Genomic DNA, 115,343 nt, shown 5'->3' with positions numbered 1-115,343 from the left:
GGAAGGTACTCAATACTTCTTTCGATTCCATTCCCTTGCGGAAAGGGGTATATCGTTTTGGGTCAAAGGTTTCGGTATGGGCCATCCCTCCGGCCATGTATAACAGAATCACGGTATCTGCCGTACTTTTGATTGTTTCCTTTGAACTACACGATCCCAAAAAACCAGACAGGGGCGCACCTGCCGCCATTGCCGCCAGCGTGGCAGCACTCGTCTTCTTCAGAAAATCCCTTCTTCTCCAGTTATAATTCATTGCAAATGCGTTTTAATCAGTAAATTAATTGAAATTCAGGAAGCAACAAAACAGCCCAGAATAAATCCTGTACGGCTTCCGGTGAGGGGTCCTCTCCCAGCACCTCCATTGCCACATTGAACTCATTTTGATGGGGATCTCTTCCGAGCAATTTCCGGTAAGTCTCGTGAATGATGATATCGCCGTCATTGTATTTCTCCGTCCATTTTCGCGCGCCTTCTTCCAGCGCTTGGTTCAATGTGGTGCCGTTGGTTAGCTCCAATGCCTGCAAGAGGCTGGCCTGACTGTCCCGGCTGGTTGAGACCACCTCCCGGTTGGGTCTACCCAGCGCCTTGAGAAACTCGTTGTTGGCAACCAGGGAAGCCCGGGCAAATGGCATGGGCGCCTGCTCGGCTACCGCAAGTTCATTGGGCTTGTATTTCAAGGCCTCTTTGTCAAAAACCGGATGAATGTATTGGCTAACACCGTCGGAAAACTGTTCCGCCGTAAGCCTTCTACGTACCACGCCTTCAAACACAAAGTCGTCTTCTACCAACATCAAGGGATCTTCCACCCCTACTGAAGGTTGCTGATAGGCTTTAGAGGTGGCTATTTTGTATATCAATTCCTTGAGATCGTAACCCGAGTCTTCAAAATCAGAGGCCAGCCAATCCAGCAAATCCTGGCTCCAGGGTAGGTTATCCATTTCGTCTGCCGGCTCCACCAGCCCTCTTCCCATAAGTTGTTTCCAAATGCGGTTGACAATGGTCCGATACATACGCCCATTGGCCGGCTGTACCAGATAGGTTGCCAGTTGTTCCAGCTTTTCCGATCGATTGGCGGTGCTGTCGATTTCTCCGAGCTCCTCCCACAGGATCTTGGTACTTGCTTTTTTCCCAATAGGCGTCTCGCAGCGACTCACCTCCAGCGTGGTATCGGCGAAGATATTGGCAAAAGCGTAGGCCTCTTCCAGTTTCCAGTCACTGATAAAGCTGTCGTGGCAGGAGGCACATTTTAGATTTAAGCCCAGAATTACCTGTCCCACATTTTGGGCGGCCTGCATCTCGGTCACCTGACTGGCGTTTACGTCTCCCCTCCAGCGTATGCCCTCAATAAATCCCTTGGATTCTTCCGTGGGATTGAGCAATTGTTTGACAAATTGATCGTAGGGCTTGTTATCGCGCAGGGAGGTATACAGCCAATCCGTAATCGCAAACCTACCTTTGGTGATGTAGCCCGTGCCGGTGTAGTCGTTTCGCAATGCGTCGTTCCAGAAGGTCATCCAATGGGTGGCATAGTCATCCGTTCGATTCAGCAGGGTTTCCACCCACGCCGCACGTTTGTCGGGTCGGGTATCTTTTTGAAACGCCTCGTACGCTTCCGGACTTGGAAGTAAACCAATGATGTCCAGGTAAATTCGCCGCAAATAGGTCTTGTCATCTACCGGTTCTTTCCAGGAAATGGATTGGGTTTCAAAGTATTCATCCACCCAAATATCAATGGGCTGCGAAAGTCCTTTCCGCGCCGCGGGTAGGTTGGGCCGACGGGGCGCCAATTCGGCTACCCGGAATTCACTGACTTCATTGGCAGCATCCGGCCAGGGCGCTCCCTTGTCCACCCACAAGGATATCAACGCAATTTCGTCCGGGGACAACAGTTTTCCTTTCGAAGGCATGGCCTCTTTGTGATCTTTGGGCAATTTTATGCGCCGCACCAATTCACTTCTACCCGATTCACCGGGAACGATTGCGGGACCGGATTCACCGCCGGCAAAAACATATTCCTTCTCGTCCAACCGCAGCTCTCCTTTTATTTTTGCCTCCCCGTGGCATTTGTAGCAATTGTGCGCGAACACTGCCCGTACTTTCCCGACCAATTCCACTTGTTTTTGTTCGCTTAGTGCTTCCGTTCCTTCGTACGCCGCCAGGTTCGCTGAAATGGCTTCCCCGGTGTATTCGTATTCCGCTTCATTCCAGGGAAGCGTACTGCTCAGGTAATCTTCCCCATGGGTAAGGGACGCGCCGAAATGGCCTGCCAGGGATACCCCCAGCGCAGAAAAAAACAGCAGGGAACGAAAGGCTTTCACCGCAGCCGGATTGGTACCACCATCCGTCTTCCGAAGAAAATAAAGCAAGCCCAAACCTAATACCGCAGTCGCTACCCCTGTCCATTGATGAATATCGACGGTACTTCCTCCGTAATCCTCCACGGTCGCCAATAACCAGCCCAACACGGCTGCAACCAGCGCGCCGGCCACGCCGGCCCAAACCAACAGGTCGATGCCGGGCCGTAGTTTATGGGCATAATTTCGTAAGGTAGACAGTTCGAGCAATGCTGCGAAAAGCAAAAGGCTCACCGGAAAATGAACAGCTAGCGGATGGAGCCTACCTAAAAACCGCCATAGCCAAAAGGTTTCCCCCGCATTTTGCAAGGCAGCAGCCATCAGGCCCGCCGGAAAAGCCAGGACCAACAGGCCAAGCATTCCTGCGAAAACAACTCCTTTGTTTCTATTTTTACGTGTCATAATCATTCGTGCATCGTTCTTGTGCGTCAAGCACCGCGTGTATCAGTAGCCTCCGGATAATCAGTTTGTTGCCCCGTCGTTTCGGCGCAAAAAGTGTGCATTCGCTTCTGGCATTATTTTCAGAACGCACCTACTTTACAAGTCTATATAAATCAGTTGGGAATACTACCCTGTACTATCCTGCTTTTTTATGAAAAAATACGGAAATTGGATCGGAAACCCAAATAGTTTTTTATGAACAGCACCGGACAGTACAGGATTGGGTTTTGAAAATGATCCGATAAATTACTACTTTTAGACAGCTGATTCCATGGCCAAACCAAATAGAAAAAATGAGAAAACGCATGCTCCTGTTTATTTTCCCTGTCGCCGCAGGTCTCTTTTTCTGGACCTGGCACGGAGAGGAGCAGGTTAGTTACAACCGGGACATCCGGCCCATCATCAACCAGAAATGCATCTCCTGCCACGGAGGCGTGAAGCAATCCGGTGGGTTTTCATTGCTCTTTGAATCCGAAGCGAAAATGCCCACCGAATCGGGAAAACCGGCAATTATACCCGGTAAGGCTCATGCGTCCGAAATGGTCAGTCGACTCGTTCACAAGGATCCGGAAATGCGCATGCCCCTGGGGAAGGATCCACTGTCCCCGTCCGAAATTGACCTGATAAAAAAATGGATCAATCAAGGGGCCAACTGGGAAAAACACTGGGCCTATATTGCCCCGGATAAAAACATTCCCCTTCCTACCGTTTCGCCCGATCTTCATCCTACCAATGGCATCGACCATTTTGTCTTTGGTAAATTGGCCGAAATGGATCTGGCTCCCAATCCCCCCGCCTCCAAAGAGATCCTGCTCCGCCGATTGGCCCTGGACATCACGGGCATTCCTCCCTCGCTGGAAGACTATGCCTCCTTTCAGGCGGACCGTTCCCCCGATGCCTACGAAAAGGCTGTTGACCGGCTGCTGGATTCGCCACATTTTGGAGAAAAATGGGCCGCTTTCTGGATGGACCTGGCGCGATACGCCGATTCAAAAGGCTACGAAAAAGACCTGCACCGGGAAATTTGGAAATACCGGGACTGGTTGATAGAAGCCTTCAACCAGGACATGCCTTTCGATAAATTCACCATCGCACAGCTTGCCGGTGACCTGCTGCCCAACCCCACCGAACGGGACCTGCTGGCCACGGCCTTTCACCGAAACACCATGGCCAACGATGAGGGGGGCACCAACGACGAGGAATTTCGCGTCGCTGCGGTCATGGAGCGGGTAGGCACCACCTTTGAGGTATGGCAGGGCACCACCATGGCCTGCGTGCAGTGCCACAGCCATCCCTACGATCCGATCCGACACGAAGATTTTTACAAGTCCCTGGCGTTTTTTAACAATACCCGCGATAAGGACCTTTACAACGAACAACCCAAGGTTTTTACCTACGAACCCGAAGACCGGGAGAAGGTGGGGCAGCTGCTGAAGTGGATAAACGAGCGACTCGATCCCGATGATCGTCTGCCGGAAATTTCCGAACAGTTTCTGCACCGGCAAAAGGAAGACCTGTTGTACAACCTGGGCTTACGACGGGTAGAGGCTGAAGAATTTCAGGACAAAAGCCGCTTTATCGAATTGGTCGGCCACGACCAGGCCTCCATCTGGCAGGTTCAGGACAGTTCCTGGATCATGTTTGAGCAGGTGGATTTGTCAAATGTCTCCAGCATCTCGCTCGGATATGCCTCCCTCACCGGAGCAAAAGTAGAGATCCGGCTGGATTCCATCTTGGGTAAAAAGATCGGGGAAGGCACGTTTGGTGTGACCGGCAGCGGCTTTCCTGCCAACCGGCCAGAGCAATGGAAAACCCTGACGGTGCCCATTCAGCATGTGGACGGAAAGCGAGACCTGTACTACTATTTTAAAAAGGACCGCATTTTTGCCCAGGACCTGGTGCGGGTGGATTGGCTGTATTACCAGGAAAAATCGCCCCGAAAGGACCGCTATCCCAGAGAGCTACAGAAAAAACTGAACGCCCTGCAAAATGTAAAGCCAATTGAAACCCCCATACTTCGCGAATTACCGGAAAACCAGGCCCGAAAAACGAACGTCTTTGAACGCGGAGACTGGAGAACCAAAGGGGCCGAGGTGCGAGCCGGTATTCCCGAAATCATGGGTACCCTCTCTGAAGCCAACCCAAACCGAATGGACTTGGCAACCTGGCTGGTCGGCGATGAAAATCCGCTGACCGCCCGGGTCATGGTCAATCGAATCTGGGAACAACTTTTCGGATTTGGGCTGGTAGAAAGTCTGGAAGACTTCGGAAGCCAGGGCATCCCACCCACCCATCCCGAACTGCTGGACTGGCTCGCTGTCACCTTTCGGGATGAGCTGAATTGGTCGGTAAAATCCCTGATCAAAACAATCGTCCTGTCCACCACCTATCGGCAGCAGTCGACGGTAAGCGATGAAAAGCTAAAAAAAGACCCCTATAACCATTACCTGTCCAGGGGATCCCGAACCCGACTCCCCGCCGAAACCATCCGCGACCAGGCGCTTGCCATCAGTGGATTACTGAATCCTGCCCTCAAGGGACCCAGTGTCATGCCTTACCAACCCGAACACATCATCAGTTTTGGAGGAAAATTCTGGAACAAAAGCGAGGGAGATGCTGCCTATCGGCGCGCCGTGTATACCTACTGGAAACGCACCCATCCGTATCCGTCCATGGTCACCTTCGATAATCCCAGCCGGGAAGTGTGTACCTCCCGCAGGATCCGTACGAATACCCCGCTGCAGTCCCTGGTGCTTTTAAACGACCCGGTTTTCCTGGAAGCAGCCACCGCCTGGGCCGAAAGAATATTGGAGGAGTACGAAACGGACGTCAAAACGGGGATTGAGAAAAACCTGCAATTGATCACGGCGCAGGAACCCGACGAGAAAAAAGTTGCGGTATTGCACCGGCTATACGAAGAGTCGCTGGCCTATTACCAGGAGGAAGGCGCACACCTGGATGAAGATCCAAAACTGGCCGCCATGCGGCTGGTCAGTAATGCCATGTTCAATTTGGATGAATTTGTAACCAGAAGATAGAATGAGTATTTGGGAAGAAGCGTACCTACGGAAAGCGCATTACAACAGCCGCCGCCATTTTCTAAAAAAATGCACCTCTGGCCTGGGAGCCTTGGCGTTGGGCTCGCTGATGGGCTGCGGAAATCAAAGCCGCTCGGGCATGGAGAATGCCTTTATCCCGGGGCAGGGACCTCACTTTGCCCCGAAAGCCAAAAGCGTTATTTTCCTGCACATGGCGGGAGGCCCCTCGCACCTGGAGCTCTTTGACTTTAAACCTACCTTGCAAAAACTACACGGAAAAGACACCCCGGCCTCGCTGATGGAGGGAAAGGAATTTGCCTTCCTTAAAGGTACGCCCAAGCTGCTCGGCCCTCAGGCAAACTTTGCGCAACATGGGGAATCGGGTGCCTTTGTGTCCGACTACCTTCCCGAGTTTGCCCAAATGGTAGACGAGGTGAGCTTCCTGAAAGCCATGCATACCAATGAATTTAACCATGCCCCCGCGCAGCTCTTTATGCATACAGGGAGCCCACGACTGGGTAAACCCAGCATGGGTGCCTGGTCCGTTTATGGGCTGGGCTCGGAAAACAAAGACCTGCCGGGCTACGTCGTGCTTACCTCCGGAGGAGGCGCCATCAGTGCTGGCAAAAGCGCCTGGGGAAGCGGTTTTCTCCCCACGGTGTATCAGGGAGTCCAATGCCGCTCGCAGGGCGACCCGGTGTTGTTTTTATCCAACCCCGCTTCCATTGACGAACGACTCCGGAAGAAATCCATCGATGCCATCAACCAAATCAATCAGCTCGAATACGAAGAAGCCGGCGATCCGGAAATTCTAACGCGCATATCGCAGTACGAACTGGCCTTCCGCATGCAAACCTCGGTGCCGGAAACCATGAATATCAACGACGAACCTGCCCACATTCACCAGATGTACGGCACCGAACCCGGCAAGGCTTCCTTTGCAAACAACTGCCTGCTGGCACGAAGGCTGGTGGAGAAAGGGGTGCGGTTTATTCAGCTATTTGACAATCGCTGGGACACCCACGGCGTCGGCGCAGGCAATGGGGTCGGATCCGGCATGCGCCGCTCCTGCAAAGCCATCGACCAGCCCATCGCTGCACTGCTCAAGGACCTGAAACAGCGCGGCCTTCTCGAAGAGACATTGGTGGTCTGGGGAGGCGAGTTTGGACGCACGCCCATGATGGAAGCACGGACCGGTGAGGGCTTCGATGGAAGAGACCACCACCTGGAGGCCTTTACCATGTGGATGGCTGGTGCAGGCGTAAAAAAGGGAATGGTACACGGCACAACCGATGAGATCGGCTATTATGGCATTGACGGACGCACGCACGTACACGACTTACAAGCCACCATTTTGGAACGGCTGGGTTTTGATCATGAAAAACTAACCTACGAATTTCAAGGCAGAAACTTCCGGTTGACGGATGTGCACGGAAAGGTGATTCGGAAGATTCTTTCCTAGGCCCAATTGAAGCCGTGGCCAATTTAAAATGCCAGGGCAGGTTTGATGGGAGACTTCTGCTCGTCTTCGTTTGAGGAAGCAATAACAGCGGCCGACTGCAAAGGCCCGTCCGTGGGAGTTTGGAGAAAGCTGGTAACCGGGGTCCACTCTGTTACCCGATTGGAAACCACCAGGCCATTTTTGCCCATGCTCAGCAGTTTTCCTTCCTGACCCAGTACAAATTTGAACTCGTTTGACCCGACACGTATCCGGTAACTTACCTCCTCCGATTCACTGTCAAATGCAATGCCGGAAAGCTTGTAGACCGGCGCGTACCTGCGCAGATAGTCCCGCTCGGAAATTAACTCCCCATCCGCCAGGTGTCCGGATTCCCAAAGAAGCGCTCCGGATGCATCAAACTTGCTGAGAAAAAAGCCATAGTAGGCTTGCGCCTTGAAGCGAAAGGGGTTTTTTCCAAAGGATTCTCTGCCGGAAAGGCCACTTAGGTAAAAATCCCCGCTGTTTTCGTCAAGAGACAGTCCAAAAAACGCACCGATTCGGTAAGCGCTTCCCGAAGGATTGGGTCCAAAAGGGGAATAATCCAGGTAGTTGTAATCCGCCGCTAGCAAAAAACTGCGGTCATTTTCGTCCACGTGAAAGGAGGGACGGATCGCCTGGCCTTCCGGTGCATAATCCAGCTCAAAATTTCGAACAAGCCGACCTTCCGGATCAAAACTGATCACCTGGCAATGCAAGGTGTTGGCTGCCAAATCGGCGTCCTTCAATACCATGTATTTTTCTGCACCTACCTGTCCTACAAACGTCCATTGTGGATTCCATTCGCTATCCGGCGTTTGCGGCAGCATTACCTCCACCTGATCGAAGCGAAAATCGGAAAGCCGAAATCGATTCAATAAAAAGGTGAGTTTTGGATTCTTTCCCAGCCTAAATTTATCCGGATCTTCGTCTGCTGCCAGGAAATACAGGTACGCCTCATCGGCAAATACCGCGTGTAACGAAGCCCCCATCAACTTTTGCTGGTCTTCAAAGGAAAGGCTGCGGATCAATTTGCCCCCCCGAATGTACTGAATCAACGCGTTGCCTGGACCTTTCAGTGCTGCAGAAAACTCCATCAAAAATACCGCTTCTCCATCCGGAGAAGCAACCAGCGCGGTTTGCGCATCGGAAGTATTTACCGGCAGGGTGATTTCCCACCGTTTCTGTCGGGATGTGCCAAAGCGGGTGACGGTGTACTGCCGCTTTGCGGTACGAACGCCTTCTACCAAACCCTTGTCTCCCAGGTCCAGTACGCGGCGTGGATTTTCTTCCTGCTTTACCGGGCAGGCATTTTGCCGGGCAATAAGCCCGGAACCGCTAATCAATAGAAAAATCAGTGTAAAAATTATCAGTCCCCTCATCTTGCTTTCTATTAAACATCAAACAATATCATTCACTGCTTCAAAGTACAGTATTATTTATGTGAATAGCAAATATTTAGATGTTAAATTTTTTTTGGTGCATAAAATGATCTCAGTATGGGAGCTGAGGTGGCCGGCACGGATTCCAAAAAATGAAAACAGTAAAGGGCATTGAGGCGTTTTTTTGCCGAGGGAAAAGGGTCAAGTATTACTTTTTTCAGTTATTTTTATCCCAAACCCGGTTTTATTAAAAAAAGTAGCTATCCCTAAGGGCTAGCCTCAACTTAAGCCAGGAAAGATGTCCGGAAAACGATTGAAAAAAACCTTAAAGCTATTTGATGTGTACGCCATCAGCACGGGAGCCATGTTTAGCTCGGGGTTCTTTTTGTTGCCCGGTCTGGCAGCTGCGATGACTGGTCCTTCTGTGGTATTGGCTTATTTGGTGGCCGGCTTCATGATGTATCCCACCATGCTCAGCGTGGCCGAACTAGCAACTGCTATGCCCAGGGCGGGAGGAGCCTATTATTTCATTGACCGGAGTTTGGGGCCCTTGTTTGGCACGATTGGCGGCATTGGGTCCTGGTTTGCGTTGGTATTCAAAAGTGCATTTGCTTTGATAGGAATGGGTGCCTATGTGTCCATTTTCATCGACGTACCCATTACCCCCGTAGCCATCGGGCTGACATTGACGTTTGGTTTCACCAATATCATTGGATCAAAAGAAGCGGGTTGGTTGCAAAAAGTTTTGGTAGCCACGCTTGTGGTAATCCTCACGTTCTACACGGTGCAAGGCTTGGCCCGTGTGTTTCAATTTGATTTTTTTAATCACCTCCGGCAAGAATACGATGTCTTCTTTCTGAATGGTACACAGGGCTTCTTTGGCTCCATCGGCCTGGTTTTTGTCTCGTACGCTGGCCTCACCAAAGTGGCGAGCGTGGCGGAGGAGGTGCATAATCCGGACAAGAACATTCCCTTAGCCATGTTTCTATCCCTGGCTACGGCCACCAGCATCTACGTGGTGGGCGTTTTTATCATGGTGTCGCTACTGGACAAAGACGTGTTTTTTTCGGATTTGACCCCGGTGGCTACTGCCGGTGAGGTTTTTATGACCTGGCTACCAGGAAAGACGGGCTTGATTCTGGTAGTCGTTGCCGCCATAGCCGCTTTTGCCTCTACGGCCAATGCGGGAATCATGTCGGCTGCCCGGTATCCCCTGGGAATGGCCCGGGACAAGCTAATTCCTGCCTACTTCGGGAAATTGGGGAAATTCCAAACGCCCTTTTACGCCACCCTTGCCACGACGGGGCTAATGGTGTTTTTGTTGTTGGTTTTCAACGTGGAATCAGTTGCAAAAATCGCAAGTACCTTTCAACTCCTGCTCTTTGGCCTCTTGAATATTTGCGTGATCGTCATGCGCGAAAGCGAATTAAAGGGCTACGATCCGGGATTCCGCTCGCCGTATTATCCCTGGGTACAGATTACGGGGCTGTTGTTTTCCATATTTCTGATCATTGAAATGGGCTTTCTTTCGTTGATTTTTACCTTTCTCATCATTGGCGCCAGTATCTTCTGGTATTTCAGTTATGCCAAGGACAAAGTCAAACGGGAAGGTGCCATGTTTCACGTCTACAGTAAACTGGGGCAACGGCGGTACGACGGGCTTGAAATGGAGCTGTGGTCCATGATGAAAGAGAAGGGGTTGCGGGCCGAAGATCCGTACGAGAAAGTAATCAGCCGGGCACTCATACTGGACGCGGATGCTGGAAAACTCAGCTACGAACAACTGCTGGATGTAGTCGCTGCACATTTTTCCGAAAAGACCGGCTTAAAAAAGAAAGCACTGCTCTCGGCGTTTGTGGATGAAAAAGAAGAGGGCCTGATTGCCATTGGGAAAACCACCGCCCTAAAGCATGTGCGGTTTGAGGAAGACATGGAATCGGAAGTCGCCATTGCCCGCTTTCGGGAAGGAGTGCCGGTGAAGTTTGACTACTTCGAATTATTCAAGGGCAAGAAAAAGAATTGGAGCAAAAAGTTACACGCCGTGCTTTTTTTAATTAGCTCAAAAAAGCATTCCGGGCAACACCTGCGCATGCTGGCCCATTTGGCGGAAATTACAGATAATGAAACCTTTCCAAAACGATGGCTCCAAGCCAGCGATGAAGGCGAGTTGCGGCAAATCCTGCTGCGGGACGAGCGCTTTATCAACATACGTCTCGAACACGGAAAGCCTTCCAGTGTGCTGATCGGAAAAATGATACACGAATTAAAACTACCCGAGAAATCACTGATTACAGTTATCAAACGTGATGGGAAAATCATTTTTCCCCATGGCAATTCCATCCTTAAAGCGAAAGATGAATTGTCAATCATAGGAGAAAAGCGGGAAATTGATGAAATTCGCAGCCAATACGAAGCCGACACCCTGACCAAAGACGCCTAAGCGTGTGGGGTAGTGGTCGTTTATCTTCTTGCGAAACACTTTTATGATTGATTGGAAAGACAAATCCAGCGATGGCTGGCTGATTTTAGGCATTTTGCTGGTGTCTTTTAATCTTCGTCCCTCCATTACGGCGGTGGGTCCCCTGATTCCATTTATCCGCGAGGACATGAACCTTTCCAACGGATTGGCGGGGTTTCTGACAACCTTGCCGCTCCTTACTTTTGCTACTTTTTCGTTATTCGCCGCAGCAATCGGTACCTATATGGGTAAGGCAAAGGCTATCTTTGCAGGTCTACTTGTATTGGGTGCAGGGTCCGTGCTACGGGTTTCGGCAGGTCCCGTTGCCTTGTACCTGGGAACTGCGCTGACCGGAATAGGCATTGTCGTATGCAACGTGCTCTTAATCCCTTTGGTAAAATCCCGCATGCCCTCCAGAACCGGAACGGTCATGGGCATGTTTAGCACCGGCATGTCCATGCTAGCAGCCATCGCCACCGCCGTAAGTGTGCCACTTGCCCAGGACCTGGGTTGGGGCTGGAGAGGCTCCCTGCTTTTTTGGAGCGCGTTTCTTTTTCTGGCATTGCTCGTATGGTGGCCGCAGCTAAAACTCTCCCCAAAACCTGCAAAACAGGAAGCCGAGACCGGGAAATCCGTCTGGAGTTCCCGCCTGGCATGGCAGGTAACCTTGTTTATGGGCATGCAATCCTTGCTGTTTTTTACACTGATTACCTGGCTTCCAGACATGATGATCGATAAAGGACTCAGTCCTACCCATGCGGGCTTGCTGGCCTCCATGATGCAAGTAGTGGGCTTGTTGGGCACCCTCCTGGCTCCGGTGGTAGCTACGCGATTTACCCAGCAATCCGGACTGGCCGTGTCCATTGGCATCATCTACTTATTCGGTTTCAGTACCTTATTTTCTCCGGTAATCTGGCTCAACGCGGTAGGTATAGGCGTCGTGGGCGTGGGGATGGGGGCGAGCATTAGCCTGGCCTACACGCTGATTGCACTTCGGACCAGGAATGACCGGTATACCGCCGGCCTCTCCGGCATGGCTCAATCCGCCGGCTATTTTTTGGCTGCCTTTGGCCCCATGCTGTTCGGCATGGCCTTTGATCGATGGCAGGACTGGAACATGCTGGTGTACCTGATGCTGGGAACCTCTGTTTTGTTTATCACCTTCGGGTATTTTGCCGGAAGGAACCGCACCATCTGATTCAAGGCAAAGTCCGGCTAACTAGTATCAATTTTCCCCGAATTTCATTACTTTTGAATTCACGAACCGCATATCCCTTTCATGCAGGAACTACTGGAATCCATAGGCATTTCCCAAACGCTTTTCGACTACCTGTTCATGCCTTTGTTCATCTTTTTGGCTCGGGTAGTGGATGTGTCCATCAATACCCTGCGCATCATGTTTGTATTAAACGGAAAGCGGACCGTTGCACCCGTGCTTGGATTTTTTGAGGCGCTGATCTGGCTCCTGGCCATTGGACAGATTTTCCAAAACATCAACAACCCGCTTTCCTACATCGCCTACGCAGGCGGCTACGCCATGGGCACCTATGTGGGCATGGTAATTGAGGAACGCCTCGCGCTGGGTCGGGTACTGGTACGAATCATCACCCCAGAACCCTTGCCTGAACTGGTCGAATACATGAAAGAAAAAGAATACCGCTTTACTTCTGTGGGTGCAGAGGGCCGGTATGGCAAAGTTATGCTCATGTTTACGGTCATCAAGCGCGAACTCCTTCCTGGATTTATCAGCAAGCTGAAAGAAAGTAACGAAAAGGCCTTTTACACGATTGAGAGTGTCAAGCGGATATCAGAAGATGACCTCAACGTGATGGAAGACCGACCCCGGTTTACCACCCGGCTGCGGAATCTCATCAGGAAATAGGGATGTTGCTTTTTACCTATCAGTCACTCGAATTGCCCGAAGTTTGCAAGATCACTGCCTATCGCATGCAGAGATAAAACTTAATCTTCGGGGCTCTATCACAATGGGTTGGATGGAAATGCCGCACCAGAAACTGTCAACTTTCGGCTCAAATCGCACGCAGCTTCTTACAAAGAAGGAAAGCCTCCCAAAAAAATAACAAAAAGATAGCGTTTGGAATACCTTGTAGTCATGGACGGAACGTTACTTTGTGAAAATTTATGACGTCTATGGTTTATTTGGCGATTTTAGGAGGAATAGTGTTCAGTTTTGTTTTATTTGTCCTTTTATACAGCCTGGCTGGTTTGCTTTGTTTCCTAATACCCGTGAATAAACAGTTTCAAAATATCCAACGGGATATAGAAATTTTTGTCGTTTCCAATGGTGTACACGTGGACTATGTACTTCCAAGTATTTCTCCCTATTTCGACTGGAAAAAAGTACTTGACGGCCGCGATTTTGAAACGCCCCTTGCCGAAAACAATTTTCTTGGCATCGGCTGGGGTGACCGCGGTTTCTACCTGGAAGTTGACGAGTGGGCCAACCTAAAGCCTAAAGTTGCAGCGCGGGCGATGCTAATTCCAAGTCCTACACTAATGCATGTAACCCTACACCCCGAATTGCCCAAAAACCAGAAGCGCCTGGAGTCGATTCACCTTAGCATCGAGCAGTACCTGCAACTGTGCGATTATATCTGCAGCTTTTTTAAGCAACGTGAAAACGGTGTGATTCTTCTTCCCGGAAAAGGCTATACCACCAACGATAATTTTTATGAGGCAATGGGATCGTATCACGCTTTCGGAACATGCAATTTCTGGGTCAACCGGGGGCTGATTCAGATAGGCGTACGAGCGCCAATTTGGTCCCACGGGGGAGCAGGAATTTTTTACCAGCTCAAGAAGGCAGTTCCTCGTCCAGCCGCCGTGCCCCCGAGGTTAGAATCATTTTAAGGAGGCCTGCGGCCACACTAATCACAAGAAATAAGGCTGGGAATCCCCCCATTACGGAGAGTATCCGAATCCCTTCAATACCAGCAGTAGAAACCATTAACCAGGCAGTTATACCAATAATTGACCCCCAAACGAGTTTGAGCCAAAGCGGTGCTTCGGGCTGATTGGGACTGATTCCATGCGTGCTGATCGCTGACATGGCGGAGACGTTGGAATCGGCGGCGGTCACATAAGAGATAAAAACCATAACCAACGTGGCTAGGCTGACTATCCGTCCAAAGGGCAAACTGCCTAACACCTGAAACATAACGATCTCTTCCCCTCTCAGTTCCATTATGTCAAAAAGGCTTTGTCCTTCCTGCATGTCGAAAGTCAGCGAAGTACCCCCGAAAATACTCATCCAAATTATTGTGAACAGAGAGGGGAATACCAGGTTGAACAAAATAAAGTCTCGAACAGTATATCCGACGGATATACGACCTAAAAATAATGCAGCGACCGGCGCCCATGCGTACCAGTTCGCGAGGTAAAATAAGGTCCAGTCTTGCTCCCATTCCTGATCAACCGTATCACCAAAACTGACGCTTCTGGGGAAAAAATTTACGGCGTAATCCTGCAAACTTTCCCAACCCAAGCTAAGAATATCGAGGGTAGGCCCGGTGATCAGTACAAAAACTGCCAGGCCAAAGAAGGCCTTTACATTGACATCCGAAAGAATTGCTATGCCCCGATGCAGACCGCTAATGGCAGAAAACACAAAGCTGAAAACGATCAAAAATCCAATCATGGCTAAAAGCACAGCCGATTTAGTCCAACCCATTAGTAAATCTAGGCCTCCGGTAATGGCAAACATACCGGTACCTAGCGATGCTGACATTCCAAGAACCAGCGCGTATAAACAAATGACATCGATAAGCTTCCCGAAGCGATTACCCGCGAGTTTCGTTGAGAGGGGAGCTATACTAGCTGTCAGACTGAAAGGCTGATGTAGATTGTAGTAGGAAAGTGCAAAAACCAATCCTGCAAGCGTATACACACCGTAGGGCGTAAACGACCAATGCATGTATAGTGTAGCCAGCGAAAAGACCGCTGCCAAACTGGACCCACTTTCAATCGACAATGCCGGTGGAGGTCGGTGGAGGTGGTGAAGTGGTTCAGCCATACCCCAAAACAGGATACCCGTGGCGACGGTAGTACAGAGTGTAATGGCAAACCAGCGCCATTTGCTTAAGATTGGAACAGCTGCCTTCCCCCCAATTTTTGTCCGGCCAAATGGAAGCACGTAGGCAGTCCCTAATAGAATCAGGAAAGCAAACGCACTCCAGGAAAAAAGCCAACCGAACTGATTGAGCATTCCGTCTTTGGTTCTTTCAGCCAGTCGAAGAAAGGGTTCGCTGTTGGTGACGCCAAAAGCCAGGGTCATCCCTAGAATAACTACCGGCGGAAAAAACACCCAAGGTTTAAGCTTTAGCTTCGCTGACATTTGGTAACGAAAGTGAGAGCGAAAGATAAGGTTTTTAGCAGTATGACAACAGTATTTGTCCATCTTGTTCTCAAACTAGCCAAGTGGTTCGGAATGATTTAGCCGCATTGCGATTTCGAAGAATTTTACCAATGTATGGAAGCTGGCCTCCAGGTAGGTACTTTAGACAATTCTCCTAATTTGGCCAAAAGTAAAACGTTCTGGCGCAACTAGTTGCACCAAATTTCTTCTATTGCATTTTTACCCCTACCCCGGCCCAAATTCAGGCGATTGGTTGATAAACCTTGGACTGCCGGCATCGGTATCGACCCCGGTTTACCACCCGGCTGCGGAATCTCATCAGGAAATAGGTCTATTGCGCTCCATTTAAAGGAAGCTCTCCGAGATTTCTCATGTTGCGTAGGATCCAGGCCTGCCGTTGCCGCAGGTAGGAACTGGGTTGGTCGGGTCTCCAACGAAGCGGATTCGGTAAGACGGCCGCAATCAACGCCGCCTCCTGCCGGTTCAGATCGACGGCTGCTTTCCCAAAATACACCCGAGCCGCAGCCTCTGCACCGTAGATGCCATTTCCCATTTCAATGACGTTCAGGTACACTTCCAGGATCCGTTCTTTGGACCAAAAAAACTCAATAAGTAAGGTAAAATACGCTTCCAGCCCTTTTCGTAGCAGGTTTCTCCCCGGCCATAAAAACACATTTTTTGCCGTCTGGTTGGTGATCGTGCTTCCTCCCCTCAGCCGTTTCCCGCTGCGGTTTTCGTCAATCGCTGCCCGAACAGCTTCCCAATCAAATCCATGGTGATCCAAAAATTTCTGGTCCTCCGATGCGATCACGGCGCGGTAAAGAAAGGGAGAAATCTTCTCCATGGGAACCCAATCTTTTTCCAGGCGAAATTCCCGCTCCCTATCCAGAAGTTGCTCGGTAGCCCGGATACCCATTAATGGGGTAAAATAAACCGGTAACACTCCCAGCGCCATCACGGCCAGAATGGAAAATAAAAACAGACCGAGAAAAATCCGGGCCGACCAAATGAAGAATCTTTTCACGGGGAAATCGAATTAGGATACGCAGCGGTATTCCTTTCACGGTTTCGCTGAGGAAAAGTTGCCGGTCTCGTTTGGTTAAAACCTTACCTTTCCGGAAATCCTTTGCGAGCAACGCATTTTTTCCCGTATTTTTACCATATTGAGTACCTCCGTATTTCGGTCCTGTACGAAAGCCGCAGAACGAAACGAGCAAAACCGGCGGTTTCCCATACCTGCATCCGTCCTCATAATCGAAACACTACCCAATAACAATGAACGAATACCCACTCCCCTCACACTTTTTGGAAGCGATGAAGCAACAGTTGGGCGAATCAGACCTGAACCTTTTTCTGCAGGCGCTACAGCAGCCGGCGCCGGTAAGCATCCGGCTCAACCCCTCCAAAGGAATGCCGGCTCCGGCAGCAAGTGAGCCCGTTGGCTGGTCTCCGCATGCCTTCCTGCTGCAATCCCGCCCAAGCTTCACGCTGGATCCATACTTTCATGCCGGTGCCTACTACGTACAGGAGGCCTCTTCCGGTTTTTTAAATCATGTACTGAACCAGTTGGAGCTCCCAGAGGCTCCGCTGGCCCTCGACCTGTGTGCCGCTCCGGGAGGGAAATCCACCCTAATTAGCAGTTTTTTGGGAGAAAAGGGGCTTTTGCTGGCCAATGAAGTAATCAAAAGTAGAAATCAAGTCCTGAAGGAAAACACGATCAAGTGGGGACTGGGCAATACGGTCATCACCCAAAATGACCCCGCGCATTTTGCGCAGCTGTCCAATTCCTTTGATTTTGTCCTGGTGGACGCTCCCTGTTCGGGAGAGGGGCTGTTTCGAAAGGATCCACAGTCCATTCAGGAGTGGTCTCCGGAAAACGTGCACCTTTGCCAGGGCAGGCAGTCCCGCATTTTGCAGGAAGCGGCTGCCTTGCCCAAACCGGAGGGCTACCTCATCTATTCCACCTGCACCTATAATTCGTTGGAAAACGAAGAAAATATTCGTTCCCTTGTAGCAAATTTTGGCTACAAACCGGTAGAAATCCCGATTGATCCAGCCTGGGGGATTAGCCAAAGCGCCTGCGAGACGGAACGAGGAGCGTACCCCGTGTACCGCTTTTACCCTCATCGGGTACCGGGAGAGGGGCTTTTCATGGCGGTACTTCAGCGCCCGCCTTCCGAGGACTACCGAAAACCCGCAAAAATGGGCAAAGACTTCAGGCACCCCCACCTGCAGCGACTTCCGGGAAAGATCCGAAACCACCCCTCTTTTCCGACGCTAGACCTCGCTGAAAACTATGCGTACTACCAATACAGCAACCACCTCTTTGCGCTTCCAGCGCGCTGGGTTGCCTGGTTTGAAACCATCGCCACCCGGATGAATGTGCAGTATTTCGGCGTGGAATTGGGCGATTGGGCGCGGGACACCTTCCTGCCCGGGCCGGCCTGGGCGCTTAGCCTATTGCCCAAACCATCCTATGCCGTGGAGGAACTAACGACCGAAGAAACGATCCGTTACCTCAAAAAAGAACCCATCACCCTTTCCAAAGCGGATCGGGGATGGGTGTTGGTTAACTACAAGGGTTTGGGTATGGGATGGGTCAAAAACCTGGGAAATCGGTCAAACAATTATTACCCGAAAGAATGGCGTATTCGGATGGACTGAGGATGTCTATACTTCGTACTGCGACAAATCCAGTACCTCGTCTTCCAGGTAATGTGGGTATATCTTCTGGTGAATTTTCTTCACTTCAGCCGTAACCACCTTTCGGAAGCCTTCGATATTGGTCCCATTTCCTGCCGCCATAAAGACCGGAGTAATGGAGGACTTTCTGGCATAGCTTTCCTCCAGCTTTTCAAAATCGATAAAGTTGGCCTCTTCTACTTCGTGGGCAGACATCAGCATCAGTTCTTCTTCCGAGGGCATTTTTGGCGCCACATCGATTTTATTGAATACCATGATCACCGGCTTGTCTCCTGCGCCCATTTCGTTCAAGGTCTGATTAACCACCGCAATCTGATCCTCAAAATTGGGATGGGAAAGGTCTACCACGTGAATCAGCAAATCAGCCTCCTCGATTTCCGCCAGGGTAGATTTGAAGGACTCGATCAAATGGGTAGGCAGCTTCCGAATAAACCCTACTGTGTCCGAAATCAGAAAAGGAATGTTGTCCAAAACCACTTTTCTCACTGTGGAATCTACCGTTGCAAATAGCTTATTCTCGGCAAGGATATTTGCCTTGGTCAGCTGGTTCATGAGGGTACTTTTACCCACATTGGTATAGCCGACGAGGGCGACGCGAACAATGCCTTTTCTTCCTTTGCGTTGGGTATACCCCTGTTTTTCGATTTTCTTCAATTTTTCCTTCAGCAGATCGATTTTTTGCCGAATGTCTCGTTTATCCGTCTCAATCTCTTTTTCTCCGGCGCCGCCCCGTGTTGCTGTTCCACCTCGTTGTCGTTCCAGGTGTGTCCACATGCGCGTCAGTCGGGGCAGCAGGTATTGGTAACGTGCCAATTCCACCTGTGTTTTCGCCTGTGCGGTCTGCGCCCGGCTCAGGAAAATATCGAGGATCAACATGGAGCGATCGTAGACCTTTATTTTCAACTCGTTTTCCAGTATTTTCACCTGCGAAGGACTCAAATCTTCGTCAAAAATCGCCATATCCACGGCAAAGTACTCGATATACGACTTGACTTCTTCCAGTTTGCCGGAACCAACAAAGGTGCGGGCATCTGGCTTTTCCATTCGCTGCGTGAACCGATGGATCGCTTTCGCCCCCAACGTCTCGGTCAAAAAGGCCAATTCGTCCAGGTGGTCCTGCACCAATTGCTCCGTTTCGTGCTGATGGATCAGTGCAATCAACACCGCCGTTTCCTCCTTGGGCGCCGTATCTACCAATTTTGCCAGTTTTCTAGTGTATTTACTCATGCATTGTATATTCAAACATCGCCTTAATTCTGGGAATTTATAACGCAAAACTAGCGCAATAGATTCATCCATTTGGTTTTTTAGCCCAAGAGCGCTCTTTCTTTCAGCGGAATTGCCGCCCATTTGCAGCCGGAAATGGCAAAATTCATTTTTATGTGATATATTTTCAGAGTGAATTCACCAAATTGCATCGTTTTTTAGAAATTAACTTACAAAGCTATGGAAATCAGAGAGACAGCCCTGAAAGATGTGTACGAAATCTATCCAAAAATCTTCAAAGATGCAAGGGGCTATTTTTTAGAAAGTTACCGGGAGGACCTATTTGAGAAGCACGGTATGAGTACCCGGTGGGTTCAGGACAACCAGTCTTTTTCGGAGGCGGGTATTGTGCGTGGACTTCACTTTCAGCGCGGAATCCACGCCCAGGCCAAACTCGTGCGCGTAATCAGCGGTAAGGTACTGGATGTGTGTGTAGACCTGCGCAAAGGCTCACCTACCTTTGGAAAATACCATGCGGTAGTTCTGGATGAAAAACTCCAAAACATGCTTTATGTACCCACCGGTTTTGCGCATGGCTTTGCCGTTTGGAAAGATGCCGTGTTTACGTACAAATGCTCCAACCTATATAACAAAGAAAGTGAAGGTGGAATTATTTGGAACGATAAGCAGTTAGACATTGATTGGGGAGTGGACCATCCGCTTCTATCCGAAAAGGACCAAACCTGGCCTGATCTGGAGAAATTCGAAGAAATAAGCAGAGGAGGACTTTAATGTCTATATTTGATTTATTTATCAAATTAAAAAAATCACCCGAAAACCAGGCCCTGGACCTGAGCTGGCTGCACGCAGACATGCACAGTCACCTGATTCCGGGCATCGATGACGGAGCGCAATCCATCGAAGAATCCCTGGTTTTGATTGAACGTCTGGCATCGTACGGGCTAAAGAAACTCATCATCACTCCGCATATCATGAGTGAGTTTTTCAAGAATACCCCGGAAACCATCCTGCCCGGACTCAAAAAGCTGCAGACTGCGGTTGCAGATACCGGTATTCCCATTGAATTGGAAGCCGCTGCGGAATACTACCTGGACGAAATTTTCTTTGAAAAGGTCGAAAAAAACGAACCCCTGCTGAGTTTTGGGGCAAATAAGCTGGTACTCGTTGAAACGGGTTTTATGAGTAAGCCCCACATCCTGTTGGAAACGTTTTTTCGCATGGAAATGTCGGGCTATCAGCCGGTCTTCGCACATCCCGAACGGTACATGTACCTGCATCAGGAGAGCAGCACACTGGAAGCGCTGGCGGATCGAAACATTCCTTTTCAGCTAAACCTCCTTTCGCTTACAGGGTATTACTCCAAAGCGGTGAAGAAATTTGCCGAAAAAATTGTGGACCGGGGATTGGTAAAACTTGCCGGAACCGACTGCCACAACGAAAAATACCTTGATGCGTTGGAAAGGCTCCCACAGGAAAAATACTACGAAAAGTTGCAGGCATTGGACCTTTGGAACCAACAATTGTAAGTACCGGATAAAGCTAAGGCATTGAAAAAGATACTCATTACGGGCATTACAGGTTTGCTAGGCAGTTACCTCGCAAAGGGTCTGGTCGGGAAAGCGGTCATTTCCGGTACGAAGAGGACCGGAAGTAGTACCTCCTTGTTGGGAAATCTGGCAAACGACATCGCCTGGTTTGAAGGAGAGATCACCGATGTGGAAATGCTGGCCGAGGCCTGTAAGGGGCAGGACCTGGTGGTGCATGCGGCCGGTTTGGTATCCTTTGACGATTCCCAAAAGGAAGCCCTGCTAAAAACCAATGCGTATGGAACCGCCTGTCTGGTGGATGCCATGCTTTCCCTGGGGGCCGGAAAGTTGGTCTTCATTAGTTCGGTAGCAGCCCTTGGGAGGCAGGAAAACCAATTGTCCATTTCCGAAGAGCAAAAATGGATCAATTCCGAACTGAACACTCCCTACGCCATTTCCAAACACCTGGCTGAATTAGAAGTCTGGCGGGGAGCGCAGGAAGGCCTGGAGGTCATGGTTTTCAACCCCTCCGTGCTGCTTGGGAAAATTTCCGACGAACGAAGCAGCAGCCAAATTTACCGCTATGTATTGGAAGGCAACCGCTATTATCCCAAAGGCAACGTCAACTACATCGATATACGGGATGCGGTACACATCATGCTGCGGCTAATGGAGTCGGGCCGTTGGAATGAACGGTACATCGTCAGTAACGAGAGCCTTTCCTACCGCGAATTTTTTGCGGAAATGGCACGGGTTTTCCAAAAAAATCCACCGTCCCTTCCCCTCAGCGATTGGCTGGCAGGATGGGTAGTCCGTTGGTCTCGGTTGCACAATCTATTTTCCCGAACCAAACTTGCGATCAGCCGCCAATCCGTTCGGGCAGCCCAGACGCGGGTGGGCTACGACAGCAGCAAAGTGCGAGCCGAAACCGGCTTCGTGTTTACCCCCCTGCAAGAAACGTTTCAATGGGCCCTTTCGGAACAGGATCAAACATGAGGAGCAGTAGCAAATCGGAAGTGAATTTATTTACGGAATATTCCCTGCAATAAAAATAATTGGTATCTTAAACGTAAAATATATATCAAACCTATGACAGGAGATTTTGACAATCATTCGGATCAGGAGAAGGAATTGGTACAGCGGTTTGAGAATTCCCTTAAATCTAATCTGGACCTATTTTTTGGTGAAGAAGAACTGGAGGATATCATCAGGTACTATCATGACCATTTAACGTACAAAAAAGCCCTCAAAACCTGTGAGTGGGCCTTGCAAAAATTCCCGTTTTCGGTGGAATTAAAGCTGTTGATGGCCCAATCGCTACTTTTTCTGGACGAGCTTGAAGAAAGTCTGGTGTTGTTGGAAAACCTGAATAACCTTTCTCCTAACAATGAGGAAATCGTCCTGACCATGGCGAACGCCCTCTCACTACTGGATCAATCGGAAGAAGCGATTCAGTTGCTAAATGGATTTCTCCCCCTGGCAGAAGACAAGGCAGAGGTCTACTACCTATTAGGTAATTTTTACCGCAATGAGAAAAAAATGGAAGAGGCCATCACCTGTTTCAAAGAGGTGGTAAAATTGAAAATCAACCACGAGGACGCACTTTTCCAACTGGCCATGATGACCGAAGCGGAAGGTTCCTTCGATGAAATACTGGATTTTTACCAGGAGTTTATCGATCAGGACCCGTACAATGCCAACGCCTGGTATAATTTGGGAGTGGTCTACAACCGATTGGGAAAATTTACAGAAGCGATCGACGCCTACGATTATGCCCTACTCATCGACGACACCTTTGCTTCGGCCTATTTCAACCTGGGAAATGCACTGATGAACACCCATCAGTACGAAAAAGCGCTGGAAGCCTATCAGAACACCATACACTGCGAAGGCAGCAACGCAGAAAACTGCTGCTACATGGCCGCCTCCTATGAGAAACTGGATCAAATCGACATGGCCTTCAAGTATTTCAAAAAGTCGGCAAAACTGGATCCTGAATACGACGATGCCTGGTTTGGGCTGGGCATGTGCATGATGAAGAAGAAAAAATATTTCGAAGCCATCCACTATTTCAAAAAGGCATTGAAACTTACAGCTGAAAACGCCAACTATTGGGTCGGACTGGCAGGTGCCGAATACGAACTGGGCAACCTGCAGGCGAGCTCGGAGGCCTACGAAGAGGCCATCAACCTGGAGCCCGGCATCATCGAAACCTATATCAACCTTTCGCTGATTTATTTTGATCAGAACCGGTTTGAGGAAGCCGAGGATGTCATCAAAGAAGGCATGGAGGAATTACCCGAAGAGGCCGAGTTGTATTACCGGCTGGTGGTCTACCTGATCAAGACAGGTAAATACAAAGAAGCCTTTTCAATTTTGGAAAATGCATTAACTTTGGACTTCGAAAAACACGAGTTGCTTTACGATCTGATGCCCGAACTCGAGCAGCAAAAAGCAATTTATAAAATCATCAATCAGTACAGAGAAGATTTTAAAAGATAAGATTCTTTTTTGTCGCTACTATCAAAATATCGTTGAATGAATTACGTTCTTAAGAGCATTCCTTCACGGACTGTGAAGCCCCGAAATTCCGGATTTACCATGGCCATGGACAAAGGGCTCAGTCTAAGAGAGGTAGAAGATTTTATTGAAGTAAGTGGGGATTATGTGGACATTGTAAAACTAGGTTGGGCAACTTCTTTTGTAACCAAAAAATTAAGGGAAAAAATTGATATCTATCGGGCTGCAGACATTCCCGTCTACTTTGGCGGTACGCTTTTTGAAGCATTTGTAATCCGAAATCAATTCGACGATTACGTTCGTCTTTTGGACGAATACCAACTCTCATTCGCTGAAGTATCCGATGGATCCATCACCCTGGATCACGGCCAAAAATGCCGCTACATCGAAACACTGGCCAAGCAGGTGACTGTCTTGTCCGAGGTAGGTTCAAAAGATGCCGCCAAAATCATCCCCCCTTATAAGTGGATCGAACAAATGCGAAAAGAACTGGACGCTGGCGCATGGAAAGTAATCGGCGAAGCCCGGGAAGGTGGTACCGTGGGCCTTTTCCGGGACTCCGGAGAAGTACGGCAGGGCCTGGTGGAGGAAATTCTCACGCAGATTCCGGAGGAACAAATCATCTGGGAAGCTCCCCAAAAAGAGCAGCAAGTCTGGTTTATCAAATTGCTCGGTTCAAATGTAAACCTTGGCAACATCGCTCCCAATGAAATCATCCCGCTGGAAACATTGCGATTAGGCCTGAGAGGAGATACCTTTGATTTCTTTTTAAATCTCTAAACGAGCTGTTTTTCATCGGATCAACTAAAATAAGGCCACACAATGAAGCGATTAGGCGATTGGATAATTTTGTTCCTTAAGGGAATGGGTATGGGAAGTGCGGATATCGTGCCGGGGGTTTCAGGAGGCTCCATCGCTTTGGTGACGCGGATCTACGAAGAACTACTGGAAAGTATCAATTCATTCGATCTGGAAGCCCTACAGCTACTCCGACGTCTGCAGTTCGTTTCATTCTGGCAACACGTCAATGGTGGCTTTTTATTGGTCCTATTTATGGGCATTTTCACGAGTATTTTCGCTTTCTCAAAAGCCATTACCTACTTCATCGAAACCCATCCTATCCCACTCTGGTCGTTTTTCTGCGGGCTGATTCTCATCAGTGCCATCGTTATTTTGCGGGATATCAAGCGTTGGAACCTACTGGCAATTCTAATGTTTCCCCTGGGCGCGGTATTGGCTTTTTTTATCACCGAACTTCCCCTAATGGCCTTACCGAACAACCTTTGGTTTACCTTCATTGCAGGCGCCATTGCCATTTGCGCCATGATTTTGCCGGGAATTTCGGGAAGCTTCCTGCTGCTCATCCTTGGCAAATACGAGTATATCCTGGCTGCCGTCAACGATCGAAATATCCTTATCCTGGCTACCTTTGCTCTGGGGTGTATCGGTGGTCTGTTGCTGTTCAGCCGGGTCATTTCCTGGTTTTTGAAAAACTATCACGCATTGACCCTGTCCTTTCTTTCGGGTTTTATGATCGGTTCGATCAACAAAATATGGCCCTGGAAAAAAGTGCTTTCGTACCGGATATCCAGTTCCGGTTTGCAAAAACCACTCCTTACCGAAAACATCCTTCCACACGTTTACCTGGTAGAGACGGGGGAAGAACCCGCCTTTCTTTTTGCCATTTTTGCATTCTTAATCGGAGTAATTTTGGTGGTAGGGATCGACCGGCTGGCTCATAATTTTTCTAGAGAATGAAAAAATACGGACTTATTGGATTTCCCCTGACACACTCCTTTTCGAAAAGCTATTTTGCGGAAAAGTTTCGGAGAGAAGGCATCGTGGATTGCCAATACGAACTGTATGAACTCCCGGAGATACAAGCCTTACCGGCAGTATTGGTGAATGAACCCGAACTGGTAGGGTTAAATGTCACCATTCCCTACAAACAAGAAGTCATTCCTTACCTGGATCGATTGGATCCCGCCTGTAGAGAGATTGGGGCGGTCAACTGCATTAAAATCACTCCACTGGAATTAATTGGCTTCAATACCGATTATTTTGGTTTTAAAACCTCGCTTTCAAACTGGCTCGGAATCGAGCGGCCCGGGGCGCTAATCCTGGGAACGGGAGGTGCCTCCAGGGCGGTTGCACAGGCCTTAAAAGACCTGAACATCTCCTTTTTACGGATTTCCAGAAGTCCCAACCCGGATTCGGGTACCACGCGATCGTATGAAGACCTCACTGCTTCCCCTCAATTGCTGCAGGAATATCCCTTGATTATCAATACTACACCGCTTGGCACCTATCCCAATACCGCCGACCTGCCGCCAATTCCACTTGCCGGGCTCGGACCGGAACAGTGGTATTACGACCTGGTGTATAACCCGGAGGAAACCAGCCTGATGCGCGAAGCCGCTCGAAGAGGGGCCAAGACCAAAAATGGGATGGAGATGCTGCACCTACAGGCGGAGGCAGCCTGGGAAATTTGGAACGAAGTCGATTGATTGTTTTCCGTCCAAATTATCCTGGCGCCATACCCCGAGCCGTATTGCCCTCTTGCTTGTAATTCACAGCTAATTAGCCGGTTAGCATTTATCGTTTTTTTCTGTCAAATTCAAGGGATATATTTCAGCGAATTCTTACCGCTTTTTCGATTAAAATAAGTATTATTAGTAGTCATTCCACTCCAATTTTGTTTGTATGGTGAAGAAAGCATCGACTCAGGAAAAAAAGATTTTTGTTCTGGATACTTCTGTCATTTTGTATGACCATCACTCCATCATGAATTTTGCCGAACACGACGTAGTGATTCCAATTACGGTACTGGAAGAGCTCGATCAATTTAAGAAGGGCAATGACACCAAAAATTTCGAAGCCAGAGAGTTCATTCGCCTACTGGACCGGCTTTCAAAGGATCAGATGATTCAGCATTGGACGCCGCTTAACGGGAAAACCAAAGGTTCCTTTAAGGTGATGATGAATCCGGACAACGCGCTCAACGCCAACGAAATCTTCGGCGAGGAAAAAAACGACCACAAAATACTGAATGCAGCACTTAGTGTGCGGCAAACCGAAAAAAAGCGCAAAGTAATCCTGGTCAGCAAGGACATCAACCTCCGACTTAAGGCCAAATCACTGGACATTCTGGCAGAGGACTACGAAACCGGTAAAATCAAAAACATTTCAGAAATTGAAAATACGGGCAAGGATGTCATTGAAAACGTCAGCCAGGACACCATCAATGACCTGTACGAAAAAAGCAGGCTGGAAGGGGCCGCCATTTTTGGCAAACGCCGCAAAACCATTCCCGCCAACAACACCTTTTATATTCTAAAAGGAAGCACCCCCAATGCATCCATCCTGGCGTTTTACCAGGCGCAAGAGAAGTCTTTTCAAAAAATTTCCAAGTCAAAAGCCTACAATATTAGCCCAAAAAATGCCGAACAGGCATTTGCCCTGCACGCCATCATGGACCCGGCGATCAAGTTGGTGAGTATTCAGGGTGTGGCCGGAACGGGCAAAACCCTGTTGGCATTGGCAGGGGCGCTGGAACAACGCAGTAATTACAAACAGATTTTCCTGGCCCGCCCCATTGTACCCCTGAGCAACAAAGATATAGGATACCTACCGGGAGACATCAAATCGAAGCTGAATCCGTACATGGAGCCGCTTTGGGATAATCTGAAGTTTATCCAAAACCAATACAAAGAGAGCGACAAAGAATACCAGCGGATTTCCGACATGGTAAACCAGGAAAAGTTAGTCATTCAGCCCCTGGCCTACATTCGTGGTCGCTCCCTTTCCAATATCTTTTTTATCGTGGACGAGGCACAGAACCTGACCCCCCATGAGGTAAAAACCATTATCAGCAGGGCTGGAGAAAACACGAAGATCGTCTTCACCGGAGATGTCTTTCAGATTGACACACCCTATCTGGACAGCCAAAGTAACGGGCTGTCCTATCTGATCGACCGGGTACGAAACCACCCTCTGTATGCCCACATCAAACTGGAAAAAGGAGAACGGTCCGAATTGGCCAATCTGGCAAACGATTTGTTGTAGGTTTAGCTTTCTGTAATGGTATTGAGCTTGGCCAGGAAGCTATTGTAATATTGCCGGCCTACCTGCACCACGTCCCCAGTCTTCAGGTTAATCTCCTTGGTATTGAAACTCTCAATTTGTCCCAACTGGACGATGTAGGATTTTTGCACCCGCAGAAAAAGGTTGGATGGTAATTTTTCCTCCATGTCTTTCATCGATTTTCGGATGGTAAAATTCCTGTTTTTCGTGAAAATGGTCACCATGTTGCCGTTGGCCTCCACATAATAGATATCCGAATAATCTACTCGTTCAAAGCTATTATCTGCTTTGATATACACGGCATCTACTACCAGGTAGGGACTTTCTGCGATCTTGGCGCTTGCCCCTTCTGAAAGGGCCGGTCTGGTTCGTTGGTTGTACAGCACGATTTCCACCATGGCGTGGATATCGTTGCTGTTGAAGGGCTTTACAATGAACCCCGCGGGATGCGTCCTTTTTGCGCGCTCGATGATGGCCGGATCGCTGTAGGAAGTGACGTATACGATGGGTGCATCCACCATCTGCTGGATGATTTCCCCAAGTTCGATTCCGTCCTTATCGCCCTTCAGCTTGATATCCATAAAGACCATGTCGGGACGGTATTTCTTGACTACTTTGATGGCCTGATTTGCCGAATTGGCTATGTCGATGTTTACATAACCTAAAAGCTGCAGAATTTCCTCAATATTTTCGGAAATATTTACATCGTCTTCAACGATAAGTATCCGTTCTTCTTTCATGGTCTGTTTTTTAAGGGAAAAATTTAAATAAAAGCTGTTTCGCCGAATTTACAAATTAAAACACAATTTAATGCAGCGATACCGCAATAAAATGCGCAAAAAAGATAAATGATTGGGCCTATCCAAATCAAAGACTCATCAAATCTTTAAATCGGGCTGCTTGCCTTCGGCTTACTTCAATCCGCTCGCCCCCCTTCAACGTCACCACCAAGCCACCGTTAAACCAGGGTTCGATGGATTCTACCCAACTCAGGTTGATGATGTGCTTTCGGCTTGCCCGGAAAAAAGACTTCTCATCCAATCGCTCATCCAATGCATTCAGTGATTTGTGAATCATGGGTTTGTTGGTTTCAAAATACACCTTGATGTAGTTCCCATCCGACTCAAACAAGCGTACATCAGAAAGCTTGACAAACCAGCATTTGTCGCCGTCTTTGACAAAGACCTGATCGCTAAGGGAAAGTTTACTCTTGGGGCTCTTTGAGGCGGATTCCTCCTCCTTTTTCAGGTCTTCCAACTTTTTCTCCAGCTTTTTCAGCGTGTCGGTCAAGCGCTCCGGCTCGATGGGTTTCAACAAATAATCCAGGGCATTTACCTGAAAAGCCTGCAGTGCAAACTCATCATAGGCGGTAATAAATACGACCAATGGAACAAAATCAAGTTCTTCCAGTAAATCAAAACCGGTTTTTTCGGGCATTTGAATGTCCAGAAAAAGTACCTCTGGTTGCAATTCTTCGATCTTCTCTTTGGCATCGTCTACATTCGTTGCCTCCCCCAATACCTCTACATTATCGTTTTGATTCAATAAATTAATGAGTTCCTTCCTCGCCAATCGTTCATCATCTACTACTAATACACGCATATCTTTACAAATTTTATTCTAAATTAACGTTTTGTTTTGGTATTTTAATTTCTGTAACGACAAATTCGTTCCCGTAATTAAATATTTTGAAGCTAGCCCGATTGCCATAAATCAATTTTAACCGCTGTATGGTGTTGGCTAAGCCATGCCCTTCCCCTTTCTTTTTGGGCGATTTGTCCTGCTTTAGGTGGCCGCTGTTTCTGACCCAAATATACAAATCATCCAAGAGACCTATCGTGCATTTTATTTCTATTAATCCGCCTTTCATCAAATTGGAAATGCCATGTTTGATCCCATTTTCCACGATGGTCTGCAGCATCATTGGGGGTATTTTGTAGTCGTAGGCTTTTTTTTCGACATCGTAGATTACCTTTAGCCGCTCCTCAAAACGTATGCTTTCCAAATTCAGGTAATCCTTGACGGTGTTCATCTCCTCGGCCAACGGAATGGTTTTGTGCTTGTCCATGATCAGCGAATACCTCAGAATATTGGAGAGCTGGGTGATGGCGGATTTGGCTTTTACCGGATTTTCGTCTACCAGCGCCCGGACACTATTCAATGCGTTGAAGATAAAATGCGGATTGAGCTGGTTGCGCAAATGGATTAGCTTGATTTCGTTGATCCTCGCCTGGTATTTCAAGCTGGAGTTGTAATTATCCAGAAAATAAAAAAGGAAGTACAGCAGTGACCACAGCGAATAAAACAGAAAACTGGTAAATAAATTGGCCAACAACACCAGCGGCCGAAAATCATCCATCAGGTGCAAGGTGCCAAAAATCCAATTGATCAACACTTGTACAAGCGTGTTCAAAAAACTCAGGATCAACACGGCGATCAAGACGTGGCTGATCAGGCGGGTAAGTTCAAAACTTAGCCAATTGTTATTTTTTATCAGAAACCGGAAAAAATGGGTAGACAAAAAATAGAAAATGGCCAGCGAAAAATAGGCGCCAATCTGTATCGGAGTAATCCCTCTGGCCAGCGATACAAAAAACAGGTTGACCAGCGCAAAACACAGCCAACCAAATATTTGTAACAGCCAATATAATTTGTGTTTATCCATTCAACGCCCTTCTCTCCAAACCCGCCTGCGACTAACGGATGCCCGCTACCTTGTTTAAAGGTATCTTGTCGAGTATCTTGTGGATCAAATCTCGGGTACTGACATTGTCTGCTTCTGCCTCGTAGTTGAGAATGATTCGGTGATTCAACACGTCTTCGGCAATGCCCTTAATATCTTCCGGCAACACATAGTCCCTCCCGTCCATAAAGGCAAGTGCTTTTGCTCCTAAATTCAAATTGATGGACGCGCGGGGCGACGCACCAAATTGTATGTACTTGGCCTCTTCCTGCATGCCGTATTTCTCTGGAAACCGGGTAGAAAAAACCAGTTCGATGATGTAATTCTCCAGTGCCTCGGCGATTTGCACCTCATTGATCGCATTTCGGATGGCAAAGATGTCTTCTTTATCCAGGATCGGGCGTACCTCCGAAGCAAAATGAGCGTTTGTCATCCGACGCATCACCTCCAACTCGTCCGAACGCGAAGGATAATCGATGTTTACCTTCATCATAAACCGATCCACCTGCGCTTCCGGAAGCGGATAGGTACCCTCCTGGTCCACGGGATTTTGGGTAGCCAGTACCAGAAAGGGCTTGTCCAGAAAATAGGTGGTCTCCCCAATGGTTACCTGCTTTTCCTGCATGGCTTCCAATAACGCCGATTGCACCTTGGCCGGAGACCGGTTTACCTCATCCGCCAGGATAATGTTTGAAAATATCGGGCCCTTTTTAACTTCAAAATCCGCATTAAGCTGGTTGTAAATCATCGTACCCACCAGGTCGGAAGGCAAAAGATCTGGCGTAAACTGTATGCGTTTAAAATCCAAATGAAGCACTTTGGACAAGGTATTTACCGTGAGCGTCTTCGCCAGGCCCGGAACCCCCTCCAGCAAGATGTGGCCGTTGGTAAACAGGCCGATCAGGAGCCGGTTGACCATCTTGTCCTGACCGACAACTATCTTTTTCACTTCTTGAATGACTTCCTGTATCTTCTCCTGATGCATGCTGATATGTTATGGTTATAATTAATTGGTTAAGTCTACCGGCTAAAATAGAAGCCTAAATTAGAATAATTCATGGTTTATCCCAATGCAGAACCTTTTCTTATTTTCTACCCGAATCAAATATTACCGTTTTTTTTTAAAAGGAACCCGGCCGAGACCGGGAAATTCCCAGCAAGGCATATACTTCTTCCTCGTTAAAGGCCCTTACCTCTCCCGACCGAAAGCCCTCCACCGTGAGCCCCTCTATTGCCCACCTCGCAAGGCGCAGCGTAGGAAACCCCACCGCTGCGGTCATTTTCCGTACCTGCCTGTTTTTTCCCTCGGTCAGGGTAAGGGCTATCCAGGTATCGGGAACTTGCTTGCGGTACCGGATCGGAGGAAGACGCTCCGGCAATAAGGTACCCGCTTCGGGATGAAGTCTGACGGTCGCTTTCGCTGTTTTGACTCGCTTCCCTTTGACTCGGATGGATGGCCCCTGCTCCAGTTGCCCCAACGCATGCGCCGAAATTTTCCCTTCCACCTGAACCCAGTACGTGCGGGCATGCGCGTGCACCGGGTCCAAAAGCAGGTGGTTTAACCTGGGATCGTTGGTAAGCAGCAACAGCCCTTCGCTATCCTTATCCAGTCTCCCTACCGGGTACACGTCGGATGGAAAGCCCCCAAGTGCAGCCAGGGTTTCGCCTTCTCCGCTAAACTGACTCAACACACCATAGGGCTTGTACAGCACATAATACCTGTAGTCCATGGGCCTTAGATCTCGTTAGTTTAGAAGCTGGAACAGCTCGTTCAGTCGAGGTGTCAGTATGATTTCTGTCCGCCTGTTTTTTGCCCGGCCGTCTGCCGATTCGTTGGATGCCTTGGGTTCATAAAAACTTCTTCCCGCTGCAATGACCCGCTCGGGCGCCACACTGAGGGTTCCTGTGAGAAGCCGGACAATCGCCGTAGCTCGGGCAGTGCTCAATTCCCAGTTGTCTTCAAACCTTCCACGTATCGGTACCGAATCCGTGTGGCCTTCCACCATAATCTGGATCTCCGGGCTGTTGTTCAAAACCACCGCCAGTTTTGCCAGTGCTTCCTTACCATCCTGATTTACCGTAGCACTACCCGATGAAAAAAGCAGCTTATCCTGCAAGGACACGTACAATTTCCCATCCTGCTCGTTGATCTGAAGCTCATCCGAACGATATTGCACCAGGGCCTTATCGATCGTAGCTTTCAAATTTTCCATCACCGAACGCTGCTCGTCCAATAGATTTTGGAGCAAATCCAATCGCTGTTGCTGCTCCGACAGGCGCTGCTCCTTTTCTGTCAACTCCTGCCTAACGGAGGAGGACGTGGACATGGCCCGATCCAGCCGCGCTTCCAGTTCTGCTTTTTCCTGCCGTTCGGCTACCAAATTCTCCTCCAGTTCTGCGTTCGACTGCCGCATGTCTGCCAGTTTTTGGAACGCACTATCCAGTTGATCTTCGGTATCTCTCAAGGAACGCATCATTTCAGCATTCCTTATGTTTACTTCGTGGTATTTCTTCTGTGGCACACAGGAACCGATCACCGAAACCCCAATTAAAAAACTGCCAATTATTACTTTTATCTTCATCGCTTAGCTGACTTTATGACAAAAACACCAAAAACGTACCAATTTACAGTGAATACAATTAAATATGCACCATTAGAAAGAATACCTTACGAAATTCTGCTCCAATTCAACTCATTTTTTCGCAATCGGGCTAGCTGATCGGCAATGGGCTTGTTTTCCGGAAAACGTAAATAGGGATCTTTTTCCAATACCGTTCGGGCTGCCTCCCTTGCTTGAGAGAGGATGGCTCCATCCTTGGCCAAATCAGCCACCTTCAGGTCCGTTATACCGGACTGCTGGGTTCCGGAAAGGTCCCCCGGACCCCGAATTCGCAAATCCACGTCGGCGATTTCAAAACCGTTGGAAGTCCGAACCATCGTTTCCAAACGCAGCCGGCTGTCCTTGCCCAGTTCGTACCTGCTCATCAGGATGCAGTAGGATTGCTCGGCTCCCCGGCCAACCCGTCCCCGCAACTGGTGCAACTGAGACAATCCAAATCGTTCGGCGTTTTCGATCACCATTACCGTGGCATTGGGTACGTTGACACCTACTTCGATCACGGTGGTAGCCACCATTATTTTGGTTTCGCCGGTTACAAAACGGTTCATTTCGTATTCCTTGTCAGCCGATTTCATGTTGCCATGCAATATCCCGATGGGGTATCCGGGAAAAGCCCGGCATACACTTTCGTAACCATCCATCAGGCTTTTCAGGTCGCTCTTTTCGGACTCCTCTATCAGCGGGTAAACGATGTACACCTGCCGGCCCTGTTCGATCTGCTTTTTTAAAAACCCGAAAACCCGAAGCCGATCCTTGTCGTACCGGTGCAGGGTCTGAATCGCTTTACGTCCGGCCGGTAGCTCGTCTATCACCGAGATATCCAAATCTCCATACAAGGTCATGGCAAGGGTCCGGGGAATGGGCGTGGCCGTCATCACCAGGACATGGGGATAAAAATCTTCGTTTTTTGCCCATAATTTTGCCCGCTGTGCGACTCCAAACCGGTGTTGCTCGTCAATAATGGCCAAGCCTAGCCGGTGAAACTTTACCACATCTTCCAGCAGCGCATGGGTGCCCACCAGTAAATGCAATGCTCCCGAGGCCAGTTCCCGATGTATCTCCTCCCGCTTTTTTTTACTGCTCGACCCAGTCAGCAAGGCAATCTTCAGCCCCATTTGTTGGGCATAGGGCATCAAGCCCTCGTAGTGCTGATTGGCGAGAATTTCGGTAGGGGCCATCAGGCAGGTCTGGTACCCGGAATCCACCGCCACCAATAGGCAAATAAATGCCACAATGGTTTTGCCGGAACCCACGTCTCCCTGCACCAACCGGTTCATCTGCAAGCCGGATTTCAAGTCGTTGTATATTTCGCGGATCACCTTCTTCTGCGCGTTGGTAAGCTGAAAGGGCAGAATATCGTGGTAAAAACGGGTAAGCAACCGCGTTTGATCCAAAACCCTTCCTTTGTATTTTTCGGTTCGAGCCAGCTTAAGCTTTAATAGGCGCAACTGCAAAAAGAAAAACTCTTCGAATTTCAACCGGTGCAAGGCCTTTCGTAAGGAATCGCTTCCGGAGGGAAAATGAATCTCACGGATCGCGTCCCGCTTTGGTAGCAATGCCAGCGACTCAATCAGGGCTGCAGGAAGGGTTTCCGGGAGTTTGGGCAGGGCAAGGGGAAGCAGCCCTTTTAACATTCGCGAGAGGCCTTTGCTATCCAGAAAGCGGTGCCTGAGCTTCTCGGTGGTGGGATAGACCGGCTGAAAAAACGGCGCCTGATCCACAGTCCCACCTAGCGGCTCCAAATCCGGATGTGCCATGCTGAACTTGCTACCAAAGCGCTGCGGCTTTCCAAAGGCCACCAGGGGAACTCCCTTTACTAATTTCTTGCTGACCCAACTCAGTCCCTTAAACCAGGTGAGTTCGATGGTCCCGGTTTCATCGGCAAACTGGGCCACAAGCCGTTTTTTCCTTCCCTCACCAATAGACTGAACCGACAGAACCTTCCCGACGACCTGCACCAGTGGAAGGTCCGCCTGAATTTCCCTAATTTTGTAAAACCGGGTTCGATCCTCGTACCGAAACGGATAGTGTTGAAGCAGTTCACCAAAAGTGAAGATATTCAGCTCCGAATTTAGCAAAGCTGCTTTTTGAGGTCCTACTCCCTTCAGGAATTCGATTTTGGTATCAAAAAATCCGGACAAGGTTTACGCGGTTTGGCAGGTGGTTACAACGATAATTCATTCCTTAACTTTTCTTCCAGAGCGTTTATGGCCGCTCGTTTTCCGATCAACGCATCAAGCAATGCTGCCTGGTTTTGTGCCCGGTGCAGGTTCTGCTCGGGGTACTGCACCTGGTAGTAGACGTTTCTATTTAGGTGATCGGTCAAAAAACGAACGCCCATGATCAAGGTCATCATTTCCCCGCCAAAAGGCAAGGATTCCAATTCCTCACTCCCGATTTCTCCAGCCAACACCGTATAAAACCCTTCCAGAAGCCCCTCGTATTTTACCATATCCACGTCGATACTGTCCCATTCCATCGAGGATTCATCCCGGGTACAGGCTACCGTCCGCACCAGATCGCCAAAATCAAAAAACACAAACCCGGCCATGATGGTGTCCAAATCTATAAGCGCATTTACCCGTTCTAGGTTTTCGGCAAATATCAAATTGTTGATTTTTGTGTCGTTATGCGTGACGCGTAGGGGAAGTTGGGAACGGTAGTACAGGTATTTATCCACCAGCTCGCTCTTTTCCCGGTAAAAATCAATCATTTCTTTGGTAGCGCGATCCAGGGACACCTTCGGGTGCAGCAGTGCGGTATCAAACTGCCGATACCGTTTTTCCAAATCATGAAAATGGGGAATGGTATCTTTGAGTTGTCTGGCGTCTGCCGGAAGAAAGACCTGAATAAAACGCGCAAACGCTTCGGCAGCAATTTTTGCTTGTCCCCGTTGATCGATGGCATCCCGGGTAATGCCACTCACAAAGGGGAATAGGCGAAAGAGGCCTCCGTCCAGCCGGGTGAAGAAACTACCTTCCCGGTTGGTAACGGGCATGGGCAGCGCAAAGGGGAGTTGGCCTGGATCAAACTGCTCCATGAGGTAGGCCAGGTTACCTGAGATGCGTTCCGGAAGGGAAAATACCTTGTCGTTAAACTCCTGCAAAATATAGACCTGACCGTCTACAGTGAGCAGATAGGTCTTGTGAATGTGACCCGATCCGAATCTGCGATGTTTGATTTGATCCGTTTCCCATCCGTAGGCTGCTTTCAACGCATCCAATACCGATTCATTCATAGTCGTTTTTGGTTCGGTATTCACCGATTTATTTTACCGATTTTTCCAGTTTATAGGGGTAAAATTACAATTCTTTTAGCTATATATACACGAAAGAGATTATATTTACCCGACCGGGCGCATCCGTACCGGAAAAGGGATTGATTTTCATCCAAGCGAAAATTTTCCCTAATTATTTAAAATAATTGAAAAAGTTTTATTTATTTAGAAAAATTTTACCAAAACCTTTTGTGGTCGAACTTCGGTTCAGAACCCGGACCAACAAACCATCTTAATCCAAATTCATCATGAATATTTCAATCATCGATTGGGCAATAATCATTTCATTTTTTGTCATATCCATGCTAATCGGCGTCTTTGCCTCCAAAACAGCGGGAAAGAATGCCAAGGAATTTTTTCTTTCCGGAAGAAACATGCCCTGGTGGCTGTTGGGGGTAAGTATGGTCGCAACCACCTTTTCGGCCGACACACCCAATCTGGTGACCGACATCGTCCGGAAAAACGGGGTTTCGGGTAACTGGGTCTGGTGGGCCTTTTTATTGACCGGTATGCTGACGGTGTTTGTCTATGCGAAGTTGTGGAGAAGGTCGGAGGTAACCACGGATTTGGAATTTTATGAATTGCGGTACGGGGGAAAGGGCGCTGCCTTTTTGAGGGCATTCCGGGCTTTATACCTGGGTGTCTTTTTCAACGTGGTCATCATGGCCACGGTCTCCCTGGCAGCCATTAAAATATTTGGCGTGATGCTGGGACTCAGCTCCTGGGAAACACTATTGATTGTCTCGGTAGTAACCGTAATTTACAGTTCCCTTGGCGGTTTGAAGGGCGTTTTATTAACCGATTTTTTTCAGTTTTTCATCGCCATGGCGGGGGCGTTTGGAGCGGCCATCTATGTGGTCAACCTGCCCGAAATCGGTAGTTTAAACAATTTACTTACCCACCCCAATGTATCCGACAAACTGAACATTATTCCGGACTTCAGTGACTGGAACTTGTTGATCCCACTGTTTATCATGCCCCTGGCGGTGCAGTGGTGGGCGACCTGGTATCCCGGAGCTGAGCCGGGAGGAGGGGGCTACATTGCCCAGCGGATGCTTTCTGCCAAAGACGAGAAGAACGCGATAGGAGCGACATTGCTATTCAACATCACCCATTATGCCATACGACCCTGGCCCTGGATTATCATTGCCCTTTCTTCGCTGATTGTTTTCCCCCAATTGAGCGACATGCAAGAGGCCTTTCCCAACATTGAACCCGGAAAGCTAGGCGATGACCTGGCCTACTCGGCGATGCTGACCTTCCTGCCTACCGGACTCATTGGTGTGGTGCTGGCTTCGTTGATTGCGGCGGTCATGTCCACCCTTTCCACCCACTTGAACTGGGGGTCTTCCTATGTGGTAAATGATTTTTACGCTCGTTTTGTAAAACCCACCGCCTCCGACAAAGAATTGGTGGCCGTAGGTCGGCTTTCTACGGTGGGCCTGATGGTGCTGGCAGCCTTGCTGGCCACCGTCCTTTCCAATGCCCTGGAGGCATTCAACATCTTATTGCAGATTGGTGCGGGTACCGGTCTAATATTTATACTTCGCTGGTTTTGGTGGAGGATAAATGCCTATACCGAAATTTCCGCCATGGTGGTTTCTTTCCTGGTGGCCATCTATTTTGAGTCCATCCACAACAAACTAGGCTTTTGGCCCATTCCGGATGACATGGCTTACCTGAAATTGCTATTTGGCGTCACCCTGACCACCATCACCTGGGTGTCGGTCACCTTGTTGACCAAGCCGGAAGACGATACGGTACTGCTTGCATTTTACAGGAAGGTACGTCCCGCAAGCTGGGGCTGGAAAAACCTACTGGCCAAATACCCCGAGGAGAAAGAAGAGGTCGGTCAACTCCCCATGGAAATCGGATTAATGCTCATCGGCTCCATCATGGTATACGCTGCGTTGTTTGCGGCTGGATTTTGGATATACGGCGAGACGCTACCCGCAGTCACCGCAACCGTTGTTTCTGTCATTGGAGGTGTTTTGGTGTTTAGGGGTTGGAAAAAAATGAAATGAGTCCAAAATCCCAGGTAGCGCCGCGAGAGATTGGGAATTTTTCTTAGAAAACCGCGGTTCTACAGCTAGAAACCGCTTAGAAAAATTAAATTGCATCAATCCGGAAGTGATGACACTGAAGACAGCCGAAATATTAAAGGAAAATAATTTGCGCGTAACGAGTTGCAGGCGGGATGTGCTGGATACGTTTCTCGGGAGACAGGTTGCCCTTTCTCATTCCGACTTGGAGGAGGCCCTTAAGGAAAACTTTGACCGGGTAACGATTTACCGCACCTTAAAAACTTTTTTAGAAAATGACCTGATCCACAAAGTGCTGGACGATACCGGCGCGGCAAAATATGCCCTGTGCAACCACAGTCCCGCATTGCCCCACCACGATCACGAGCACGTACATTTTAAATGCGAGGTATGCGGCGACACCAACTGTCTGGAAGAAATCGCTCTACCAAAGTTAAATTTACCGAAAGGATACAAGTCTCGGGAAATGAGCTTGCTTATTCAGGGGACCTGCAAGAACTGCAGCCCAGCAGACTAACTAAAAGACAACCGGTTTTTTCGTTTTATCCTTGTCCTCGGAGGGCCACACGATCCCTGGGGGTAGGTCGATTTTTGGCGGGGTGAAATCTTCCACGCCACCGTCTCCATCATCGTCGTTATTTCTTCGGTTTTTGTTGATTTTGGCTTTGGTTAACGTGGCAACGAAATAAATTAACACTACGTAGGCCACACCGCACAAGACCAAATCGATTACCAGGCTACTCATCATATCCAAAGATTTCCAATCAAATTACAATATAAATTTTAATAAATCAACAAGTTAACCATGAGATTGGGGGCAATGTTGGAAAAAAATAAAAATAGAAAGGGAAACCAAATTAACTTGCTATCTAAGCGATAACATAGGATATTTGCGGATCAAAAAGTAAAAGCATAACATGATTGTCAAAACTAAGAAATACAAACTGGAAACAGGTACCTATATCAAGCAAGGATTGGTAAACATATTCAAGGAACAATGGTGGGTGGCACTGATTGCGGTTGCTATCGCTTGCGGGTATTTTTGGATTGCTTCCTGGTGGTGGATCAGCATGGCCCTGCTTGCCTATGCCTTGTATTGGCTTTTTTGGGTGATCCAGTTTGCCGGAGTCACCCAAATGGAACAAAACAAAGTGATGTTTGAAAAACTTTCCTACGAGATTGACAGCCGGCAGGTGATGATGAAAATAAACAGCAAACAAGGGATGCCCATTAAATGGGAAATGATAAAAAAAGCCCAAATAAAGGATCAGGCGTACATCCTGGTCTTATCCAAGGCACAATTCATTCATTTGCCCTTCAAAATATTTAATTCCCAAAACGAAATCAAATTCGTTGAAACCATCTTAAAACGAAAGGGCCTGGTGGCCTAATAAAAAAAGGGCAGCGTCTTAACGGCTGCCCTTTTTTTATTTTTTTCGGTGCTCTATCACTTAAAGAAAGCTGTCCGCTTTCCGGTAGGCAGCAATTACCGCTGCTTCCCCCTCTTTACCCGGCATGGAATTGCCGTGTTCCATCCCGCAAACACCTTTAAATCCTTTATCGTAGATAAATTTAAATACGTTCTGGTAATTGATCTCTCCGGTTCCCGGTTCTTTTCTACCCGGGTTGTCACCGATCTGAATGTAGGCGATTTCCTCCCAGCACATGTCCATAAGGGTAATCAGGTGCCCCTCGTTTTTTTGCTGATGGTAAATATCGTAGAGGATCTTGCAACTCGGACTATTCACGCCTTTGCAAATCATGTAAGTCTGTGGAGAATACCGTAAAAACAAGTTTGGGGTATCACTCAAAGGCTCGAGAACCATGGTCAAGCCGTGTGGCTCCAAAATCTCCGCTCCTTTTCGGAGGGCCTCGATGACGTTGGCCGTCTGAATGTCCAGGGGCAGGTTTCGCTGGTAATCCCCCGGTACCACGGTCGTCCATTTCGCATTGACCCTTTTGGCTACTTCCACCGCTTTTCTACAACCTTCCAAAAAGATATCTACGTGTTCCTTTTTCCCTGCAGCCAGTGTGTTGGCCCCATTTCCGCCTTTGTTTAGTACAAAAACCCCCATGGTCATGCCCAATTTGGCCAAATGATTACCGATCTTCTCCTGCATCTCGGGCGTCCTGCCCATCATGCCGTTGTCTTCCAGGCTTCGAAAACCCCTTTCGTGCATGAAGGTTATTTGATCCAAAAGATCCTCTCCCGCGTGCTGTTTAAACATGCCGAAATGGGGCGCATAGTCCAGGTTAAAGGGTTCGTCAGCCTCCCGAAAGCCGGACTGTGCAGCGTTCAATGTTCCCATGCCCGTCAGGCCGGCAGCGGCTGTTCCCAGCGATACGTTTTGTATGAATTTCCTTCGTTTCATCGGCTTATACTACATTGGTTTGTCCAGGAACAGCAAATGCGTAGTACCCATCCTCGTTAGGCACCACCTTGGGTGTGGCATCCCAGGCCAGCGTTTCCGGCATGAGATTAATGTTCGAATTAATTGCTTCATCCCAGGTCACCACTTTTCCAGAATAGGTGGCGTACCTCCCGAGAATGGAACTCATGGTACTCTTGGCGGCGTTTTCCGCGTCGGCAAACTTGTATTCACCCTTGACAATGGCGGCAAACAACAGGTCGTGCTCTACCTGGTAGGGATTGGCGTTTCCTTTTCCATCGTGGTCGTACAAGCTATTGCCTTTGTAGTCACTCAGCCTTCCCACATGCCCGGCGTTCATGTATGCTTTACCAGAAGTCCCCTGAAAACTCTCGTCTACTCTGTTGGTTGCCCCTGGAAAATGACGGCATTCGCTGTGAATAACAGTCCCATCTTCGTAGGTAAACAAGACCACGTGGTGGTCAAAAATTTCTCCGTGATCTTTTCCTCTGCGAACGGTCCTTCCGCCAGTTCCCTCGGCCTTCACGGGGTAGCCATTTTTTACCCAGTTGGCTACATCGATGTTGTGCACGTGCTGCTCGGTAATGTGATCGCCACAAAGCCAATTAAAATAATACCAGTTTCGCATTTGGTATTCCATTTCGGTCTGTCCGGGCTGTCGCTCGCGCACCCAGACACCCCCATCGTTCCAAAACACCTGGCCACCGATAATGTCGCCAATGGCCCCGTTGTGAATGCGTTCGATGGTTTGAATGTAGTTGTCCTGGTAATGCCGCTGCAGGCCAACGACCACGTTTAGCTTTTTGGCTTTAGCGATTTCTGCGGCGGCCAATACCCGTCGAATGCCGACCGCATCGGTTGCGACGGGTTTTTCCATGAATATCTGCTTTTCTTGTTTGACGGCCTCCTCAAAGTGATCGGGACGAAAACCGGGAGGCGTGGCGATGATGACCACATCGGCCTCTTTCATGGCATGTTTGTATCCGTCAAAGCCCACAAACTTCATTTCTTCCGGCACCACTACTTTGTCCTTGCCGTATTTCTTGAAAATTCGCTCGTAACTTTGGTCCAACCGATCTTTGAAGGCATCGGCCATGGCGACTAGTTTGATGTTGTGTCCCGTCTCGAAGGCCTGGAAAACGGCTCCGGTACCCCGGCCACCACAACCGATAACAGCAATCTTGATGGCGTCTTCCCCAGCGGCGTAGGCGCCTGGAAGGCTGAATGGACTGAGCATGGCTCCACCGGTAAGAACGGCGGATGTTTTGATGAAATCCCTTCTTTGGTTGGTATTCTTGACTTTCATTGCATTTTGAGTTAGATTATTAATAGTCTTCTTCTGGTAATTTACCGAAATATTCTGCGATTTCCTCTGGACTTGGAGGATTGAGTGGACGTACGACCCGCATCCCCAGAAAGGGGGCCTCCGGGAACCACCATTGACTTTTTGGAATTTGCGGATCGATGCGTTTCCATTCGGGAGTACTGGCAAAGCGTTTGCTACTTTTCAGCTGAGAGGCCTCGCTGTCATAACTGCCACCCCGAATCACTTTGGGATACAATTCCTCGGATTCAATCAGGGGATTATCGGCCGGTTCCTGCCGGGCGTCGTAGGCATCGGCCTGGTAATGATCCTGTGTCCACTCGTTTACATTGCCCAGGATGTCGTACAGGCCCCAGGGGTTTGGCTCCTTCTGTCCTACGGTATGGGTCACGCCCTCACTGTTTTCTGCGTACCAGGCATAGGTACCCAATGCGGACGGGTCGTCACCGAAAAAAAAGTCCGTTTCAGTACCCGCTCTCGCAGCGTACTCCCATTCTGCCTCTGTAGGGAGACGGAAAAAGACACCGGTCTTCAGATACAGCCAGCGGCAAAACTGAATCGCTCCGTATTGCGTCATGGCAATGGCTGGTTTGTTTTCCTTCCCCATGCCAAAGGTCATGTCCAGGTAGGGAATGGAGGGCCTGGTAAGTCCGTCTACCTCAGGAGTCAGGGGACCTTCACTGGTCGACGCCTCAAATCCCTTGTCCAAAAACAATTCGAACAAGTCCCAGGTGACCTCGTGTGAGGCCATCCAAAATGGATCAATTTTTACTTCATGCACCGGGCTTTCGTCCGCATCTCCCGAATCGCTTCCCATCTTGAAGGATCCTTCCGGAATCGGTACCAGGGAAAAGGACTTTCCCGTACCGGGAATTTCCTGCGCATACGGCTCGAAGGCTTCTTCTACCTGATAGGCACTGCCGATAACAAGCACCGAAAAGACGGCACCAAAAAAAGTGATTTTTTTTACTCTATTTACCATGGAACTTGCTAAGAATAGCTACAATTAGTGTACGTGATTCGGCGGTACACCGACTCGGTATACCCTTCGAATCGGTAAATTACTTTTATTTTTTAATAATTGAAAGCCCAATACCAGAGAAGGTAGATAGTTGCCGCACCCGGTTAAAACAGTGTAGGAATACGCACAAAAAATCTCTCGGCAAAAAGCAGCCCCGGATCGGGAGGCACGCTAGTACCGTTGGGATTTGAAAGTCGTTGCCAACCTACTGGTTGAATCACTGCTGCGGAAAAAAAGCAATCCTGCAGTAGGGCAGTAGTCAGGGAATCGAAAACGTCTGAAAATAAACCAAGACCGAATTTATACCGGGGATTCCTTATTCAGTTGGGACAAATACCGTCCGGTATGATTTTCAATTTCCTGCATCAATTTTTCGGGTACGCCCTCAAAGGTGACCGTTCCGCCTTTGTCTCCACCTTCCGGACCCAGGTCAATCACCCAATCCGCAGCCATGATCACTTCAGTATTGTGCTCGATGATCAATACCGTATGTCCCTGATCAATTAACGCATTAATCGAATGCAACAGCTTTTTGATGTCGTGAAAATGAAGCCCAGTGGTGGGCTCATCAAAAATAAATAAGATACGATCTTTGGCCTTCGTTTCCCCCTTTCCTAAAAAGGAGGCTAACTTTACGCGTTGTGCCTCGCCCCCGCTAAGGGTATTGGAAGATTGCCCCAGACCGATGTAACCCAAGCCCACTTCCTGCAGGGGTTGCAATTTCTGAATGATGGCGGTTTTCCCTTCAAAAAAATCCATGGCTTCGTCGATGCTCATCGCCAATACATCCGCTATGTTTTTTTCCTGGTAAGTCACATCCAGGATCTCATTTTTGAAACGTTTTCCCTTACAGGACTCACAGGTCAGGTAGATATCCGCCATGAACTGCATCTCAATCTTTTGTGTCCCTTCTCCCTGACAGGCTTCACACCTACCTCCATCTACGTTAAAACTAAAAAACGCTGGTTTGTAACCTCGTTGGCGGGAAAGCGGCAGATCCGCAAACAAGGCCCGGATACCGTCGTATGCTTTTACATAGGTCACCGGATTGGACCGGGAAGATTTCCCAATGGGATTCTGGTCGACAAACTCCACCCGGGTTATCTTTCGAAAATCGCCCTCCAGTTTTTCAAACTTACCCGATTCGTCCGATACCGTCCCCAGGATTTTTCCCAAAGCAGGATACAGCACTTTTTTCACCAATGTGGACTTTCCAGAACCACTAACCCCGGTTACTACGGTCAATACCCCAAGCGGGACCTTTACGGTGATGTTATTCAGGTTGTTTTCCCTCGCACCCCGGATTAAAATATATTCCTTCCATCTTCTGTTTTCCGTCTTGTGACTGATGGATTCCAGACCACTGATGTAGCGGGAAGTGTGGGTGTTTCCGGCGGCCAACAGTTCGTCCAAATTGCCCTGAAAAACCAATTCGCCCCCATGCACACCGGCATCCGGACCGATATCAATTACCTGATCGGCTGCACGAATGATTTTCTCTTCGTGCTCCACCACAATCACGGTATTGCCCAAATCCCGAAGCGACTTTAGTACAGCAATGAGGCGTTCTGTGTCCCTGGGATGCAACCCTATGCTGGGCTCATCCAGAATGTACATCGACCCAACTAGCGCACTGCCCAGCGAAGTGGCCAGCTTGATTCGCTGGTATTCACCGCCGGAAAGCGATCCGGTTAACCGGTTTAGCGTAAGGTATCCCAGACCTACCTGATCCAGGTAATGAAGCCGGTTCGAAATTTCTTTCAGCAGGCGCTGTGCTACCTGTTGATCGCTCTCGTCCAATTTCAGCTCGTCAAAAAATGCCAGACACTTGTCTATGGGCAGCAAAACCAGATCAGTAATGGACTTACCGCTGATTTTTACATACGAAGCATCCTTGCGTATGCGGGTACCTTTGCAGTCCGGGCAGGTGGTCCGTCCTCTGAATCTGGACAGCATTACCCGGTACTGGATTTTGTGCAGCTTACTTTCGATGAAGGTAAAAAAATCGTTTAACCCTTGAAAATAAGAATTTCCGGTCCATAAAAGCGCCTTATCCCTTTCGCCTAAATCTTCGTAAGGCCGATGAATCGGGAAATCAAATTTAATCCCGTTTTTTAAAAGCGGTTGTACCCACTTTTTGGTCGTCTCGCCCCTCCAGGGAGCAATCGCTCCCTCAAAAACCGACAGGCTCTTGTCCGGAATGACCAAATCTGGGTCGATTCCGAGCACCGAGCCAAACCCCTCACAGGTCCGGCAAGCACCGTAAGGGTTATTAAAACTGAAAAAATTAACCGAGGGCAACTCAAATCGAATGCCATCCAACTCAAACTTATCGCTGAAAGTCCTTCGCCCCTGTTCGGGAACCATCACCACACAACTGCCGTGTCCCTCAAAGAATGCGGTCTGCACGCTATCCGCTATCCGGAATTGGTTGTCTTCGTCGTCCAGATAGACGGATATCCGGTCTATGAGGATTTCGTACGCCCCCTCGGGTAAGGCCTCCTTTTCCAGCAATTCTTCCACGAAAAAAGCTTCTCCATCAATCAGCACCCGGGTGAACCCTTTCTGGAGTAGGATTTCCAACTCTTTTCCCGTGTCCCTCCCAAATACCAGGTGTAGCGGGCAACTGATTAGTACACGCGTACCTTCCGCAAAGGAATGGATGTAATCCACCACATCGGTGACTGTGTGGTGTTTTACCTCCTCACCACTGACGGGAGAATAGGTTTTCCCGATTCTACTAAACAGCAATTTCAGGTAATCGTATATTTCGGTGGTGGTACCCACAGTGGACCGGGGGTTTTTGGTGTTTACGCTTTGCTGAATCGCAATCGCCGGAGATACCCCCTTGATGTACTCAACTTCCGGTTTTTCCATGCGGCCCAAAAACTGCCGCGCATAAGAGCTTAGGCTCTCTACATACATGCGCTGCCCTTCTGCAAAAAGCGTATCGAACGCCAGGGAGGATTTTCCGGAGCCAGATAGCCCAGTGACCACCACCAGCTTGTTTCTTGGGATGGCCAGACTCAGGCTTTTGAGGTTATTAACCCGGGCATTTTTTATGATGATAAAGGACTTCGGATCTAGATTCTCCAGTGTAGAAGTGTTCTCGGTACTGCTTGCTCCCATAACTTGCAAAGATACCAACCCAACCCCACAAATGACAAAATGTTCGGATAAAATCCGTTCCCGATATCGACCTACCGTTTGATTACTTTGAAGGTCTTTGCGCCAGTATCGGTCTGAAAGGTCAGAAAATACATGCCTCCTGGATACATGCGCATGTCGATGACGTAGCCCTCTTCGGTGCGTTCCATCAACGGTGCACCCTGGTGAATCCGCTGATCTTTGCTGCTCAACGTCACCTGGTACACTTCTCCGGGCAGCCCGACATGTATAAAATCTACCGTGGGATTCGGAAATGGACGGATAATTTCGCTTTCCGGGCTATTGGCCACGCGAATCACCTCGGAATACCCAAATGCGCCATCGTTATCCACCTGCTTGATTCGGTAATACGTCCACTCGGACGCAAACGCAGTATCCGTCGCCCGGTACTGCACACGTCCATTCGAGTTGCCCCTGGAGGGGACCGTTTCTTCCAGCGCCGTCCAGTCAGCACCGTCAGCCGAACGCTCAATGATAAAATGACTGGTGTTCTTTTCCTGCAGGGTTTCCCATGTTAGGCAGTTACTTTGTCCGCAAGCGTTGCCTTCAAACCGACCCCAGTGCAAAGGCAAAACCAAACTCACGAATTCGTACTCAAAATCAAGGGTATTCGCCCCGGTATTCTCGTAGTATTCCAGTACCATTTCCAACTGGTCGATGCCTGCCAGAATATCAACTTGCGCAGTGTATTCCATGGCCGTGCTTCCGCCGGATTCCCACTGCCCGGATAGCATCCAGGTCAGACCACCATCCAAACTTAACCGAAACCCATCGTCCGCCCGCACAGCGAAATTCAACGTCCCCGGTTCTACGTCCAACCGCATCTTGTACCGCACCGAAAACCGATCGGTCAGAAAAGGACAACCGTAATCGGGCGTGAATGTAACCGGAGAGGAGGGTAAGCCATTGAAATCAAAGTCCTGTACGAATACCGCATTTTCCGTCATTCGGCCCAGGTAGTCCTGAGAATCGTAATTTTTGATGCCGGAATAAATGTGTCCGATCCATTCATTGATACCGTATTCCTCCTGATCCAAATCAGCGATTGTGTCGATGGTTACCTCCAGTACATTGGAGGCAAAGGTGTTCACCTGTGTATTTCCCTCACCATCAATCACCTCGTTCTCTGCCCTCCGGCGAAAATACCGGGTACCTGTCCAGGCATTGGCTGGAGTAGATACATCGTATTGGGGGATGTCGTAGGTAAGACCCGTGGCGCCCGGTATGGGAATCCAATCGGATTCCGTCGGGTTGGCAATAGTCGTGTATTCCCATTGATAGGTTGGCTCAGATCCTTCGGCAAATACGGCCGGACCCAGCGATTCAAACGCCTCCGGATCAGGCGCGATGCCGCAATACGACCGCACTCCGGCTGCATTCCCGGGATTGGCAATCTCTCCCGGACCAAAATACAATTCAAAATCAAAACTTAGCCGGTTGTTCCCCTCTTTCTCGTAATAATGCAGGTCCATCCACACGGATTCGCCTCCCTCAAAGGGAATGTAGTAATTCCGGATGTTTTGGGAATAGACAAAATTGTACAAGCCGTCGCTGCCGTCCTTGTACCAGTTGTCATGTGTCACCGGATCTCCATTGACGTCGGGAGTCAGATCCGAAACCGTTCCATTTTCAAACATGCGAAAAAAGGAACCGTCGTCGCTTCCCACGCGTACCCGGTAAATTCCGGGCTCAGAGATCGTCTTTCTGCTACGCAGAATTACGCCAAAATAGGAAAGCTGCGTGTCACAGCCTCCAGGTGTAGTTTGATCCGTGCCCGTTGGAAAAAAATCAAGGTCCCTGCTGAAACCATCCACGCTATAGTCCGAAAACTGCGTATCAAAAGCAAGACTTGCGGTAGACAAAAAGTGCGTTCCATCGCGTAGCAAATAGCCTTTGTATTTGCGGTTAGCGCCGGAAAGTCCCCTGAAATCCCTGTTCCAGTCATTTTGTGGCCGGTACGCCGTATCCAATTGAAAAACGTACCCATCCCAGTTGTCGGCCGGCCGAACCCAGGGTCTGCCAAAATTAACTGGCAGCGTGCCCTCGCAGGCCAATTGCGCCAAGCCTTCGCCTGGGTTAAAAAAAACCAACCCTATTTCGAATAACAATATGCCTACCAAAAACTTTTTTCGCTGTTTAAACCGTTCCAAAGCCCCTCCTTTTTAAAAATATCTAAAAACATTTTTATTGCTGTCAAATACAAATTTATATATTTAAAATGTATTTAACAAGAGGTTTTGGAAAAAATTTTTATCCGACCTGCTTAGCGTCAGGGAATTAGGACGACTTTTTTTGCGTTTGACGCAGGTCTAGCCAGGGTCTAAGTTGTTGAAATTGCTTCCATTTCGCATACACGGTGATATCATGAATCCGTTGTACTTCCTGGAAAATGGCGTTTGCTGTCGAAAGATCTCCCTTTCTGTAGGCATCAAAGGCAAAGGGGAGGGAAGCAAAGGCCCGTTGCTCTTTCAACTCTTCTTCAATCTGCGACTCCTCCTGCCGCTGCAAGCTAAAATTCAAGCTGTCCTGACTTACTTTTACACTCTGCATACCAATAGGAGCCCGTAACACCAGTCCCTCCAGGCTGGTACAACGGCTGAGGGCTACATAAACTTGTCCGGCTTCAAAGGAGCGTCCGATGTCAACGATGCATTTGTCAAAGGTAAGTCCCTGGCTTTTGTGAACCGTAATGGCCCAGGCAAGCTTCAGCGGAAACTGGGTAAACTTGCCGATCACCTCCGCGTGAACCCTGCCCTCTTTTTCATCAAAGGTAAAATCCACGTGTTCCCAGACTTCCCGCTCCACTTCCAGTAGGGCCCCCTCGTTGTTTTCTACCGTGACTTTGTTTTCCTCCATTTCGACCACCTTCCCGATCATCCCGTTGAAGTACTTTTTCTCCGGGTTGTTTTTCATGAAAATCACCTGCGCCCCCACTTTGAGTGTAAGGTCGATGGGATCAAAAGGGGCCATGGTCGGCGGAAAATCCCCTTCCAGACTTGCCGAATACAGGCGCTCTTCCGTTTCTAGCATGTCCAGCTTTTGTTGATTGATTTGGCGAATGGAGTGGTTGTGGGTACCCAACATGATGTAACCCTCGTCAAGTAGGTCGAACCGGTACGCCGCGGCCCGTTGGTTTAAGAATGCAATGTCTTCGTAGGTATGCCGGCTTTCCCGAATCCGGTTCAGCAAATCCTTGAAAACCTCGTCCTTCTGTCGGTAGATTTTTTTCAGGGAGATGTGGTAGGGCTGCAACTGTTGAAACGCATGCGAACTGAAAAAAAAACGCGTCTCGTAATGAGAAGAAAGCAGGGACCAATCGTTTTCCCTAACCACCGGAGGTAGTTGGAACGGATCCCCTATCAGGAGCAACTGAACGCCACCGAAGGGCAGATGCCTTTTCCTTCGGAACAGGCGCAGCACCTGATCCAGCACGTCTAGTAATTCTACTCGTACCATGGATATTTCATCGATGACGAGTAGGTCCAGGTTTTTGATGAGGCTGAGCCGGCTCTTGGAATACCGAAAAGTATCGAAAATTGACCCACTGGAGCCGCTGGCTTTTGGCTGTAACCGGGGGTCCCCCGGTAAAAACAGCTGTCTTGGGTCAATCTTAAAAAAACTGTGGATGGTTTTTCCCTTGGCATTAATGGCAGCTACCCCGGTAGGTGCTACCACTACTGTGTTTTTGCTGGTGTTGATCCGCCGCAGCGTATGCAAAAATGTGGTCTTTCCGGTACCTGCCCTTCCGGTGAGAAACAGCGATTTGTTTGTATGCAAGACAATTTCAAGCGCCTGAATAAACGGTTCGTTGGACATGTCCAGGCCGCGGGCTTCGAACTCCCGCCTGAAAAAAGCTTTCAAAAAAGTCATCGGATTTTTTCGTTGATTTCTTGCTTAAAATTAGAAATAAATCTACCTCTTTCGTATATATTGTGTTTTATTTGAAAATAAAGTTCTCGCCACCGGATTAGTTAAACTACTTTTGAACATGGAACTAGCCCTGAGTCTTATCAGAATCTTCCTCGCCGCCTTTGGTATGGTGGCCGTGTTTGCCAGCAAACTAAAACTGGGACACTGGTCGGTACGCATGTTTGACTTCCCTCGATTGCAATTGCTATTCCTCGCATTTGTTACCCTGGTCCTGTTTTTCATTCCCTACCTGAACACCGATCTCTGGAACTTACTCTTACTCTCCGGAGTCGTCGCCAGTTTTTTCTTTCAGGCGCGAAAAATCTTCCCTTACACCGTTTTTTCAGGTAAAGAGGTTCAGAGCAGTACCAAGCAAGCTACCAAAGACGAAATTTCCCTCCTGGTTAGTAATGTATATACGCCGAACCGGGAGGCGGATAAGCTGATCTCACTGGTTCGTCGCTACGAACCCAACCTTGTTTTAACCCTGGAGTCAGATGCCTGGTGGGAAAAGCAGCTGGAGGTTTTGCAACCCGAATATCCCCAACAGGTCAAAATCCCGCTGGACAATCAATATGGCATGCATTTGTATGCCAACCTGGCCCTGGAAAACGTAAAGGTACACTACCTGGTAAAAGCCGACATTCCTTCGATTCACGCGGAAGCAGTCCTTCCCTCCGGGAAAAAAGTCCAAATTCATTGCCTGCATCCGGAACCCCCAAGTCCCAGTGAAAGCGACACTTCTGTACCACGGGATGCGGAATTACTGATCGTCGGGAAAAACGTGAAAAACGCGGAACTGCCGGTTTTGGTCTTTGGTGACCTCAACGACGTGGCCTGGTCCCGCACTACCCGGCTTTTCCAAAAGATCAGCGGCCTGCTAGACCCCCGAAAGGGTAGGGGATTTTTTAACACCTTCCACGCAAAACACCCGATGCTCCGGTGGCCATTGGACCACATATTTCTTTCCAGGCATTTCGTATTAAAACAAATCAAACGCCTTCCCTCGATCTCTTCCGACCATTTTCCCATGTACGCCCGGTTTGAACTGAGCCCCGCAAACGGTCAGGAAAACGAGAAAGAAAAACTGGATCAGGACGAAAAGGAGTGGACCCGAGAGACAATCGATGAGGCAAACCCACGCATACTCACCATTTAATTACTCGATCGGGATGTATTGCCGGAGGTAATTCCTTGCCGTTAAGATAGCCATTCGCATGTCTTCGCGGGATTTTTCGTACGCCTTGTCTTCCACCTCAATGCAACAAGGCCCCCGATAACCCACGTCGGTCAACGCTGCAAAAAACCTTCCCCAGGGAACATCTCCCAGACCTGGGATTTTGGGAGAATGATACTCCAATGGATTCGCCAGAATGCCGACGCGATTAAGTTTCTCCGGATAGAGTTTGACATCCTTTAAGTGAATGTGATGCAAGCGCTCCCGGAACTCGTAAATCGGCTGAACGGGATCCATTTGCATCCACACCAAATGGGACGGATCGTAATTCAATCCGAAATTCGGATCGGGAATATGGGTAAACATTTTCTCCCAAACGGCAGGAGATATAGCCAGGTTTTTCCCACCGGGCCATTCATCGTTTGTGAAAAACATGGGACAATTTTCAATCCCAATGCGAATACCTTTTTTGGAAGCATGACGAACGACCGCAGGAAACCGTTCGGCAAATAGTTTCAGATTATCCTCGATCGTAAGCGATGGATTCCGACCAACAAAGGTGTTTACCACGGGGATTCCCAGCTTTTCCGCCCCGTCGATCACCGCCAGAATATGCGAAAGCGCTGCTTCCGCTTTGCGATCATCCGGATCCAATGGGTTGGGATAATAGCCGAGTCCGGATACAAAAACGCCCTTTTCCCGCTGGTAGGTCCGCAAGTGGTCGATTTGCGATTCGTCCAGGGCCGCCACATCGATATGCGTGACCCCGGCGTAGCGCCTTTCAGCCTTTCCTTTAGGCCAACACATGATTTCCACGCAGGAAAAATCGGCTGCCGCAGCAAAATCAATGACTTCTTCAAAACTATTTTCCGCCAAAATGGCGCTTACAAAACCTAATTTGAGCATGCAATCAATCGTTAAAGTTTGGAAAGTATCTCTCCGGCCTTATCCAGTATCTCATCGTCTTTGGCAAAACAAAACCGAAGTAATTTGTCGTCTTTTTTATCTGCGTAAAACACGGAAACGGGCACCGAGGCAACTTTGATTTCTTTTGTCAGGCGGATTGCCAGATCGTAATCGTATTCGTCCGTAATCGCTCGGTACGAAACGATTTGAAAAAAACTTCCCTTGGATGGGGTGAACCTAAACCGGGAGGCTTTCAAGGCCTCGTTGAACCGATCCCGTTTCCGTTGGTAAAAAGCCCCCAACTGCTCGTAATGCTCTGGCAATTTTAGAAAATCAGCCAGCGCATACTGCATGGGCGTAACGGTACTAAAGGTGATGTACTGATGAATTCGTCGAAATTCCTTTGAGAGGGCTTTTGGCGCCAGGCAGTAGCCAATTTTCCATCCGGTGGTATGGTAGGTCTTTCCAAGAGAGCCGCAGACAAAGGTCCGTTCCTGCAATACCGGGTGCGTCATCATGGAATGGTGCACCGCCCCGTCAAAGACGATGTGTTCGTATACCTCATCGCTGATAATGTAAATATCCGTATCGCGTACCAGGTCCGCCAACGCATTCAGGTCCTCTTTGCTAAAAACAGTCCCTACCGGATTGTGGGGCGTATTGACCATGATGGCTTTGGTTTTCGGTGAAATCCTCTCCTTTACCCGTTGCCAATCGATTTTAAACTCCGGCGAATCCAGGGTGACGTACACGGCAACGCCTCCGTTCAAATCGATGGCCGGAACGTAGCTGTCGTAAGCTGGCTCCAATACAATGACTTCATCGCCCGGATACACCACCGCTGTGACGGCGCAAAAAATAGCCTCGGTAGCACCCGAGGTGATGGTGACCTCGGTTTCGGGATCGTAATCGACCCCGTACACGCGGCTGGTTTTTTCGGCCAGGCTTTCCCTAAAAGCCGGCACTCCGCTCATTGGGGCGTATTGATTGTAACCGTTTTTTACGTAATGGCTTACCAATTCGCTTAGCCGGGGAGAGCAGTCAAAACTCGGGAACCCCTGAGACAAATTGTGGGCCCCCTCCCGGGTAGCCAACCCGGACATCACGGTAAATATGGTCGTCCCAACGTAGGGCAACTTGGAAGGAAGTAGTTTTTCTTTCTGCATAAAATAAAAAGGGACCGGAAACGAATTCCCGGTCCATCGTTGGTACACGTAGGATTAAAATGCCTCTACTCCGGCCGCGGCGATAATGCCATCTTGAGCGGAAGTCACGCCACTCACACCAATGGAACCGATCACATGGTCTCCATCCCGGATGGGCAGCCCCCCCTCCACGGCGGCTATGCCCAGACTAAGGAAGTGTACGTTCCCGGCCTTGACCCCATCTTCAAACACTTTGGTGGGTCTTTTAAACTTAACTGCGGTACCTGCCTTTTGGAGCGCTACGTCCACACTCCCAATTTGGGTACCATCCATCCTGCGCAGGGCTAACAGGTGTCCACCGGCGTCCAGAATAGCAATGACGACATTCCAATTGTCCTGCCGGGCACGGGCCTCAGCAGCATCCGATATGCGCTGGGCATCCTCCAGGCTAAGCAGACGGACCGACTGCTGCCCCATGGCTGGCAGGCTTAGTCCAAGAACCAGCGCCAGGCAAATTGTTGAAAAGAACTGTTTCATGCGTACGTTTTATTTAGGTTGAGGATTCACTTCGTCTTTAAAGATAAAGAATTAATGGGTATTCTTAAATGTTTTATATTTGAGATTCCACCAATTGAAAAAAAACGATGAAAATTTTCCAAAAAGAAATGCAATTGCCTGCCTTTAATCGGGGATTTCATCTCATCACCCGGAATATTGTGGATAACTTTCCCGAGCTGGCCAAAATCAATGCGGGTATGCTGCAGGTATGGATCAAACATACCTCCGCCGGATTGACCATCAATGAAAATGCCGACCCCACTGTTCGTCAAGACTTTGAGACGTTTGCCAATGACCTGATCCCGGAGAATTATCCACACTTTATCCACACCTATGAAGGCCCAGATGACATGCCTGCGCACCTGAAAGCAAGTATTTTCGGTGTTTCCGTACAAATTCCCGTTTCCGGGGGAAAACTTAATCTCGGAACCTGGCAGGGAATTTATCTCGGAGAATTCCGGGAACACGGCGGCACCAGAAAATTGGTGCTCACGCTCTTCGGTATCTAAATCCCATCATTACCGGATACCCTCGCTCTTAAACCTGTTTTCGGTAGTTTATCCACTAGTTTATCCACAAATTAGTTAGCGATCCGTCAGTTAGCCGGGAGCGATTACTCCATCCAAATAAAAAAGTTGTTTGCCCGTAAAAAAATGCACTTGACTTTTCTGCTAATAGGCTTCCGCCAAACCGATACCAGTGGACGGTCTGATCGGGTTCTCACCTATCGTGAATAAAAAACGCAAAACGACTACCCGCTCCGGAAAAAATACGGCTATCCCGCTCAGGTATTCGGAAGGGAAATTCCTTTCACCCGCCGGTACAAGGAAAGCGCGTATTTATCGGTCATGCCAGAGACGAAATCCAACAAGCCCCGAAGCAATGGATAAGCAGACTGGCTCGACAACAGGGCCAACTCCTCCGGAAGCAGGCGGAGAATGCTTCTGTTTTGGCCGGAGAATCGTTCCTTACAGAAGTGGTGGTGGTACAAGGCGGTGCCAAATGTTTCCAGCAATCCCTCCAAAACCTGGTATCCGGCCGCTTCCTTTTCCAGGACCGGCTGCGAACGGTAAATTTTCTGAATGGACAAACTGCTTATTTCTTCCAGCGCCGCCGCCGAAGGAATGCGATCGGTCAATGCCTGATCAAAGGCGCCCGTAAGCAGCAGCGGCTCACTATCCCGAAACACCCGATCGGTCTCTTCTATGAGTTGATTGATGGCCATGGCCCGTAAAATGGCTAGCTTCTGACGGTTTCCCGGGTATTTCTCCAACTTCTGCGGAGAAAACCTGTCGCCAATAATGGCAGCGAGTAAGGAAATGGTCTTTTCCTGCGAAACCAATCCCATCGTACATCCGTCTTCCAAATCGATGATGTTGTAGCAGATGTCGTCTGCTGCTTCCACCAGAAAGGCCAATGGATGCCGCATCCAGCAGTTTTCGGCTAGCTGGGGAATGGCCATCCTATCCGTCAGCGTACGGTAATCGGATAGGTTGTTGGTGAAAAACCCGAATTTCTTCTGACTGCGGCGTTTTTGGTCAGCAGCCGAAGCCCAGGAAGGCCTGGGGTATTTGGTAAATGCTGCAAGGGTGGGTAAAGAAATGTTAATCCCGTTTTTTCGATCCAGTAGCATCCGAAACCCCTGGGCATTTCCTTCAAAACTCGTCAGGTCCTCCCACTCCTGGTCCGAACATTCTTCCCGCCAACGCTGACCGGTAGGATGAAACCGGAAAAAATCGGAGATGGCTTCCTCTCCAGCATGACCAAAGGGAGGGTTTCCAATATCATGAGCCAGTGCCGCAGCGGCTACAATGCCCCCAATGTCAAACGATTGCAACTGGGTGTTTTTCAATGCGGGGTATTTTTCCAGCAGAAAGGTGCCAGCAGATTTTCCTAAGGAGCGTCCCACGCTGGAAACTTCCAGGCTATGCGTCAGGCGCGTATGCACAAAATCCTGCTCCGGCAAGGGAAATACCTGGGTCTTATCCTGCAGGTTGCGGAAAGGTGCAGAAAAAATGATCCGGTCGTAGTCTTTTTCAAATTGGCTGCGTTGCCGCCCGGCAGCTGCGGCTTGAAAGCCCTCCGGTAGTAAAAGTTTTTCCCAGTTCATCATAGGGCCCAAAAATACGAAGCCCGGGAATGGGGAAAAAGAAAATTTCCTATTTCCAACCGCCGCCCAACGCCCGGTACAAATCCACCACCGTGAGAAACATCTCGATACGGGTGTTGGTTTTACTCAATTCCGCCTCCAAAACCCGGGACTGCGCCGTAATGACCTCCAGATAGGTGGCGTATCCTCCACGAAACAGCTCGTTAGAAGTAGAGACCGCGTTCAAGAGCACGGCGGTTTCTTCATCCCGGAGGCTGTACACGGTACGGAGGTTTTCGATGCGTTGCAGCTGATTCATCACTTCCCGGTATCCGTCCAGGATTCGTTGCTGGTAATTGTACAAGGCTATTTTGTTAGAGGCTATTTCCCGGTCAAAGCCTGCCTGAATCCTGTTTTGGGCAAATATCGGAGCCGTCAGTCCACCCAAAAGGCCGATCGTCAGCCCGCCGGGCATTTCGAATGCTGCCGGAAGACTGCGGTCGTTTAGCCCCACATAGGGCGTAAAACTAAACGAAGGCAAAAATTCCTTTCGTGCTGCCTCCACGTTGTAATTTGCTGCACGTAGTTCGTGCTCCGCTTGCTGAATATCGGGCCGACGTAATAACATATCGGAAGGCAGCCCCACATCCATCGCGTAGGGCAACTTGATTTCCAGCAAGGAGGACGCCCGGGGAATGGGCGCTGGAAACCGGCCCAGAATAAAATTCAGGTTGTTTTCCGTTTCGATAATTTCCTGTCGCTTTTCGATCGCAAGACTTTTCGTGGAGAGCAATTGGGCAGAAAACTGCTGTACCGCCAGCTCTGTGGCACGACCGGCCATTTTCTGGATCTTTATCAGCTCCAGCGCCATTTCCTGAAATTCAATGTTTCGTTCAATGGTTTCCAATTCGATATCCATGCCCAGTAGTTCGTAATACAACTTGGCTATTTCAGCCACCATATTGGTCACCACCACATGCCGTCCATTTTCGGTTGCCAGAAATTGCTCAAAAGAGGCTTCTTTCCGGTCCCGAAGCTTGCCCCATACGTCAATCTCCCAGGTACTTTGAAACCCTATAAAATTATTTTCCAGGCGGTTAACCACATTTCGGTCACCATTGATGGTGCCGCCCAACAGGTTGGGGCGAATGTCTCCCGAGCGGTACCGCACAATACCGTCCATGGTCGGGTAAATGGCTCCCTTGCTGATCCGAAACTGGGTCCGGGCAATCTCGATGCGCTCGAGTGCCATCCGCAGGTCCAGGTTATTTTCCAAACCCGCTTCTATCAACTGTACCAGGTTGGGGTCATTGAAAAAGGCCTCCCAGGAAATGTCTCCAATGCTGGAGGAATCCGCTATATCCAGAAACGTTTCGGGCACTGGTTCCATTTCGGGCAACACCGGAACTTCGATGCTCTTGCAGGAATACGTCACAGTCAATGCGACTGCCGCTAACAGCTGAAGTAAGAATGACTTATTGGAAAAAAACATGAATCGTGCGTGGTTCAATTATTCGAAAAGGATACCGAAGGCGCTTCTTCTTTCAGGGCTGTTTCGGGTTCGGGATCACTTGTTTTAAAGGTAAAATGAGCAAAGATCACGTAAAGTCCGGGAATAATGATCAAGCCGAAGATGGTTCCGATCAACATCCCTCCGGCGGCTGCCGTACCAATGGATCGGTTGCCCAAGGCCCCGGCACCCGTCGCCATCGCCAGGGGAAGCAGCCCTGCGATAAAAGCAAAAGAGGTCATTAAAATGGGCCGAAGTCGGGTGACCGCTCCCTCTACCGCCGCCTGTACTACCGTATGCCCGGCTTCTCTTTTTTGTATGGCAAACTCTACAATCAAAATGGCGTTTTTGCCCAATAGCCCGATCAGCATGATCAGTGCTACCTGTGCGTAAATGTTGTTTTGCAATCCGAGCACATACAAGGCGAAAAAGGCGCCAAACACCCCAACGGGAAGGGAGAGGATCACTGGCAGGGGAAGCAAAAAGCTCTCGTATTGGGCAGACAGGATCAAGTACACGAACAACAAACAGATCAGGAAAATAACGATGGCCTGGTTTCCAGATCCTACCTCTTCCCGGGACATGCCGTACCAGTCGTGTCCATAGCCTTGAGGCAATTTTTCCGCCGCTATTCGTTCGATCGCCGCAATGACGTCCCCGCTACTGTAACCCGGAGCAGCCGCTCCCTTAACAGTGGACGAATTGTACATATTAAAGCGGGTGAGCTGTTCGGGACCGTAGGCTTTTTCCATCGTAAGAAAGGAGGAAATAGGCACCATCTCCCCTACATTATTCTTCACTTGCAAATTCATGACGTCTTCCGGTCTGGCTCGGTACTGAGGCCCAGCCTGAAGCATCACATCGTACATCTGCTCAAAACGGACAAAATCCGACACGTACATCCCTCCCAGCAATACCTGCATGGTGCTGAGCGCCTTGGCGATGGTAACGCCATTTTTAGCCGCCATGTCTTGATCAATATGTACGACAAACTGGGGGAATGTTGGGTCAAAATCCGTAAATGCATTGCTGATTTCCGGAGCTGCTTCAAGTTCTTCGATCAATTCATTGGTAATCGTTGCGAGACGGTCCAGGTTTCCCGTTCCCGTCTGATCGAGCACCTTCATTTGAAATCCGCTGGAATTGCCAAAGCCCGAAACTGTTGGTGGCAAAAAGAAATCGATTTTTGCATCGGACACGCCTTCCGACAAGCCCCTGAATTGATCAAGTGTCTCTTGTATGGGCAAATCTTTACGTTCATCCCAGGATTTCAGGTTGACCATGGCCATCCCGTAGGAAGCGCCGGAAAGGCCGTTACCCAGGGAATAGCCTGCCAAACTGGAGACCGATTCCACCGCTTCGTTGCCTTCCAGTTTCGAAACCAGTTCATCAAGTACCTTTTCGGTTCGTTCCACGGTGGCACCCACGGGAGTTGTTACGTTGACGTAGACCATGCTTTGATCCTCCGTGGGGATAAAGCCGGTGGGCAGTATTTTACTGATACCCCAGGTCGCTGCAAAGAAAAACACCAGGATTAGCGTGGTCACTCCCCGCCGCGGAACGATGTACAGGATGTACTGGTAGTATTTCCCCTCGAAAAAGGTATACGTACGGTTAAACCAGTCAAAGAACCGCTGTAACAGTGTATGTTTCTTTTCCTTACCGTAGTGATTTTGCAGGAGTATGGCACAGAGCGCCGGGGTCAGTGTCAAGGCATTGATTCCTGAGATAAAAATCGCAAAAGCCAGGGTCAGGGAAAACTGCCGGTAGAAGATCCCCACCGGGCCAGACATGAAGGCCACCGGGATAAATACCGCCGACATCACCATGGTGATAGCAATAATGGCCCCGCTAATCTCCTTCATGGCAGCGAAGGTCGCTGCGCGAGGAGCCAAGCCCTCTTTTTCCATTTTCGCATGCACCGCTTCTACGACCACGATGGCATTGTCGACCACGATACCGATGGCCAAAACAAGGGCAAATAAGGTCAGCAGATTGATGGAAAATCCCAGCCACTGCATGAAAAACAAGGTGCCTATCAGGGCTACTGGTACCGCCAGGGTAGGAATAAGCGTGGATCGAAAATCCTGGAGGAAAATAAAAACCACGATAAATACCAAAATAAAGGCTTCTACCAGGGTCACCAATACCTCTTGAATCGAAGCGTTCAGAAAGCGCGACACGTCGTAGGAGATTTTGTAGTCCATTCCAGAGGGAAAGGTTCCATCCTTAATCGACTCCATTTTCTTTTTGACATTGGCGATCACTTCGCTGGCATTTGATCCAGGGCGCTGGATCACCATGATGGAGGCCGCTGGTCTTCCGTCCAGCTTGGAAATCCGGCCATAGTTCAGGTTCCCAAACTCAATATCGGCAATGTCCTTCAGCCGAAGGATGGAGCCATCGGGATTGGCCCGGATGACCAGGTTTTCGTATTGCTTGGGTTCGTAAAACTTTCCGGTGTATTTCAATACGTATTGCAGCATCTGCATGTCCTTACCGGAACTAATGCCCAATTGCCCGGGAGCTGCTTCTACGTTCTGATTTCGAATCGCCTCCACCACATCGTCGGTAGATACCTTGTACGCAGTCATGCGGTCTGGTTTGAGCCAAACCCGCATGGAATAGTCCTTGGTACTCATGATTTCAGCAAAGCCTACCCCATCTACCCGACGCAATTCCTGCAATACATTCAGATCGGTAAAATTGTAAATAAAGGCTTCGTCAAGCGACGTGTCTTCGCTGGCTACGTTGATGTACATCAACAGACCTTCCACCTGTTTTTCCACCGTCACGCCCGCCTTCACCACCTCTTCCGGCAATTCGTTGACCACCGTGGAGATTCGGTTTTGTACCTCCACCGCTGCCAAGTCCGGATCGGTCCCCGCTTCAAAATACACCTTAATGACCGTTGTGCCCCGATTACTGCTAACAGATGTCATATAGGTCATTCCTGGCACCCCGTTAATCACCTTTTCCAATGGCGTTGCTACCGTTCTGGCGCATACTTCGGCATTTGCTCCCCGGTATTTGGCATTGATGGCCACCGAGGGAGGGGCAATGTCCGGAAACAATTCTACGGGCAGGGTAAAGAAAGACAAGAGTCCCAGCAGCACGAAAAAAAGAGAAATGACCAGGGATAAAACCGGCCGCTTGATAAATAACTTGAACATGACGGTTTTCGCTTAAGGGGTGTGTACTACTTCGGCCAGGCCATTTTCGTCCTGTACGGGTTCGCCTGCTTCCTCATCCGAAGCCATTATTTTAGGCTGGATGGTCATCCCATTTTTGATGTTTTGAATGCCTTCAAACACCAGGCGTTCGCCGGCCTCCAATCCGGATTCCACAATATAATAATGGGAAAACCGTGCCCGCGGTACAAAACTTCTCATTTCTACCTGGTTATTGTCGTCCACCACGTACACAAAACTTCGGTCCTGAATCTCGAACACCGCTTTCTGCGGAATGATAATGGCGTTCCGTATGCGGTTTGTTAAAATAATCTTCCCGGTAGAACCGTGCTTTAAAATCTTGTTCGGATTGGGAAAGCGGGCCCGAAAGGCTATGGAACCGGTATTCGCGTTAAACTCGCCTTCCATGGTTTCGATCATCCCCTTAAACGGATAGGGAGAACCATCCGCCAACACCAACTCCACCACGTTATTCTCCGCTGTTTCGTCCTTGGACTTGATGTATTCGAGGTATTCGCGTTCCGAAACATTGAAATACACGTGAACCGAACTCACATCGGATACCGTGGTCAGCAAACTTCCCTGATCGATCAAACTCCCCATTCGTAACGGAATCCTGTCCGTGGTGCCATCGAAAGGGGCGCGGATTTCGGTGTAGGATAGCTGCACCGCCGCATTGGCCTCTGCCGATTTGGCTTCCTCTATCTTGGCCATCACCGCATCGTACTTGGCACGCGTCAGGTTCAACTCGGACTCCGAAATCACGTTATTGTCCACCATGATTTTTAGCCGCTCCACTTCAAATTCCATCACCTTCGCCTCTGCTTTGGCGCTTTCCAAATTTGCCTTCGCTTTGGCCAGGTCCGCTTTGTATTCCTGATCGTTGGTTTTAAAGAGGATCTGACCCTTTTTTACTTCCTTGCCTTCGTCTACAAATACCCGTTCGAGAAAACCCTCCACCCGTGCTCTTAATTCCACGTTTTGTATGGCTTTGATATCTGCTACGTAATCACGGTGAAGGATCGTATCTTTTGCCACCACCTGAATCACCGGAAATTCCTTGATCGCCGCTGTACCGGTAACCGACTTTTCTTTTTCACTACATGAACAAATAACACTGCATGCGGATAGGAAAAAAACGATTCCGACTCCTTTCATTTTACTTCTTTTCATTACCACTTCTCCTACTGAGTTACCTACTTGGCGCCATCGCTTTTTAGACAATTTGACCTTTTAAATCTTTCCTAATTAGTACAATTAATTTTTCAAACCAAGCAAAAAAATGTCCGAAGCCCCTATTGAATCGATTAACGGAGAATATCCCAGATGAACATCCACCCGGAATCGGGTCAGTTTTACCGTCTTTTTTTCAAAAAGGAACCGGGGAACAGCCTTTCCTTCCCTCCTAAAGCTTCCAGCCGAAGGAAGTTTGAAAAACGTAATCGGACCTGCTGGCATTTTCTCTGGGTCGGTTGTCAAAATTCACCGTGAATCCCAGCCCAAAATACAGGTTCAAAGGCAGATCGTATTTGACGTCAAATGAATAGTCGATCCGCCATCGTCCGCTCTCCGTCAGGCTGGGATACGCCACGACATGGGAAATCAAGCTTAGGTCATCTAACCCATATAGGTTTAGCTCCGATCCAATAAATCCTTCTCCGCTCCTGTTTCTTGGGTTGCTTCCGGGCAGGGAAAATACTTCGTTGTTGAACGAGATACCGCCGGTAAATCCCCAATAAGCACGATTTGTTCGAACGATGTATTTTCCTAAACCTAGTTTACTTACGGTCCGAAGCTCAATCAACTGCTCTGTATTGGATAGCAAGTTTATGGCGGCCAAACCAAACCAATTCTTCTTTAGGAAATAACTGACCCGAGTATCGGCATTTAGCCGACGTATGGGCGTGGAACCCTCCTGAAAGGAACGCAGGTCATTGTAGCTTCCTGTCACCGACCATTTTTTTGCGCGGTACCCTAGTGTACTTCGCACATTAAACTGCCGGAGGTCATTGGCGCGGGTGAAATTATACGACAAACCGATGGACGCAGACAGCCGATCCAGGAATTTGGGTTTCAGGGAGTTCAAGTAAATAACTTCCTCGTAGGGAAGCGTGGCAAGGGTATCGCGGTTGCTTACCACATGCACCCTGGCCGAATCCGGACTCAGCAGGGTGCCTACAAACCGGTTTTTGTTCTTACTCATGATGATGAACTGTGTGGTCGTCTGGATGAAGGCAATCTTCTCCCATTCGATTTTGAAGTCTTCGTCGCTATAATCGGTCTCCATCTTCAAGACTCCCCTGTCCATGCTTTTGATTTCCCCGTGAAGTACGTTTCCATTCCGGAGCCCTAGCGTATCTACCTGGGCTGTAGCTTGGGAGTATAGGACCGAAACCAAGAGTAAGATTGGCAACCATACGTAGGCTGTTCCTGGGCTTTTGTGTTGTGTTGAAGGTTTACTCATAAAAGCTGAAGGTTAGGTCAACAGTTTTTTTGGTCTATTTCGCCTAGAAAGTCCGGCTATGCCTGGCAACAACTCAGAAAAAACTGCTGATCGTTTTTTTGTAAGCGGATTCGCCCGATTGAGTATTGCTAGTTAAGAATAATCTACCAAAAATCGCAGCTATCTCGGGAAGAAAAGCGGGCAACTTTTAGCTAACCGCTGTTTGTTTGCCGAAAACTCCTGCCTGAGGTGGATCGAAAACCGCAGGGAGTCCTGCCAAAATGGCCGTAAACACGAAGGATTTTGCTTGCATAACGATTGAATTATTCGTCCCTGATTCATTTTTTCTCCCAACCCCACTGGATTTATTCTATTTTTGTAACCGATTCACGCTTCCACCTGCCACCAAACACCAAAATTCTTATGGAAAAAATGTTCGCTACCGCGCTTCTTATTCTAAGTACCTCGTTTGGGGAAACCCTTTCCCAGTCTCTTCCCGATCCGAAGCACTACCTGGCTTATTTTGTATCGGAACCGCTTACCATGGATGGAAAGTTGTCCGAAAATTCCTGGGAGCAAGCGCCTTGGTCTGAATTTTTTCAGGACATACAGGGCGCCGACCATCCAACACCCCGGCAGGCTACCCGGATGAAAATGCTTTGGGACAAGGAATTTCTGTACATAGGCGTACACCTGGAAGAAACCGATTTATGGGCCACGTATACCGAACGGGAATCGGTGATTTTTCAGGAAAATGACATTGAGGTTTTTATTGACCCGGACGGCGATACCCACCATTACTACGAACTGGAAATCAACGCGCTGGGCACCGTCTGGGACTTGATGCTTACCCGTCCCTACAAGGACGGCGGAAAACCAATTAACGGATGGAACATCAACGACTTTCGGCATGCCCTGCACCTGGAAGGCACGCTGAACGATCCCTCCGATACGGACGCGTATTGGTCGGTAGAAATGGCCATCCCCTGGAAAAGCCTCTCCCAGTCCGGTGGTAACTACCGGGCTCCGGAGTCTGGAAGCCAATGGAAAATAAATTTTTCGCGGGTACAGTGGCAAATTGAGCCGGATGAGACCGGATACAAAAAGAAAATCAATCCGGCTACCGGGAAATCCTTTCCGGAGGACAATTGGGTGTGGTCCCCCATGGGGCTGGTCAACATGCACCTGCCCGACCGATGGGGCATTGTGCAGTTTTCAGATATTCCTGTGGGAACAGGCACCGATACCTTCATCCCCAATCCAGACGAAAACGTAAAACGCGCGTTACGGAAGCTTTACGATGCCCAACGAAAACTGTACGCCGAGGAAAGCCGTTACGGAAGCAGCCTGGAAGCATTGCGGGTCGAAAGTGATTTACAAGAACTACATTTTGAAGTGAGCGCGACGCGATTTAAAATTTCCTCCCCCTCCCGGGTGAATGCGGCGCAGCGGTGGTACATCACCGAAGACGGCAGAATATGGAAGATGTGATGCAAAACCTTAGTTACAGGGAACCAAAACAATAAGATGGCGGTTTTAGGCGCAAAATATACCGGTATGGCTACCATCAAACGGATCGTTTACTTCAGTATGCTTATGGGATTTCTGGCCGCATGCGAGGATGCCTCGTCGGAAAACCGCTCGCTGGTAAATGTATTGCTGGTGGACGCTCCGGGGGATTTTGATCAGGTTTGGATTGAGGTGTTGGGCGTGGAGCTCTTGCCTTCCGGGGTCAGGGGCAGCGCCGAAAATGCCAACTGGATAAGCCTACCCTACCAGGCAGCAACCAATACTGTACGCATAAGTGATCTGGTAGACGACCAACGACTATTGGTCGGCCGAACAGAGCTCCAATCGGGGACGATTTCTGGTATCCGGCTTCGATTGGGCGATGAAATGTACCTGATTCGGGATGAAACCCGAACGGATCTGAGCCCAGCCCCCAACCTGGAGGCTTTGCTGGAGCTGGACGTACGCCTTGATGTAGCGCCGGGGCTTTCCTATGACCTGTACATCGATTTTGACCTGGCCCAATCCATCCGGCAGGGGCCGGGGGAAACATTTCAGCTCATACCGAAAGTCAGGGCCTTCGTTACGGAACAAACCGCCGCCATCCGGGGGACCATACAGCCGCGGGGAATCCGTCCACACGTCTTTGCGATAAACGCAACCGATACCCTGGCTACGTTGACCGGGAATACCGGGGGATTTCATTTCAAAGGCCTGCCGCCTACCGATTACCGGCTGTTTGTGGATGCACCCGCAGGCTATGCCGATACGACCCTTTTGGTGAGCACCCAAGCAGACAGCCTGGTAACCCTGCCAACCATCAACCTGCGAATCGAAAACCCCTGATGCAAACGAATATTCCTCGACACGGCTCCGACCACACCACGCAGGACCTGTTCTTTATGCGCCGGGCTATGGAACTGGCGTCCCTCGGTCTGGGGCAGGTAAGCCCCAATCCCCTGGTGGGCTGTGTCATCGTGCACGAAGGGCAGGTAATTGGCGAGGGCTACCACGAGCGTTTTGGACAGGCGCATGCAGAACCCAACGCCATTGCCAGTGTAGCAAATAAGGGGCTTTTACCTGCCTCTACCCTTTACGTAACCCTGGAGCCTTGTGCGCATCATGGCAAGACGCCCCCCTGCGCCGATTTGATCGTTCGCCAACAACTTGGTCGAGTGGTCGTAGGTGCAGTAGACAGCAACCCGCTGGTGGGAGGCAAAGGCATTGCGCGAATCGAGCAAGCCGGAATATCCGTGGTAACGGGACTTCTGGAACCGGAAATTCGCTACCAAAACCGCCGGTTTTTTACCCAAATGGAGAAAAAAAGGCCGTTTATCCTGCTCAAATGGGCACAAACCCGGGATGGCTTCATTGCCCGAACCAATTACGACAGCAAATGGATCAGTAATCCCCTGAGCCGGCAACTCGTCCACCGCTGGCGCGCGGAAGAAAGCGCCATACTGGTGGGTACCCATACCGCACAATACGACAATCCTCGGCTAAATGTCCGTGACTGGACCGGAAAAAACCCCCTTCGACTGGTGATAGACCGAAGGTTGAGGCTGTCCCAAGAATTGCACCTGTTTGACGACTCCCAGCCCACACTTATCTACAATGAGAAGCAGGCGAAGCAGGCGGGCCAAACCGAATGGGTTCGCCTGAATGAAGACTTTGGGCTGCAGCATCTACTGGACGACTTGCAGCAACGAAACATCCAAAGTCTGATGGTGGAAGGAGGCGCCGCCTTGCTGCGGGATTTTATTGGGCAGGGGCTATGGGACGAAGCACGGGTGTTTACTGGAAATACCCATTTTGGACTCGGCATACCTGCGCCCATCCTTCCCGGATTTCCAACCGAACAAATCAAACTGGATCAGGACCTGTTGCAAACCTATACCAACCATGAATGAAGCATTAAATTTGCCGACGGCCGCCGGAAAACGCGATCGTTATCGCGCCCTGCTGCCTCAGCTGGAGGCGCTGCTGGCCGGCGAGACCGATCTGATCGCCAACCTGGCCAATACGGCTGCCGTTTTGAAAGAGGCCTTTGATTTCTTGTGGGTGGGTTTTTACCTGGTCCGAGATAATCAATTGGTATTGGGACCCTTTCAGGGGCCGATCGCCTGCACCCGCATTGACTACGGAAAAGGCGTCTGCGGAAAAGCCTGGGAAACGGAAGAAACGCAGGTGGTTCCGGACGTAGACGCCTTTCCGGGACACATTGCCTGTAGCAGTGCCTCCCGCTCTGAAATCGTGGTGCCGCTGTTTTCTTCGGAAAAAGTAGTTGGAGTACTGGATATTGACTCCGAGAATCTGGCCCAATTTGATGCCACCGACCAACAGTACCTGGAAAAAATGGTGCAGCTCATTTCCATTCCCGGCTAATCTGCCTTACTTTCATCCTATGAAAATCTGTTTTGCCACCAATAATCCCAAAAAGCTGGAGGAAGTAAAAGCTGCACTGGGAAAGGAATTTGAAATAGTATCACTGGCCGAAATTGGCTGTTCGGAAGAATTGCCGGAGACGGGCGATACCCTGGAGCACAATGCCTTTCAAAAAGCACAGTACGTGAAAACGCATTATGGGGTCGACTGTTTCGCCGATGACACCGGCCTGGAAGTAGAAGCCCTGGATGGTGCACCTGGGGTGTATTCCGGGAGGTTTGCGGGGGAACCCCGAAGTGACGAGCGGAACCTTTCGCTGCTATTGGAACGGATGCGGGACAAAACAAACCGAAAAGCGTCCTTCCGAACGGTCATTGCTTTGCTTTTGGGAAATGATTCGCATGCCTTCGAAGGGAAGGTTTCCGGTGAGATTTTGCGGAAGCGTTCCGGAGAAGCGGGTTTTGGATACGACCCTGTATTCCGGCCAGAGGGCTACAAGGAAACCTTTGCGGAACTATCCATGCAGGAAAAAAACGCCATCAGCCATCGGGGAAGGGCCGTTCGAACGTTAGCCGATTTCCTAAAATCAGGCGCGGCGGGAAAAAATCAGTCATCCTAACAGACACGCATTCCGCTCCATGAACCATCCCTTTATTATCGGCATTACCGGAGGAAGCGCTTCGGGAAAAACCCATTTTCTGGATCGCTTGCTCCACGCCTTCGATCCGGGGCAGGTATGCCTTATCTCTCAGGACAACTACTACAAGCCCCGCAACCTGCAGCCCCTGGACGAACGCGGCATAACGAATTTTGATACGCCCCATTCCATCGATTTTGAGCAATATGCCACCGATATCCGCGCCCTACAGCAAGGCAAGCCGGTGCAGCGACAGGAATATACCTTTAACAATCCCAACAAGACGCCTCGGATGCTTACGTTTGAGCCAGCGCCGGTGGTCGTGGTAGAAGGAATCTTTGTCTTGTATTATCCGGAACTTGCCGCCCTGCTGGACCTCAAAGTCTACATCGATGCCAAGGACCACATCAAGCTTAAACGCAGGATCGTCCGGGATAAGGTAGAGCGTGGCTATGACCTGGACGACGTGCTGTACCGCTACGAACAGCACGTGATGCCTACCTATGAAAAATACATTGCGCCATTTAAGCACGATGCAGACCTGATCGTCCCCAACAACCATGGTTTTGACAAAGCGCTGGAGGTAATTCGCACTTTTCTCCAGGTAAAGATTTCCCGCTCCTAACAGCGTCTTCCCCGGGCACTGCTTGTGTCGAAAAACAGGGCAGCGGGAAAAAGTAAGGTAACAGCTTGGTATACAAGCGCTTTGTGTTCAAAAATTATCGCGAGAAAGGAGCGAATATAAAAATTTCTTTCTATATTTGCGCCCCATGGCAACGAATCAAACAACGAATGGAATCGTACGGCAAAGGCTCAGCCTTTTGCTGGTACTTCTGTTTTGTACGTTTGTGTCGGTGTCGGAACTTACCGTTCAGTTGGATGCAGACAGCAGTCTGATAAATTTACAGTTCGACCTGGATGACGACGCCGCCGAAAATGATGCAGGGGAGGAGAAGACCTTTATTCACGCAGCAATCGATGCCGTGGTTCCTTTTGCATTGGTGGTTGTGGATCATGCCTATCACCTCATATACGAGGTGTCGGGCGGGGGAAACCTCCGGCTGGGTTTCGATGCCGGTAGCGGTCCCCCATTCAACCAGCTGTTTGAGATACTTTTTGAACAAATAATTTCGGTAAACGCTCCCTGAGCACCTTTCCTCCTGATTTTCCTTTCCTTTCGCCGGTAAACATTGGTTTGCTACCGGTAATACATCCCCTAGTCAACAAAAACTAACTTCATTTAACATAGAATCATGAAAAATAAAGGCATTATCGTTTTTTTAACGGTGGTCATTACCGGGTTGTGTTTGTACTACCTATCCTTTACACTGGTTTCCAACAGTGTGCAGAAAAAAGCCACTACCTATGCTACCGACGAATCGGGCAACATCGACTTTGATAAAAGACAATCCTACCTGGATTCTGTCTGGCGCGAGCCGGTCTACAGCTTTTTGGGTATACCCTTCACCTATCAAGAAGTAAAAAATACCGAATTGGGGTTGGGTTTGGATTTGCAAGGCGGCATGCACGTGACCCTGGAAGTTTCCCCCATTGAAATCGTCAAAGGACTTTCCGGCGGAAGTAAGGATCCGGAGTTTAACCAGGCAATTGCCCTGGCCGTCGAACGATCCAAAACCGTCAACGAGAGTTTTGTAAGCATCTTCTACCAGGCATGGCAAGAAGAAGCCGGAGACCGGCAATTGAACACCATTTTCGCCACTGCCGCTAACAGGGGGCGTATTTCACTGGAATCGTCGGATACCGACATCCTGAATATCATTGACGATGAAGTTGAAAACGCCATTGATCGTTCCTTTAATATCTTGCGGACACGGATTGACCGATTCGGTACCTCCCAACCCAATATCCAACGGATACAGAATACAGGCCGCATTCAGATTGAACTTCCGGGAGTAGACAATGTGGAGCGGGTTCGGAACCTGCTGCAGGGAGTCGCAAAATTACAGTTTTGGGAAGTCGCAGAAATCGATGAATTCGGCGATGCCTTGCAACAAGTGAATGCTTTTTTGGTAGAGGAGGCACGCTCCGAGCAGCCCCAGGCTAACGCCGAAGACATGGAGGCTGTAGCGGACACCACGGACCTGGAAAGTGACCTGGCTCGTCAACTGGCGGAAGGCGCTTCGGATCAGGATTCCCTGGGCATGGATGTATCGCCCATTTTCTCCCTGCTCAAGGCCAATTATGGGTTGGTTTACGAATTGCGCGATACCATCGCCATCAATCGGATATTAAAAAGAGATGACGTTCAGTCCCTTCTTCCTCGGGATATTCGGTTTATGTGGTCAGTCAAGCCTCAGGTACAGGAGGGTATGGAACTGTTGGAACTGCACGCGATCAAAGCCCCTCGGGGAACCGATCAGGCTCCCCTGGAAGGAGACGTAATTACCGATGCCCGACAGTCCCTGGATCAGACCTCACGGCCTGCCGTCAGCATGCAGATGAACGCAGAAGGAGCACGAAACTGGAGACGCCTCACCGCGGAAAATATTGGTAACCGAATCGCCGTCGTATTGGATAATTACGTATATACCGCACCGACCGTACAAGGAGAAATCCCTTCCGGCCAATCGGAAATCACCGGAAACTTTACGATGGAGGAAGCCAAAGACCTGGCCAATATCCTTAAATCAGGAACCCTGCCTGCCCCTACGAATATTGTAGAAGAGGCCATTGTAGGTCCCACACTAGGCATTGAGGCCCGAAACCAGGGGATCAATTCGATGATCGCCGGTTTGGTACTGGTGGTTTTGTTCATGGTCGCCTATTATTCCAAAGGAGGATTTGTCGCCATTGCAGCCCTGCTGTTCAATATTTTCTTTATCCTGGGAATTCTGGCGCAGCTGGGGGCTGCCCTTACCCTACCCGGAATCGCCGGTATCGTACTGACAATCGGTATGTCCATTGATGCAAACGTCCTGATCTTTGAGCGTATCAAGGAGGAATTGCGCAACGGAGCGGGTATCCTTCAGGCGATTAGCAGCGGGTACGACAAAGCGTTTAGTGCCATTCTTGACTCCAACGTTACCACCTTTCTGACAGGAGCGATATTGTATGCATTGGGGCAGGGACCGGTAAAAGGTTTTGCCATTGTATTGATGATTGGTATTGCGTCTTCCTTTTTCTCGGCCGTATTTATCACCCGGGTCATTGTCCACTGGATGAGCAAAAAAGGCGACAAAAGTACCATTTCCTTTGCCACGCCTTTCGCGCGCAATCTGCTTACCGATCTGTCCATAGATTTTCTGGGCAAGCGAAAAATTGCATACTTGATTTCCACCTCCATCATCGTGGTCGGAATGGTCCTGGCACTCACCACTGGCTTGAAATTCGGTGTGGACTTTACCGGCGGTAGGTATTATATCGTAGAATTCAACGAACCCATCCCCGCCTCTGAGTTGAAAGTTGGGCTGGATAATGAATTTGATGGAGCCGTTGAGGTAAAAACCTACGGTGCCAACAACATCTTAAAAGTCACCACTTCTTATTTGGTAAACGAGGATAACGAGGAGGCAAACCGCGAAGTAGAGACAAAAATTCGTGAGGGAATAGCCACGGTCACCGGGTTTAGTTTCATTGAGGATGCCAACCAAATGACTGAGGGGGCCTTTGCGATCACGGGATCCAACAAGGTGGGCGCGACGGTCGCCGACGACATAAAAAACTCCTCCCTGGAGGCGATGTTTTTCTCTTTGGTCGCAATTTTCCTTTACATCTTACTTCGATTCCGTAAATGGCAGTTCTCTCTGGCTTCCATTATTGCCTTGATACACGATACCTTCTTTGTGATCGCCGCATTTGCCATAGCCAGTACTTTTGGAGCTACCTTTGAGATCGACCAGGTATTCATTGCTGCCGTACTTACTGTCATCGGTTATTCCATCAACGATACGGTGATTGTCTTTGACCGAATCCGGGAAAATATTACCAACCGGGGTACAGGAAAATTGGTGCAGATGTTTAACGACGCCATCAACCAAACCCTGGCGCGAACCATCATTACCTCTGCCACTACGCTGATCGTGGTGCTGGTGTTATTGATCTTCGGCGGTGAGGTGTTGCGAGGCTTCTCCTTTGCGTTGCTGATTGGGGTATTGGTTGGTACCTATTCCTCCATCTACATTGCCACTCCGGTAGTAGTGGATTTGATGAAGCGCGAAATAGCCAGTGAAGCCAGCACCCCGCCAAAAAAAGTAGCCTAAGTCGAATCCGTTTTTCTGCATCTTCTGATTCAGGAAAATGATCGTACTTCAATTAGAAGAGCCGGTTCATCGAGAACCGGCTCTTTTTTTGTACAAAATGCAAAAAAAATACCCCAAACCGGGTATTGACCGAAGTTGTTTGTTTGAATAACTTGCCGCCAATAAATCTACTCTTGTATGCTCGTTTCTTTTTATTGCGTCGCACTGCTGGTAGGAATTGTGTCTTCAGGAACCTATCTCGCTTTTGGAAATAACCTGAAAGAATACAAACGAACCACAAGCCTGGTTTTACTGATTTTGATTACCTGCCTCCTTTCCGAATCTATTTGGAAGTATAGCGGCAGCAGCGATTCCTTTCTATTGTTTAATGTCCTCTACGTGTACCTGAGGCCAACACTCATGCTACTGCTTTTTAGCCAATTGCCGTACTCCTGTCATCTTCAGAAGAAAGTTTTACCCACATTGCTTGCCTTCCTGCTGTTAGTCGTACCGATCAGTGTTTTTTTTCAATCGCCTTTCACGGGCATACAGTCCTATGCGTACTTGCTTGGCCACGGAATGGTGCTGTTTTATAGCATTATTTTTTTCAAAGACCTGCTCCGGCAGAGCCGCTACAAGGACGTGAATCTCCTGTCACTGCCTTACTTTTGGATGGCCTCCCTGGTTCTTTTTTCCTTTGGAGAGAGTTATATTTTTTTTATTTTAACTTATTACATTCCCTCGTTTGGGAGCTATGGAATGGGTCAGGTATTTCAATGGGTGCAGTTTTTTGGCGCCATTATGTACCTCACGCTGGGGCTTTCGTTCTACGCCCCGTTGATTTTTAACAGACGTTACAGCTATTAAAGGGAAGGCAGGTGAAAATATAGTTTTTAATTTTAGCTGTAAGCTGTAAATTTACCTGCTCATTTTAAAAACGCATTGTATGTCCTATTTATTTACTTCGGAGTCCGTATCCGAAGGACACCCTGATAAAATTTCCGATCAGATTTCAGATGCCATTATCGATCATTTTTTGGCTTTTGACCCCAACTCCAAAGTAGCTTGTGAGACCCTGGTAACCACCGGTCAGGTGGTCCTGGCTGGAGAGGTCAAATCCAACACGTATCTGGATGTTCAAAAAATTGCCAGGGACGTGATCAATAGGATCGGCTATACCAAGAGTGAATACATGTTTGACGGCAGTTCCTGCGGGGTATTGTCCGCCATCCACGAGCAATCGCCCGACATCAATCAAGGGGTAGATCGAAGCGACCCCGAAGAGCAGGGAGCCGGCGATCAGGGCATGATGTTTGGCTATGCCACCAACGAGACCGATAATTACATCCCCCTGGGGCTGGATCTGTCCCACCGTTTGCTTCGGGAATTGGCAGTCCTTCGTCGGGAAAACGACCAAATCAAGTATCTTAGACCCGATTCCAAAGCACAGGTAACCATTCAATATGGTGACGACCATACGCCGGAAAAAATCAATACCATCGTGGTTTCCACCCAACACGACGATTTTGCTGACGAAGCTGCCATGCTCCGAAAAATCAAGAAAGACATTATCGAAATTTTGATTCCACGGGTAAAGGCCCAATTGCCCCCCTCGCTACAGCAGCTATTTACCGATGATATCATCTACCACATTAATCCCACGGGAAAATTTGTGATTGGCGGTCCACATGGAGATACGGGACTTACCGGGAGAAAAATTATCGTCGACACCTACGGTGGCAAAGGCGCGCACGGTGGTGGTGCATTTTCCGGAAAAGATCCTTCTAAAGTAGACCGGTCCGCTGCGTATGCGACCCGACATATTGCCAAAAATCTGGTGGCTGCAGGCGTTGCAAACGAAGTACTGGTGCAGGTTTCCTACGCCATCGGCGTGGCCAAACCCATGGGCCTCTTTGTCAACACCTATGGCACTTCCAAGGTGAGCTTATCGGACGGAGAGATCGCAAAGCGAGTAGAGGCCTTGTTTGACATGCGGCCTTTTGCCATTGAAAACCGACTCAAACTGCGCAACCCGATCTACGAGGAAACGGCCGCATATGGACACATGGGTAGAGAAAGTGAAGTGGTGACCAAAACCTTTTTTTCCCCGGACAAAGCCTCCATTACCCTGGACGTGGAATTGTTTACCTGGGAAAAACTGGATCAGGTAGCGGCCATCAAACAGGCGTTTGGATTGAGCTAACCCATTCTTTAGAGCTGCCGCCGGGCAGCTTTTTTTTATGCGTTAAATCAGGTATCTTAGGCAATAAACCAGCGGCTCTCTAAGCCGTCAAATCTAGAAAGCTATGAACCCTACCACAAACTACCTGGAAAGCAGCCTTCACCTCTTTCGGTTTTACAAAAGCCTGGGCGAAAAAGCCATGGAACAGGTTCCTGAGGAGAAACTCTTCTGGCAATTCAATCCCGACAGCAACAGCATCGCAACAATCGTCAAACACATGGCGGGCAACATGCATTCCCGTTGGACGGATTTCCTGCATTCCGATGGAGAGAAACCCTGGAGAAAACGAGACGCAGAGTTTGAAAACGACATCCGCAGCAGAAAGGAAATGATGCAGGTATGGGAAGCCGGCTGGAAGGTGTTGTTCGATGCTCTTGAACCCATAACACCGAAAGATTTTGACAAAACCATCTTCATTCGAAAAGAGCCGCACAGCCTTATCGACGCCATCAACCGGCAATTGACCCATTATGCCTCCCATGTGGGACAGTTGATCTATTTGGGTAAAATGCTTAGTGCCGGTACCTGGAAAAGCCTAAGCATCCCCAAAGGACAGTCGGAAACATACAGTCCGAAGCCGTAAGAAAGCCAAACCTGGGCTACGAAAAAATAGTACCAATCAAAAAACAAACGCTGACGGCCATGCCCGAGCCCGGAAATCTTGCCGAAGCCCTGTACGAAAAGCTCGCCCGGGAGGAACTTCGCATTTGGTTGCAACAAACCAAAAAAAAACCCTCCCTGGTAAACCGCTTTACCAGTGGCACGCAACGGTCTATTAATAACCTAATCCCGGAAAAAATCCACCAGGCGATCACTTTCGCCATCGAGAAAATCGTTAAAGGTGTGTTGATTGGCAACGAATTCGTGAGACCAAAACCCTACCTCGTGGAATTGCTACGCCTGAAGGAATACAAAGCCAGACAAGCCATTCGTTTGTACAAGCGAACAGCCTCCGTGGAAGGAGCCATTACTGGGGCAGGCGGAATCTTGATGGGATTTGCTGATCTCCCAGCCTTCCTGGCCATCAAAATGAAAATGCTCTTTGATCTAGCGGCGGCCTATGGCCACGACGTGCGGGATTTTAAAGAGCGCGTCTTTATACTGACCATCTTCAAACTCACCTTTTCCAGCCAAAAAACCAGAAACACAACGGTTTTACTGTTGGAAAACTGGACGGAAACAGCCGAAAAACTGCCAGATAATTTTGACGGATTCGACTGGCGTAGCTTCCAATTGGAATACCGGGATTACATGGATCTGGCCAAACTGGCCCAACTAATCCCGGTAATTGGAGCCGGCGTGGGCGCGGTGGCCAATTTCAAACTTACCGAACAACTGGGGAAAACCGCCATCCAAGCCTACCGCTTGCGCTATTTTGCAGAAAAGAGCCCCGCTCGCTAGCTGACCCCTATTTCAAATAGATCCGCTGCCCTTTTGCTGCACTTTCCATTGCGGCTTCGAGGATTTCTACCACTACCAGGTTATTCTCCAGAGAGGACAAATCAGTGGGTTTTACTTCCACCTTGCCCCGAACTACCGCTGCCAGGTAGGAAAATGGGTCGTCAAAAGGATAGGGCCTTTCCGGTAGCTGGCGAATCGACTCAGAACGCTCTCCAGCTGTTCTGCTTACCATCTGTGTGTTGTTTTTTGCCAGGAAATAGCCCGTTTTTCCGTACACCTCCATGTCCTTTCTGCTGAAGGGCCAGTTCCAGGAGGCCTGAATGACTCCCTGGGTCTCGGGATATTCCAGTAAAATCGTGGCCTCGTCATCGACTTTTGGGTAGATATCCGGCTTTATCTGTTTCAACTCCGCAGTCACCGACAGAGGTTTTTGCCCGTTCATAAGCCAGGTCATCAGATTCGCTCCGTAGCAGCCGAAATCGATGACTGCGCCGCCTCCATTCAGCACCGGATCGGTTAGCCAATCCAGAAACTCCTGATTCACGCCTATTTCCATGGGGCCTTCGTGGCCGTCGTTGATGACCACCCGCCTCAAAGGACCGATGACAGCCGGATCGGAAACCTGCTTCTTAACTTCGTGATTGCTGGCATACCAGGTAGTCTCGTAGTTGGTCAGCAGGTGAATGCCGTGTTTCCTGGCCAGTGCGGCCATTTCGCGGGCATGGGCATTACTCACAGCGAGTGGTTTTTCTACCATCACGTGAATTCCCCGAGGCGCACAGGCCTGCACTACTTCCAGGTGTTCGTAAATGGAGCCGAAAGCCGTAACTGCTTCCGGGCTGACCGCTGAAAAAAGGGCTTCCATGCTTGGATAAACCAAATCCATGGACAAGCCGTGCCTGGCAGTAAACCTGCGGGCAAGGTCTTCGTTCGACTCAACTATGCCGACAATCTCCACGTCTCCGATGTCCTCCCGGCCCAAAATCCAGTGTACATGCGAATGAGTAAGTCCCACCACGGCGATTTTTACCGGCGATTGCGCCAAAACCGCATGGAATCCGGCGAGGGTGCCAACTAGTATGCTAAAAAGAATTTTCATGGTTCTTTGTTAAGTAAGGGTTTACGTATCTTTTGAAAAAAAGCCTGGGAATCCTTTCTTCTTTTTTCCCGGGCTTTTTGCCTCCTTTTTTTATTCTGGCGAGAACTATTTACGACTACGGATCGGAGGGATATCCCTACCTGTCCAACGTACCAGGGCTGTCTTCCAACCAGGTTCAGATTTGGCTTATAATCTACGGAAAAGGTAATCCCCATCAAAGTCATTTCCACGCCAGCGATGAAATCCAAGCCCAGGCTCGGGTTCCCGTAAGTAGCAATCAGTTGCCTTGTTTCGGGAACGCGCTCCCGGCTTTCCCCGATACCCAGGGATATCCCTCCACCGTAATAATAGTTGAATCGCCTTGAAAGCAGGGGTCGGTGCTTTTGGACAACGGCATGCACGGTCGTATTTACATCCAAGTCGGACTGAAGCATTGCTTCGACCGTGAGACCTTTGGCAATGCGCTGTTGCAGACTGAGTCCAAGTGTGCGGTAAGAATTGTTGTTGCCAAAACGCAAACCGAGGGCGGTACCATAGGACTGTCCGAAGGAAATACCCGGGAAGGTCCCTTCGATCAGCAGCAGGACAAGGGCTATGAATACTGTCTTTTGCATAGGGAATCAAACTGGTTGACGCATCCTTCAAAAAACCAGCCAACTACCCAAATAGAAGCAATCAATTTGGTGCCTCTTGTATGGAAAATGCCCTGGGTAACCTATTCGGGATTTAAACGACCGTTGTCTTGTGAAACACAAATTAATAAGTAAATTTAACCTGTCTACAAATGCCAACAAACCATGAAATTAATCCTATTGATCGCAGTACTGGCCTGTTGTTCCCAACTGCAAGCGCAAAACCTGGAAGGCGCCTGGAAACTTACCCATCAAAACGGGGAAGCAATTACCGACAGGGAGTATATCAAAATTTACCAGGATGGGTATTTTGCATTCGGAGCCAAGGAAATCGCTGGCAATAAGTTTCTGTATGCGGGCGGAGGGCCATTTGATTTGGATCAAACTACGTATACGGAGCAGCTGGATTTCCTGACCTTGGATCCCGAACAGGTTGGTACTACCAATCGGTATACGCTTGATTTCGCCAACAACCGCATGGTCATTTCCACGAGAATAAAAGGGGAAGACCTGATTGAAATCTGGGAAAAGGTATCCGCTGACAAGGACGATCTTACCCGAAATTGGGTGATTACCGGCAGAAAACGGGATGGAAAACTATCCGAAATGACTCCCGGAGCCCGACGAACCGTAAAAATCCTGAGCGGTGGCCGTTTTCAGTGGATTGCCTTTAATTCGGAAACGAAGGAATTTAGCGGAACCGGTGGAGGTACCTATGAGGCAAGGGATGGTACGTACACCGAAACGATCACTTTTTTTTCCAGGGACGACAGCCGGGTAGGGGCGGAACTTAATTTTGACTACGAGATCATCGATGGCAAATGGCACCACAGTGGCTTGAGCAGCACCGGAAATCCCATTTACGAAGTCTGGTCTCCCTATGAGGAGGCCTACCGCCCGTAAAATTGACAGTTCCCATATTCCATCGTTTTTTTTCCACGTATGGCTACTAGAAAAAACCGGGAAAGGGCAAAATTTTTGCTGCTAAACTTGCTAAAAAGCTTTTTTTACCTGGCACTGTTGGTGGGTCTTTTTCTACTATTTCGGCATTTCAGCACGGAAGAGCAGCGCTATGCCTGGTTTGGAAGCATTTACGACAATACCGTCCTGGTCATGGGGATGTTCGTTTTGTCCGAGATTCTCTTCGGTATCATTCCTCCGGAGGTCTTTATGCTCTGGTCGCTGGAAACGGCGAGTATCGGTCCCTATTTCCTGAGTATTGGCATCCTGTCCGTGATTTCCTACGGCGCGGGTTTTCTAAACTTTACTCTCGGGAGGTGGGTGCGGGACAAAGACTGGATCAGCCGCACACGATTTCCCCGCTTGCGAAGGTACATGCGCCTGTTTGAAAAATATGGCGGCTATTTGGTCGTCGTCGCCTCCATTACGCCCTTGCCCTTTTCTGCGATTTCCCTGCTGTCCGGCGTGGGCGGATTGCACCCGAGAACCTACCTTTTGCTTAGCCTATTCCGGATTCTTCGGTACTTTGTGTATGCATCGATCTTAACGGGTATAGCGGGTTTGTAACCCGCTGTGCACTTCCCCTGGATACTGATGGCGGTTCGGAATGAACAAGCAGCTCGGGGTGTTTAAGGCGCTTTGCTTTTGGAGGGGTACCCGTTTCCTACCCCTGAAAAAAGCGTCTCTTGCCTCTCTTGCAGCCGAAGAAATGCCCCGCCCATCAATGCATATCCCGCGAAAATCAACCCATTTTTTGCCGATTTAATCAGGATCGGGCGGGTTTTTAAAATTCTTTCTTAATTTCGGCGGATAGTTTACTCATGAAGAAAAAAAGAATTGCTATCAACGGCTGTGGAAGGATCGGCCGCCTCACCATTAAACTGATCCTGGATAGACCTGACCTCGATTTGGTGGCCGTAAATGACCTCACCGATCCAAAGACGCTGGTCCATTTGCTGCAGTACGACTCCGTACACGGCAAATACCCGCATCGATTGGTCGAAAAAGACGGCAACATTCAGGTTGGGGACAAGATCATCCGGATCTTTGCCGAGAAAGACCCGCAATACATCCCCTGGGGAGCACTGGACATCGACGTGGTTTTGGAAGCAACCGGTAAATTTACCAGTGTGGAGGGTGCCGCATTGCACCTAAAGGCAGGGGCCAGAAAAGTCATCATCACCGCTCCTTCTAAAAGTCCGGAAGTGCCCATGGTGGTACTGGGGGTGAACGAAGACATCCTGAAAGGGGACGAGACCATCGTTTCCAACGCTTCCTGCACAACCAACTGCCTGGCTCCCATGGTGAAAGTACTGGATAAGGCCTTTGGAATTGTCAAGGGCTATGTGTCTACGGTACACTCCTACACCAACGACCAAAACCTCCATGACGCACCGCACCGGGACCTGCGTAGGGCCAGAGCCGCTGCCTACTCCATCATTCCTACCACTACCCATGCCGCACGGGCAATGGAGGTGGTCTTACCGGAATTGCGCGGGAAAATCGAGGCTTCCGCGATGCGTGTACCCGTACCCGATGGCTCGCTTACCGACCTGATCGTGTTGTTGGAAAAAGAAGTCGACGCCGCCACCATCAACCGGGCATTTTACGAAGCTTCCCAAACCGATTTTAAGGGCATCATCGAGTACTCAGAAGACCCCCTGGTTTCAATAGATATTGTGGGTAATCCGCATTCTTGTATTCTGGATGCTGAGCTTACTTCCACCATGGGAAACCTGGTCAAGGTAGTGGGTTGGTACGACAACGAATCCGGGTATTCGAACCGTCTGGTCGAGTTGGTAACCAAATTGTAAGCAAGGGAAGGCCAAAAAAAGAAAAACGTTTGAGACATCCTTGCCGGTACCTTCCCGTACGCTTTCAACCTTGAACTACATCCCAAAAAGTAGTTTAATAGAGCCCGGCTTCGGGAAGATTTGCAAGCGTACGGAATACGGGCGCTACTCCGACGTGTTTTCCAACCAGAGAAAGGGAAGGCTACCCTCCACCCACTGCTGGAAGTAGCGGGTATAGTCGGTACCAAACACCATGGATCCCAATAAAATGTCCAAATCTCCGTCTCCATCCATGTCCCCTACATCCATTGCCATCCAACGACCCCCAGTGGATCCGGCAAACGTGCTGGCTTCAAAGCGGCCCTCCCCTTTGTTTTCCAGGTAGACAAAACCCTCCTCCGGAGCATTTTCAAAATCGGGAAAGAACGAAATTGCGGCAATGTCCAAGTCTCCATCCCCATCAAAATCAGCCGGAACCGCTTTGTATGCACCGGGCAACGGATAAAAGAAATCCTCCTCAAACCGGTTGCGGCCATCGTTGAGGAATACGCGAATGCCGTGGTAGGGTTTGGTAATTGGGTCGTAATCCGCGTTGTCTCCGGCCGTGTACACGATGTCCGGATGCCCGTCGGCATTAAAATCGACCAGGTCAAAAAAACTGGAGCCATAACTGGGCGGAAACCGTAAAACCGGCTCCTCCACAAACGCTCCTCCCCCTTGGTTATGATAAATAAAAATACCCTCGTCTCCCTGTCCAAAAAGTGCGATGATATCTTTTTTCCCGTTACCGTTCAGGTCTCGGATATACGCCTTGGTGGCGCCCGGTTTGTTACGCAGGGGAAACTTTTGAAAGCTCCCATTGGGATTCTGCTTCCACCAACTAAGGCCACCTGTCTGCTTGCCGTATTCACAGATAAGCAAATCGTCCAGCCCATCTCCATCCAGGTCTCCCCGATCCAGGTGGACAGGACGTTGCAGGTTTTGAACCAGAATGGGGGTCGGCTGACCGGGTGCATCTGGAAGCTGCATGACAAAACCCAGGTCCATGTCCGTCGGATTAAAGGTACCGATTACCAGCGCCAGACTCCCTTTCTCGTCGGTGTGGATCCAGACCGTTCCCTCCGGACTGCGTGCTGTTTTGATGACCTGAAAATCGGCATCCATAATGGACAAGCTGGACCTACCGGCATCGCTAATAAAAAAACGGTCTGGGGAATCGATTTTCACCATGAGAGTCATGGCGTTTTTTGTTTTGCTACCTGGTTTTTTCAGCCGAAAATGGGGAAGGCCCTTGCGGATGGGTTCTCTTTTTTCCAGGGTTAATTGCTCCGGAGCCTGTTCCAGGTAATACCTGCTGATCTTCCCGAAAATAAGAGAATCGATAATCGGCGTTTTGGGAAACACCTGCTGTTGCTCAACGATTTGTCCAGCCCTTCCTCCTTCCAAAAGCCAGTCCCGAATGGTATCATTGGCGTAAATCCCATAATAATGCCCCATTCTTGGAAGGATGGTTTCCCAAGTCGCCCGGTCCAGCAATCCTGGATCTGGCAACAAATGGCAGCCGGTACAGTAGCTGCGGGCCAGGGTACTTGCTGGCTGCTCCAAAAGAGCGGAACGTTTTTTTTCCTGCGATTCACGATTCGCTGGCTTTTCCGCCGTTTTTTTTGTGTCGGTTTGGCATCCATCAAACACAAGTAGGAGCACGAGAATAATCCACTGATAGCGTTTTTTCATAAGCAAAGGAATTAGCGACCGCTTTTTTCGGGGCTTCACTGCGCTTCGACAAGCCAGGTTGCAGCCGGTAAATCTGCGAATACCAACGAAGCTTCGCTGACACGAATATACGTGATCCCTGGATAGCATCGCCCGTATTTTCGTGATTTTAGCTGGTGGGAAAGCCACAAGGTACTGCCGCTAGTCAGCGGGAGAAATAAAGGTTAGTAACGAACTACAATCCCGGCACTGCTTGCTTCCTGGGAAAAACTCCTATCAGCCCAAATTGCCAGGCCTTAAGCGATCCCCTAATTGAAACTGTATGCTTCCATACAGGGTCGTAGTATCCAGGGGTTTGAGTAGAAATTCGTCGATCCCCAGATGCAAACATTTTGCTTTGGCTCCCTCCGAAAGATCCGCAGAGATCGCGATTATGGGAATATTCTGATTGGAGATCCCAACCTGACCCGAGCGAATGGCCCTGGCTGTCTCGAAGCCATCCAATACAGGCATCTGCAAATCCATCAAAATTAAATCATATCCGGTAGTCGCTACCCGTTTTAGGGCAGCCGCCCCGTCTGCCGCCACCTCAAAAAGCGTGTTTTTCCAGGAAGTTAACGTTATTTTCAAAAGTAGCCGAACCACGGGGTCATCGTCTACAATCAATAGTTTTTTTCCCCCCAGGTCAAAAATTCGTTTTTCCATTCGTCTCACGTTAAATAACGATTAAAAAGATTAATCAATACATCAGATCAATGCCGGTTTGAAAATAATTAATCCCAAATTATATTCCAAAATAATGACACAGAATACAGAATTAACGTAAGAAACTTCGTTTTTTTGTTCGCGTCTTTTAGCAACTACCAATTTAGAGGCCATTTCTGCTGTTCCAAATCCCCACCGGAATCGGTCCAGAATCTCTGGGGTTGTGAAGAAATCGGTGGGCCGATTGACGGGCAAAACTGTTGGTAGAAATGGCCAGAATGTAGCCGTTGTTTGTACCGATAGCGGAAGCGGAAGTCAGCCCAGCACTGGCATGCAGCAAACGATCGCCTCCCGGATGATGCGATCCCAGGGCTTTACCGGAGTGTTTGTGGTCGATGTAAAGGTTTTTCCTGATTTGGGGTTTTCCTTTATCGCCACACAGGTTAGCTGTTCCCCAACCGAAGAATTCGAAAACGAAATCCTGAGTACGTAGTTGCCCGTATCCTGGCAGTTGCTCTTTACCGACAGTGGAAGTAACCCCGACAGGGACGGAGATGGGGTTCCCGATGAACTAGCCTGCGCTCCGAATGATCCCACCAGGAGGTAGCTACATAAAAAAAAATTGGCTATATTTCCAGAAATCCTACTACAACGATCCGTTTACGTGGTGCAAATCAAGGTTTTTTGTGAAGAAATACCTCCTCCGGACTGGAAGGAGAAAAAGCATTCCAAAAACGGTATTTTCCTGGATATATGGCGTATTCCGCTTTCCTTATCCAAGCAATCCTTTGAAACGATTAACGGATTCTTGTCTGATGAAGAACGCGCACAGGCGCACCGATTTGCGCAAAAACCGGATCGAAACCGGTACATCCTGGGTAGGGGATTTCTCAGGAAACTATTACAGGTTTATCTGAATGAAGACAATGGTTCTCTACGATTTGGCAAAAACAGGTACAACAAACCCTTTCTGCTCCGTAGGGATGAATTTCACTTCAACAGTAGCCATGGGGGCGACTGGGTTGTCATTGCCCTTTCCGGGAACGAGGTAGGAATTGACATCGAGCGGATCGATCCGCGGTTTACGTTTGAGGAACTGCTTCCCACCTTTTTTTCCGAAAGCGAGATTGCGTACATCAGGCAATCCCCCAGGCCGATCGAATCCTTTTATACCATCTGGACCCGCAAAGAGGCCTTGCTGAAAGGCATTGGGCTGGGGATGACGGATCACTTGAACGAATACACCTTTCTTAGCGGAAGTCAGGAGATGCTGCTGCCCTCACTAAGCCCAAACCGGGAGTGGCAGGTGAGAAGCTTTTCCATGGATCCGAAGTATCGCCTGAGTCTGGCCTTCCCGCAACGGAACCTTCAGCTACGGTTTTTTCATTGGGATTGCCTGTTCCCCGACAACGGTTAGAAAGAAAAATTCACCCGCTGCCAGCCGAAGAATGGCTGCATGCTTAATCAAATAGCGCCAGCATGGTGTCCCCGTCCAGTTCTCCAAAAAAACTGTCCCCCTCTGCGATAACCTCCCCGGCCAACTTGCTTTTTGATTCCTGGAGTCTCACGATCTTTTCCTCGACGGTGTCTTTGCATATCATGCGGTAAGCAATCACGTTTATTTTCTGTCCCATCCGATAGCAGCGGTCGATGGCCTGGTTTTCTACGGCTGGATTCCACCAGGGATCCAAAATATACACATAATCAGCAGCCGTGAGGTTAAGGCCTGTTCCCCCCGCTTTTAGGCTGATTAAAAATACCCGCTTTGTGGGGTCCTGCTGGAATTGATTTACCCGTAGCTCCCGCTCCTTCAAACTGGCTTTGCCCTCCAAATAGGTGTAGGATATGTGGTTTTCGTTTAGCCTTTCCTAAACGATGTCCAGCATCTTTACAAATTGACTAAATACCAATAATTTATGATCCCCTGTTTTTTCTTTGACGTGCTCTAAAAGTAAATCAATTTTCGCTGAGGCTTCCATTTCTTCGGTATGGGAAACCAGATTCGTGGCATCGCATACTTGGCGCAAACGCGTCAATCCTTCCAAGACGTACATTTTTGACTGTGCGGCTCCTTCTTCCTAAAACTTTTTCAATAGGTAATCCCGGTATTCGTTTCGGTAGGCGTCGTATATTTTGCGCTGGATTGGGACCATCTCACAATACAGGTATTCTTCGGTCTTATCCGGCAACTCTTTGAGCACTTCTCGTTTCGTCCTTCTCAGGACGAAGGGTTCGATTTTTTTGCGCAATTCGTCCAGAATCGCTCCATCGCCCTTTTTTAAGGCATCCAGGTAGTTTTCCTTGAAAGACGTAAACGAATGAAAAAATCCGGGATTCACAAAATTCATTTGGGCATATAGCTCCGACAGCCCGTTTTCGATGGGGGTTCCGGTAAGGGCTATTCGAAAGTTAGCCCTGAGCTTGGTGATGGCTTTGTAGCGCGCGGACTGGGTATTCTTGATGGCCTGGGATTCATCTGTGATGATGAGATCAAATTCCAGCTGTTGCAATAATTCCAAATCATTGATTACCAAGCCATAACTGGTCAACAAAACCTGATGCTTCCGGAGCGCTTCGACCTGATCGTAGCGGTTGCCATGGTGGATGAAGTAATCCAAATGAGGCGCAAACTTTTCCAATTCATCCTTCCAATTAAACAGCAGCGTGGTGGGGGCTACCACGAGCACCTTCGCCCCTTTTTTGGAAGTTAACTTACAGATCAGGGTAATGAGTTGGAGCGTTTTCCCCAAGCCCATGTCATCCGCGAGAATACCTCCCCATTGGTATTCTCGCAGGAAATTAAGCCAATTGAAACCGGCTTTCTGATACGGCCTGAGCTCAGCCTTTAGTTGCTTGGGAATGCGGGTTGATTTGATGCTGGAAAACTGCTTTAACTTTTCCTTCTTTTCTTCAATCTCTTTCAGTATCTCCGGAAAATTAATGAGTTCTTCCACCTCATCCATCAAATTAAACTGTGTTTTAGAGATGTTGAGTTGGTCTTTATCGGTTTCGCCGCTGCGAAATAGACGGTTAAATTTCCGAACCCACTTTTCGGGCAAAATCCCAATGGTCCCGTCTGTCAATTCTACGTAATTCCTATCCCGGTCCAAGGCTCTTTTGATATCCTTTAATTTGACCTTATTATTTCCGAAAGCGACCTCCGCCTTTAGCTCAAACCAATCCTGTCTGGATCGGAATTCGAGGTTTACGGTCGGGGCGAAAAGCGAATATTTTTTGATTTTTTTAGTTTCCAAGCCAAATACCGTCACCTGATTGGCCTTCAACGTTTCAAAAGCTTTCATTAACCAAAGGTTTTCCATAAAGCTATCGTGCGTCAGGTGAAAAAACCCCTGGTTACCCCTCTTCCAAAATTGGGATGCAGGGATCTAAGAAATGCCACGAAATCATCTTCCACATCTTCGTCTCTCAGGTAAAGGGTTTTACTCTCGGCATCCATGATACTGTTGCCCTACAGGGGATTCGAAAATGCCTGCGGAACATATTTGATAGCCGGGCGAAAAATCACCAGTCCGCTGAGTTCTGACACATACAATTGCTTTTGTAGCAAAGGGCTACGGTCGGATTCGTTGAAAAGGCCGGATTCGTCCAAAATTTCAAGGTTATTTGACAGAGGTACTATTATTTTTTGGATATATTCCTCCACATCCTTTTCCAAAAAATGGAAGACCGGGTAATGCAGCAAGAGTTTTAGGGTATCCAGGGCCTTCTGGTTTTGAAACACCAACAGTTGGCTTTCCTCCTTTACGGCAAGGATTTAATTTTGGCCAGCTGGCTTTTTTTTCACTTGGAAGACTCATAATTTGAAATCCCACCAAAATTAGTTTTCTTTTTCAATAATTGAAGGGAAAAACATTGGATAATTAACTTTAATTATTTAGTTTAAAGAAAATTTTTTTATGAAATTCCGTCTGATTCACCTTTCATATTTAGTAGTACTGCTGCTTCTGGCTTCCTGCCAAAAAGAAATCAAAACCAAAGATGGGTTGCCCTTAATGGAATTAGAAGGCATCGAATTGCTCAATACACCCTACGCTATTGTTAAAGTGATTCCTTTGGAAACCAATCAAAATAACCTTCTGGGCGACCATTTGACTTTAAAATTTAATGAAAATGCCCTTTTTATTTTTGATGAAAATGCCAGGGATGTCATCCATACCTTTGACCGCAACGGTAACTATCAGGGCAGGACCGTGGAAACAGGGCAGGGGCCGGGCATGGTTGCCAGGATCACTGATTTTATCCCCACCGCAGAAGGGATGGAAATCCTCAGTACCCTGGGAGATCAGGCAGAAGTTATCCAGTTTGATAATAATGGAGAAATTATTGGACAAGTTGGTCTTGAATACTTTGCTACTTCCATTGCGAAATTGCCCGGTGGACACTATGTGGCTTCCGGAAGTTATAATCTTCCCTTGGTTGAAAACCGACTGGCAATCATTAATGAGGAAGGGGAAACGGTAATGGAATTTCTAGCCAATAAACATGAAATTCTGCCCGCACAGGAAAAGAATTTCTCCACCATTGATGAGGCTGTTTTTTTCCATGAAATCTATAATACCCAAACCTATCAGGTTACGGAAGACCAATTGGTGCCCCAATATCAATTCGATTTTGGAAAATACAGTATTCCCGAACGGTTTTTTGAAATGGACTTTATGGCCGGTTTCGAATTGCTCAACCAGCAGGGATTTGCTTTCATTTCCCACTATTGGGAAAATGAGGATAAAGCCTTTTTTGGGGTAGACGTACAGGTAAATGGGGAGCTGAAAAAACACCAGGTCATCTTGGATAAGGAAAACATGAAGACGGGCAAAAGAATCACATCAGCCACCGAATTAACCGCCTTTTTCCATCCTGTAGGGTTGATGGAAGACCATTTGGTATTCATCGCACAGGCTCCGGATTATTTAAGTCTTGAGGCAGATCAATTGCCGGACAACAGCCCGATGGTTCAGGAAGGAGATAACCCGGTTTTGTTATTCGTTAAATTTTGAGCCTCCCGGATTAGTTGTTCGTAACATGTGGCTATTTTCACTCTGGAATCCCTATCAAACGTATGCGTACGTACACCCTACTATTGCTGTCTTTAATCCTTGTCTTTTTCGTTGGCTGTGGCCCTGTTGATCCTAAAATAGTTTTTCCGGAGAACTTGAAAACCTATCAGGTAACAGACAGCCTTGCTTTTGACCCTGACTGGATCCATGCTGAAATAAAATTGGTGGTGGTTTCCAAAGGCCTATATGTTTTTTCCATTCCCTTTATGGATATTTTAGAGGAGTATGATAAGGACATCCCGGTGATTATTGTAATTACCACCGAGGATAAAGATGAAATCATTCAGAAACTGAGGGAATACGAATTTCCCTATCCGTTTATACATGATCCGGATGGCTTGTTTATTGAAGAAAACCAATTATGGAAGCGTCTTGGTTATCAAGAGAAAAATACAATCGCTACATTTTTTATGGAAGGCGATTTCCTTTCCGAATTGGGTGGTGCCCAAATTGGTATAAGGCATCTATTCAAGAAACAATTAGATGAATTTTTGAGATAAAAATGATCTCTTATTCCTCCAAAAACTGTAACACCACCTCCACCGCTGCCAATTGCCTGGAGGGGGCGGATTCTATTTTGGAGATGACCTGCACCCCATTGTAAAGGGTAAATAACAGGTTGGCGAAGGCCTTAAGGTCCTTCCCTCTGGAAATTTCGCCCATTGCCTCGCCGGATTTCAGGTAGTCAAAAAACAGCTTTTCGAATTGAATTTGATTTTCCCGAAGCATGTCTTTCAAATCTCCATCTTCCGGCACCAATTCGGTCGTGATGTTCACTAAAAAGCAACCCCTACGATCCGTGTTTTCACGAACCACGTATTCAAAAAGTTTTCGAAAACCCTCAAGAACGTTTGGCTGGGCGTACAATAACTCGTAGTAGGCTTTTTTGGTGGTCTCTCGGTAGTTTTCAAACGCCCTCATAAACAAGTCTTTTTTCCCTTTATAGGTATCGTATAGGCTGGCGCGGTTGATTCCCAGGTGATCGACCAGATCCTGCACAGAGGTAGAATGGTAGCCTTTTTTCCAAAACAGCTCCATCGCTTTGTTTAAGATTTCGGTTTCATCGAAAGACTTGTTCCTGGCCATTGGGAAATTTGAAATAATGACGGATAGCCCATAAATATATAGTTTTGGAATGGCCATTCCAAAACTTAACTACACAATTTTGGAGGAGGAATGACTATCCGCCAATTTCCATTTCACGAGGGGTTGTTTTCAGCGCATCCCCTCGCTTCCAAATGGAATCTATACCGGTTTACTTGACACGCATTTCTTACTTGTACCGTAGGGGATTGAACCGTAGGCGGAAATTTCCGTACTTTGCCCGCATGAATCTTTTTGACAATCCAGCATTTCCTTCCAAAAACGTATTACCGCAAGACGGCCAGGCGTACTATCATGGCAAGGTGATCCCCGGAACGAAAGCCGATGATTACTTTAAGTCTTTGTGGGATACCATCGCCTGGAAAAACGATGAGGCGGTCATTTTTGGAAAAAAAATCGTAACCAGACGAAAAGTAGCCTGGTACGGGGATCAGGAATTTGAATACACCTATTCCAATAGCACGAAAAGAGCCCTTCCCTGGAACAGGGAGCTGTTAGAGATCAAAACGATTGCCGAGAAGCATACCGGCGAAACATACAATTCCTGCCTGCTAAACCTTTATCATTCCGGAGAAGAAGGAATGGCCTGGCACAGTGATGGAGAAAAAGACCTGAAAAAACACGGTGCCATTGCCTCGCTCAGCCTGGGAGCCGAGCGTAAATTTGCATTTAAACACAAGAAACGTAAGAATACTGTCTCGCTTTACCTTGAACATGGCAGCCTTTTGCTGATGAAAGGTATTACCCAGGACCATTGGCTTCATCGCCTGCCGCCTACCAAAAAGGTGTTGGATCCAAGGATCAACCTCACCTTTAGGTACATAAGCCAGTAGCAACCATTCACTGCCCTCTCATAACGGCTTTGATGTTCACGAATTCTTTTAATCCAAATCCACCGTGCTCGCGGCCATAGCCCGAATTTTTGACCCCGCCGAATGGCATGGCAGGATCCGCCAATCCAAAGGTATTGATAAACACCATTCCTGTATCAAAGTGCTTCTCTGCCATTTCGATGGCCGCGTCTTCATCTTTAGAGAAAATCCCTCCACCTAGTCCGAAGCGGCTGTCATTGGCAATGCGCATGGCATCTTCGTTATCCCTGGCTTTGATCAATGCGGCTACCGGGCCAAAAAGTTCTTCCTCGTAAGCTGGCTGGCCTGGCTGGACATTTTCCAACACAGTGGCGGGATAGAAGAATCCGACTCCATCGGGAATTTTCCCTCCACAGGCGATCCGGGCTCCCTTCTCAACGCTATTCACCACTTGTTCATGCAACTCTTGGCGGAGATCCTGGCGTGCCATGGGACCCAATTGGGTGCTCTCCTCATTCGGATCACCTGTTTTTACTTCACTCATGGCTTTCACGAATTTTTCACGGAATTCCTCATACACCTTTGCCGTTACAATAAAGCGCTTCGCCGCAATACAGGTTTCGCCGTTATTGTAAATACGGCCTTTCACGCAGGCCTTTACCGCCAGGTCGATATCGGCATCGTCAAAGACCAGGTAGGCATCGTTGCTACCCAATTCCAACACCGTTTTTTTCAACGCAGCGGTGGCTGTTTGCCCGATCTTTCGTCCTGCACCGGGACTGCCTGTGAGGGTTACGCCTCGCACCCAGTTATTTTTTATCACCGCCTCCGACTGATCGTGATTGATCACTAACGTGGTAAATAGGCCTTCCGGGATGTCCGCGCTTTTGTATAGCCGCTCCAGCAATTTACCAGAGCCGGTTACGTTTGAAGCGTGCTTTAATAACACAGCATTTCCTGCCATCAGGCTTGCTATTGAGTACCGGACCACCTGGTAACTTGGATAATTCCAGGGCTGAATGCCGTATACCACCCCGATTGGGGCATATGAAACACGTCCCTTGCTTCCATTGACCATGTCACGCTCCCCGGTTTTCAGCGAATTTGGTCCAATCTCAGCCGTATACTGGCAAATAGCGGCACACAAATCCACTTCTTGCCGGCTTTGTACTAGCGTTTTCCCCATCTCATCGGTCATCAATTGCGCCAACTCTTCCTTGGCACCGAGCAGGGCTTTACCGATCGCTTTTATCCGTTCAGCACGTTCTTCAACGGGGACATCCCTCCACGTTAGGAAGGCTTGGTGGCATTTTGAAATGGCCGCCTCTACCTCTGCGTTGCTCATGTATTCGTGGTGATCGAGCACTTCACCTGTTGCTGGATTAATGGTTTCTATGGTTGTTCGTTCACGCATCGTATTTCGCATTTTTTTGGTTTAAAGGGTTTATCCTTGCGCTGTTGGCATCAGGTACACATCGTTGATATTGACTCTGTCGGGCTGATTTAGGGCATAGAAAATGGCATTGGCGATATCTTCCGCCTCAAGCGTGGTCATCTCCGACATTCCTTTCAATTTTTCCTTGATGTCATCGTCCGTGATGGTTTCAAACAGACTTGTATTCACGGCCCCAGGTTCTATGGAGGTCACATTTATTCCATACAGGGGTGCCAACTCCTTTCTCAACCCCTCCGAAAACATTTTTACTGCTACTTTGGTGGCACAGTAGATGGCCCCGCCTGGGAAATAATTGTGTGCAGCCGAAGAGGATATGTTGATAATGTGACCACTTTTATTCGTACGCATGGTTGGCAACACCGCTGCCACTCCGTTGAGTACACCTTTGATGTTGACATCTACCATCTTTTCCCACTCATCGGTCTTGAGTTTTTCGACAAATGAGAGGGGCATCAGTCCCGCATTATTGATCAAAACATCGATAGAACCGTACTCAGCTAGCGTTTTAGCTACCGCATTCTCAAGTTCAGCAGGTTTTGTAACGTCCGTTTTCACCACCAGTGCCCTACCTCCACTGGATTCAATTGTGTCTTTTAGCTTAGTTAGCTCGGCTTCATTTCGCGCGCACAATACAACAGCGGCACCTCCCTTCGCCAATTTGACTGCCGTTGCTTTTCCTATCCCGCTTGACGCTCCTGTTATGATCACTACTTTGTTTTTTAAATCCATCTTGTACTCTTTTGGGGTATTATAGAATTTACCTTAAGGCAGACAAAGATTAAGCCAAAAGTTCGATCACTGGAAAACCGATCTCAGGGGCACCTTTTCTTCTACAGATACGCTTTATGAGGCGGGGCGAGAAAAAGTGGGAAATTTGTGACACGACGCATTTATCAGACCAAACCTTTCCCTCAGTAGATATTTTTTTACCACCCTGTTTCCCTTGGTTTTGCAAACGGCAATTTGGGTTCTGTTTTGGTCTAGCCTGATTCTCCTGATTAAAAATGCCGCGCATCAGAAGCTGGCTTGACGGGATACGCTTCTAAAAAGTAGGGAAGAAGGTTTAGAAAGGTAGGATCCTGATTTCGAATTAAATCAATTTCTCACAACCATTGGTTGTCAAAACGATTACCAAAGCAATTGAAAAATAAACGGACAGGTTGAAAGAAATCCAACAGCTTCGAATGAAACCTCAGAAATGCACCCAAAATAAGATGTGTTCCATACTCCCATGGGATTAGGCCTCGCAGCAGGTGCTACTGTTTTCGGCAATCCTTACGCCTGTAGAAACAGCACCGGGCACAATGGGTTTGTCCCAATCCTCTCTACGAACACGGCTACGGTTGCTACCGCATAGCTATAGACGACACTAGTGGCAGATTTATTCATTCAATAACAATAGACGCCCTACAGGACCAACGAGATATGGCAGCTCCTGCGCCCTATTTTAGGATCTTCGCATGACATTCCCAACTCCTTTCTGGTCTCGCTCGATGCACGTTTTGTCCAATACGGCTATGTCTGGATACTGGCTACTAATGCATTTTTGCTGTACGTTTTTCAGGCAAATCCTTCCTTAATGGGCAATTCATAAATCCGTTTCCCTTTCAATTTGTACAAGGCATTACACAAGGCCGGGATAAAGGGAGGTACGGGAGGTTCACCCACACCGGTCGGTTTTTCAGTGCTTTCGATGATGTGCGTGTAAATCTTTTTCGGAGCCTCTGGCATGCGAATAATTTGGTAGCCATCAAAATTATTTTGGATTACCTGCCCATTTTCAAACCGAATGGCAGAGGAAAGGGCCAGGCTGGTGGCGAATTGCGCCCCTCCTTCAAACTGCGAGCGGATGCGGTCGGTATTTACCGGAATTCCGCAATCCACGGCGTAGTGGACTTCCGGGATGATCAAGTTACCGGATGCGTCTTCGGCCACCTCTACTACGCAGGCCACATAGGTAAGAAAGCTCTTGTGTGCTGCAAATCCCAAGGTTTTGCCTTGGTTTATCGCCTCTTCCCATCCGGCTTCTGCTGCTACCCTACGGATTACAGCCTTCATTCGGGCAGTATCCCAGGGGTACTCCTCTATGGCCTCTCCGTAGTTTGGGTACGATCCTTTCATTTCTTCAGCAAAGGAGAGTTTTCGGTCTTCTCCAAGCAGGGAGAGTACGTAGTCTACCGGGTCCATCCTCCGATCTTCGGCAATTTCATCCAACATGGTACAAATGGCAAAGGCATGGTGAATGTTGCTGACCGAGCGCAGCCAACCTACCCGGGTATGAGCCCGCGCCTCGTGAGATTCGATGCGTATATTAGGGACATCGTAGGGAAAGTCGGTGCAACCCAAGCCCATTTCTCCGTCCGAAGGATGCAGTTCCTCGGCATTGGAGGTGCCTCCAATTGCCGGGAAAACGGTATGGTGGTTCCATGCGACCAATTTCCCGCTGCCATCTAGCTGCGCTTTGATTCGCTGCGCGCTATGGGAATGATAAAAATCGTGGTGGAGATCGTCTTCCCGGGTCCACTGAACCCGCACCGGCTTTTGAATGGCTTTCGATAGGAGGGCCGCCTCTACCACGAAATCCGGCTTGGACTTTCTTCCAAAGCCACCGCCAAGCAGTGTCACGTGAACCGTTACCCGGGAGACATCCATATCCAGGGCTTCGGCTACCGAATCCCTTGCCCATTGGGGATGTTGGGTGGGTGCCCAGATTACGATGCTTCCGTCGTCTTTATAGTCGGCAAGGGCAGCCGGTGGTTCGATGGTGGCATGGGCATAGTACGGCGCCCGGTAGGTGTTTTCGAAGGTCTTTCCACCTCCAGCAAAGGCCGTTTTGATGGATCCCTTTTCCCTTCGCAGGCGGCCCTCCTGCTGGGTACTGGCAATCATGGCCTCCATCTGGGTGGCGCACTGGTAATCCCGGTTATCTCCCAGGTCCCAATCTACTTCCAGGGCTTCCCTTCCTTTCATCGCCGCCCAGGTATGGTCTGCCAGCACAGCCAGGCCCTCCAAAGGCTTGTTTAGCCCCGGGTGCAAGCCATTGCCAGCGATCTTAATCACCTGGGTTACTCCGGGTACCTGCAGGGCTTTTTCCTCGTTGTAGGAACGAATCGTTGCCCCGACGACGGGACTGCGCAAAATTACCGCTATTTGCTGACCAGGAAGATCCAGGTCCGCGCCAAACCGCGCCTTACCTTGGGTAATTTCCTGTATATCGTAAATCGGAACGTCTTTTCCCACCAATGTGTAATCCGATAGGGACCGCAGCGTCAGGCTTTCTTCTTCCGGAATGGACAGTTGCTGCAGGCGTTCCACCAAATCTCCAAAGGGGATTTGTTGACCGCTGCTTTCGTGTATTACCATGCCGTCGCGGGTATCGCAGCCCGAAACGTCCAGGTCCCATTGCTCAGCAGCTGCCTGCCTGAGCATGTGACGGGCGGTGGCCCCGGCCCGACGCATTGGTTCAAAAAACATGCGTATCGAGTAGGACCCATCGGTATTCTGATCCCCATAGGTGGCTTCATCACCCACGGCCTGTTCGATGCGGACGGCTTTCCAGTCCGCACCCAACTCATCGGCCAATACCATGGGGAGCGTGGTACGAATACCGGTCCCCATTTCGGAACGGTGCGCGATGATGGTAACCGTATTATCGGAGGCGATTCTCAGGTAGGCATTCGGTGCAAACGTGCGGGTTTCCCCTTTGGGTCCGGCACATTGGAAATTCACTCCAAGCAAAAAGCCGCCGCCGATCAGGGAGCTGATTTTCAAAAATTCCCTTCTGTCGGGCAGGTATACCCTACTTTTATCAATCGGTTCTTTTTTCGAGAAAAACGGGAGTTTCGGTAGCATGAGCGGTGGCGGTTAGGACTGGGATGATGCGGTTAGGATTGCTTCTTTTATGCGGTTGTAGGTACCGCAGCGGCATAAATTTCCGGCCATTGCTGCTTCTATTTCCGATTCGCTAGGACGGGGGTTTTCTGCCAGGAGCGCTGCGGCATTCATGAGTTGCCCGGATTGGCAATACCCGCATTGGGGCACTACATGGGCCTCCCAGGCCTGCTGCAGAGGATGGTCTCCGGTAGGAGACAGACCTTCTATGGTGGTCACGGCACGGTCTCCAACTGCCGAAACCGGCAGACTACAGGAACGTGTGGCTACACCGTCGACATGGACCGTGCAGGCGCCACAAAGCGCTTGCCCACAACCAAACTTGGTCCCTTTGAGTGAGAGCAGGTCCCGAATTACCCAAAGCAAGGGCATGTCGGCGGGGGCAGTAACCTCCTGCATTTTTCCATTGACTGAAAGACGGTATTTTTCCATGACGCGTTATTTTCTGTACAGCCAATGAATATACGAATAGTCCCAACTACCTCCAATCATCCCGAAGATATTCCTTGGTTTAGCGATGATTTAATGAAAAAATCGGCATCCGCAGTCTAAAATACGAAATATTCGTATATTTACGATATCTTCGTAGGAAAACTAATTTATTTTTTGTTTATTTGATCCATGGAATCATTAACGACAAACGAAGAACAGGTAATGGCGATCATTTGGAGCCTGGAAAAAGCGCTGGTGCGGGACGTTTTGAACGCCTACCCAGCCCCAAAGCCGCCCTATACCACCCTAGCCTCGATCATGAAACAATTGGAAAAAAAGGGATTTCTGGACCATCGTACCTATGGAACCACCCACGAATACTACCCCTTGGTCAGCAAGACGGCCTACCAAAACCGAAGTTTCAATCAATTGGTCACCAACTATTTTGAAGGGTCTGCCAAAAATGTACTGTCCTTTATGGTGAAGGAGAAAAAGCTGTCCGGAAAAGATCTGGAGGATTTGGAAAAATTGGTTGAGACATTAAAAAACCAGCATACCTCATGAATCCGCTACTCAACTACCTATTGGAAGCAACCGTTTGCCTGGCTGTCTTCGGCCTCTTTTATCGATTCTGTCTCGCAGAAACGACCTTTTTTGCCTGGAATCGGACCTATTTATTGGGCAGCTTTTTTTTGGCCTGGCTAATTCCAGCACTACATCTCCCACTGACCGATCAAAGTGCTGCATTCAAGGATACACTGGTACTTGCCATGCCCGCTTTCGACTTCAATGCAAACGAATCCCAGGTAGCACCTGCCTCTGCCTGGATGGGCCTGCAACCTCTCCTTATTGGTGCCTACTGGTTCGGGGTTGCTTTTTTTCTGGCGCGACTGGGCTTGGGTCTTTTATTGCTTTACCGAAAGGCAAGCCGGGCTACAAGGGCTACCTGGGGCAGGTTTACCCTTTTGGAGCACCCGGAATTCGAACCCTCCTCCTTTTTTCATTGGATATTTTTGCCTCCCCGAAATGCCGAACCGGCAGATAGAGACTGGATCCTTGCCCACGAAGCGGCCCATGCCCACCGCCTGCACAGCCTGGACCTGGTTTTGTTTCAACTCCTGAAGATCACGTTCTGGTTCAATCCCTTCCTTCGGTTTTTCGAAAAGGCACTCCTGGAGGTACACGAGTACCAGGTGGACCGGCAGATGACCCAAAAACACGCCAAAGACGCATACGTGGACCTACTCTTACACCTTATCCGACCAGTTCCTCAGCACACCTTAGTGAATAATTTCAATCAATTTCAACTCAAAAAACGATTAAAGATGATGTATCGACCTAATTCCTCCCGGCTGGCCCGATTTGGTTACGCCCTCTCCCTGCCCTTACTTGCCGTTTTGCTGGTATTCTTCGCCTGTGAATCCTCAGAAGAACAACCCATTCTGGATCAAAACGGCCCGGAACAGATATCCGAGCGGGTGATGCGGGGAGAAATATTTGATGTAGTGGAAGAGATGCCCGTACCTGCCGGCGGCATGGAGGGCTGGAATGACTTCCTTCGGAAAAACCTGACGTACCCGGAAACAGCCCGCAGCGAAGGCGTCGAAGGAACCGTATATGCGGAATTTATCGTCGACACGGAAGGGAGCATCAACCAAGTGGAACTGCTCCGAGGCGTCGATTCGCGTTTGGACAATGAGGCACTCCGGGTTTTGAAAGCGGCTCCTTCCTGGTCACCCGGAAAACAGAAAGGGGTAGAAGTTCCGGTAAAAATGCGGGTTCCCATCCGGTTTAAATTGAATTAACCCAATGGTTTATTGGTAGACCTTCCCCGGCAGACTGAAAATTCGTTTCTTTTTGCCGGGGACATTTTTTGCCGCTTTGTGTTTTTTCGGAAAAATTCCATTAAATTTACTTGTGTTGGTAATCCTTATTTAAGGTTCTACCCAAATTTGTACTTCGGAATTTTTTTTCATGAAAAAATCCACTTTTACAGACACGGATGAAGGGGAGCGGTTGGCAGTACTGCATTCGTACGATATTCTGGACAGCCCACCCGAGGGAGAATACGATGCGCTTACCGAGTTGGCGGCAGGGATAGGTAAAACGCCCGTCTCTATGCTCACCTTTCTGGGGAAAGACATTTCCTTTACCAAATCTTCGTTTGGATTTACCCAACATGGCCTTGCTGAGATCGTACTGCCCCCTGGCTTCGGCAGGAAACAAGCCCATGTGCCCATCGTGATTTCGGATTCTCGCAAAACAGCACTTGAATTGTTTAATGGCCATGCCGAATACCACTTTTTTGCAGGTTTTCCGGTGGTCTCTCCCAATGGGTTTTTGTTGGGATTTTTATGCCTACTTGGTACCGAACCGTCCGTATTGGACCAACAGCAGAAGCGCAGCCTTAAATTACTGTCAGGCCAGGTTACCACCTTATTGGAAGGCCGGAAAAAGCAGCGGGTTTTGCAGCAAAGCTACCGGCTCCACCGCGAGATGGAAAAGCAGCGCGCGCTGGATCGAGTGAATAGCGATGCCCTGATCAATACCACTACCGACGACATTTGGAGCATCGATACGAACCTTCGTCTTGTTGCTTTTAATGACGCCTTTGCTAAAAAAATGGAACTACTGCTTGGTTCCAAGATCTATCCCGGCTCCCCGGCCCTTTTCCCGGAAAAGATCCCGGCAGACATGCACCAAACCTTTAGCAGCTTTTTTACCCGTGCACTTGCTGGAGAATCCTTTACCGAAAGCTATTGCCGGGCTGAAAAGTTGGAATCCGGCATGGAAATTTGGATCGAGCTAAATGCCCATCCAATTCTGCAGCATGGAAAAATAACGGGCGCCGCATTCTTCGCCAGAACCATTACCGAGCGAAAATTAGCCGAGATCAAAATCAAAGAATCGGAAGCCAATTACCGGATGCTATTCGATTTCAGCCCTCTTCCCAAAATACTCTTGGATGTGGATACCTTGGAGATTTTAGAGATCAATCGGGCTGCATTGCGCAGTTACGGCTACGAACGCCACGAAATCCTGGGGTATAGCATGGGAATCCTTCTTCGGGAAGAAGAAATTGGTGTTTTTTATGAGTCAATTCAGCACTTCCTGGGAAAAGGAGAGCCAGGCAAGCTGAACCCCTCCATTCATCGCAAAAAGAACGGCGAACTGATACAGGGGGAGTTATTGCTTCACGAACTGGTGTACAACGGCAGAAAATGCATGATGGCCATTCTACATGATCAGACGGAGCAGTTGCAAACCCTTTCCCTGAAATCCCAATTGGCGAATATCATGGAAAACAGCCTGAATGAGATCTACATTTTTGATACAAAAAGCCTCCATTTCTCCTACGCAAACCGGGGTGCCTTGTTAAATATCGGTTATCGAATGGAGGAGCTTCAAAAACTGACTCCCTACGCCATTAAACCTGAATTTGAGGAAGCGGAATTTCGATCGTTCATAGAGCCGTTGGTCTCCGAAGCGCAGGAAAAGTTGATTTTTGTTACCGTCCACGAGCGAAAAGACGGCTCACGCTACCCGGTAAAAGTACACCTGCAAAAAATGCGGTACGAAGGCCAGCCTGCCCTGGTTGCCATCATCATCGACATTACCGAAACAAAAAAGACCGAACAACAACTCCGGGAACTGAATGAACTGCTGGAGAAGAGTAACCGGGAACTCGAACAATTTGCGTCCATTACGGCCCACGACTTACAGGAACCCCTACGCATGGTTTCGGGGTTTACCTCCTTGCTAAAGAAAAAATACGAAAACAAACTCGACGAAAAAGGGCTTCAATACATACACTATGCCATGGATGGCTCTATTCGTATGCAGCAAATGATCCAGGATATTCTGGAATACTCCAAAGCAGGAAAGGAACTGACCTCCATGGGCACTTTTTCGTTGACAGAAGTGCTCGATCTTGTGCGAAGCGACCTAAAAAAGAGAATTACCGAAAAAGAAGCCAGGATGGTATTTCCCTCCCAGGACCTGCAGCTCTCCGGCCACCAAAACTCCATCTATCGGTTATTTTTGAATCTGGTATCCAATGCCTTGAAATTTATACCCGCAAACACCCAACCGCTGGTTCGCATCCATGTGAGGCAGGATCCTGAAAAATACCATTTCACCGTGGAGGACAACGGCATTGGGATCGACCCGGAGAACCTCCCGCAGTTATTCCAACCCTTCAATCGACTTCACAACAAGCAAACCTTTGCCGGAACCGGCCTGGGCCTGGCAACTTGCAAAAAAATCGTAACCAATCATGGCGGTGATATCTGGGTAACCTCTACGCCCGGAGAAGGCAGCCAATTTCATTTTACCTTGCCAAAAGCCCGTGCCAATTAATTTAGCCATCGTCTGGGTTCCGCTGTGATTTTTCTGCGCTCAATGCCCCCAAGCCCTGTTCACAAACAATTGGGAATCCAACGCTACTCTGGCATAGCGATTGCACCTTTTTCAACCAATGCTTTTTATTAAGAGTTTATGTCAATTTTGCACCCTATTCATTCCCTTCCATGCAATTAGTATCCGAAAAACTTATACAAGACTTACTGCTAGCAAAGAGCGCACCTTGCCTTTCGCTGTACATGCCAACTTACCGCAACCATCCGGATAACCGGCAAGACCCCATTCGGTTTAAAAACCTGTTGAAAGAAATGGAAGAGTCCTTGCGCAAAAAACACAGCGCCGATGAAACCCGGACTGTTTTGGCTCCCCTTGAGAAAATATCCAGCGACGATGCCTTTTGGAATACCAGTCTCGATGGCCTGGCGGTATTTAGTTCCCCCGACTTTGTCAAGGTGGTGAACTTGCCCATAGCCGTCGAAAGCCTGGCCAATGTGGCCGATAGTTTTCATACCAAGCCACTTCGGAAGTATTTACAGTCCACCGACCGCTATCACCTTTTGGGCTTGAGCCTGGACGAATTCACTTTATACGAAGGAAACAGGCATTCATTGCAACAAATACAACTTTACGACGACATACCCAACACCCTGGAGGATGCCCTGGGCAAAGAACTTACAGATGAGCACCACACCGTAGCCTCCTATGGAGGAGCTGCGGGAGAAAATAACGCCATGCACCATGGCCATGGCGGTAAAAAAGACCAGGTAGATTTGGATGCAGAGCGGTTTTTTCGGTTGGTATCCAAGAAAGTGGAAGAAAATTTCTCAAAACCACTCGGAATTCCCCTTATTCTGGCCGCCCTACCGGAACACCACCACCTTTTTCAGCAGGTGAACAAAAACTCCGCGCTATTGCACGAAGGAATACAGGTAAATCCCTCGGCTGTGCCAAAAGAAAAATTGGCTAAAATGGCTTGGGACGTCATGGAGCCTGCCTACCTGGAGAATCTAAAAAATCATGCCGGGCAATATGAGGAGGCCAAAGCAGCTGGTAAAGGAACAGACGACTATAAAGAACTGGCCGTAGCTGCGGTGGAGGGAAGGATCGGCACCTTGCTTGTAGAAGAGGACAGAATCATCGCCGCCCGCATCACCAATTTAGTAACGGGCAACACCCAGAAAAAAGACATGGACAATCCCCGGGTGGATGATCTACTGGACGATATGGGAGAATTGGTTTTAAAGATGGGCGGCAACGTGATCGTGATGCCCCCGGATACCATGCCTACGGATACCGGAATTGCAGGAGTCTTTAGGTATTGACATGGATTTTGTCGCGGGTCGAAAAACTCCCTGTACTAAACTGGCATTCGCGTCGCTATTTCAATTGCCCTCATTTGCAGATCCCCGAACAAAACCAGCTACCAGTTGAACCACTTCATCGGAACGCAATCGGTGACCCAGACCACGGGTGGCGATTAGTTTTGCCTCGGGGTAGACGGCGGCGAGCTGTTCCGCATGACAAAAAGGGATTCGTTCATCTTGTTGGTCGTGAATGATTAGTCCCGGCAGGCATAGCGTACCCGCCAGCTTGCTTAACCCGAAAGGCTGCAGGCCTCCGGGCGTCCTGACTTCCATTTCCTCCATCATGCAAGCCACCGTTTTCGGATACAGGCCAAGGGCCTTGCTAAAAACCTCAACCAACGCCCCAATCGTCACCGGGGAAGCAAGGATTACCAGCCGCTTTGCCACTGGAAGTACGTACATGGATCGCGCATATAGGTAAGAATACCCACCGAGCGAATGGCCCACCACGGCATCAACTCCTCCCACTGCGTTCGTGACTCGCTGGATCAGCTCAGCATTTTCGGGAATGGTAAACCGATTGCCTCCACTCAAACCGTGTCCGGGTGCATCGTAGGCCAGTACACGGAAGCCTGACCCCTCCAGTGCGTCGACATACGGTTGCCAACGAGCAGAATTGCTTTGCCAACCGTGTAAAAAAAGTACCTTTTTGGCGCCGCTTCCCCATCCATACAGGTGAATAACCTGCCCATTTACATCCATTTTTTTGAAACTCCCGGCCTTGAGAAACGCCCGCTCTTCGCCGTTAATTCCCCGGCGTTTCGGCCTGCAAAACAGGTAGAAGGCCAGCTTTCCCGCCCGCTTCGGAGCCAAACGGGCGAGGCCATTCAAGAAAAATCCAAACAATCGGTAGAACATATCTCCAGGCATAAAATTTCGGTAGGCCAAGGCACGCACCGTTCTATTTTTCTACAGCAGTGGCAGCCGGCACTTTTTCCAGCACCGCCTCTGTGTCTACTACATTTATTTTCCGGATTAAGGGAATGCAAGACAAACTGAGAACAATCGCTGCATATCCCACCCATTCAAAATGCAACAATTGACCATCTACGCCTTCCACTAGCACCATGCCTGCCAGGAAAGACGCCAGGCCTGCGCTCAATTGTTGCACGGCAGCATTAAAACTAAGAAAACTACCCCGGTTTTCCGGTTTGGCGGTACCGGTAATCAGTGCAGCAGCGGGAACCATCCGGCCATTGGAGGTAATGAAAAAAACCGTAGAAACGAGCAGCGCAACGAACAGGGGGGTAATGCCCAGATGGGTTATAATCCCAATTGGAATCACGTTCAAGGTCATAAATACAGAAAAAACCCGGACCTTGCCGTACGTATCCGTCAACCTACCTACCCAAGGAGAAGTAAATACCGTAAAAAATCCCCCTGCCATGTAAATATAGGTCAATTCCAATTCCGAAAAACCCACATTGGACACCATAAACGGACTCAAAAAGGGAATGATCATGAACTGACCCAACATCATGAGCACCGTAAGGGATATGGCCCGCATCTGATTGGCATTACCCGTAACCCGGCGGATGACTTGCAGGGGATTGGGCCGGGCATCCCCCTGCTGCTGCAGGTGTGCCGTGATGGAGGGCACGTACCGGTAAATCAACCAAAGAATCACCAAAGCCAATACCGCCAAAAAGAAAAAAGGTGCGTGCCAACTGGAAAGACTGGCGATAAACAGGCCAAAAGGAACCCCGAAAACCGATGCAACGGAAAACGCCCCCATGACCAGTCCCATAGCCCTTCCACGCCTACCGTCCGGAACCGCATCCCCAATAACGGCGAAAATCAGGGCCGAAGTAAGCCCTCCAAACAATCCCGAAACGATACGTGCCGCAAGCAAAAATCCATAATTTGGCGACAGCGCACAGGCCAGCGTCCCAACCAGAAAACCTACAAACACCCAAAGAAATATGCTTCGTCGGTCGTATTTATCCAGCACAAAGGCCCCAATAAAGCTACTAATACCTGCACTAAAGGTATAGGAAGACACCAACAAGCCAAATTGTTGGGGTGAGATGGCAAAGACCCGCATCAATTGCGGCCCCAGCGGCATCATGATCATGAAATCCACGATATGGGTAAAATTAACCGCTGCCAGCGTCCAGAGTAAAAGTTTTTCTTTTTTCATGCCTGTAAAATACGTCATCTATAAACCCAGCCCGGCCGCCGAAAGTTCTACCCGTTTCCCCATGGGAGGCACAAATCCCGGTACCTTCCGGCAGGGCCCCCAACGGGTACCCGGAGTGGTTTGCCGGGTAAGAATGGAACCAAACGCCCAAAACCCTTCGTTTACAAGGCAAGCGCGAGGTGTTAGCAACAAATATTTCAGGCCACATCCCGCATTCCTTTCAATAAATCTGACTACCTTTACCCGGAATAAACGAAACGACTGCTAAAATCAGCCGTTGCCCTGCGAAAAAAATGCGTTTTTCCGCCCGCTCACATTTTCCTTTTAAGCCGCCCAAGATGCGTTAACGGTGCAGGAACAACAGCTGGAAAAGGTAACAGATTCCCATCGGCAATTTCCAACAACCGATCATTTCTCCACAAAAATTTAATCAGATACTAATTTTATGGCCATTTCGGTCATTCGAACCATACGATTTCATGACATTTAAAGAACTAAATTTAATAGAACCCTTACTGAAAGCGCTTCAGGAAAAGAATTACGTAGAGCCAACAGCCATTCAAAAAAAGGCCATTCCACAGGTATTGGCCAAAAGAGACATTTTGGGTAGTGCTCAAACTGGTACCGGCAAAACAGCCGCTTTTGCCTTACCCATCCTTCAGCTCCTTCATACCGATCCGTCGGTAGAGAAAGGCCGCGTTCGTATCAAATCGCTGATTGTTACCCCTACCCGGGAATTGGCCATACAAATACACGAAAACCTGGAGTTTTATGGAAAATATACCCGACTGAAGCATGCGGTCATTTTCGGTGGGGTAAAGCAAGGCTCACAAGTGAGTGCCCTAAACCGGGGGGTAGATGTCCTGGTAGCCACCCCGGGAAGGCTCCTGGACCTAATCAATCAGGGATACATCAAGCTGGATCAAATTAAGATTTTTGTTCTGGACGAAGCCGACCGAATGCTGGACATGGGGTTTATCAACGACATCAAAAAGTTGCTGAAATTACTACCCGCAAAACGGCAATCCCTCTTTTTCTCTGCTACCATGCCGGACAACATCGTAGGACTTGCCAATGAAATATTGACCGACCCGATCAAAATTGAGGTGAGCCCCGTCTCTTCGGCCGCCGAAACCCTGCAACAAAAGGTATATTTTACCAACAAGTCCACCAAAAAAGACTTGCTTTTCCATATTCTGAAAGATAAAAAGATTGACCAGGTCCTGCTGTTTTCGCGAACCAAACACGGAGCCGATAAAATCACAAAAAATCTGAAAGGGGCCGGCATAGAGGCGGCTGCCATTCATGGTAACAAGGCACAGAATCACCGGCAGAAAGTCCTCAGCCAATTCAAGGATGGCTCCATTCGGGTACTCGTGGCCACGGACATCGCTGCCAGGGGCATTGATATCGACAAGCTCCAGTACGTCATCAATTACGACATTCCGGAAGACCCGGAAACCTACGTGCACCGGATCGGAAGATCCGGAAGAGCGGGAGAATCCGGCACGGCCATTTCCCTGTGCGAACCGGAAGAAAATGGAGACGTACGCGCCATCGAAAACCTTATCCGCCAAAAAATTAACGTGGAAGACAACAATCCGTTTCCACAAACCGACAAACCCATGACGGCGCAGGAAAAGAAAGAGCACAACAAGGAAAAGCAACGAAAAAAACAAGCCTTTTTTGCCAATCGTCGAAACTCCAGGTAGGGAATTTGAAAAACGGCTACACTACAGGTAGCGCATAAACTGACGGGCCCTTTTCAGGACCAGCGCTTCCTGTTCTTTTCGGATGTACGCGCGTTGCTCCTCCGTAGCGCTTGCCAACAGGTGCAGGTTTACCTCCCAAACATCGTTTCTCCAGGAGCTGATGAGTTTTGAAAGCAACCACTCGTCCAGGCGACCCATGAATACATCCAGGGCTTCCATGGTCCAGGAAGATGGGTTAACGATGCTGTCTTGCACGGTGTCAATGGTGCGGGCGATTATCTCGTTTACTAGTTCGTGATCGGTCCGCAGCGATTCCTTTTCCTTTTCGGGCAACTGCAACCAGTTCTCGGCCAGGCAATCGTGGAGCGCAAGGGGTAGGTCGTAGTTGATGTGCGCATTTACTCCCAATAATAAATGCTGGGTGACGTTGATTTCCGGATTCAAGCAGGCATCGTGAACCTGACGCCACACCAGCGGCGAGCGATCGGGATCTTGATCGTATCGGGAAAGGGCCTCAAAATAATACTCCGAAAATCGAAGCAGCAACCTGGAAACCCAGGGGGCATTGGTAAATTGCCCTTCCTCAATGGCCTCGTGCATGGCCTGACTCATCAGGGTGTAACAGCCCAGGAAAACGTGCCGCTGGTCACCGACACCTCTCCAGCCATTCACGTGTTCGTTCATGCGTAGTAATAAGGACGAAACGTCTTGCATAAATGTGTGGGTTACTGGGTAAATCAGTTTTCTAGAAAATGGGCCAAAGAGAGACCCCATGTTCGCGTTCTGGTGTTTTTTTACGAGAAAATTCAAGGAAAAATAGCAATTCCCTTCCAAAAAAACACTAGCTAGTAAAAAAATAGACGAAATTTTACCGGGAAAAAAACTGATGAGGAGATCCGTCGAAACTAAAGGTCCCGTGTTCCATCACCAACACCCGCCGGGCCATTCGGCTGATTTCCGAGGCATCGTGGCTCACCAGAAGCGTAGTGAGCCCGTACTCTTTATGAAACTGCATGAGGTATTCCTGCAAGTTTGCCCGCATCTTCATATCCAGGGCCGAAAATGGTTCATCTAGCAAGAGTACCGCAGGCTTGCGTACCATGGCTCTCGCCAGGGCTACCCGCTGCTTCTGACCACCGGAAAGCACAGCTGGTTTTTTATCCGCCAGTTTCGTCAACTCCACCCGCTCGAGCAATTCCCCCACAATGGCTGCCTGCTGCCCGTTTTCCAGGGCAAACTCCAGATTTTGCCGGATGGTCATGTTTGGAAAAAGCGAATGCTCCTGAAATACCATGCCAATATTTCGTTTGTTGGGTCTCAGGTTTACTTGTTGCTCGCTGGAAAACCATACCTCACCAGCTACTTTCAATTGGCCTGCTTCTGGTTTCATCAATCCCGAAATCATCCGCAACACACTCGACTTTCCTACGCCGGAGGGGCCGTAGAGGCCGACCATCTCCCCCGGATTCAGGTGACAGGAAACCCGTACGGTGAACTTCCCATCCGGTCCAAATAATGATTTTTCCAGTGCCAACTCAATCATAGCTCAAAACCCTGCTTTTATCGCGATTCAGCCAATAGGTAATGAGCAAGACCAGAAAGGAAAATCCAATGAGAATCAGACTGTAGGTATTGGCCTGCCCATAATTCATGGCCTCCACCTCGTTATAGATGGCGACTGCAATCACTCGTGTTTCATCGGGAATATTGCCTCCTACCATCAATACCACTCCAAACTCTCCCACGGTATGGGCAAAAGACAAGACACCCGCTGTAAGCAGTGCACTTTTCATGTTGGGCAGCATCACCCGTGTCAACGTAACCCACCGCCCTTTTCCCAGGGTTTGGGTGGTATCTATCCAGGCCTTTGGGATCCCGGTAAAACCGGAACGCAAGGGCTGAACCATAAATGGCAAACTGTAAATAACCGAAGCCAGCACCAGCCCCGGAAAGGTAAATACCAGACGCAGGTCAAAATAACGATCCAGGAAGCCACCCATCGGATTCTCCGGACTAAAAAACAACAACAAGTAAAATCCCAAAACCGTGGGAGGTAATACCAGGGGCAAACTGACAATTGCTTCTACCATATACTTAATCCGGAACTTGCTAAATGCCAGCCAATAAGCCAATGGGATACCTATCAGAAAAAGAATTAGCGTGGTAAACAGCGCCAGCCTCAGGGTCAAAAAGAAGGGGCTAAAATCCATCAGTTTGAAGGTTGGGAAAAACCAAAATAGCGGAAAATACCGAGTGCCTTTTCCCCTTTCAAAAACGCCATAAAGGCATACGATTCCGGACTATTTTCCCCATGCCTGGTAACGACCGCGCCCTGGACCAGGGGGGAATGACTCGATTCCGGGATAAGATAGTAAGACCTCTGATACTTTTTCATGGTGGGTGAGAGGGCCAAAGATAACGCAATCATTCCCAAATCTGCCGCTCCCGTAGCGACAAATTGAGCGGCCTGAGAAATGTTTTCTCCTTTTACCAATGAGGGAGCCAGCTTTTCATTCCAGCCATAAAAGGCCAGCGACTCCACCGCCCGTTTTCCATAGGGAGCGTGATCGGGATTGGCGATCGCTATCTTCTTTACCCAGGGCTGCTGAAAAGCCTCCATCCCAAGATCCTTTACGTCATACTTTCTACTCCATAGCACCAACCTGCCTACTCCGTATGCATAAATTTCAGATGCCGTCAGGCCCTTTTCGGCTAATAATTCCGGGTAGCGCACATCTGCCGACATGAAAATATGAAAAGGTGCCCGGTTGGAAAGCTGTTCGTATAATTTTCCGGAGGAACCATAAATGGGCTTAACGGTGATTTGCTTTTCATGGTTAAAAACCAAGATAATTGAATCCAGGGCAAATTTTAGATCCGAAGCAGCAGCGACCAAAATCGGGCGTTCCGTCTGAGCCCATGTCAACTGATAAAAGAGCATTAACCCCAAAAACAATAAAAATGCCTTACCATTGCATTTCATACAATCCGGCTTTAGAATGTAATTCGATATATTTATAAATATATATCGAATTTGTCTAAATCCAAAAATTGAAGATGTGCAGCATTCAGATCTGATTTGCAAAAAAGGAACCCGTTTAGATCCAGTCTAAGATTTCGGCTTCTTCTTCGGTGATTTCTTTCAATTTTTCGGACAATTTCTCAAACCTGAAAATCAGGTTTTGGGCGTGTTCCGTGAGTTCAGCTCCACCGCCTTTTTCGCCCCCTTTCTTTAGGCGTACGAAAGGCTCGCTCCCCCGGCTATTTAGGTCATTGACCATGTCCCAGGCTTTTTTATAGGACATGCCCATTTGCCTGGCCGCTTTGGAAAGCGAGCCCTCCAATTGGATGCGTTCGAGTAATTCTACCCGGCCCGGTCCGAAAAATTTCTCTCCTCCAATGGTAATCCAGCACCTGAGCCTGATTTCCTTTGTCATCGCGTTTACATATTGGTCGATAACAATATACAGATATTTTACCAGCTTCGAGCGCCTCGTCCTCCCGAATACCCTCCCGGCCGTTGCTCCTGATCCGGCAAATCGGACTTTTTGAAGTTACCGATAATATAGGTAAAAGAGATCATGCCGTAACGGGTGAGTACGTTTGAGAAAGTATCGGTAACCGCCACATCGGAGATGCTTCTGGAGATGCTATTGTTTTGTTTCAATAGGTCAAAGACATACACTTTCAACTCTCCCTTATTGTTTTTGAGAAAACGGTATCCTGCTTCAATATTCCATAACCAGACCGATTGGTCCAAACCCTCAGACAGGCCCCGGTATAGCATGTTGTTTACATTATTGGCGATAAAGGTTTTTCCGTCATTGGGAGAATAATAAAACCGCAGGTTACTGCTTTGAATGAAATAATTTTGGTCAAGATTGCTTTGAAGGCTGCTGTTGACGATGGTATAGGTACCCGTGGTGGACAGCGTAAAATCCACATCTTTACTGATATTACTGGCAAAGGTAACACCCTGCCGAATATCAATATTCTCATTGGTATTGGTTTGTCCATTGATTATTCCCGGGGTTCGACCATAGCTAAGTCCAGGGTTCAAATTGACCTTGGTTTTCCATTTGGGGATGCTGGTTCCGTAACTAAGAAATAGCCGGGCATTCATTTGCCCGTTTAGATTAACCGGGCTGGTGATTTGCCCGCCTCGCCTGAGTAGAACCTCGTTGTTAATCAGGGTATCCTGAGGAGCCACGAAGGTATTGGTGCCTATAAAATTGGTATTGAAATTTGTGAATAAAAAAACAAAAAACGTTTTATTGGTCTCCATATTAAACCGGGACATGTTCACGAACATGGAGTGATTGTAACTTTGTCCCAGGGAAGGGTTCCCCACCGAAAGATTCAACGGATTGCTATTATTAATCACGTTTTGCAGTTGGTTGACGCTGGGCTCGTCGGTACGGGTACGGTAACGAAACCGGTAGCTGGTACCGCCTTGGTTCCGGTAATTCATGGTGACGGTAGGCATCAGATTTTTAAAATCGCGATAAAAGGTACCCACTGTCGGAAACTCGCTTTCGTTGTCCAATACCGCATACTGGTAATCGAGGTTCATGTTGATGTTCAACCCCTTATTATTGTAGCGGTACCCCAGGCCCGCCCGTTGGGTAAGGAATTTGTTGTCAAACTCATTGCTTAAGGCTGTATCCAGCACCATGATCCCCTGCTCATTGGCTAGCTGAAAGGTCTTTTGGTCGGCAGCACTCTTGTTGTTTCCGATCTGGTACGAAAGGGTCGCCACGGATTTTTCGCTGATGGGTTCGGTGTAGGTGAGGTTTGTCCGGTAGTTGAACCCATCCGAAAGAGCGGTGGTTTCCTGCACCAGCGTATCGAATGCGTTTCGCACGTAGTCCTTGTTGGAAGAAATCAGGTCCGTCAACTGGTCCCGTTGATTCCAGGATGTAAACAAATCGGCAGAAATCGTCCGGCCTACTTTATCAAATTTGTAGCGGTAGGTAAGATTATTGGAAATGGAATAGCCCTGGGTTTCGTTTTCGGTCAGGTTTCGGGTATCACTTAGGGAGTCCAGGGACTGGTCCAGGTTTAGCCCTTCCAGGTTGCTGTACCGGAAATTATCCTGGAAATTAATGCTGGGACTGATGATCAACGCATTCTTTTCGTTGATATCGTACTCCATCCGTGCGTTCATTCGGTGGTTGTTATTCGTGATCGTACTTACCTGACTTTCCTGATACAGCTGTCGCTGATCTTCGGAGATAACCGTCTCCCGATTGGTATTTTCAAAAACGGTGTTGTCCGTGGCATTAAAAAAGTAGCTTCCGGTAAAATTGATTTTCTCGCCCCATTTGTCGCTGTAGTTCAACCCCAGGGAATTGGTGGTAATAATCCCATTATTCGAAGGTACGCCGAAACTATTGCCACCCCCTCCGGGCCTTCCTCCTCGGCCGCCCCTGCGCCCGCCGCCACCCAGGCCACCACTTACACCGAGTAAATCGTCGGATGCAAAGTTTTGCTGGTTTACGTTATTTGACATGCCGATGATCGAGATCCGTCGGTTTCCGTTAAAAAAATTGATATTTCCTCCGACCGAGTAGGTATTATCGGTGCCATAGCCTCCATACACCCGGCCAAAATAGCTGTTGCGCATGTTTCCTTTGGTGATGATATTGATGGTCTTCGCGTAATTCCCATCGTCCAGGCCGGTAAGGCGGGATTGGTCGGAGCGTTGGTCCAGCACCTCTACGCTGGAAATGGCATCCGCCGGCAAATTTCTCAGGGCAATGGATGGATCACTTCCAAAAAATTCCCGTCCGTCCACCAACACTTTCTGCACCTGTTCGCCCTGCGCCTGCACTTGTCCATTTTCGATGGTGACGCCCGGTAACTTACCAATAAGGTCCTCGGCCATGGCGTTTTCCCGGGTCCTAAATGCGCTGGCGTTGAAAACCGCTGTGTCGCCCTTCATTTCGCCCACGCTGGTCTCGCCCTCGATCACCACTTCGCCCAAAAGCTGACTGTCCTCCCGAATAGCGATCACACCCAAATCAAGAGGCATTCCACGGGAAAATTCCCGGGTCACTTTCTCAAAGCCCACGTAGGTTATTTCCAATTTGAATACAGGCAACCGGGGATAGGCGATGCTGAACTTGCCGTCTGGCCCCGTCGTAGTGGAAGTAATCAGGCTATCGCCCTGGGTCTTGAGCACCACATTGGCGCCAATCATGGGGTCCTGACTGCCTTGCTCCACTATCTGCCCGCGAATCTGCGGTGGACTGGGGCGATCCTGTCGGGCCTGAAGGGTACTTCCCATCAAGGAGATGGCCAGGAAAAAGAAACTAAGCGTAAAAATCCTCATCGTATTCATTTGGTTAATGTGTATGAGGATTAGACTGCAAAAGTTCCCCGCGGTTTAATGCCTGTTGGTAAAAAGTACAGCGGGCAAAATATGGGATTTAACGGCTAAAATCCGGGACAGCAATAAACCTTTCCCGAAACTTACCCCTCTACGGAAACGATTTCCCGGTAATTGATTCCCATGTGGCTGTTGTTATAAACGGCCTTCCCGTCTCTAATTACAATGACCTGCGGGGAAGCATGGGCCACGGAAAACTCCTCGGCAATGGCGTTAGAAATATCCCTGTGAGCAATTAAGTCCAAAAAGTACGGGGACAAGCGCTCACTGTCTTCTGCTTTCCAACTGCGCTCCATCCGATTCCAGGCCATGCTACTGATCGAGCAGCGGGTTGAATGCTTAAAAATCACCACCGGTTTCTCTTTGCTTTCTTCCTTTAATTGATCTAGTTGCGATAAACTCGCTAGTTTTTTCCAGCTCATATGCCTCAATTGATTTACGATTTTAATAACCGAATTTGCGGGCTTTAAAGTTCAACGGTTGCACAAAATTTTGGAATAGTCCTATCTTTGTGCCGCTTACGTAATTTATTACCCGGCGGCAACCGATTTATTCATTTCCTGCGTTCTACTACCATGAGCCTTCCCCGCTATCGTTTCTTTCCCTTTTTACTGCTCTTGATGGCTGGCGCTGCCTGCCGCAGCCTTCGGGTAGACAATCCGCCAGCGCCACCCGAGGTTCCAGCCGCCAGCGCCGCAATAAACCTTCAGCTAAACATCCCGCTATCGTCTATCGCTAACCGGATCAATCGGCAATTAAGCCAACAGCTGATAGACGAAAAGGGGCTTGAATTAGGGGATGGCCTGGTCGCTGACATCCACCTGGAGAAAACCGGTAACCTGTCCCTGGCTGCCTCCGATCAGGGCAAGCTCCAATTGGGCATGCCCGTGATAGCCGACGGAACCCTGCGACTCGAAAAGCGCATCTTTGGACAACGCGTGTCCACCGCGCTGCCTTTCGAACAGGCTTTGTCTCCCGAGATTGATTTTCTTCCCGTTTTGAATAAGGACTGGAGTTTTGATATCCAGGATCTGGAAATACGTTCGCTAGGCAAACCGCTTTCATTCGATGTGTTGGGACTTCAGTTTGATTTTGAACCCCTGGTCAAACGGCAGGTGGTGACCATCATGGAAAATCAGTTGCGCGACGGAGCCCTTGCGGCGCTGGATTTTCGAAGGCTGGCCGAAAACTTTTGGGACAGCTTCGGGAAACCCCGGTACATTCCCAATGGCATTTCCGGAAATTACGTGTATCCCCAGCCAGAAAGCTTGCGGATTCACCAAAAACTCACCCCCGATCAGGAACTCCAGCTCGGTATCGGCCTTACAGCCGAAATGGTCAGCCAAAAAGACCGGCCCCTGGCAACCGAACTGGCACCGCTTCCAGCATTGACACTGGAGGAGGTCACCGGCAATAACCTGAAAATCACCATCCCCATAAGCCTGAGTTTCGAGGAAATCGCCAGCCAGCTGAACGAAACCCTGGCGGACAGTCTTATCGTCCTGGACAGCAAGACCCGCATGCGACCGGGAACGATTTCCGTAAGTCATCTCGGGGACCGGCTGTTGGTTTCCATGGATTTTATCGGATTACGGGAAGGGAAGAAGGATTTAGCCGGTCAGTTTTACCTGGCAGGCAAACCCGTTTTTGATGCGCTAAAGCAACAGATTTTCTTCACCGATATTGAATTCAAAGTGAAAACCAAAAATTTCCTAACCAATACCGTCAACTGGTCCAAGCGCAGAAAAATTCGGAAAAACCTGGAAAAGCGGGCCATTTTTCCCATACAGGAGTACCTGAACGAGGCAGAAACGCTACTGGCCCAATTTGGGGAATGGCAAAGCCCCGTCGCACAGGTACTGTTGGAAGATCCTAAAATCGGTATCACGCGTATTTATCCTACCCGGACCGATTTGGTGATTCACGTTCAAGCGACCGGACAGCTGGAAACCCGGTTTTTTGACTAGCCTATACCATCAATTCCCCATAGCTCCGGATACCCTTTGCTGCAGCTACTTTTAATAGTTTGATAAGCAGTTGTGCCGTGAGAAAGGCGTCGCCGGCTGCGGTATGCCGGTCATCCAGAGAGATCCCGTAGCGCTCGGAAAGCCGGTCCAGCGAATACTCACGACTGGGAATGGTCCGGGGGTCGTAATACCGGCCTCGATCCAGGCGAACCGCCAGATCGTAGGTGTCAAGCCCGGGGTTTTTTATTTTTCGCAAGCCCAGCGATCTACCCGCTCGCTCGAGCATGGCCAGGTCAAAACCCAAGTGGTGCCCCACGAGTATTTTCTGGGCTGCATCTTCGAGAAAAGACCGAATCAATAATTCCCTGCTTACAAAAGGCCGCTCCTGCACCAGTCCGTGAACTTTAATCGCTTCCCGGTTTCTTATCTTGGGCTTGAGGTAAAATTCCCTAGAGGTCGACACGCGAATTCGGTTGTTAATTACCTGCACGGCGCCATAGGAAAGCACCTGGTCCTTTTTGGTATCCAGTCCGGTGGTTTCTGTATCCACTACCAGAAACTCCAATTCAGACAATGGTTTACTTTTTGCAATTTTTCGCACTAGCGATTTCTCGTAGCTCTTGATATAGGCCGGGCTGGGCAGGGGTGAGGAACCAAATAGGGCTTTCCAATTCATATCAGCTGCCAAAATAATCCAGTTGAAAGCGAACCCTCAAAATCTTCTGGATTTCATCGATGGGAAAAAAGGCGTTTTTCAGTAGCTGCCGCTGCAACTTTCCAAGGCTGTTTGGTTGAATAAAGCGTCCGGACGATTCAGAGGCCAGGCCTTCAAGCGCGCGGATACGCATAAAAATCTCATAGGCTTTTCCCGCATCCCGGAACAGCGATGCCTGATTGGGCTCCAACTCGGCCAGTTTTTCGTATCGTTTGAAGGTATTGTTGATGCCCACCACGCGATGGCTTAGTACCAACACCCGTGCGGCATCGGCAAGGGGCATCATCGCCCGCAGTTTGATATCGAATTTCTCTGCGTGCTTGCCAGATTTCTCTATCATAAAATTCCTGAAAAAGCCTAGCGGAGGTGGGTTCAACAAGGCATTTTTTGCCAGGAAATTAAGAAAAACGTTCCCCTGATCGATTTCATCGTATACGTGTTGGGTCAATGCATCCGCCAGTGCCTGCTTGCCTCCAGCCGACCGAAAATCAAAAAAAATACTGGCCATCATCAGGGATTGCGGATCGGGCTCCCGAATCCACTGGCTAAAATAACGCTTCCATTGCGAAAGCGGCTGGCACCATCGCGGATTCGTAGCCATCATCTCGGCAGGGCAGGAGTGGAAGCCACAGGAAAACAAGACTTCCATCACATCCCGAGCCAGGAGTTGCATAAACTTTTCCGTCTGCTCCCTGCGGTTTTCGGATACGTCCTGATAGACCAACGCGTTGTCCAGATCCGTTCGAAGCAATTGTTCGCCTCGGCCTTCGGAACCCAATACCAGAAAGGAAAATTCCAGCTCCTGAAGTTCGGGAAAGCGGGGCTCCAGCTTTTTTTTCGCCATCTCGATGGCTTTTCGTATGATCGTGTCGTTGATTTCTGTGAGAATTCCGGCGATAAAATCAATAGCCAATTCATTTTCCAGGTAATAACGCAACATTTCCTCTGCCTGGTTTCTTAGCTTGGCCAACTCGTGCACATCGTCACTTTCCTGTAGTGCTTTGATCAAGACGGCGGGGCTATTGCCCTGGGAGAGGAGAATGTCGTGGTCCGAAATGATTCCCAGCAGCGCGGAATCCGGGCTTCCGTCTTCGGTAAATACCAAATGGTGCAGGCGGTGCTTGATCATGGTTAGGTACACCTGAGAAAATTCCAGGTCCGTTTTAGCGGTGATCACCGGATGGCTCATGATCAGATCTACCGGTGTATCGTACGGCAGCCCGGGAGCGATAAGCCGGTTTCGGAGGTCTTTATCCGTGATGATCCCGCGGGGATGCTGGTTACCGTCCACGACCAGTATGGATCCCACTTTGGCCCTGGCCATTTCTGCCACTGCGGCGGCAACGGTCGCGCCCAGGGGGCAATGAATCACCGGATCGGAGTACCGGATGGTCCGTTGCCCGGAAAACAACATCAGCCCGTTTTCATTTCGCCTTGTTCCAAAAAGCGCCCGGACCTTCTGCGTTTGCGACAGACTGGACCGTACGACTACCTGCCCCGCGGCGAAACCAGAGGCAAAGTAAAAGCTGACCTGACTGTTTTCCTTCAGGATTGTTTCAAAAATCCCCACCGGTACGGCGATTACCAGGCTGGGTTCGTTCGCTCGGGC

99 protein-coding genes (2 of these 99 only partly in view) are annotated in these 115,343 nt (G+C 49.0%); 46 read left to right on the top strand and 53 right to left on the bottom strand.

Going from position 1 to position 115,343, the window contains the following annotated elements:
* Positions 1-253: the beginning of a DUF1501 domain-containing protein gene (locus tag BMW71_RS06530; protein WP_092171143.1), read on the bottom strand. The gene continues 1,175 nt to the left of window position 1, outside the view; 253 of the gene's 1,428 nt are visible here — the first part of the coding sequence; the start codon lies at positions 251-253; its stop codon lies off the left edge, out of view.
* Between the two features lie 16 nt (positions 254-269).
* Positions 270-2,675: a DUF1549 domain-containing protein gene (locus BMW71_RS06525; RefSeq protein ID WP_177179606.1), complete on the bottom strand. Its 2,406-nt coding sequence runs from the start codon at positions 2,673-2,675 to the stop codon at positions 270-272.
* Between the two features lie 413 nt (positions 2,676-3,088).
* Here BMW71_RS06525 and BMW71_RS06520 point away from each other — a divergent pair, with 413 nt between their 5' ends.
* Both BMW71_RS06520 and BMW71_RS06515 read left to right on the top strand, forming a co-directional pair.
* Positions 3,089-5,833, top strand: coding sequence for a DUF1553 domain-containing protein (locus tag BMW71_RS06520; RefSeq protein WP_092171140.1), 2,745 nt, complete (start codon positions 3,089-3,091; stop codon positions 5,831-5,833).
* A gap of 1 nt (position 5,834) precedes the next feature.
* A complete protein-coding gene (locus BMW71_RS06515; RefSeq protein WP_092171138.1) occupies positions 5,835-7,295 on the top strand; it encodes a DUF1501 domain-containing protein in 1,461 nt (486 codons plus the stop codon).
* A 23-nt stretch (positions 7,296-7,318) separates the two neighbouring features.
* Here the strand turns inward: BMW71_RS06515 and BMW71_RS06510 are convergent, their stop codons facing one another.
* Positions 7,319-8,692 carry a hypothetical protein gene (locus BMW71_RS06510; protein WP_092171135.1) on the bottom strand — a complete coding sequence of 458 codons (1,374 nt, stop codon included), beginning with the start codon at positions 8,690-8,692 and terminating at the stop codon, positions 7,319-7,321.
* 313 nt (positions 8,693-9,005) lie between these two features.
* On the opposite strand from BMW71_RS06510, the gene BMW71_RS06505 reads away from it, so the two are divergent.
* From BMW71_RS06505 to BMW71_RS06490, 4 genes are all read left to right on the top strand, one after another.
* Positions 9,006-11,132 (top strand): amino acid permease, encoded by a 2,127-nt coding sequence (locus BMW71_RS06505; protein ID WP_218145565.1) that lies wholly within the window; start codon positions 9,006-9,008, stop codon positions 11,130-11,132.
* Positions 11,133-11,175: 43 nt separating this feature from the next.
* On the top strand, positions 11,176-12,348 hold the full coding sequence (locus BMW71_RS06500; protein WP_092171129.1) for a CynX/NimT family MFS transporter: 1,173 nt from the start codon (positions 11,176-11,178) through the stop codon (positions 12,346-12,348).
* An 81-nt stretch (positions 12,349-12,429) separates the two neighbouring features.
* Positions 12,430-13,032 (top strand): DUF2179 domain-containing protein, encoded by a 603-nt coding sequence (locus tag BMW71_RS06495; RefSeq protein ID WP_092171127.1) that lies wholly within the window; start codon positions 12,430-12,432, stop codon positions 13,030-13,032.
* Between the two features lie 260 nt (positions 13,033-13,292).
* Entirely contained in the window at positions 13,293-14,021 is a 729-nt protein-coding gene (locus BMW71_RS06490) for a TIGR02117 family protein (protein ID WP_092171124.1), read from the top strand.
* Here the strand turns inward: BMW71_RS06490 and BMW71_RS06485 are convergent.
* Both BMW71_RS06485 and mtgA read right to left on the bottom strand, forming a co-directional pair.
* A complete protein-coding gene (locus BMW71_RS06485; RefSeq protein WP_177179586.1) occupies positions 13,966-15,504 on the bottom strand; it encodes a BCCT family transporter in 1,539 nt (512 codons plus the stop codon). The two genes, BMW71_RS06490 and BMW71_RS06485, sit on opposite strands and share 56 nt — an antisense overlap.
* A gap of 352 nt (positions 15,505-15,856) precedes the next feature.
* A complete protein-coding gene (mtgA, locus tag BMW71_RS06480) occupies positions 15,857-16,549 on the bottom strand; it encodes a monofunctional biosynthetic peptidoglycan transglycosylase (protein WP_092171119.1) in 693 nt (230 codons plus the stop codon).
* 251 nt (positions 16,550-16,800) lie between these two features.
* On the opposite strand from mtgA, the gene BMW71_RS06475 reads away from it, so the two are divergent.
* Entirely contained in the window at positions 16,801-18,189 is a 1,389-nt protein-coding gene (locus BMW71_RS06475) for a methyltransferase RsmF C-terminal domain-like protein (protein WP_092171117.1), read from the top strand.
* A gap of 6 nt (positions 18,190-18,195) precedes the next feature.
* Here BMW71_RS06475 and hflX read toward each other — a convergent pair whose 3' ends face one another.
* Complete coding sequence (hflX, locus tag BMW71_RS06470) at positions 18,196-19,455, bottom strand: GTPase HflX (RefSeq protein WP_092171114.1); 1,260 nt, start codon at positions 19,453-19,455, stop codon at positions 18,196-18,198.
* A gap of 219 nt (positions 19,456-19,674) precedes the next feature.
* On the opposite strand from hflX, the gene rfbC reads away from it, so the two are divergent.
* The 8 genes from rfbC to BMW71_RS06430 all read left to right on the top strand — a co-directional run bounded on the left by rfbC (position 19,675) and on the right by BMW71_RS06430 (position 27,566).
* Positions 19,675-20,226 carry a dTDP-4-dehydrorhamnose 3,5-epimerase gene (gene rfbC, locus BMW71_RS06465; RefSeq protein ID WP_092171111.1) on the top strand — a complete coding sequence of 184 codons (552 nt, stop codon included), beginning with the start codon at positions 19,675-19,677 and terminating at the stop codon, positions 20,224-20,226.
* Positions 20,226-20,981, top strand: a complete 756-nt coding sequence (locus BMW71_RS06460; RefSeq protein WP_092171108.1) for a tyrosine-protein phosphatase — start codon at positions 20,226-20,228, stop codon at positions 20,979-20,981. The genes rfbC and BMW71_RS06460 overlap by 1 nt, the downstream gene beginning before the upstream one ends.
* Before the next feature lie 21 nt (positions 20,982-21,002).
* Complete coding sequence (locus tag BMW71_RS06455; RefSeq protein ID WP_092171106.1) at positions 21,003-21,977, top strand: NAD-dependent epimerase/dehydratase family protein; 975 nt, start codon at positions 21,003-21,005, stop codon at positions 21,975-21,977.
* Positions 21,978-22,070: 93 nt separating this feature from the next.
* The gene (locus BMW71_RS06450) at positions 22,071-23,483 is read left to right on the top strand and encodes a tetratricopeptide repeat protein (protein ID WP_092171103.1); all 1,413 of its coding nucleotides are present in this window, start codon (positions 22,071-22,073) and stop codon (positions 23,481-23,483) included.
* Between the two features lie 36 nt (positions 23,484-23,519).
* Entirely contained in the window at positions 23,520-24,281 is a 762-nt protein-coding gene (locus BMW71_RS06445) for a phosphosulfolactate synthase (protein ID WP_092171101.1), read from the top strand.
* Between the two features lie 42 nt (positions 24,282-24,323).
* Positions 24,324-25,259, top strand: coding sequence for a DUF368 domain-containing protein (locus tag BMW71_RS06440; protein ID WP_092171099.1), 936 nt, complete (start codon positions 24,324-24,326; stop codon positions 25,257-25,259).
* Positions 25,256-26,008: a shikimate dehydrogenase family protein gene (locus BMW71_RS06435; protein WP_092171097.1), complete on the top strand. Its 753-nt coding sequence runs from the start codon at positions 25,256-25,258 to the stop codon at positions 26,006-26,008. The genes BMW71_RS06440 and BMW71_RS06435 overlap by 4 nt, the downstream gene beginning before the upstream one ends.
* A gap of 196 nt (positions 26,009-26,204) precedes the next feature.
* Positions 26,205-27,566, top strand: a complete 1,362-nt coding sequence (locus BMW71_RS06430; protein WP_092171095.1) for a PhoH family protein — start codon at positions 26,205-26,207, stop codon at positions 27,564-27,566.
* Positions 27,567-27,568: 2 nt separating this feature from the next.
* On the opposite strand, the gene BMW71_RS06425 is transcribed toward BMW71_RS06430, so the two are convergent.
* The 8 genes from BMW71_RS06425 to BMW71_RS06390 form a co-directional block, all read right to left on the bottom strand.
* Positions 27,569-28,324, bottom strand: a complete 756-nt coding sequence (locus BMW71_RS06425) for a LytR/AlgR family response regulator transcription factor (protein ID WP_092171094.1) — start codon at positions 28,322-28,324, stop codon at positions 27,569-27,571.
* A 127-nt stretch (positions 28,325-28,451) separates the two neighbouring features.
* Positions 28,452-29,186, bottom strand: coding sequence for a LytR/AlgR family response regulator transcription factor (locus BMW71_RS06420; RefSeq protein ID WP_092171092.1), 735 nt, complete (start codon positions 29,184-29,186; stop codon positions 28,452-28,454).
* Between the two features lie 13 nt (positions 29,187-29,199).
* Entirely contained in the window at positions 29,200-30,249 is a 1,050-nt protein-coding gene (locus BMW71_RS06415; protein ID WP_092171090.1) for a sensor histidine kinase, read from the bottom strand.
* Between the two features lie 31 nt (positions 30,250-30,280).
* Positions 30,281-31,252 (bottom strand): AAA family ATPase, encoded by a 972-nt coding sequence (locus BMW71_RS06410; RefSeq protein ID WP_092171088.1) that lies wholly within the window; start codon positions 31,250-31,252, stop codon positions 30,281-30,283.
* Positions 31,253-31,388: 136 nt separating this feature from the next.
* Complete coding sequence (locus BMW71_RS06405) at positions 31,389-31,997, bottom strand: pseudouridine synthase (RefSeq protein ID WP_092171086.1); 609 nt, start codon at positions 31,995-31,997, stop codon at positions 31,389-31,391.
* A gap of 15 nt (positions 31,998-32,012) precedes the next feature.
* On the bottom strand, positions 32,013-32,849 hold the full coding sequence (locus tag BMW71_RS06400) for an OmpA/MotB family protein (RefSeq protein ID WP_092171084.1): 837 nt from the start codon (positions 32,847-32,849) through the stop codon (positions 32,013-32,015).
* Between the two features lie 86 nt (positions 32,850-32,935).
* Positions 32,936-35,029, bottom strand: coding sequence for an ATP-dependent DNA helicase RecG (gene recG, locus BMW71_RS06395; RefSeq protein ID WP_092171082.1), 2,094 nt, complete (start codon positions 35,027-35,029; stop codon positions 32,936-32,938).
* Between the two features lie 23 nt (positions 35,030-35,052).
* Positions 35,053-36,126, bottom strand: a complete 1,074-nt coding sequence (locus tag BMW71_RS06390) for a phosphotransferase enzyme family protein (RefSeq protein WP_092171080.1) — start codon at positions 36,124-36,126, stop codon at positions 35,053-35,055.
* A 287-nt stretch (positions 36,127-36,413) separates the two neighbouring features.
* Here BMW71_RS06390 and BMW71_RS06385 point away from each other — a divergent pair, with 287 nt between their 5' ends.
* Positions 36,414-38,189 (top strand): sodium:solute symporter family protein, encoded by a 1,776-nt coding sequence (locus tag BMW71_RS06385; RefSeq protein WP_092171078.1) that lies wholly within the window; start codon positions 36,414-36,416, stop codon positions 38,187-38,189.
* 109 nt (positions 38,190-38,298) lie between these two features.
* Positions 38,299-38,724: a Fur family transcriptional regulator gene (locus BMW71_RS06380; protein ID WP_092171076.1), complete on the top strand. Its 426-nt coding sequence runs from the start codon at positions 38,299-38,301 to the stop codon at positions 38,722-38,724.
* Here the strand turns inward: BMW71_RS06380 and BMW71_RS06375 are convergent, their stop codons facing one another.
* A complete protein-coding gene (locus tag BMW71_RS06375; protein WP_092171074.1) occupies positions 38,725-38,952 on the bottom strand; it encodes a hypothetical protein in 228 nt (75 codons plus the stop codon).
* Positions 38,953-39,124: 172 nt separating this feature from the next.
* Here BMW71_RS06375 and BMW71_RS06370 point away from each other — a divergent pair, with 172 nt between their 5' ends.
* The gene (locus BMW71_RS06370; protein ID WP_092171072.1) at positions 39,125-39,598 is read left to right on the top strand and encodes a YcxB family protein; all 474 of its coding nucleotides are present in this window, start codon (positions 39,125-39,127) and stop codon (positions 39,596-39,598) included.
* A 60-nt stretch (positions 39,599-39,658) separates the two neighbouring features.
* Here the strand turns inward: BMW71_RS06370 and BMW71_RS06365 are convergent, their stop codons facing one another.
* From BMW71_RS06365 to BMW71_RS06340, 6 genes are all read right to left on the bottom strand, one after another.
* Entirely contained in the window at positions 39,659-40,579 is a 921-nt protein-coding gene (locus BMW71_RS06365; protein WP_092171070.1) for a hydroxypyruvate isomerase family protein, read from the bottom strand.
* A 4-nt stretch (positions 40,580-40,583) separates the two neighbouring features.
* Positions 40,584-41,903, bottom strand: coding sequence for a Gfo/Idh/MocA family protein (locus tag BMW71_RS06360; RefSeq protein ID WP_092171068.1), 1,320 nt, complete (start codon positions 41,901-41,903; stop codon positions 40,584-40,586).
* A gap of 19 nt (positions 41,904-41,922) precedes the next feature.
* Positions 41,923-42,903 (bottom strand): formylglycine-generating enzyme family protein, encoded by a 981-nt coding sequence (locus BMW71_RS06355; RefSeq protein WP_092171066.1) that lies wholly within the window; start codon positions 42,901-42,903, stop codon positions 41,923-41,925.
* Between the two features lie 339 nt (positions 42,904-43,242).
* The gene (gene uvrA, locus BMW71_RS06350; protein ID WP_092171064.1) at positions 43,243-46,071 is read right to left on the bottom strand and encodes an excinuclease ABC subunit UvrA; all 2,829 of its coding nucleotides are present in this window, start codon (positions 46,069-46,071) and stop codon (positions 43,243-43,245) included.
* A 71-nt stretch (positions 46,072-46,142) separates the two neighbouring features.
* Positions 46,143-48,260, bottom strand: a complete 2,118-nt coding sequence (locus BMW71_RS06345; RefSeq protein ID WP_092171062.1) for a hypothetical protein — start codon at positions 48,258-48,260, stop codon at positions 46,143-46,145.
* 127 nt (positions 48,261-48,387) lie between these two features.
* The gene (locus BMW71_RS06340; protein ID WP_092171060.1) at positions 48,388-49,980 is read right to left on the bottom strand and encodes an ATP-dependent DNA helicase; all 1,593 of its coding nucleotides are present in this window, start codon (positions 49,978-49,980) and stop codon (positions 48,388-48,390) included.
* 118 nt (positions 49,981-50,098) lie between these two features.
* Between BMW71_RS06340 and BMW71_RS06335 the strand changes: the two genes are divergently transcribed.
* Positions 50,099-51,178: an endonuclease/exonuclease/phosphatase family protein gene (locus tag BMW71_RS06335; protein WP_092171058.1), complete on the top strand. Its 1,080-nt coding sequence runs from the start codon at positions 50,099-50,101 to the stop codon at positions 51,176-51,178.
* Here the strand turns inward: BMW71_RS06335 and BMW71_RS06330 are convergent, their stop codons facing one another.
* The 3 genes from BMW71_RS06330 to BMW71_RS06320 are packed head-to-tail and all read right to left on the bottom strand — an operon-like array spanning position 51,179 to position 53,784.
* Positions 51,179-52,102: a sugar phosphate isomerase/epimerase family protein gene (locus BMW71_RS06330; protein WP_092171056.1), complete on the bottom strand. Its 924-nt coding sequence runs from the start codon at positions 52,100-52,102 to the stop codon at positions 51,179-51,181.
* 11 nt (positions 52,103-52,113) lie between these two features.
* Entirely contained in the window at positions 52,114-53,268 is a 1,155-nt protein-coding gene (locus tag BMW71_RS06325) for a methionine aminotransferase (protein ID WP_092171054.1), read from the bottom strand.
* Between the two features lie 54 nt (positions 53,269-53,322).
* Entirely contained in the window at positions 53,323-53,784 is a 462-nt protein-coding gene (locus BMW71_RS06320; protein ID WP_092171052.1) for a GlcG/HbpS family heme-binding protein, read from the bottom strand.
* Positions 53,785-53,891: 107 nt separating this feature from the next.
* Here BMW71_RS06320 and BMW71_RS06315 point away from each other — a divergent pair, with 107 nt between their 5' ends.
* Positions 53,892-54,314, top strand: a complete 423-nt coding sequence (locus BMW71_RS06315) for a secondary thiamine-phosphate synthase enzyme YjbQ (protein ID WP_092171050.1) — start codon at positions 53,892-53,894, stop codon at positions 54,312-54,314.
* A 275-nt stretch (positions 54,315-54,589) separates the two neighbouring features.
* Here BMW71_RS06315 and dgt read toward each other — a convergent pair whose 3' ends face one another.
* The 5 genes from dgt to BMW71_RS06285 all read right to left on the bottom strand — a co-directional run bounded on the left by dgt (position 54,590) and on the right by BMW71_RS06285 (position 63,059).
* On the bottom strand, positions 54,590-55,918 hold the full coding sequence (gene dgt, locus BMW71_RS06310; protein ID WP_092171048.1) for a dGTP triphosphohydrolase: 1,329 nt from the start codon (positions 55,916-55,918) through the stop codon (positions 54,590-54,592).
* A 46-nt stretch (positions 55,919-55,964) separates the two neighbouring features.
* Complete coding sequence (locus BMW71_RS06305; RefSeq protein ID WP_092171046.1) at positions 55,965-57,386, bottom strand: TolC family protein; 1,422 nt, start codon at positions 57,384-57,386, stop codon at positions 55,965-55,967.
* Between the two features lie 14 nt (positions 57,387-57,400).
* Positions 57,401-60,577 carry an efflux RND transporter permease subunit gene (locus tag BMW71_RS06300; protein WP_092171044.1) on the bottom strand — a complete coding sequence of 1,059 codons (3,177 nt, stop codon included), beginning with the start codon at positions 60,575-60,577 and terminating at the stop codon, positions 57,401-57,403.
* A gap of 12 nt (positions 60,578-60,589) precedes the next feature.
* Entirely contained in the window at positions 60,590-61,753 is a 1,164-nt protein-coding gene (locus tag BMW71_RS06295; protein ID WP_244891099.1) for an efflux RND transporter periplasmic adaptor subunit, read from the bottom strand.
* A gap of 247 nt (positions 61,754-62,000) precedes the next feature.
* A complete protein-coding gene (locus BMW71_RS06285; RefSeq protein WP_092171040.1) occupies positions 62,001-63,059 on the bottom strand; it encodes a DUF481 domain-containing protein in 1,059 nt (352 codons plus the stop codon).
* A gap of 402 nt (positions 63,060-63,461) precedes the next feature.
* On the opposite strand from BMW71_RS06285, the gene BMW71_RS06280 reads away from it, so the two are divergent.
* The 12 genes from BMW71_RS06280 (at position 63,462) to BMW71_RS06225 (ending at position 75,411) form a co-directional block, all read left to right on the top strand.
* Entirely contained in the window at positions 63,462-64,529 is a 1,068-nt protein-coding gene (locus tag BMW71_RS06280; protein WP_092172733.1) for a carbohydrate-binding family 9-like protein, read from the top strand.
* A gap of 66 nt (positions 64,530-64,595) precedes the next feature.
* Complete coding sequence (locus BMW71_RS06275) at positions 64,596-65,393, top strand: DUF4382 domain-containing protein (protein WP_177179585.1); 798 nt, start codon at positions 64,596-64,598, stop codon at positions 65,391-65,393.
* A complete protein-coding gene (gene ribD / locus BMW71_RS06270) occupies positions 65,393-66,457 on the top strand; it encodes a bifunctional diaminohydroxyphosphoribosylaminopyrimidine deaminase/5-amino-6-(5-phosphoribosylamino)uracil reductase RibD (RefSeq protein WP_244891098.1) in 1,065 nt (354 codons plus the stop codon). The genes BMW71_RS06275 and ribD overlap by 1 nt, the downstream gene beginning before the upstream one ends.
* Positions 66,450-66,932 carry a GAF domain-containing protein gene (locus BMW71_RS06265; protein ID WP_092171036.1) on the top strand — a complete coding sequence of 161 codons (483 nt, stop codon included), beginning with the start codon at positions 66,450-66,452 and terminating at the stop codon, positions 66,930-66,932. Before ribD ends, BMW71_RS06265 begins: the two co-directional genes overlap by 8 nt.
* Before the next feature lie 19 nt (positions 66,933-66,951).
* Positions 66,952-67,551 (top strand): non-canonical purine NTP diphosphatase, encoded by a 600-nt coding sequence (locus tag BMW71_RS06260; protein ID WP_092171034.1) that lies wholly within the window; start codon positions 66,952-66,954, stop codon positions 67,549-67,551.
* A gap of 19 nt (positions 67,552-67,570) precedes the next feature.
* Entirely contained in the window at positions 67,571-68,194 is a 624-nt protein-coding gene (gene udk / locus BMW71_RS06255; RefSeq protein WP_092171032.1) for a uridine kinase, read from the top strand.
* Between the two features lie 145 nt (positions 68,195-68,339).
* Entirely contained in the window at positions 68,340-68,717 is a 378-nt protein-coding gene (locus tag BMW71_RS06250; protein ID WP_092171030.1) for a hypothetical protein, read from the top strand.
* A 105-nt stretch (positions 68,718-68,822) separates the two neighbouring features.
* On the top strand, positions 68,823-71,789 hold the full coding sequence (gene secDF / locus BMW71_RS06245) for a protein translocase subunit SecDF (protein WP_092171028.1): 2,967 nt from the start codon (positions 68,823-68,825) through the stop codon (positions 71,787-71,789).
* A 177-nt stretch (positions 71,790-71,966) separates the two neighbouring features.
* Positions 71,967-72,635: a hypothetical protein gene (locus tag BMW71_RS06240; protein WP_092171026.1), complete on the top strand. Its 669-nt coding sequence runs from the start codon at positions 71,967-71,969 to the stop codon at positions 72,633-72,635.
* Positions 72,636-72,714: 79 nt separating this feature from the next.
* Positions 72,715-73,971, top strand: a complete 1,257-nt coding sequence (metK, locus tag BMW71_RS06235) for a methionine adenosyltransferase (protein WP_092171024.1) — start codon at positions 72,715-72,717, stop codon at positions 73,969-73,971.
* Positions 73,972-74,074: 103 nt separating this feature from the next.
* Positions 74,075-74,593 (top strand): DUF1572 family protein, encoded by a 519-nt coding sequence (locus BMW71_RS06230; protein WP_092171022.1) that lies wholly within the window; start codon positions 74,075-74,077, stop codon positions 74,591-74,593.
* 59 nt (positions 74,594-74,652) lie between these two features.
* A complete protein-coding gene (locus tag BMW71_RS06225; RefSeq protein ID WP_092171020.1) occupies positions 74,653-75,411 on the top strand; it encodes an EcsC family protein in 759 nt (252 codons plus the stop codon).
* A gap of 7 nt (positions 75,412-75,418) precedes the next feature.
* Here BMW71_RS06225 and BMW71_RS06220 read toward each other — a convergent pair whose 3' ends face one another.
* On the bottom strand, positions 75,419-76,510 hold the full coding sequence (locus tag BMW71_RS06220; RefSeq protein WP_092171018.1) for a Gfo/Idh/MocA family protein: 1,092 nt from the start codon (positions 76,508-76,510) through the stop codon (positions 75,419-75,421).
* Positions 76,507-77,124 (bottom strand): hypothetical protein, encoded by a 618-nt coding sequence (locus BMW71_RS06215; protein WP_092171016.1) that lies wholly within the window; start codon positions 77,122-77,124, stop codon positions 76,507-76,509. Before BMW71_RS06215 ends, BMW71_RS06220 begins: the two co-directional genes overlap by 4 nt.
* A gap of 183 nt (positions 77,125-77,307) precedes the next feature.
* Between BMW71_RS06215 and BMW71_RS06210 the strand changes: the two genes are divergently transcribed.
* The 3 genes from BMW71_RS06210 (at position 77,308) to gap (ending at position 79,916) form a co-directional block, all read left to right on the top strand.
* Positions 77,308-78,045, top strand: a complete 738-nt coding sequence (locus BMW71_RS06210; protein ID WP_092171013.1) for a hypothetical protein — start codon at positions 77,308-77,310, stop codon at positions 78,043-78,045.
* Between the two features lie 39 nt (positions 78,046-78,084).
* The gene (locus BMW71_RS06205) at positions 78,085-78,669 is read left to right on the top strand and encodes a YqaA family protein (protein WP_092171010.1); all 585 of its coding nucleotides are present in this window, start codon (positions 78,085-78,087) and stop codon (positions 78,667-78,669) included.
* 254 nt (positions 78,670-78,923) lie between these two features.
* Positions 78,924-79,916 carry a type I glyceraldehyde-3-phosphate dehydrogenase gene (gap, locus tag BMW71_RS06200; protein ID WP_092171008.1) on the top strand — a complete coding sequence of 331 codons (993 nt, stop codon included), beginning with the start codon at positions 78,924-78,926 and terminating at the stop codon, positions 79,914-79,916.
* A 144-nt stretch (positions 79,917-80,060) separates the two neighbouring features.
* On the opposite strand, the gene BMW71_RS06195 is transcribed toward gap, so the two are convergent.
* Both BMW71_RS06195 and BMW71_RS06190 read right to left on the bottom strand, forming a co-directional pair.
* Positions 80,061-81,629, bottom strand: a complete 1,569-nt coding sequence (locus BMW71_RS06195; RefSeq protein WP_092171005.1) for an FG-GAP repeat domain-containing protein — start codon at positions 81,627-81,629, stop codon at positions 80,061-80,063.
* A gap of 255 nt (positions 81,630-81,884) precedes the next feature.
* Complete coding sequence (locus tag BMW71_RS06190) at positions 81,885-82,313, bottom strand: response regulator (protein WP_092171003.1); 429 nt, start codon at positions 82,311-82,313, stop codon at positions 81,885-81,887.
* 223 nt (positions 82,314-82,536) lie between these two features.
* On the opposite strand from BMW71_RS06190, the gene BMW71_RS06185 reads away from it, so the two are divergent.
* Both BMW71_RS06185 and BMW71_RS06180 read left to right on the top strand, forming a co-directional pair.
* Positions 82,537-82,806, top strand: coding sequence for a hypothetical protein (locus tag BMW71_RS06185; protein ID WP_092171000.1), 270 nt, complete (start codon positions 82,537-82,539; stop codon positions 82,804-82,806).
* A 129-nt stretch (positions 82,807-82,935) separates the two neighbouring features.
* On the top strand, positions 82,936-83,730 hold the full coding sequence (locus BMW71_RS06180; protein ID WP_092170997.1) for a 4'-phosphopantetheinyl transferase family protein: 795 nt from the start codon (positions 82,936-82,938) through the stop codon (positions 83,728-83,730).
* A 43-nt stretch (positions 83,731-83,773) separates the two neighbouring features.
* Here BMW71_RS06180 and BMW71_RS06175 read toward each other — a convergent pair whose 3' ends face one another.
* The 4 genes from BMW71_RS06175 to BMW71_RS23515 form a co-directional block, all read right to left on the bottom strand.
* Positions 83,774-84,160, bottom strand: a complete 387-nt coding sequence (locus BMW71_RS06175; protein ID WP_092170995.1) for a helicase-related protein — start codon at positions 84,158-84,160, stop codon at positions 83,774-83,776.
* A gap of 21 nt (positions 84,161-84,181) precedes the next feature.
* Positions 84,182-84,358: an SWF/SNF helicase family protein gene (locus tag BMW71_RS06170; RefSeq protein ID WP_143057566.1), complete on the bottom strand. Its 177-nt coding sequence runs from the start codon at positions 84,356-84,358 to the stop codon at positions 84,182-84,184.
* Positions 84,359-84,391: 33 nt separating this feature from the next.
* A complete protein-coding gene (locus tag BMW71_RS06165; protein ID WP_177179583.1) occupies positions 84,392-85,615 on the bottom strand; it encodes a DEAD/DEAH box helicase in 1,224 nt (407 codons plus the stop codon).
* A 318-nt stretch (positions 85,616-85,933) separates the two neighbouring features.
* A complete protein-coding gene (locus BMW71_RS23515) occupies positions 85,934-86,146 on the bottom strand; it encodes a hypothetical protein (RefSeq protein ID WP_143057565.1) in 213 nt (70 codons plus the stop codon).
* An 84-nt stretch (positions 86,147-86,230) separates the two neighbouring features.
* Here BMW71_RS23515 and BMW71_RS06155 point away from each other — a divergent pair, with 84 nt between their 5' ends.
* Both BMW71_RS06155 and BMW71_RS06150 read left to right on the top strand, forming a co-directional pair.
* Positions 86,231-87,328, top strand: a complete 1,098-nt coding sequence (locus BMW71_RS06155) for a 6-bladed beta-propeller (RefSeq protein WP_092170985.1) — start codon at positions 86,231-86,233, stop codon at positions 87,326-87,328.
* Between the two features lie 62 nt (positions 87,329-87,390).
* A complete protein-coding gene (locus BMW71_RS06150) occupies positions 87,391-87,888 on the top strand; it encodes a hypothetical protein (RefSeq protein ID WP_092170982.1) in 498 nt (165 codons plus the stop codon).
* Between the two features lie 10 nt (positions 87,889-87,898).
* Here the strand turns inward: BMW71_RS06150 and BMW71_RS06145 are convergent, their stop codons facing one another.
* Complete coding sequence (locus BMW71_RS06145; protein ID WP_218145563.1) at positions 87,899-88,531, bottom strand: TetR/AcrR family transcriptional regulator; 633 nt, start codon at positions 88,529-88,531, stop codon at positions 87,899-87,901.
* Positions 88,532-88,647: 116 nt separating this feature from the next.
* Here BMW71_RS06145 and BMW71_RS06140 point away from each other — a divergent pair, with 116 nt between their 5' ends.
* Positions 88,648-89,325 carry an alpha-ketoglutarate-dependent dioxygenase AlkB family protein gene (locus tag BMW71_RS06140; RefSeq protein ID WP_317041130.1) on the top strand — a complete coding sequence of 226 codons (678 nt, stop codon included), beginning with the start codon at positions 88,648-88,650 and terminating at the stop codon, positions 89,323-89,325.
* A 7-nt stretch (positions 89,326-89,332) separates the two neighbouring features.
* On the opposite strand, the gene BMW71_RS06135 is transcribed toward BMW71_RS06140, so the two are convergent.
* From BMW71_RS06135 to BMW71_RS06115, 4 genes are all read right to left on the bottom strand, one after another.
* Complete coding sequence (locus BMW71_RS06135) at positions 89,333-90,718, bottom strand: NAD-dependent succinate-semialdehyde dehydrogenase (protein WP_092170976.1); 1,386 nt, start codon at positions 90,716-90,718, stop codon at positions 89,333-89,335.
* Positions 90,719-90,748: 30 nt separating this feature from the next.
* Positions 90,749-91,489: an SDR family oxidoreductase gene (locus BMW71_RS06130; RefSeq protein ID WP_092170973.1), complete on the bottom strand. Its 741-nt coding sequence runs from the start codon at positions 91,487-91,489 to the stop codon at positions 90,749-90,751.
* Positions 91,490-92,320: 831 nt separating this feature from the next.
* Complete coding sequence (locus tag BMW71_RS06120; protein WP_092170968.1) at positions 92,321-94,612, bottom strand: xanthine dehydrogenase family protein molybdopterin-binding subunit; 2,292 nt, start codon at positions 94,610-94,612, stop codon at positions 92,321-92,323.
* Positions 94,613-94,624: 12 nt separating this feature from the next.
* Entirely contained in the window at positions 94,625-95,083 is a 459-nt protein-coding gene (locus BMW71_RS06115; RefSeq protein ID WP_092170966.1) for a (2Fe-2S)-binding protein, read from the bottom strand.
* Between the two features lie 189 nt (positions 95,084-95,272).
* On the opposite strand from BMW71_RS06115, the gene BMW71_RS06110 reads away from it, so the two are divergent.
* The 4 genes from BMW71_RS06110 to BMW71_RS06090 all read left to right on the top strand — a co-directional run bounded on the left by BMW71_RS06110 (position 95,273) and on the right by BMW71_RS06090 (position 100,767).
* Positions 95,273-95,647 carry a BlaI/MecI/CopY family transcriptional regulator gene (locus BMW71_RS06110; protein ID WP_092170963.1) on the top strand — a complete coding sequence of 125 codons (375 nt, stop codon included), beginning with the start codon at positions 95,273-95,275 and terminating at the stop codon, positions 95,645-95,647.
* Positions 95,644-96,888, top strand: coding sequence for a TonB family protein (locus BMW71_RS06105; RefSeq protein WP_092170960.1), 1,245 nt, complete (start codon positions 95,644-95,646; stop codon positions 96,886-96,888). The genes BMW71_RS06110 and BMW71_RS06105 overlap by 4 nt, the downstream gene beginning before the upstream one ends.
* A gap of 169 nt (positions 96,889-97,057) precedes the next feature.
* Complete coding sequence (locus BMW71_RS06095) at positions 97,058-99,442, top strand: PAS domain-containing sensor histidine kinase (RefSeq protein ID WP_092170955.1); 2,385 nt, start codon at positions 97,058-97,060, stop codon at positions 99,440-99,442.
* A gap of 170 nt (positions 99,443-99,612) precedes the next feature.
* On the top strand, positions 99,613-100,767 hold the full coding sequence (locus tag BMW71_RS06090; RefSeq protein WP_092170952.1) for a baeRF3 domain-containing protein: 1,155 nt from the start codon (positions 99,613-99,615) through the stop codon (positions 100,765-100,767).
* A 60-nt stretch (positions 100,768-100,827) separates the two neighbouring features.
* Here the strand turns inward: BMW71_RS06090 and BMW71_RS06085 are convergent, their stop codons facing one another.
* The gene (locus tag BMW71_RS06085; RefSeq protein WP_092170949.1) at positions 100,828-101,679 is read right to left on the bottom strand and encodes an alpha/beta fold hydrolase; all 852 of its coding nucleotides are present in this window, start codon (positions 101,677-101,679) and stop codon (positions 100,828-100,830) included.
* A 31-nt stretch (positions 101,680-101,710) separates the two neighbouring features.
* The gene (locus BMW71_RS06080) at positions 101,711-102,949 is read right to left on the bottom strand and encodes an MFS transporter (protein ID WP_092170946.1); all 1,239 of its coding nucleotides are present in this window, start codon (positions 102,947-102,949) and stop codon (positions 101,711-101,713) included.
* Positions 102,950-103,428: 479 nt separating this feature from the next.
* Here BMW71_RS06080 and BMW71_RS06070 point away from each other — a divergent pair, with 479 nt between their 5' ends.
* Positions 103,429-104,661, top strand: coding sequence for a DEAD/DEAH box helicase (locus BMW71_RS06070; protein ID WP_092170941.1), 1,233 nt, complete (start codon positions 103,429-103,431; stop codon positions 104,659-104,661).
* A gap of 21 nt (positions 104,662-104,682) precedes the next feature.
* Here BMW71_RS06070 and BMW71_RS06065 read toward each other — a convergent pair whose 3' ends face one another.
* The 7 genes from BMW71_RS06065 to ytxJ all read right to left on the bottom strand — a co-directional run bounded on the left by BMW71_RS06065 (position 104,683) and on the right by ytxJ (position 111,474).
* Positions 104,683-105,375 carry a DUF5995 family protein gene (locus tag BMW71_RS06065; protein ID WP_143057564.1) on the bottom strand — a complete coding sequence of 231 codons (693 nt, stop codon included), beginning with the start codon at positions 105,373-105,375 and terminating at the stop codon, positions 104,683-104,685.
* Between the two features lie 154 nt (positions 105,376-105,529).
* Positions 105,530-106,204 carry an ABC transporter ATP-binding protein gene (locus tag BMW71_RS06060; RefSeq protein WP_092170936.1) on the bottom strand — a complete coding sequence of 225 codons (675 nt, stop codon included), beginning with the start codon at positions 106,202-106,204 and terminating at the stop codon, positions 105,530-105,532.
* Positions 106,197-106,871 (bottom strand): molybdate ABC transporter permease subunit, encoded by a 675-nt coding sequence (modB, locus tag BMW71_RS06055; protein WP_092170933.1) that lies wholly within the window; start codon positions 106,869-106,871, stop codon positions 106,197-106,199. Before modB ends, BMW71_RS06060 begins: the two co-directional genes overlap by 8 nt.
* A complete protein-coding gene (gene modA, locus BMW71_RS06050; RefSeq protein ID WP_092170931.1) occupies positions 106,871-107,644 on the bottom strand; it encodes a molybdate ABC transporter substrate-binding protein in 774 nt (257 codons plus the stop codon). The genes modB and modA overlap by 1 nt, the downstream gene beginning before the upstream one ends.
* 115 nt (positions 107,645-107,759) lie before the next feature.
* The gene (locus BMW71_RS06045; protein ID WP_092170928.1) at positions 107,760-108,098 is read right to left on the bottom strand and encodes a winged helix-turn-helix domain-containing protein; all 339 of its coding nucleotides are present in this window, start codon (positions 108,096-108,098) and stop codon (positions 107,760-107,762) included.
* 38 nt (positions 108,099-108,136) lie between these two features.
* The gene (locus BMW71_RS06040; RefSeq protein ID WP_092172725.1) at positions 108,137-110,995 is read right to left on the bottom strand and encodes an outer membrane beta-barrel protein; all 2,859 of its coding nucleotides are present in this window, start codon (positions 110,993-110,995) and stop codon (positions 108,137-108,139) included.
* A 140-nt stretch (positions 110,996-111,135) separates the two neighbouring features.
* Positions 111,136-111,474: a bacillithiol system redox-active protein YtxJ gene (gene ytxJ / locus BMW71_RS06035; RefSeq protein WP_092170925.1), complete on the bottom strand. Its 339-nt coding sequence runs from the start codon at positions 111,472-111,474 to the stop codon at positions 111,136-111,138.
* Between the two features lie 153 nt (positions 111,475-111,627).
* Here ytxJ and BMW71_RS06030 point away from each other — a divergent pair, with 153 nt between their 5' ends.
* Positions 111,628-113,019, top strand: a complete 1,392-nt coding sequence (locus tag BMW71_RS06030; RefSeq protein ID WP_092170922.1) for a DUF4403 family protein — start codon at positions 111,628-111,630, stop codon at positions 113,017-113,019.
* 1 nt (position 113,020) lies between these two features.
* On the opposite strand, the gene BMW71_RS06025 is transcribed toward BMW71_RS06030, so the two are convergent.
* Entirely contained in the window at positions 113,021-113,695 is a 675-nt protein-coding gene (locus tag BMW71_RS06025) for a 3'-5' exonuclease (protein WP_092170920.1), read from the bottom strand.
* 1 nt (position 113,696) lies between these two features.
* Positions 113,697-115,343: the 3' portion of a DUF294 nucleotidyltransferase-like domain-containing protein gene (locus BMW71_RS06020; protein WP_092170917.1), read on the bottom strand. Its footprint extends 300 nt past the window's final position; 1,647 of the gene's 1,947 nt are visible here — the last part of the coding sequence; its start codon lies off the right edge, out of view; its stop codon occupies positions 113,697-113,699.

Origin of the sequence: Cyclobacterium xiamenense, from assembly GCF_900109255.1 — a bacterium.
Taxonomy (GTDB): Bacteria; Bacteroidota; Bacteroidia; order Cytophagales; family Cyclobacteriaceae; genus Cyclobacterium; species Cyclobacterium xiamenense.
Note: the sequence above shows the minus strand (reverse complement) of the source record. Positions and strands in the feature narration are given on the sequence as shown.

Excerpts from the sequence above, each read along its gene's own strand:
- BMW71_RS06525 (WP_177179606.1), bottom strand. The coding sequence starts at position 2,675 with ATGGCTGCTGCCTTGCAAAATGCGGGGGAAACCTTTTGGCTATGGCGG.
- BMW71_RS06520 (WP_092171140.1), top strand. The coding sequence starts at position 3,089 with ATGAGAAAACGCATGCTCCTGTTTATTTTCCCTGTCGCCGCAGGTCTC.
- BMW71_RS06515 (WP_092171138.1), top strand. The coding sequence starts at position 5,835 with ATGAGTATTTGGGAAGAAGCGTACCTACGGAAAGCGCATTACAACAGC.
- BMW71_RS06510 (WP_092171135.1), bottom strand. The coding sequence starts at position 8,692 with ATGAGGGGACTGATAATTTTTACACTGATTTTTCTATTGATTAGCGGT.
- BMW71_RS06500 (WP_092171129.1), top strand. The coding sequence starts at position 11,176 with ATGATTGATTGGAAAGACAAATCCAGCGATGGCTGGCTGATTTTAGGC.
- BMW71_RS06495 (WP_092171127.1), top strand. The coding sequence starts at position 12,430 with ATGCAGGAACTACTGGAATCCATAGGCATTTCCCAAACGCTTTTCGAC.
- BMW71_RS06490 (WP_092171124.1), top strand. The coding sequence starts at position 13,293 with ATGACGTCTATGGTTTATTTGGCGATTTTAGGAGGAATAGTGTTCAGT.
- BMW71_RS06485 (WP_177179586.1), bottom strand. The coding sequence starts at position 15,504 with ATGTCAGCGAAGCTAAAGCTTAAACCTTGGGTGTTTTTTCCGCCGGTA.
- BMW71_RS06475 (WP_092171117.1), top strand. The coding sequence starts at position 16,801 with ATGAACGAATACCCACTCCCCTCACACTTTTTGGAAGCGATGAAGCAA.
- hflX (WP_092171114.1), bottom strand. The coding sequence starts at position 19,455 with ATGAGTAAATACACTAGAAAACTGGCAAAATTGGTAGATACGGCGCCC.
- rfbC (WP_092171111.1), top strand. The coding sequence starts at position 19,675 with ATGGAAATCAGAGAGACAGCCCTGAAAGATGTGTACGAAATCTATCCA.
- BMW71_RS06460 (WP_092171108.1), top strand. The coding sequence starts at position 20,226 with ATGTCTATATTTGATTTATTTATCAAATTAAAAAAATCACCCGAAAAC.
- BMW71_RS06450 (WP_092171103.1), top strand. The coding sequence starts at position 22,071 with ATGACAGGAGATTTTGACAATCATTCGGATCAGGAGAAGGAATTGGTA.
- BMW71_RS06445 (WP_092171101.1), top strand. The coding sequence starts at position 23,520 with ATGAATTACGTTCTTAAGAGCATTCCTTCACGGACTGTGAAGCCCCGA.
- BMW71_RS06440 (WP_092171099.1), top strand. The coding sequence starts at position 24,324 with ATGAAGCGATTAGGCGATTGGATAATTTTGTTCCTTAAGGGAATGGGT.
- BMW71_RS06435 (WP_092171097.1), top strand. The coding sequence starts at position 25,256 with ATGAAAAAATACGGACTTATTGGATTTCCCCTGACACACTCCTTTTCG.
- BMW71_RS06430 (WP_092171095.1), top strand. The coding sequence starts at position 26,205 with ATGGTGAAGAAAGCATCGACTCAGGAAAAAAAGATTTTTGTTCTGGAT.
- BMW71_RS06425 (WP_092171094.1), bottom strand. The coding sequence starts at position 28,324 with ATGAAAGAAGAACGGATACTTATCGTTGAAGACGATGTAAATATTTCC.
- BMW71_RS06420 (WP_092171092.1), bottom strand. The coding sequence starts at position 29,186 with ATGCGTGTATTAGTAGTAGATGATGAACGATTGGCGAGGAAGGAACTC.
- BMW71_RS06415 (WP_092171090.1), bottom strand. The coding sequence starts at position 30,249 with ATGGATAAACACAAATTATATTGGCTGTTACAAATATTTGGTTGGCTG.
- BMW71_RS06410 (WP_092171088.1), bottom strand. The coding sequence starts at position 31,252 with ATGCATCAGGAGAAGATACAGGAAGTCATTCAAGAAGTGAAAAAGATA.
- BMW71_RS06405 (WP_092171086.1), bottom strand. The coding sequence starts at position 31,997 with ATGGACTACAGGTATTATGTGCTGTACAAGCCCTATGGTGTGTTGAGT.
- BMW71_RS06400 (WP_092171084.1), bottom strand. The coding sequence starts at position 32,849 with ATGAAGATAAAAGTAATAATTGGCAGTTTTTTAATTGGGGTTTCGGTG.
- BMW71_RS06390 (WP_092171080.1), bottom strand. The coding sequence starts at position 36,126 with ATGAATGAATCGGTATTGGATGCGTTGAAAGCAGCCTACGGATGGGAA.
- BMW71_RS06385 (WP_092171078.1), top strand. The coding sequence starts at position 36,414 with ATGAATATTTCAATCATCGATTGGGCAATAATCATTTCATTTTTTGTC.
- BMW71_RS06380 (WP_092171076.1), top strand. The coding sequence starts at position 38,299 with ATGACACTGAAGACAGCCGAAATATTAAAGGAAAATAATTTGCGCGTA.
- BMW71_RS06375 (WP_092171074.1), bottom strand. The coding sequence starts at position 38,952 with ATGAGTAGCCTGGTAATCGATTTGGTCTTGTGCGGTGTGGCCTACGTA.
- BMW71_RS06370 (WP_092171072.1), top strand. The coding sequence starts at position 39,125 with ATGATTGTCAAAACTAAGAAATACAAACTGGAAACAGGTACCTATATC.
- BMW71_RS06365 (WP_092171070.1), bottom strand. The coding sequence starts at position 40,579 with ATGAAACGAAGGAAATTCATACAAAACGTATCGCTGGGAACAGCCGCT.
- BMW71_RS06360 (WP_092171068.1), bottom strand. The coding sequence starts at position 41,903 with ATGAAAGTCAAGAATACCAACCAAAGAAGGGATTTCATCAAAACATCC.
- BMW71_RS06355 (WP_092171066.1), bottom strand. The coding sequence starts at position 42,903 with ATGGTAAATAGAGTAAAAAAAATCACTTTTTTTGGTGCCGTCTTTTCG.
- uvrA (WP_092171064.1), bottom strand. The coding sequence starts at position 46,071 with ATGGGAGCAAGCAGTACCGAGAACACTTCTACACTGGAGAATCTAGAT.
- BMW71_RS06340 (WP_092171060.1), bottom strand. The coding sequence starts at position 49,980 with ATGACTTTTTTGAAAGCTTTTTTCAGGCGGGAGTTCGAAGCCCGCGGC.
- BMW71_RS06335 (WP_092171058.1), top strand. The coding sequence starts at position 50,099 with ATGGAACTAGCCCTGAGTCTTATCAGAATCTTCCTCGCCGCCTTTGGT.
- BMW71_RS06330 (WP_092171056.1), bottom strand. The coding sequence starts at position 52,102 with ATGCTCAAATTAGGTTTTGTAAGCGCCATTTTGGCGGAAAATAGTTTT.
- BMW71_RS06325 (WP_092171054.1), bottom strand. The coding sequence starts at position 53,268 with ATGCAGAAAGAAAAACTACTTCCTTCCAAGTTGCCCTACGTTGGGACG.
- BMW71_RS06320 (WP_092171052.1), bottom strand. The coding sequence starts at position 53,784 with ATGAAACAGTTCTTTTCAACAATTTGCCTGGCGCTGGTTCTTGGACTA.
- BMW71_RS06315 (WP_092171050.1), top strand. The coding sequence starts at position 53,892 with ATGAAAATTTTCCAAAAAGAAATGCAATTGCCTGCCTTTAATCGGGGA.
- dgt (WP_092171048.1), bottom strand. The coding sequence starts at position 55,918 with ATGATGAACTGGGAAAAACTTTTACTACCGGAGGGCTTTCAAGCCGCA.
- BMW71_RS06305 (WP_092171046.1), bottom strand. The coding sequence starts at position 57,386 with ATGTTTTTTTCCAATAAGTCATTCTTACTTCAGCTGTTAGCGGCAGTC.
- BMW71_RS06300 (WP_092171044.1), bottom strand. The coding sequence starts at position 60,577 with ATGTTCAAGTTATTTATCAAGCGGCCGGTTTTATCCCTGGTCATTTCT.
- BMW71_RS06295 (WP_244891099.1), bottom strand. The coding sequence starts at position 61,753 with ATGAAAGGAGTCGGAATCGTTTTTTTCCTATCCGCATGCAGTGTTATT.
- BMW71_RS06285 (WP_092171040.1), bottom strand. The coding sequence starts at position 63,059 with ATGAGTAAACCTTCAACACAACACAAAAGCCCAGGAACAGCCTACGTA.
- BMW71_RS06280 (WP_092172733.1), top strand. The coding sequence starts at position 63,462 with ATGGAAAAAATGTTCGCTACCGCGCTTCTTATTCTAAGTACCTCGTTT.
- BMW71_RS06275 (WP_177179585.1), top strand. The coding sequence starts at position 64,596 with ATGGCTACCATCAAACGGATCGTTTACTTCAGTATGCTTATGGGATTT.
- ribD (WP_244891098.1), top strand. The coding sequence starts at position 65,393 with ATGCAAACGAATATTCCTCGACACGGCTCCGACCACACCACGCAGGAC.
- BMW71_RS06265 (WP_092171036.1), top strand. The coding sequence starts at position 66,450 with ATGAATGAAGCATTAAATTTGCCGACGGCCGCCGGAAAACGCGATCGT.
- BMW71_RS06260 (WP_092171034.1), top strand. The coding sequence starts at position 66,952 with ATGAAAATCTGTTTTGCCACCAATAATCCCAAAAAGCTGGAGGAAGTA.
- udk (WP_092171032.1), top strand. The coding sequence starts at position 67,571 with ATGAACCATCCCTTTATTATCGGCATTACCGGAGGAAGCGCTTCGGGA.
- BMW71_RS06250 (WP_092171030.1), top strand. The coding sequence starts at position 68,340 with ATGGCAACGAATCAAACAACGAATGGAATCGTACGGCAAAGGCTCAGC.
- secDF (WP_092171028.1), top strand. The coding sequence starts at position 68,823 with ATGAAAAATAAAGGCATTATCGTTTTTTTAACGGTGGTCATTACCGGG.
- BMW71_RS06240 (WP_092171026.1), top strand. The coding sequence starts at position 71,967 with ATGCTCGTTTCTTTTTATTGCGTCGCACTGCTGGTAGGAATTGTGTCT.
- metK (WP_092171024.1), top strand. The coding sequence starts at position 72,715 with ATGTCCTATTTATTTACTTCGGAGTCCGTATCCGAAGGACACCCTGAT.
- BMW71_RS06230 (WP_092171022.1), top strand. The coding sequence starts at position 74,075 with ATGAACCCTACCACAAACTACCTGGAAAGCAGCCTTCACCTCTTTCGG.
- BMW71_RS06225 (WP_092171020.1), top strand. The coding sequence starts at position 74,653 with ATGCCCGAGCCCGGAAATCTTGCCGAAGCCCTGTACGAAAAGCTCGCC.
- BMW71_RS06220 (WP_092171018.1), bottom strand. The coding sequence starts at position 76,510 with ATGAAAATTCTTTTTAGCATACTAGTTGGCACCCTCGCCGGATTCCAT.
- BMW71_RS06215 (WP_092171016.1), bottom strand. The coding sequence starts at position 77,124 with ATGCAAAAGACAGTATTCATAGCCCTTGTCCTGCTGCTGATCGAAGGG.
- BMW71_RS06210 (WP_092171013.1), top strand. The coding sequence starts at position 77,308 with ATGAAATTAATCCTATTGATCGCAGTACTGGCCTGTTGTTCCCAACTG.
- BMW71_RS06205 (WP_092171010.1), top strand. The coding sequence starts at position 78,085 with ATGGCTACTAGAAAAAACCGGGAAAGGGCAAAATTTTTGCTGCTAAAC.
- gap (WP_092171008.1), top strand. The coding sequence starts at position 78,924 with ATGAAGAAAAAAAGAATTGCTATCAACGGCTGTGGAAGGATCGGCCGC.
- BMW71_RS06195 (WP_092171005.1), bottom strand. The coding sequence starts at position 81,629 with ATGAAAAAACGCTATCAGTGGATTATTCTCGTGCTCCTACTTGTGTTT.
- BMW71_RS06190 (WP_092171003.1), bottom strand. The coding sequence starts at position 82,313 with ATGGAAAAACGAATTTTTGACCTGGGGGGAAAAAAACTATTGATTGTA.
- BMW71_RS06165 (WP_177179583.1), bottom strand. The coding sequence starts at position 85,615 with ATGAAAGCTTTTGAAACGTTGAAGGCCAATCAGGTGACGGTATTTGGC.
- BMW71_RS06155 (WP_092170985.1), top strand. The coding sequence starts at position 86,231 with ATGAAATTCCGTCTGATTCACCTTTCATATTTAGTAGTACTGCTGCTT.
- BMW71_RS06150 (WP_092170982.1), top strand. The coding sequence starts at position 87,391 with ATGCGTACGTACACCCTACTATTGCTGTCTTTAATCCTTGTCTTTTTC.
- BMW71_RS06145 (WP_218145563.1), bottom strand. The coding sequence starts at position 88,531 with ATGGCCATTCCAAAACTATATATTTATGGGCTATCCGTCATTATTTCA.
- BMW71_RS06135 (WP_092170976.1), bottom strand. The coding sequence starts at position 90,718 with ATGCGTGAACGAACAACCATAGAAACCATTAATCCAGCAACAGGTGAA.
- BMW71_RS06130 (WP_092170973.1), bottom strand. The coding sequence starts at position 91,489 with ATGGATTTAAAAAACAAAGTAGTGATCATAACAGGAGCGTCAAGCGGG.
- BMW71_RS06120 (WP_092170968.1), bottom strand. The coding sequence starts at position 94,612 with ATGCTACCGAAACTCCCGTTTTTCTCGAAAAAAGAACCGATTGATAAA.
- BMW71_RS06115 (WP_092170966.1), bottom strand. The coding sequence starts at position 95,083 with ATGGAAAAATACCGTCTTTCAGTCAATGGAAAAATGCAGGAGGTTACT.
- BMW71_RS06110 (WP_092170963.1), top strand. The coding sequence starts at position 95,273 with ATGGAATCATTAACGACAAACGAAGAACAGGTAATGGCGATCATTTGG.
- BMW71_RS06105 (WP_092170960.1), top strand. The coding sequence starts at position 95,644 with ATGAATCCGCTACTCAACTACCTATTGGAAGCAACCGTTTGCCTGGCT.
- BMW71_RS06095 (WP_092170955.1), top strand. The coding sequence starts at position 97,058 with ATGAAAAAATCCACTTTTACAGACACGGATGAAGGGGAGCGGTTGGCA.
- BMW71_RS06090 (WP_092170952.1), top strand. The coding sequence starts at position 99,613 with ATGCAATTAGTATCCGAAAAACTTATACAAGACTTACTGCTAGCAAAG.
- BMW71_RS06085 (WP_092170949.1), bottom strand. The coding sequence starts at position 101,679 with ATGCCTGGAGATATGTTCTACCGATTGTTTGGATTTTTCTTGAATGGC.
- BMW71_RS06080 (WP_092170946.1), bottom strand. The coding sequence starts at position 102,949 with ATGAAAAAAGAAAAACTTTTACTCTGGACGCTGGCAGCGGTTAATTTT.
- BMW71_RS06070 (WP_092170941.1), top strand. The coding sequence starts at position 103,429 with ATGACATTTAAAGAACTAAATTTAATAGAACCCTTACTGAAAGCGCTT.
- BMW71_RS06065 (WP_143057564.1), bottom strand. The coding sequence starts at position 105,375 with ATGCAAGACGTTTCGTCCTTATTACTACGCATGAACGAACACGTGAAT.
- BMW71_RS06060 (WP_092170936.1), bottom strand. The coding sequence starts at position 106,204 with ATGATTGAGTTGGCACTGGAAAAATCATTATTTGGACCGGATGGGAAG.
- modB (WP_092170933.1), bottom strand. The coding sequence starts at position 106,871 with ATGGATTTTAGCCCCTTCTTTTTGACCCTGAGGCTGGCGCTGTTTACC.
- modA (WP_092170931.1), bottom strand. The coding sequence starts at position 107,644 with ATGAAATGCAATGGTAAGGCATTTTTATTGTTTTTGGGGTTAATGCTC.
- BMW71_RS06045 (WP_092170928.1), bottom strand. The coding sequence starts at position 108,098 with ATGACAAAGGAAATCAGGCTCAGGTGCTGGATTACCATTGGAGGAGAG.
- BMW71_RS06040 (WP_092172725.1), bottom strand. The coding sequence starts at position 110,995 with ATGAGGATTTTTACGCTTAGTTTCTTTTTCCTGGCCATCTCCTTGATG.
- ytxJ (WP_092170925.1), bottom strand. The coding sequence starts at position 111,474 with ATGAGCTGGAAAAAACTAGCGAGTTTATCGCAACTAGATCAATTAAAG.
- BMW71_RS06030 (WP_092170922.1), top strand. The coding sequence starts at position 111,628 with ATGAGCCTTCCCCGCTATCGTTTCTTTCCCTTTTTACTGCTCTTGATG.
- BMW71_RS06025 (WP_092170920.1), bottom strand. The coding sequence starts at position 113,695 with ATGAATTGGAAAGCCCTATTTGGTTCCTCACCCCTGCCCAGCCCGGCC.